The 113194-nt window shown below is 65.0% G+C and carries 107 protein-coding genes and 4 tRNA genes (1 of these 111 cut by a window edge); 42 read left to right on the forward strand and 69 right to left on the reverse strand.

The genetic code is table 11. The annotated features are described in order from the left end of the window. Window positions 1-28: 28 nt before the first annotated feature. From CGK74_RS12855 to CGK74_RS18795, 3 genes are all read right to left on the reverse strand, one after another. Window positions 29-307, reverse strand: coding sequence for a hypothetical protein (locus CGK74_RS12855; protein WP_094268860.1), 279 nt, complete (start codon window positions 305-307; stop codon window positions 29-31). Between the two features lie 83 nt (window positions 308-390). Beyond that, window positions 391-1629, reverse strand: a complete 1239-nt coding sequence (locus CGK74_RS12860) for a tyrosine-type recombinase/integrase (RefSeq protein WP_094268861.1) — start codon at window positions 1627-1629, stop codon at window positions 391-393. A gap of 306 nt (window positions 1630-1935) precedes the next feature. Further along, window positions 1936-2121, reverse strand: coding sequence for a hypothetical protein (locus CGK74_RS18795; protein ID WP_133091857.1), 186 nt, complete (start codon window positions 2119-2121; stop codon window positions 1936-1938). 361 nt (window positions 2122-2482) lie between these two features. On the opposite strand from CGK74_RS18795, the gene CGK74_RS12865 reads away from it, so the two are divergent. Beyond that, on the forward strand, window positions 2483-2716 hold the full coding sequence (locus CGK74_RS12865; protein ID WP_094268862.1) for a DUF3079 domain-containing protein: 234 nt from the start codon (window positions 2483-2485) through the stop codon (window positions 2714-2716). Window positions 2717-2727: 11 nt separating this feature from the next. On the opposite strand, the gene arsB is transcribed toward CGK74_RS12865, so the two are convergent. The 3 genes from arsB to CGK74_RS12880 all read right to left on the reverse strand — a co-directional run bounded on the left by arsB (window position 2728) and on the right by CGK74_RS12880 (window position 6128). Beyond that, entirely contained in the window at window positions 2728-3759 is a 1032-nt protein-coding gene (gene arsB, locus CGK74_RS12870) for an ACR3 family arsenite efflux transporter (RefSeq protein WP_094269122.1), read from the reverse strand. A 67-nt stretch (window positions 3760-3826) separates the two neighbouring features. After that, a complete protein-coding gene (arsJ, locus tag CGK74_RS12875; protein ID WP_094268863.1) occupies window positions 3827-5080 on the reverse strand; it encodes an organoarsenical effux MFS transporter ArsJ in 1254 nt (417 codons plus the stop codon). A gap of 4 nt (window positions 5081-5084) precedes the next feature. Beyond that, window positions 5085-6128 (reverse strand): ArsJ-associated glyceraldehyde-3-phosphate dehydrogenase, encoded by a 1044-nt coding sequence (locus CGK74_RS12880; RefSeq protein WP_094268864.1) that lies wholly within the window; start codon window positions 6126-6128, stop codon window positions 5085-5087. A gap of 505 nt (window positions 6129-6633) precedes the next feature. On the opposite strand from CGK74_RS12880, the gene CGK74_RS12885 reads away from it, so the two are divergent. Further along, the gene (locus CGK74_RS12885) at window positions 6634-7167 is read left to right on the forward strand and encodes a hypothetical protein (protein ID WP_094268865.1); all 534 of its coding nucleotides are present in this window, start codon (window positions 6634-6636) and stop codon (window positions 7165-7167) included. A gap of 29 nt (window positions 7168-7196) precedes the next feature. Here CGK74_RS12885 and CGK74_RS12890 read toward each other — a convergent pair whose 3' ends face one another. Further along, the gene (locus tag CGK74_RS12890; protein WP_094268866.1) at window positions 7197-7994 is read right to left on the reverse strand and encodes an ion transporter; all 798 of its coding nucleotides are present in this window, start codon (window positions 7992-7994) and stop codon (window positions 7197-7199) included. Window positions 7995-8178: 184 nt separating this feature from the next. Between CGK74_RS12890 and CGK74_RS12895 the strand changes: the two genes are divergently transcribed. Next, window positions 8179-9420: an MFS transporter gene (locus tag CGK74_RS12895; RefSeq protein WP_094268867.1), complete on the forward strand. Its 1242-nt coding sequence runs from the start codon at window positions 8179-8181 to the stop codon at window positions 9418-9420. Further along, window positions 9417-9650 (forward strand): hypothetical protein, encoded by a 234-nt coding sequence (locus CGK74_RS12900; protein WP_094268868.1) that lies wholly within the window; start codon window positions 9417-9419, stop codon window positions 9648-9650. Before CGK74_RS12895 ends, CGK74_RS12900 begins: the two co-directional genes overlap by 4 nt. Here the strand turns inward: CGK74_RS12900 and CGK74_RS12905 are convergent. The 3 genes from CGK74_RS12905 to CGK74_RS12915 all read right to left on the reverse strand — a co-directional run bounded on the left by CGK74_RS12905 (window position 9629) and on the right by CGK74_RS12915 (window position 13469). Next, complete coding sequence (locus tag CGK74_RS12905) at window positions 9629-10480, reverse strand: UDP-2,3-diacylglucosamine diphosphatase (RefSeq protein ID WP_094268869.1); 852 nt, start codon at window positions 10478-10480, stop codon at window positions 9629-9631. The two genes, CGK74_RS12900 and CGK74_RS12905, sit on opposite strands and share 22 nt — an antisense overlap. Then, window positions 10480-11712, reverse strand: a complete 1233-nt coding sequence (locus tag CGK74_RS12910) for a glycosyltransferase family 4 protein (protein WP_094269123.1) — start codon at window positions 11710-11712, stop codon at window positions 10480-10482. The genes CGK74_RS12905 and CGK74_RS12910 overlap by 1 nt, the downstream gene beginning before the upstream one ends. Before the next feature lie 86 nt (window positions 11713-11798). Next, window positions 11799-13469 (reverse strand): L,D-transpeptidase family protein, encoded by a 1671-nt coding sequence (locus CGK74_RS12915; RefSeq protein ID WP_240498719.1) that lies wholly within the window; start codon window positions 13467-13469, stop codon window positions 11799-11801. 37 nt (window positions 13470-13506) lie between these two features. Here CGK74_RS12915 and mepK point away from each other — a divergent pair, with 37 nt between their 5' ends. Then, window positions 13507-14067 (forward strand): peptidoglycan L,D-endopeptidase MepK, encoded by a 561-nt coding sequence (gene mepK / locus CGK74_RS12920; RefSeq protein WP_094268870.1) that lies wholly within the window; start codon window positions 13507-13509, stop codon window positions 14065-14067. Between the two features lie 85 nt (window positions 14068-14152). Here the strand turns inward: mepK and CGK74_RS12925 are convergent, their stop codons facing one another. Further along, on the reverse strand, window positions 14153-14521 hold the full coding sequence (locus CGK74_RS12925) for a diacylglycerol kinase (protein WP_094268871.1): 369 nt from the start codon (window positions 14519-14521) through the stop codon (window positions 14153-14155). A gap of 163 nt (window positions 14522-14684) precedes the next feature. On the opposite strand from CGK74_RS12925, the gene CGK74_RS12930 reads away from it, so the two are divergent. Beyond that, window positions 14685-17048 (forward strand): serine/threonine protein kinase, encoded by a 2364-nt coding sequence (locus CGK74_RS12930; RefSeq protein WP_094268872.1) that lies wholly within the window; start codon window positions 14685-14687, stop codon window positions 17046-17048. A gap of 29 nt (window positions 17049-17077) precedes the next feature. Here the strand turns inward: CGK74_RS12930 and CGK74_RS12935 are convergent, their stop codons facing one another. Continuing rightward, window positions 17078-18169, reverse strand: a complete 1092-nt coding sequence (locus tag CGK74_RS12935) for a PQQ-dependent sugar dehydrogenase (protein WP_094269125.1) — start codon at window positions 18167-18169, stop codon at window positions 17078-17080. Window positions 18170-18313: 144 nt separating this feature from the next. On the opposite strand from CGK74_RS12935, the gene CGK74_RS12940 reads away from it, so the two are divergent. The 3 genes from CGK74_RS12940 to CGK74_RS12950 all read left to right on the forward strand — a co-directional run bounded on the left by CGK74_RS12940 (window position 18314) and on the right by CGK74_RS12950 (window position 21126). Continuing rightward, the gene (locus tag CGK74_RS12940) at window positions 18314-18655 is read left to right on the forward strand and encodes a VanZ family protein (RefSeq protein ID WP_094268873.1); all 342 of its coding nucleotides are present in this window, start codon (window positions 18314-18316) and stop codon (window positions 18653-18655) included. 93 nt (window positions 18656-18748) lie between these two features. Next, window positions 18749-20728 (forward strand): peptidase U32 family protein, encoded by a 1980-nt coding sequence (locus CGK74_RS12945; RefSeq protein ID WP_094268874.1) that lies wholly within the window; start codon window positions 18749-18751, stop codon window positions 20726-20728. Between the two features lie 11 nt (window positions 20729-20739). After that, the gene (locus CGK74_RS12950; protein ID WP_094268875.1) at window positions 20740-21126 is read left to right on the forward strand and encodes a thioredoxin family protein; all 387 of its coding nucleotides are present in this window, start codon (window positions 20740-20742) and stop codon (window positions 21124-21126) included. Window positions 21127-21154: 28 nt separating this feature from the next. Here CGK74_RS12950 and CGK74_RS12955 read toward each other — a convergent pair whose 3' ends face one another. Both CGK74_RS12955 and CGK74_RS12960 read right to left on the reverse strand, forming a co-directional pair. Beyond that, window positions 21155-22264 carry a magnesium transporter gene (locus CGK74_RS12955; protein ID WP_240498720.1) on the reverse strand — a complete coding sequence of 370 codons (1110 nt, stop codon included), beginning with the start codon at window positions 22262-22264 and terminating at the stop codon, window positions 21155-21157. 92 nt (window positions 22265-22356) lie between these two features. After that, a complete protein-coding gene (locus CGK74_RS12960) occupies window positions 22357-22587 on the reverse strand; it encodes a hypothetical protein (protein WP_094268876.1) in 231 nt (76 codons plus the stop codon). A 211-nt stretch (window positions 22588-22798) separates the two neighbouring features. Between CGK74_RS12960 and CGK74_RS12965 the strand changes: the two genes are divergently transcribed. Further along, window positions 22799-23068 (forward strand): hypothetical protein, encoded by a 270-nt coding sequence (locus tag CGK74_RS12965; RefSeq protein WP_094268877.1) that lies wholly within the window; start codon window positions 22799-22801, stop codon window positions 23066-23068. A gap of 21 nt (window positions 23069-23089) precedes the next feature. Here the strand turns inward: CGK74_RS12965 and CGK74_RS12970 are convergent, their stop codons facing one another. Next, window positions 23090-23521, reverse strand: coding sequence for a CreA family protein (locus tag CGK74_RS12970; protein ID WP_094269127.1), 432 nt, complete (start codon window positions 23519-23521; stop codon window positions 23090-23092). Between the two features lie 234 nt (window positions 23522-23755). Here CGK74_RS12970 and CGK74_RS12975 point away from each other — a divergent pair, with 234 nt between their 5' ends. Together CGK74_RS12975 and CGK74_RS12980 are read left to right on the forward strand one after the other, a co-directional pair. Beyond that, window positions 23756-24283 (forward strand): cytochrome c oxidase subunit 3 family protein, encoded by a 528-nt coding sequence (locus CGK74_RS12975; protein ID WP_094269128.1) that lies wholly within the window; start codon window positions 23756-23758, stop codon window positions 24281-24283. A gap of 16 nt (window positions 24284-24299) precedes the next feature. Further along, window positions 24300-24590, forward strand: a complete 291-nt coding sequence (locus CGK74_RS12980) for a hypothetical protein (protein ID WP_094268878.1) — start codon at window positions 24300-24302, stop codon at window positions 24588-24590. A gap of 31 nt (window positions 24591-24621) precedes the next feature. On the opposite strand, the gene CGK74_RS12985 is transcribed toward CGK74_RS12980, so the two are convergent. From CGK74_RS12985 to queG, 4 genes are all read right to left on the reverse strand, one after another. Continuing rightward, window positions 24622-26121, reverse strand: coding sequence for a type IV pili methyl-accepting chemotaxis transducer N-terminal domain-containing protein (locus CGK74_RS12985; protein ID WP_094268879.1), 1500 nt, complete (start codon window positions 26119-26121; stop codon window positions 24622-24624). Between the two features lie 92 nt (window positions 26122-26213). After that, window positions 26214-27941 (reverse strand): nitrite reductase, encoded by a 1728-nt coding sequence (locus CGK74_RS12990; RefSeq protein WP_094268880.1) that lies wholly within the window; start codon window positions 27939-27941, stop codon window positions 26214-26216. Between the two features lie 227 nt (window positions 27942-28168). After that, a complete protein-coding gene (locus tag CGK74_RS12995) occupies window positions 28169-28369 on the reverse strand; it encodes a SlyX family protein (RefSeq protein WP_094268881.1) in 201 nt (66 codons plus the stop codon). Window positions 28370-28401: 32 nt separating this feature from the next. Next, entirely contained in the window at window positions 28402-29478 is a 1077-nt protein-coding gene (gene queG / locus CGK74_RS13000) for a tRNA epoxyqueuosine(34) reductase QueG (protein ID WP_165770089.1), read from the reverse strand. 42 nt (window positions 29479-29520) lie between these two features. Here queG and tsaE point away from each other — a divergent pair, with 42 nt between their 5' ends. From tsaE to ispH, 7 genes are all read left to right on the forward strand, one after another. Then, window positions 29521-30042: a tRNA (adenosine(37)-N6)-threonylcarbamoyltransferase complex ATPase subunit type 1 TsaE gene (gene tsaE / locus CGK74_RS13005; RefSeq protein ID WP_094268883.1), complete on the forward strand. Its 522-nt coding sequence runs from the start codon at window positions 29521-29523 to the stop codon at window positions 30040-30042. Further along, window positions 29991-31361, forward strand: a complete 1371-nt coding sequence (locus tag CGK74_RS13010; protein WP_094268884.1) for an N-acetylmuramoyl-L-alanine amidase — start codon at window positions 29991-29993, stop codon at window positions 31359-31361. Before tsaE ends, CGK74_RS13010 begins: the two co-directional genes overlap by 52 nt. 97 nt (window positions 31362-31458) lie before the next feature. Further along, entirely contained in the window at window positions 31459-32412 is a 954-nt protein-coding gene (locus CGK74_RS13015) for a bifunctional riboflavin kinase/FAD synthetase (RefSeq protein WP_094268885.1), read from the forward strand. 34 nt (window positions 32413-32446) lie between these two features. Then, window positions 32447-35257: an isoleucine--tRNA ligase gene (gene ileS / locus CGK74_RS13020; protein WP_094268886.1), complete on the forward strand. Its 2811-nt coding sequence runs from the start codon at window positions 32447-32449 to the stop codon at window positions 35255-35257. Continuing rightward, window positions 35250-35786 (forward strand): signal peptidase II, encoded by a 537-nt coding sequence (lspA, locus tag CGK74_RS13025; protein ID WP_094268887.1) that lies wholly within the window; start codon window positions 35250-35252, stop codon window positions 35784-35786. Before ileS ends, lspA begins: the two co-directional genes overlap by 8 nt. Next, window positions 35783-36211, forward strand: a complete 429-nt coding sequence (locus tag CGK74_RS13030) for an FKBP-type peptidyl-prolyl cis-trans isomerase (protein WP_094268888.1) — start codon at window positions 35783-35785, stop codon at window positions 36209-36211. Before lspA ends, CGK74_RS13030 begins: the two co-directional genes overlap by 4 nt. A 30-nt stretch (window positions 36212-36241) precedes the next feature. After that, on the forward strand, window positions 36242-37180 hold the full coding sequence (gene ispH, locus CGK74_RS13035; protein WP_094268889.1) for a 4-hydroxy-3-methylbut-2-enyl diphosphate reductase: 939 nt from the start codon (window positions 36242-36244) through the stop codon (window positions 37178-37180). Window positions 37181-37384: 204 nt separating this feature from the next. On the opposite strand, the gene CGK74_RS13040 is transcribed toward ispH, so the two are convergent. Further along, window positions 37385-38491: an aromatic ring-hydroxylating oxygenase subunit alpha gene (locus CGK74_RS13040; protein WP_094268890.1), complete on the reverse strand. Its 1107-nt coding sequence runs from the start codon at window positions 38489-38491 to the stop codon at window positions 37385-37387. 124 nt (window positions 38492-38615) lie between these two features. On the opposite strand from CGK74_RS13040, the gene CGK74_RS13045 reads away from it, so the two are divergent. The 12 genes from CGK74_RS13045 (at window position 38616) to mltF (ending at window position 50568) form a co-directional block, all read left to right on the forward strand. Beyond that, a complete protein-coding gene (locus CGK74_RS13045; protein WP_094268891.1) occupies window positions 38616-38873 on the forward strand; it encodes an exodeoxyribonuclease VII small subunit in 258 nt (85 codons plus the stop codon). After that, the gene (locus tag CGK74_RS13050; protein ID WP_094268892.1) at window positions 38870-39769 is read left to right on the forward strand and encodes a polyprenyl synthetase family protein; all 900 of its coding nucleotides are present in this window, start codon (window positions 38870-38872) and stop codon (window positions 39767-39769) included. The genes CGK74_RS13045 and CGK74_RS13050 overlap by 4 nt, the downstream gene beginning before the upstream one ends. 57 nt (window positions 39770-39826) lie before the next feature. After that, entirely contained in the window at window positions 39827-41686 is a 1860-nt protein-coding gene (dxs, locus tag CGK74_RS13055) for a 1-deoxy-D-xylulose-5-phosphate synthase (protein ID WP_094268893.1), read from the forward strand. A gap of 101 nt (window positions 41687-41787) precedes the next feature. After that, window positions 41788-42594: a GTP cyclohydrolase FolE2 gene (gene folE2 / locus CGK74_RS13060; RefSeq protein ID WP_094268894.1), complete on the forward strand. Its 807-nt coding sequence runs from the start codon at window positions 41788-41790 to the stop codon at window positions 42592-42594. Window positions 42595-42789: 195 nt separating this feature from the next. Further along, on the forward strand, window positions 42790-43149 hold the full coding sequence (locus CGK74_RS13065) for a carboxymuconolactone decarboxylase family protein (protein WP_094268895.1): 360 nt from the start codon (window positions 42790-42792) through the stop codon (window positions 43147-43149). A 60-nt stretch (window positions 43150-43209) separates the two neighbouring features. Continuing rightward, window positions 43210-43299 (forward strand) — tRNA-Ser (locus CGK74_RS13070). 65 nt (window positions 43300-43364) lie between these two features. Then, window positions 43365-43441 (forward strand) — tRNA-Arg (locus tag CGK74_RS13075). Between the two features lie 44 nt (window positions 43442-43485). Next, window positions 43486-43562 (forward strand) — tRNA-Arg (locus CGK74_RS13080). Window positions 43563-43667: 105 nt separating this feature from the next. Further along, window positions 43668-44711 carry a DnaJ C-terminal domain-containing protein gene (locus CGK74_RS13085; RefSeq protein ID WP_094268896.1) on the forward strand — a complete coding sequence of 348 codons (1044 nt, stop codon included), beginning with the start codon at window positions 43668-43670 and terminating at the stop codon, window positions 44709-44711. Window positions 44712-44834: 123 nt separating this feature from the next. Continuing rightward, window positions 44835-46055 (forward strand): efflux RND transporter periplasmic adaptor subunit, encoded by a 1221-nt coding sequence (locus CGK74_RS13090; RefSeq protein WP_094268897.1) that lies wholly within the window; start codon window positions 44835-44837, stop codon window positions 46053-46055. Further along, window positions 46052-49156 (forward strand): efflux RND transporter permease subunit, encoded by a 3105-nt coding sequence (locus CGK74_RS13095; RefSeq protein ID WP_094268898.1) that lies wholly within the window; start codon window positions 46052-46054, stop codon window positions 49154-49156. The genes CGK74_RS13090 and CGK74_RS13095 overlap by 4 nt, the downstream gene beginning before the upstream one ends. 26 nt (window positions 49157-49182) lie before the next feature. Beyond that, the gene (gene mltF, locus CGK74_RS13100) at window positions 49183-50568 is read left to right on the forward strand and encodes a membrane-bound lytic murein transglycosylase MltF (protein WP_094268899.1); all 1386 of its coding nucleotides are present in this window, start codon (window positions 49183-49185) and stop codon (window positions 50566-50568) included. 7 nt (window positions 50569-50575) lie between these two features. On the opposite strand, the gene serS is transcribed toward mltF, so the two are convergent. Next, window positions 50576-51868, reverse strand: a complete 1293-nt coding sequence (serS, locus tag CGK74_RS13105) for a serine--tRNA ligase (protein ID WP_094268900.1) — start codon at window positions 51866-51868, stop codon at window positions 50576-50578. Between the two features lie 263 nt (window positions 51869-52131). Here serS and CGK74_RS13110 point away from each other — a divergent pair, with 263 nt between their 5' ends. Then, window positions 52132-52395 (forward strand): hypothetical protein, encoded by a 264-nt coding sequence (locus tag CGK74_RS13110; RefSeq protein ID WP_094268901.1) that lies wholly within the window; start codon window positions 52132-52134, stop codon window positions 52393-52395. On the opposite strand, the gene CGK74_RS13115 is transcribed toward CGK74_RS13110, so the two are convergent. The 4 genes from CGK74_RS13115 to CGK74_RS13130 form a co-directional block, all read right to left on the reverse strand. Beyond that, the gene (locus CGK74_RS13115) at window positions 52367-53782 is read right to left on the reverse strand and encodes a replication-associated recombination protein A (protein WP_094268902.1); all 1416 of its coding nucleotides are present in this window, start codon (window positions 53780-53782) and stop codon (window positions 52367-52369) included. The two genes, CGK74_RS13110 and CGK74_RS13115, sit on opposite strands and share 29 nt — an antisense overlap. Before the next feature lie 16 nt (window positions 53783-53798). After that, a complete protein-coding gene (gene lolA / locus CGK74_RS13120; RefSeq protein WP_094268903.1) occupies window positions 53799-54470 on the reverse strand; it encodes an outer membrane lipoprotein periplasmic chaperone LolA in 672 nt (223 codons plus the stop codon). Beyond that, on the reverse strand, window positions 54470-56761 hold the full coding sequence (locus tag CGK74_RS13125) for a DNA translocase FtsK (RefSeq protein WP_094268904.1): 2292 nt from the start codon (window positions 56759-56761) through the stop codon (window positions 54470-54472). Before CGK74_RS13125 ends, lolA begins: the two co-directional genes overlap by 1 nt. 159 nt (window positions 56762-56920) lie before the next feature. Beyond that, window positions 56921-57592 carry a Crp/Fnr family transcriptional regulator gene (locus tag CGK74_RS13130; RefSeq protein WP_094268905.1) on the reverse strand — a complete coding sequence of 224 codons (672 nt, stop codon included), beginning with the start codon at window positions 57590-57592 and terminating at the stop codon, window positions 56921-56923. A 220-nt stretch (window positions 57593-57812) separates the two neighbouring features. Here CGK74_RS13130 and trxB point away from each other — a divergent pair, with 220 nt between their 5' ends. Together trxB and CGK74_RS13140 are read left to right on the forward strand one after the other, a co-directional pair. Continuing rightward, on the forward strand, window positions 57813-58766 hold the full coding sequence (trxB, locus tag CGK74_RS13135) for a thioredoxin-disulfide reductase (protein ID WP_094269129.1): 954 nt from the start codon (window positions 57813-57815) through the stop codon (window positions 58764-58766). Between the two features lie 5 nt (window positions 58767-58771). Beyond that, entirely contained in the window at window positions 58772-59869 is a 1098-nt protein-coding gene (locus CGK74_RS13140) for a Smr/MutS family protein (protein ID WP_206186250.1), read from the forward strand. A gap of 4 nt (window positions 59870-59873) precedes the next feature. On the opposite strand, the gene CGK74_RS13145 is transcribed toward CGK74_RS13140, so the two are convergent. Together CGK74_RS13145 and CGK74_RS13150 are read right to left on the reverse strand one after the other, a co-directional pair. Next, window positions 59874-60212, reverse strand: a complete 339-nt coding sequence (locus CGK74_RS13145; RefSeq protein WP_094268907.1) for a P-II family nitrogen regulator — start codon at window positions 60210-60212, stop codon at window positions 59874-59876. Window positions 60213-60263: 51 nt separating this feature from the next. Next, window positions 60264-61874, reverse strand: a complete 1611-nt coding sequence (locus CGK74_RS13150) for an NAD+ synthase (RefSeq protein ID WP_420823179.1) — start codon at window positions 61872-61874, stop codon at window positions 60264-60266. A 236-nt stretch (window positions 61875-62110) separates the two neighbouring features. Between CGK74_RS13150 and CGK74_RS13155 the strand changes: the two genes are divergently transcribed. Then, window positions 62111-63304, forward strand: coding sequence for a GNAT family N-acetyltransferase (locus CGK74_RS13155; protein WP_094268909.1), 1194 nt, complete (start codon window positions 62111-62113; stop codon window positions 63302-63304). Here CGK74_RS13155 and CGK74_RS13160 read toward each other — a convergent pair. The 28 genes from CGK74_RS13160 to CGK74_RS13295 all read right to left on the reverse strand — a co-directional run bounded on the left by CGK74_RS13160 (window position 63290) and on the right by CGK74_RS13295 (window position 89773). Continuing rightward, window positions 63290-63856: an NUDIX domain-containing protein gene (locus tag CGK74_RS13160; RefSeq protein ID WP_094268910.1), complete on the reverse strand. Its 567-nt coding sequence runs from the start codon at window positions 63854-63856 to the stop codon at window positions 63290-63292. The genes CGK74_RS13155 and CGK74_RS13160 overlap by 15 nt on opposite strands. Then, window positions 63853-64179: a DUF2818 family protein gene (locus tag CGK74_RS13165; RefSeq protein WP_094268911.1), complete on the reverse strand. Its 327-nt coding sequence runs from the start codon at window positions 64177-64179 to the stop codon at window positions 63853-63855. Before CGK74_RS13165 ends, CGK74_RS13160 begins: the two co-directional genes overlap by 4 nt. Before the next feature lie 30 nt (window positions 64180-64209). Further along, window positions 64210-65679: an NADH-quinone oxidoreductase subunit NuoN gene (nuoN, locus tag CGK74_RS13170; protein ID WP_094268912.1), complete on the reverse strand. Its 1470-nt coding sequence runs from the start codon at window positions 65677-65679 to the stop codon at window positions 64210-64212. A 50-nt stretch (window positions 65680-65729) separates the two neighbouring features. After that, on the reverse strand, window positions 65730-67211 hold the full coding sequence (locus tag CGK74_RS13175; RefSeq protein ID WP_094268913.1) for an NADH-quinone oxidoreductase subunit M: 1482 nt from the start codon (window positions 67209-67211) through the stop codon (window positions 65730-65732). A gap of 72 nt (window positions 67212-67283) precedes the next feature. Then, on the reverse strand, window positions 67284-69329 hold the full coding sequence (gene nuoL, locus CGK74_RS13180) for an NADH-quinone oxidoreductase subunit L (RefSeq protein ID WP_094268914.1): 2046 nt from the start codon (window positions 69327-69329) through the stop codon (window positions 67284-67286). Between the two features lie 12 nt (window positions 69330-69341). Beyond that, the gene (nuoK, locus tag CGK74_RS13185; protein ID WP_004253033.1) at window positions 69342-69647 is read right to left on the reverse strand and encodes an NADH-quinone oxidoreductase subunit NuoK; all 306 of its coding nucleotides are present in this window, start codon (window positions 69645-69647) and stop codon (window positions 69342-69344) included. 59 nt (window positions 69648-69706) lie between these two features. Continuing rightward, a complete protein-coding gene (locus CGK74_RS13190; RefSeq protein WP_094268915.1) occupies window positions 69707-70312 on the reverse strand; it encodes an NADH-quinone oxidoreductase subunit J in 606 nt (201 codons plus the stop codon). 33 nt (window positions 70313-70345) lie between these two features. Further along, complete coding sequence (nuoI, locus tag CGK74_RS13195; RefSeq protein WP_094268916.1) at window positions 70346-70831, reverse strand: NADH-quinone oxidoreductase subunit NuoI; 486 nt, start codon at window positions 70829-70831, stop codon at window positions 70346-70348. A 7-nt stretch (window positions 70832-70838) separates the two neighbouring features. Next, window positions 70839-71888 carry an NADH-quinone oxidoreductase subunit NuoH gene (nuoH, locus tag CGK74_RS13200; RefSeq protein ID WP_094268917.1) on the reverse strand — a complete coding sequence of 350 codons (1050 nt, stop codon included), beginning with the start codon at window positions 71886-71888 and terminating at the stop codon, window positions 70839-70841. Further along, window positions 71888-74227, reverse strand: coding sequence for an NADH-quinone oxidoreductase subunit NuoG (gene nuoG / locus CGK74_RS13205; protein WP_094268918.1), 2340 nt, complete (start codon window positions 74225-74227; stop codon window positions 71888-71890). The genes nuoH and nuoG overlap by 1 nt, the downstream gene beginning before the upstream one ends. Continuing rightward, window positions 74221-75525 (reverse strand): NADH-quinone oxidoreductase subunit NuoF, encoded by a 1305-nt coding sequence (nuoF, locus tag CGK74_RS13210; protein ID WP_094268919.1) that lies wholly within the window; start codon window positions 75523-75525, stop codon window positions 74221-74223. Before nuoF ends, nuoG begins: the two co-directional genes overlap by 7 nt. An 11-nt stretch (window positions 75526-75536) precedes the next feature. Further along, window positions 75537-76016 carry an NADH-quinone oxidoreductase subunit NuoE gene (gene nuoE, locus CGK74_RS13215; protein ID WP_048708953.1) on the reverse strand — a complete coding sequence of 160 codons (480 nt, stop codon included), beginning with the start codon at window positions 76014-76016 and terminating at the stop codon, window positions 75537-75539. Window positions 76017-76071: 55 nt separating this feature from the next. Next, window positions 76072-77325, reverse strand: coding sequence for an NADH-quinone oxidoreductase subunit D (locus tag CGK74_RS13220; RefSeq protein ID WP_094268920.1), 1254 nt, complete (start codon window positions 77323-77325; stop codon window positions 76072-76074). Beyond that, complete coding sequence (locus CGK74_RS13225; protein WP_094268921.1) at window positions 77318-77923, reverse strand: NADH-quinone oxidoreductase subunit C; 606 nt, start codon at window positions 77921-77923, stop codon at window positions 77318-77320. The genes CGK74_RS13220 and CGK74_RS13225 overlap by 8 nt, the downstream gene beginning before the upstream one ends. A 14-nt stretch (window positions 77924-77937) precedes the next feature. Continuing rightward, complete coding sequence (locus tag CGK74_RS13230; protein ID WP_002926530.1) at window positions 77938-78414, reverse strand: NuoB/complex I 20 kDa subunit family protein; 477 nt, start codon at window positions 78412-78414, stop codon at window positions 77938-77940. Window positions 78415-78417: 3 nt separating this feature from the next. Further along, complete coding sequence (gene ndhC, locus CGK74_RS13235) at window positions 78418-78792, reverse strand: NADH-quinone oxidoreductase subunit A (RefSeq protein ID WP_094268922.1); 375 nt, start codon at window positions 78790-78792, stop codon at window positions 78418-78420. Window positions 78793-78892: 100 nt separating this feature from the next. Further along, window positions 78893-78977: transfer RNA gene (locus CGK74_RS13240), tRNA-Leu, on the reverse strand. 65 nt (window positions 78978-79042) lie between these two features. Continuing rightward, window positions 79043-79402: a preprotein translocase subunit SecG gene (gene secG / locus CGK74_RS13245; RefSeq protein ID WP_094268923.1), complete on the reverse strand. Its 360-nt coding sequence runs from the start codon at window positions 79400-79402 to the stop codon at window positions 79043-79045. A gap of 32 nt (window positions 79403-79434) precedes the next feature. Then, on the reverse strand, window positions 79435-80169 hold the full coding sequence (gene tpiA / locus CGK74_RS13250; RefSeq protein ID WP_094268924.1) for a triose-phosphate isomerase: 735 nt from the start codon (window positions 80167-80169) through the stop codon (window positions 79435-79437). A 141-nt stretch (window positions 80170-80310) separates the two neighbouring features. Next, window positions 80311-80805 (reverse strand): arsenate reductase ArsC, encoded by a 495-nt coding sequence (locus CGK74_RS13255; RefSeq protein ID WP_094268925.1) that lies wholly within the window; start codon window positions 80803-80805, stop codon window positions 80311-80313. A 94-nt stretch (window positions 80806-80899) separates the two neighbouring features. Then, a complete protein-coding gene (gene pstB, locus CGK74_RS13260; protein ID WP_094268926.1) occupies window positions 80900-81664 on the reverse strand; it encodes a phosphate ABC transporter ATP-binding protein PstB in 765 nt (254 codons plus the stop codon). A 51-nt stretch (window positions 81665-81715) separates the two neighbouring features. Beyond that, window positions 81716-82558, reverse strand: a complete 843-nt coding sequence (gene pstA / locus CGK74_RS13265) for a phosphate ABC transporter permease PstA (RefSeq protein WP_094268927.1) — start codon at window positions 82556-82558, stop codon at window positions 81716-81718. A gap of 13 nt (window positions 82559-82571) precedes the next feature. Further along, a complete protein-coding gene (pstC, locus tag CGK74_RS13270; RefSeq protein ID WP_094268928.1) occupies window positions 82572-83534 on the reverse strand; it encodes a phosphate ABC transporter permease PstC in 963 nt (320 codons plus the stop codon). A gap of 114 nt (window positions 83535-83648) precedes the next feature. Continuing rightward, the gene (gene pstS / locus CGK74_RS13275) at window positions 83649-84692 is read right to left on the reverse strand and encodes a phosphate ABC transporter substrate-binding protein PstS (RefSeq protein ID WP_240498721.1); all 1044 of its coding nucleotides are present in this window, start codon (window positions 84690-84692) and stop codon (window positions 83649-83651) included. A gap of 141 nt (window positions 84693-84833) precedes the next feature. After that, the gene (glmM, locus tag CGK74_RS13280; RefSeq protein WP_094268929.1) at window positions 84834-86186 is read right to left on the reverse strand and encodes a phosphoglucosamine mutase; all 1353 of its coding nucleotides are present in this window, start codon (window positions 86184-86186) and stop codon (window positions 84834-84836) included. Window positions 86187-86242: 56 nt separating this feature from the next. Then, on the reverse strand, window positions 86243-87073 hold the full coding sequence (folP, locus tag CGK74_RS13285) for a dihydropteroate synthase (RefSeq protein WP_094268930.1): 831 nt from the start codon (window positions 87071-87073) through the stop codon (window positions 86243-86245). Between the two features lie 68 nt (window positions 87074-87141). Beyond that, window positions 87142-89034 (reverse strand): ATP-dependent zinc metalloprotease FtsH, encoded by a 1893-nt coding sequence (gene ftsH / locus CGK74_RS13290; RefSeq protein ID WP_094268931.1) that lies wholly within the window; start codon window positions 89032-89034, stop codon window positions 87142-87144. Between the two features lie 115 nt (window positions 89035-89149). Beyond that, on the reverse strand, window positions 89150-89773 hold the full coding sequence (locus CGK74_RS13295; protein ID WP_094268932.1) for an RlmE family RNA methyltransferase: 624 nt from the start codon (window positions 89771-89773) through the stop codon (window positions 89150-89152). Window positions 89774-89849: 76 nt separating this feature from the next. Here CGK74_RS13295 and yhbY point away from each other — a divergent pair, with 76 nt between their 5' ends. Next, window positions 89850-90314: a ribosome assembly RNA-binding protein YhbY gene (gene yhbY, locus CGK74_RS13300; protein ID WP_094268933.1), complete on the forward strand. Its 465-nt coding sequence runs from the start codon at window positions 89850-89852 to the stop codon at window positions 90312-90314. A gap of 82 nt (window positions 90315-90396) precedes the next feature. Here yhbY and greA read toward each other — a convergent pair whose 3' ends face one another. From greA to CGK74_RS13330, 6 genes are all read right to left on the reverse strand, one after another. After that, entirely contained in the window at window positions 90397-90873 is a 477-nt protein-coding gene (gene greA / locus CGK74_RS13305) for a transcription elongation factor GreA (protein WP_094268934.1), read from the reverse strand. Beyond that, window positions 90870-94100 carry a carbamoyl-phosphate synthase large subunit gene (gene carB / locus CGK74_RS13310; protein WP_094268935.1) on the reverse strand — a complete coding sequence of 1077 codons (3231 nt, stop codon included), beginning with the start codon at window positions 94098-94100 and terminating at the stop codon, window positions 90870-90872. Before carB ends, greA begins: the two co-directional genes overlap by 4 nt. Before the next feature lie 85 nt (window positions 94101-94185). Next, window positions 94186-95328, reverse strand: coding sequence for a glutamine-hydrolyzing carbamoyl-phosphate synthase small subunit (carA, locus tag CGK74_RS13315; protein ID WP_094268936.1), 1143 nt, complete (start codon window positions 95326-95328; stop codon window positions 94186-94188). 152 nt (window positions 95329-95480) lie between these two features. After that, complete coding sequence (locus CGK74_RS13320; RefSeq protein ID WP_094268937.1) at window positions 95481-97643, reverse strand: response regulator; 2163 nt, start codon at window positions 97641-97643, stop codon at window positions 95481-95483. Between the two features lie 8 nt (window positions 97644-97651). Beyond that, window positions 97652-98458 (reverse strand): 4-hydroxy-tetrahydrodipicolinate reductase, encoded by an 807-nt coding sequence (gene dapB, locus CGK74_RS13325; RefSeq protein ID WP_094268938.1) that lies wholly within the window; start codon window positions 98456-98458, stop codon window positions 97652-97654. Window positions 98459-98506: 48 nt separating this feature from the next. Continuing rightward, window positions 98507-98944 carry an outer membrane protein assembly factor BamE gene (locus CGK74_RS13330; protein ID WP_240498722.1) on the reverse strand — a complete coding sequence of 146 codons (438 nt, stop codon included), beginning with the start codon at window positions 98942-98944 and terminating at the stop codon, window positions 98507-98509. A gap of 121 nt (window positions 98945-99065) precedes the next feature. Between CGK74_RS13330 and fur the strand changes: the two genes are divergently transcribed. Continuing rightward, window positions 99066-99503: a ferric iron uptake transcriptional regulator gene (gene fur / locus CGK74_RS13335; protein ID WP_094268939.1), complete on the forward strand. Its 438-nt coding sequence runs from the start codon at window positions 99066-99068 to the stop codon at window positions 99501-99503. 33 nt (window positions 99504-99536) lie between these two features. On the opposite strand, the gene recN is transcribed toward fur, so the two are convergent. Continuing rightward, a complete protein-coding gene (gene recN, locus CGK74_RS13340) occupies window positions 99537-101195 on the reverse strand; it encodes a DNA repair protein RecN (protein ID WP_094268940.1) in 1659 nt (552 codons plus the stop codon). Between the two features lie 50 nt (window positions 101196-101245). Further along, window positions 101246-102130, reverse strand: a complete 885-nt coding sequence (locus CGK74_RS13345) for an NAD kinase (RefSeq protein WP_094268941.1) — start codon at window positions 102128-102130, stop codon at window positions 101246-101248. 125 nt (window positions 102131-102255) lie between these two features. Here CGK74_RS13345 and hrcA point away from each other — a divergent pair, with 125 nt between their 5' ends. Further along, complete coding sequence (gene hrcA / locus CGK74_RS13350) at window positions 102256-103284, forward strand: heat-inducible transcriptional repressor HrcA (protein ID WP_094268942.1); 1029 nt, start codon at window positions 102256-102258, stop codon at window positions 103282-103284. Window positions 103285-103339: 55 nt separating this feature from the next. After that, on the forward strand, window positions 103340-104437 hold the full coding sequence (hemH, locus tag CGK74_RS13355; RefSeq protein ID WP_094268943.1) for a ferrochelatase: 1098 nt from the start codon (window positions 103340-103342) through the stop codon (window positions 104435-104437). A gap of 1 nt (window position 104438) precedes the next feature. Here hemH and CGK74_RS13360 read toward each other — a convergent pair whose 3' ends face one another. After that, a complete protein-coding gene (locus CGK74_RS13360; protein ID WP_094268944.1) occupies window positions 104439-105803 on the reverse strand; it encodes a serine/threonine-protein kinase in 1365 nt (454 codons plus the stop codon). A gap of 187 nt (window positions 105804-105990) precedes the next feature. Here CGK74_RS13360 and CGK74_RS13365 point away from each other — a divergent pair, with 187 nt between their 5' ends. From CGK74_RS13365 to ubiG, 3 genes are all read left to right on the forward strand, one after another. Further along, complete coding sequence (locus tag CGK74_RS13365; RefSeq protein WP_094269132.1) at window positions 105991-107310, forward strand: TRZ/ATZ family hydrolase; 1320 nt, start codon at window positions 105991-105993, stop codon at window positions 107308-107310. Window positions 107311-107413: 103 nt separating this feature from the next. Beyond that, window positions 107414-108124, forward strand: coding sequence for an OmpA family protein (locus CGK74_RS13370; protein ID WP_094268945.1), 711 nt, complete (start codon window positions 107414-107416; stop codon window positions 108122-108124). Between the two features lie 122 nt (window positions 108125-108246). Further along, on the forward strand, window positions 108247-108948 hold the full coding sequence (ubiG, locus tag CGK74_RS13375; RefSeq protein WP_094268946.1) for a bifunctional 2-polyprenyl-6-hydroxyphenol methylase/3-demethylubiquinol 3-O-methyltransferase UbiG: 702 nt from the start codon (window positions 108247-108249) through the stop codon (window positions 108946-108948). A 24-nt stretch (window positions 108949-108972) separates the two neighbouring features. Here the strand turns inward: ubiG and CGK74_RS13380 are convergent, their stop codons facing one another. The 5 genes from CGK74_RS13380 to CGK74_RS13400 form a co-directional block, all read right to left on the reverse strand. Continuing rightward, window positions 108973-109983, reverse strand: a complete 1011-nt coding sequence (locus CGK74_RS13380) for a DUF475 domain-containing protein (RefSeq protein ID WP_094268947.1) — start codon at window positions 109981-109983, stop codon at window positions 108973-108975. Window positions 109984-110135: 152 nt separating this feature from the next. Next, window positions 110136-110807: a LutC/YkgG family protein gene (locus CGK74_RS13385; RefSeq protein WP_094268948.1), complete on the reverse strand. Its 672-nt coding sequence runs from the start codon at window positions 110805-110807 to the stop codon at window positions 110136-110138. Further along, window positions 110808-112247, reverse strand: coding sequence for a LutB/LldF family L-lactate oxidation iron-sulfur protein (locus CGK74_RS13390; RefSeq protein WP_094268949.1), 1440 nt, complete (start codon window positions 112245-112247; stop codon window positions 110808-110810). It lies immediately after the preceding gene. A gap of 1 nt (window position 112248) precedes the next feature. Further along, a complete protein-coding gene (locus CGK74_RS13395; protein ID WP_094268950.1) occupies window positions 112249-113064 on the reverse strand; it encodes a (Fe-S)-binding protein in 816 nt (271 codons plus the stop codon). 99 nt (window positions 113065-113163) lie between these two features. Then, window positions 113164-113194, reverse strand: partial view of an L-lactate permease gene (locus tag CGK74_RS13400; protein WP_094268951.1) — the 3' end only. It continues 1667 nt past the right edge of the window; only the last 31 of its 1698 coding nucleotides appear in the window; its start codon lies beyond the right edge, outside the window; the stop codon is at window positions 113164-113166.

Consider the following 113194-nt stretch of genomic DNA (forward strand, 5'->3'; position numbering starts at 1 on the left):
GTGGGCGCGGGCGGGCAAAGAACGCCGCTCAGTGACCGGTTACGGTGATACCTCGGACTTGCGCGAGGCGGCGCCTGAGCGCGTCCGCAACATCAAAGCGTGACTCCAGCGAGGCGCCATCAAGGCCGGCGTAGCGGGTCACGACCTCGGGCAGCGGTGCCGGTTGGCGGGCAGCTTCGAGCATCTTGTTTGCGATGCGCTTGGCGAGTTCTTCCCGGTGCAGTTGGTTGTCTGCCTCCATGACGGCGCGAATCTCTGTTGCCAGTTCGGCAGGGTTCAGGAAGATGTTATTTTCGGTGGTAGCCATGATGTGATTCTCCTTTGATTGCTTCATGGTTAGAGTCGGCGGCGGTGTTCCAGACCGTTGCCGACTCGCTTTGCCTGAGTCCGTCAGGCGGCGGTGTTGCTCCGTAGCGGGACAACTTCGCCCGTCATCTTGTTGTCGCAGAAGTCCGACCAGTCCTGCATCAGGCGGCGGCGCTTCTCGATCATGTCGCCGCGTCTATATGCGGCCTCTACCTTGTTGCTGATGGTGTGCGCCAGCGCCATCTCGAGCATTTCCGACGGGTAGGCGGTCGCCTCTGCGCCCCAGTCGCGGAACGTCGAGCGGAATCCGTGAACGGTGATGTCATGGCGCTCCATGCGCCGTAGAACGGCCGTCAGGCTCATGTCTGATAGGGGCTTGCCGGCCTTCATGCCGGGGAACACGTAGCCCATCGGGAAGGCTTCCTTTTGCGCCTTCAGGACCGCCAGCGCCTTTGAGGACAGCGGGACGCGGTGTTCCTTCTTCGCCTTCATGCGCTCGGCAGGAATAACCCACATGCCGGCGTCGAGGTCGAATTCCTCCCACGTAGCACCACGCACCTCGCCAGATCGAACAGCCGTCAGAATGACGAACTCCACCGCACGCGCTGCAATGCCTTGTTGATCGCGCAGAGACTCCATAAATGCGCCGATCTCGGCCCACGGCAGCGCGGCGTGGTGCTCGGCCTTCTTCACCTTCGTTCGAGCCGGCAGCAGCTTGTCCAGGTGGCCTTTCCAGCGAGCGGGGTTCTCCCCTGTCCGGTACTTGCGAGCGGTCGCCCAATCCAGCACGGATTCAATGCGGCCGCGCACGCGGGAAGCGGTCTCGGTCTTCGTTTTCCAGAAGTCATCCTTCTCCAGGATGGTCATGATGTGCGCGGTGTCGATCAGCGACACGTCCAGCTTGCCGATAGTCGGGCTGGCGTAGGTCTTGAGCGTGCTACGCCATTGCTCGATGTGCTTCTCGTTGCGCCATCCGTCCTTGTGCGCGTCGATGAACTTTTCGGCTGCGGCGTCGAACGTGATCGTTTTCGCAATGGCAGCGCGCAGGACGCTTGTCTCCTTGCGGCGCTCGGCCAGAGGGTCGATGCCTTGCCGGGTCAGCTTGCGCAGGTCTGCGGCCTTCTCGCGCGCCTCAGCCAGGCCCACGTCTGGATAGCTCCCGAGTCCCATCCAGTGCGCTTTTCCGACCAGCATGTAACGGTATATCCACGACTTGCTGCCGGCGGCCGTCACCTTCAGCGACAGACCGGCGCCGTCGCCGTAGAGACCCGGTGATCTCAGCTTATCCACCTTGAGCTGCGTCAGCTTGAATCCACGTCCCATGGTTTAAATCCCGCGTTATACAAAATACCAACCTACAAACAATCTACAAATTCTAGCGAGATTTTACAAGCGACTTTGAGGCGGACTGAGACAGGCTATACCGCTAAGGTACTGCTGCTAAACGATAAAATTATCTAGCTTGAATCGCCTTGAGACACCGATTATGCGGACGCCCTGTCCGCCAAATACAAAATGCCGTACTTTCATGCCCTGAAACGGACACTGGAAGTACGGCATTTTCCGTTTACACACTATGAAATGCGACGGTTATCGCGAACCTCGCACACCGAAAGCGTGCTAACGCCCTCATTCACGATCGAGCGGCCGACCTCCCCACCGACTTCCCGTCCAGTTGCAGAATCCACATCGAATCCACTGCACAGGAACGACCGCGTTGATCACCTTCAGCACCGTGGGGAGCGCATCCGGCATCAACATCCGCTGGGCACAGACGGGGCAATAACCACGGCGCAGATTCTTGTTGAAGGGCATTTTGTCCTTTCCACGGATACTGAAAGTGAGGTCGTCGGGGGACGTGCGACTGGGCAACCTGCAAGAGCGAACGCTCTTTCATTGAAAGATATTGTTGCATTCGCCTCGCGAGACAGTCAACGTATTGCGAATCATTATCATTCCTGCATTTATCCCAACATTCATGCCAAACGGATTTCCGATGTATTCGCACGCATGAGGACGCCTAGCCTCCTGAAACACCCCGGTTATCGGCGATGCCCAGCCCTTGCACGATGCATGCAGCACACGAGGCAAGCGCCCAACCCTCTTGACCTGAATCAGGGCGCTGCCAACACGAAAGCGTATCCTCGGTCGTAACTTATCAGCGCCCGATTTCTCCATGGCCAAGAAGTTTCCCCTGCACCCGAAGCACCCCGAGCGCATCTGCTGGGGCTGCGACAAGTACTGCGCGGCAGACGCGCTCGGGTGTGGCAACGGCTCGGGGCGCACCATGCACCCGGCGGAGATGCTGGGCGACGACTGGTACATGCATGGAGACTGGGGGCTGGACGTTCCGGAGGACACGCCCGATCCGAGCTGCGCGGCCGAACCGCGCGCGAACAGCCTCCGCTGAACCGCGCCCGCTCAGCGCCGCACGCTCGGCGCCGGAAACCAGTGCTGCGTGCGATTGACGATCGCCACCAGCGACAGCATCACCGGCACCTCGACCAGCACACCGACCACAGTCGCCAGCGCTGCACCCGAATTCAAGCCGAACAGTGAGATCGCCACCGCGACCGCCAGCTCGAAGAAGTTGGACGTGCCGATCAGGCAGGCCGGGCCAGCGACGTTGTGCGGCAACCGCATCGCCTTCGCCGCGACGTAAGCGAGCACGAAGATGCCGTAGGTCTGCACCATCAATGGCACCGCGATCATCGCGATCACCAGTGGCTTGTCGACGATGGTGTTGGCCTGAAAGCCGAACAGCAGCACGACGGTGGCGATCAGGCCAACGATGGACCACGGCTTGAGCCGTGCAACGAAGTCGGCCACCGCGTGCTCCGAACGTCGCTCCAGCGCGCGCCGCGTCGCCATGCCCGCCAGCAGCGGCAGCAGCACGTAGAGCACGGTCGACAGCACCAGTGTCTCCCACGGCACGGTGATCTTCGTCACCCCGAGCAGGAAGGCCGCAATCGGCGCGAAGGCCAAGATCATTATGAGGTCGTTCACCGACACCTGGACCAGCGTGTAGTTGGCATCCCCCTTCACCAGCTGGCTCCAGACGAAGACCATCGCCGTGCAGGGCGCCACGCCCAGCAGGATCATGCCCGCGACGTATTCGCTCGCGGACTGCGGATCGACCCAGGGGGCGAACAGATAATGGAAGAACAGCACGCCCAGCGCCGCCATCGTGAACGGCTTGACCAGCCAATTCACCACCAGCGTCAGAATCAGGCCGCGCGGCTTGCGACCCACGTCCTTCACCGCGTGCCAGTCGATCTGAATCATCATCGGGTAGATCATCACCCAGATGAACACGGCCACCACCAGGTTCACATGCGCGAACTCGATCGCTGCAATGACTTGGAACGCGCCGGGTACGACAAGACCAAGGCCAACACCGGCCAGGATGCCCAAGCCCACCCAGACAGTCAGGAAACGTTCAAACAGACCCATGTCGATGTTCTCGGCGCAATGCGCCATCTCATGTTGAAGTTGGATGCTATGCGCCGCGCGAACGGAATCATCCGCGCAGTCGATCCGCCAGCACCCGCCGCGCAGGCAGCCCCAGGGTAATCAGCCAGCAGGCCAGCAGCATCAGTGCGGAGCCGCTCAGCGCCCAGGCGAGCCCACCCCACTGGTACAGCAGGCCCGACAACAGCGTGCCGATGAAACGGCCGAGCGCGTTGGCCGCATAGTAGAAGCCGACATCCTCGGCGGCCTTCTCCGAACCGGCGTAGGCCAGTATCAGGTAGGAATGCACCGAGGAATTCACCGCGAAAGCGAAACCGAACAGACCCAGCCCGCCGACCACCACCCATTCCAGGTTCGGCGCCTCAAGCCACACTGCTGCCGCCAGCGCAGCCGGGATCACTGCCAGCACGGCCGACCACAGCCGCGCGGCCGGCACCTCGTGGCTCAGTCCGTCCTCGCTGCGTTTCACGAGATGCGGCGCCAAGGCCTGCACCAGCCCGTAGGCGATCGTCCACGCGGCCAGGAAGGTCCCCACCATGGTGAAGGACCACCCCGCCGAGTACAGGAACACCGGCACGCCGACCACGAACCACACGTCGCGCGCGCCGAACAGCACCACGCGCGCCGCCGCCAGCGCATTGATGCCCGGGCTCTTGGCGAACAGTTCGCGCACCGAGCGCGAGGCCTTCTTCTTCCCCAGCATCGGCGGCAGCGACAACAGCACGCCGGCGAGGACGAACGCCAGCAGGCCCGCCATCGCCCAAAGCGCGCCTCGAAAGCCCAGGCTCTCCAGCAACAGACCCCCAAGGAAGAAACCGATGCCCTTCATGGCGTTCTTGCTGCCGGTGAACCACGCCACCCATTTGAAGAGCTGACCTGCGCCCTGCTCTTTCGCTTCGGCCTGGACCTGGGACTGGGTGAGCTTGATCGCCGACTTGCTGGCGGTCTTGGTCAGGTCCTTGGCCACGCCGCAGATGCCCTGCGCGACCACCACCCAGGCCACCGCCATCGCTGCCGTCCAGTTCGGATCGAGTGCCGACAGCAGCACAAAGCCGGTGATCTGCGTGACCAGTCCCACCACGAGCATGCGCGCGATGCCGTAGTGCGTCGCCAGCCATCCGCCCACCAGGTTCGCCAGCACGCCCGCCGCCTCGTACAACAGGAAAAGGAAGGCGAGCGTGAACGGCGAGTAACCCAGCCGGTAGAAGTGCAGCAACACCAGCATGCGCAGCGCGCCATCGGTGAGCGTGAAGCCCCAGTAGGCGGCGGTGACGATGGCGTAGTTGCGCGCGGCGTGCTGCATGTTCTCAGATACCCATGCTTTCCATATAACACGCCAGATCGACCATGCGGCAGGCGTAGCCCATCTCGTTGTCGTACCAGGCGTACACCTTCAGCAGCGTGCCGTCGGTCACCATTGTCGACAGCGCATCGACGATCGAACTGCGCGTGTCGCGGGCGTAATCGACGCTCACCAGCGGGCGCTCCTCGTAGCCGAGGATGCCGGCGAGCGGGCCTTCGGCTGCCGCCTTGAACAGCGCATTCACCTCGTCCGCCGTGGTCTCGCGCTGCAACTCGAACACGCAGTCGGTCAGCGACGCGTTCAACACCGGCGCGCGCACTGCGTGACCATTGAGCTTGCCCTTGAGCTCCGGGTAAATCAGCGCGATTGCAGTGGCGCTGCCGGTGGTGGTGGGCGCCAGGCTCATCAGCGAACTGCGCGCGCGGCGCAGGTCCTTGTGCGGCGCATCGACCACCAGATTGGTGTTGGTGGGGTCGTGGATGGTGGTGATCTGCCCGTGACGGATGCCGAGGCTCTCATGCACCACCTTCACCACCGGTGCGAGGCAGTTGGTCGTACACGACGCGGCGGTGACGATGCGGTCGCGCGCCGGGTCGTAAAGCGCGTGGTTGATGCCGACCACGATGTTGAGCACGCCGCCGGTCTTGACCGGGGCGGCGGCGATCACGCGCTTGGCACCGCGGTCGAGGTGACCCTGCAAGGTTTCGGGGGTCAGGAACTTGCCGGTGCACTCGAGCACCACATCCACGCCCAACTCGCCCCAAGGGATCTCTGCAGCGCTGGCGTGCGACGAGAACGACAGCCTGCGGTCGTCGATGCGGATCGTGTCATCGCCCTCGGCACGGATGTCGGCGCGCCACTTGCCCTGCACACTGTCGAATGCCAGCAGGTGCGCGGTCGCTGCCGTGCCGCCCTTCAGTTCGTTGAGATGCACGACCTCCAGCCGGTTGCCCGCGCGCGGATCGTCCGCCTGCCGCTCTGCCGCCCCCATCGCCGCACGCAGTGCCAGACGCCCGATGCGCCCCATTCCATTGATGCCCACTTTCATATTCGGTCTCCGCTCGACAACGTTTTAATATTAATTGAATTGTCGCTGCGAATTATGACCGATTTTTGACAGACAGGCCGATGAGTCCCACAAGGAGCGCTGCAACACACCGCGCACCCTCCGCTGCCTAATTGTGAGGCAACGGCGTCTTCGCCTGGCCGGCCGGGCCCTGTCGGTACTTATCCACACCTTGCCCCACAAGCCTGTCCCCATCGGCTGGGGAAAACCCCATGACAGGCGCCTCAGGCCTCGGCCCTGAAATCTCTCAGACTTGCGTGAATGCAATAACTGTATAAACTTTCAGTCTTTCGGAAAGCATCCCGGACCGTCTGACGTGAGCCAACTCAGCCTCGCCCTCCCCGACACCGCCATTCCCACCCCTCGCGCCCGGCCCGCACGGGTTCGCCCGTCACCCAGGCAGCCAACGCAGGCCTCGAGCGCACCTCAACACACTCTGATCGCGCACGATCTGCTCGCCCCCAACACGCAGCGAGCTCCCACACTTATGCAGAGCACCGACAGCCCCACCCTCCCCGAACCGACCGATGCCACACAGGACAGCGCGGCGGCCGCCATTCGCGAAGACCGTCTTTGGTACGACAACGGCTGGACCGCGCGCGTCATCAAGAACGAGGATGACGATGGCTGGGCCGTCGAGATGTTCAAGGATGGAGAGACCGAGCCCGCCCTCGTTGGCCCCTGGACCATGGGACGGGACAAGAAGAACCCCAAGCCGCTGGATCAGACCGCCTTCAATACCCTGGTCAAGACCGCGACCGAAGTGCTGCAGCGCCACGCGCAACAGGCGCACGCTGCCCTGCACAAGCGCCTGACCGTGTTCGCGCTCGAACGCCAGTGGGAAATCCGGCTCGACATCACGCCCGACGAATACGAACCCTTTGCCACGCTCAGCGCCATCGACGACGAGGGCGAGGAAGTCGCACGGGTTCGTGTGCGTCCCGACTTCCGCCTCACCAATGCAGGTGCCGCTGGGTGGATCGCAGGCGGTTTTCCGCGCCTGGGCCGTGACGAGGACTGACTCGCTGCGGGCTGACTAGCTGCCGGGCGTCATGACGTGCGCCTCTGCGCGCCGCGCATCTCGGCGATCTCGGCCCGCAGGGCGCGCAGTTCGTGCAGCAGTTCATCGTGGTCGACGGCGACCAGCGCTCGCGTCTGCGACTGCTCCTCGTGCTCGACCACGCTCATTGCATCGACCACGATCGCGATGAAGAGGTTGAGTACGGCGAAGGTGGTCGACAGAATGAAGGAGACAAAGAACACCCACGCCATCGGATGGGCTTCCATCACCGGGCGGGCAATGCCCATCGACCACGACTCCAGCGTCATCACCTGGAACAGCGTGTAGAAGGACGCGCCAATGCTGCCGAACCAGTCGGGGAAGTCGGCGCCGAAGAGCTTGGTCGTCATCACCGAAGCCACGTAGAACACCAGCAGCAACAGCGTCAGCACCGAGCCCATGCCAGGGATCGCGCGCAGCAGCGCCGACACCACCTTGCGCATCGAAGGCACGACCGAGATCAGGCGCAGCGCACGCAGGATGCGCAGCGAGCGCAGCACCGAGAAGCCCTCACCCACCGGTGCGAGCGTGATCGCGACGATGGCGAAGTCGAACACGTTCCAGCCACTGCGGAAGAAACGCAGCCGATACACGATCAGCTTGAGCACGATCTCGACGACGAACACCGCGAGCGCCGCGCGGTCGAGCGCGAGGAGCAGCGGGCCGGCCTTGGCCATGGCAGTGGCCGACGTTTCCAGCCCGAGCGTGATCGCGTTGATGACGATCACGGCAATCACGAAGTTCTGGAAACGGGCGGATTCGACGAATCGTTGCAGCGTAAGGCTCATGGCGGTTCTCGGTGTGCAAGGTCGGGTGGAGCGTTGATCGGGCCACAGTCGCGGACTGTCCCGCCCCGCATTCGGTTCCCGATCGCGGCGCAGGACAGCGGCTAAATGCCTTTCCGCGCTGGCCACGCTTTGGCGCGGCGCCAGCAGCGTATCATTGGGCCGTCACCGTCCCGTTTCTTCCTCAATGGCCGCACCCTCCATCGCCTCCGACGTCTTCGCTCCGGCGCGGTCGCTTGCGCCGCTCGTGCTGCTGTTCGGCCTGATGCTGCCGGTGACGGGGATGGTGCCGGTGCTTTCCGAGTTCACTGCCCAGCGCTTCCCCGGCCTGAGCCAGTTCGCCAGCCACTTCTTCATGTCGATCAACATGATCGGCGCGCTGGTGGGCGCACCGATCGCAGGACTGCTGTCCGACCGCCTTGGCCGCCGCAAGGCACTTGCCTTGGCTGCGCTTACCCTGAACGGCCTGACGCTGCTCGGCATCGCCTTCGCCTACCGACACATCGACAGCTACGCATTCCTGCTCACCCTGCGCCTGGTCGAAGGCTTCGCCCATATGTCGGCACTGTCGCTGCTGATGGCGCTGGGCGCCGACCACGTCGGGCGCGGCGGCCTGGGCGGACGCATGGGCGCGATTGGCGCGGCGATCAGCCTTGGCGTGGCCACCGGTGCACCGCTTGGCGGGGTAGTCGGCGGCATCGACCCGGCGTGGGTGCCGCTGGGCGGCGGGCTGCTGTCGCTGGCGCTGGCGGGCCTCGGCGCCATGTTGCTGTGTGACGCCACCACCGCCCGCCCACGCCTCGCGATCGGCGACATCCTCGCTACACTGCGCACACGGCGCGCCCTGGCGATCCCGCTCGCCTTCTCGTTCGCCGACCGGCTCACGGTCGGCTTCATCGTGTCGACGCTGTCGCTCTATCTCGGGCTCACCCTCGGCTTCGATGCGCGCGCGATCGGCGGCGCGATGGCGGCCTTCCTGATTCCCTTCTCGCTGCTGACCTGGCCGGCTGGCCACCTGTCGCGCCATTGGGACCCGCTGCTGATGATGGTCGCGGGCAGCGTGCTGTACGGCGTCTTCCTCGGCGCCCTGGCCTTTGTGCCGCCCGAATGGGTGGTGGGCACGATGGCGGCCGGTGGCGTCATCGCGGCGTTGATGTACGCCCCCTCGCTGGTACTCGCGGCGCATTACGGTGGCGAAGACTGCCGTGCGAGTGCGCTGGCCGCGTTCAACATGGCGGGCTCGCTCGGCTTCGCCGCCGGGCCATTGATCAGCAGCCTGCTGCTGGCGCTTTACAGCCAGTTCTCGACCAGCCCCCATGCCCCCGTCTTCGTCACCATCGGCGCCATCGAGGTGATCCTGGCGCTGGCCGTCCTCTTCATCGCGCGCCGTGGCAAGCTGCGCGTCCGCCCTGCCCTGGAATCCCGATGAAACTCTCCCGCCTCTGGCAGCCCCGCAACCCCGCCTTCTGGCTGATGGTGGCGCTCAACGTGCTGTCGTCGGTGCTGGCCTGGATCCTGCGCACCTATCCGCTCGTGCCGCTGGCGATGATCGTGGTGGCGGGCTTCGCGCTGGTCAATGCGTGGCTCGGCATCCGCCTGGCCGTCGACCTGATGCGCGCAACGCCCTCAGAGAGCGATCAGACGTCCGGCGTCAGGTAGATGCGCTCGACCTCGAGCGGAGACTTCACCGCGGCCACCGGTTCGGCAGACGGTGCGGCAACACCGTGCTCGTCCGGACGCGCCAACGGCACGGTCTGCACGCCCCAGTGCAGCACCTCCATCCGCCCGTCGTAGTGTTCCACCACGGCACTGCAGGTATCGACCCAGTCGCCGCAATTCAGGTAGCGCACATTGCCGATGCGCCGATCGGCGGCCCAGTGGATGTGACCGCAGATCACGCCATCCACCCCGCGCTGCTGGGCGGCGTGCGCCACCGCATCCTCGAAGTCGAAGATGAAGCTGACCGCACGCTTGACCTTCTGTTTCGCGTAGCCCGCCAGCGACCAGTAGCCGGGAATGCGCAGCAGGCGGCGCACCCGCGACAGCATCAGGTTCAGCCGTACCAGCGCGTTGTAGGCAACGTCCCCCAGCACGGCCACCCAGCGGTGGTGACGCGTGACCTGGTCGTATTCGTCGCCGTGAATCAGCCAGTAGCGGCGACCGTCGATGGTTTCGTGGATCCACTCGTTCTCGACGCGGATATCGCCGAACGCGATGCCGGAATACTCGCGCAGGGTCTCGTCGTGGTTGCCCGGGATGAAGAACACCTTGTCGCCGTGCCGCGCACGGCGCAGCACCTTCTGCACCACCGTGTTGTGCGCGGGCGCCCACTGCACGCTGCGGCTCATCGCCCAGAAGTCGATGATGTCGCCCAGCAGGTAGAGGTACTCCGACTCGTATTCCTTCAGGAAGGCATGCAGGCGCTCGGCCTGGCTGGCACGGGTGCCGAGGTGGATGTCGGAGATGAAGATCGCTCGAACGGCCGGCATCAGCTTTCCGCCTCCTGCGTACGCAACACGGTCCTCGCATCGCGGGCGCCGACGCCACCGCGCCAGGTACGGACCAGCGCATCGGCGAAATGGTCGTTCACCCGCTCCCAGTCAATGCCTTCCGCGCTGCGCCGCGCCTCGCGGCCGATCTCGGTGCGCAGCGCATCGGCACACGCGAGCTGCACGGCGCGCTCGATGAAGCCGTCCTCGTCACCGCAGCGCAGCACGGCGCCGTTGTGCAGGTCTCGGATCACCTCGGCCGCCGCGGCATAGTCGTAGGCAACGGTGCATAAGCCACTCGCCATGCCTTCGAGCGTGACGTTGCCGAAGGTCTCGGTGAGGCTGGGGAACAGGAAGAGGTCGGCAGACGCATAGTGCGCGGCAAGGTCCTCGCCGTGGCGCATGCCGGCAATTACCGCCTGCGGACACCCGCGCGCGACCGCCTCGCGCATCGGGCCGTCGCCGACCACGACCATGCGCGCGTCCGGCCGCTGCTCGCGGATCGCCGCGAAGGCGCGCAGGGTGAGGCCCAGATTCTTCTCGGGCGCAAGGCGGCCGACGCTGACCACGGCGAGGCCGCCGGAGGCCACGCCCCACTGCGCACGCAACTCGTCGCTGCGACGGGCGGGCGAGTACATCTTCGTATCCACCCCGCGCGAAATCACCTCGACCCGCTCGTAGCCCTGCCCGGCGAGCGCGTGGGCCAGTTCGCTGGTCGGTACGAAGGTGGCGGCGGTGCGGTTGTGGAAGCGACGCAGGTAGGCCGCCACCGGCTGGCGCAGCCAGCCCACGCCGTAGTGCGCACTGTAGTGGTCGAAATTGGTGTGGAAATCGGAGGTGACCGGCAGACGCAGCTTCGCCGCCGCGGATACCGCCGTCCAGCCGAGCGGCCCCTCGGTGGCGACATGCACCAGGTCCGGCCGCTGCCGCGTCCAGGTGCGCACCAGCCGCGACTTGGCGGGGAGGCCGAGCTTGAGGCCGTCGTAGCGCGGCAGCTTCAGCCCGCGCGACAGCACTTCCTCCAACGCGCCATCGCGCAGTGCCACGTCACCGGGCGCCTGCTTCGGCCGCACCAGTTGCACGCTGTGGCCGCGCTTGATCAAGCCATCGACCATACGCTTGAGCGTCATCGCCACGCCGTTGACTTCCGGCGGCCAGGTCTCGGTCACCAGCGCGATGCGCAACCGCGGATCGTGACAGAGCTCTTCGGTCGTGAAATCGATCGCTTTCATGCGCCGCAGCATAGGCGGCGAAAAAGACCGCGGCGTTACGCCGGCGTGTCCGCTGCGTGACAACGCACGGACGCGCCCCGCCCGCGTCAGCGAACGGCGGCGTTCAGGGCGGCGAGCACCGCGGCGTCGCGATCGTAGATGTCGGGGCGGAACTGGAAGCGCCCCGCGTCGTCCAGCCCGGCGGTGGCGTAGTGCAGCAGCACCGGGATGTCGCGCCCCACCGGCACGCTGCGGGTCTTGCCGGTCGCCAGCGCGGCCTCCAGCGTTTCGGGGGTCCAGCGCGCCGCATCGTCGAGCAGGATCAGGGCCAGCTCCTGCGGCTTCTCCAGGCGCACACAGCCCGAACTCAAGGCCCGCGTGTCGCGCCGGAACAGCGAACGCGCATTGGTATCGTGCAGGTAGATCGAGTAGGGATTGGCCAGCGAGAACTTGATTCGGCCGAGCGAACCGTCAGCGCCCGACTCCTGCACGATCATGTAGGGAAAGCCGCTGCGGCGCGCGTTCTGCCAGTCGATCAGCGCGGGATCCACTGCCTGGCCGGAACGGTCGACGACACGCATGCGGTGATCGGCAAGATAGGCCGGGTTGCGTGCCACGCCCGGAATCACGTCTTCGCGCAGGATCGTCGGCGGCACCACCCATTTCGGGTTGAATACCAGGTGCTGAACGCTGTCGAGCAAGGCCGGCGTCTCCCGTGCCGACTTGCCGACCACCACGCGCGACGACCACACGTTCTGCCCGCCGAGCAGGAGACTGGCCTGATATGCGGTGATGTCGACCATCAGGTGGTCGCCGAGCATGTCCCGCGCCACCCAGCGCAGGCGTTCGAGGTTGACGCGGATCTGGTCGACACGTTGCGCGGGGCCGATGTTGAGCGCCTCGACCGTCTGGCGACCGACGGCCGCGTCCGCCGCCAGGCCGGCGCGTTGCTGGAAGCGCATCACCGCCTCGGCCAAGGCGTCGTCGTAGCGCGTCGGATCGCTGCCGCCAGGCAGCCCGTCCTCGCCTTCGGCCGCCAGCCGGGCCCGCAGGGCAGGCACGCGCGCGCTGCGCTCGCCAGGTCGCAAGGTAGCGCCGCCAGGCACCTTCGGCCACTCGCCCAGGGCCGCCAGCGCGCGATAGTGCTGCAGCGCCGCTTGCAATTCGCGGTAAAGCGGCAAATCGGGCGCCTGCGCTTCCACCGCGGCCTGCAGCGACGGCGCGTCCACGACGCGGGCAAGCCGCAGCCCGCGCTCGAAGGCCTGCTCGGGCAGCGAGAAGTTCCACATGCGATACAGGCCACGCGGGTCGACCTTGCCGTAGCGGATCTGCTGCACGAGGCGGGCCAACGTGCCGGTCAGGCGCAACTCGCGCTCGACCTGCCGTTCGGGTGGCAGTCCGGCCGCGGGCAGGGAAGCCTCCGCGCGCAGGGCGTCCACGTCGAACTCGGCGGGATCCAGCCCATGGTCACGCAAGGCATCCAGCGCTGCGATCAGTTCGTGGGACCGCTCCGGGGAGCTCCAGACAGGCTGAAAACCTCGTTGCCGGTAAAAGGCCTGCACGGACTCGTCCCCGCCGTAGTCACCGGCCAGCAGGCGCGCTTCGATTCCAACGGGCAGCCCGCCACGCACGGCAGTCAGGCGCTCGGGGCCACTGCCGTCCGCCGCCGCGACGCCCACGGCCAGTGCAGCCTGCGGCGTGCCAATCAACCCCACCGTCAAAAGGGTCACGGCCGTTACAACTGATTTGCGCAAATCGATCGCGAGTTCGGTTAGCATGCCGCCTTCAAGTGCTTGTACGGACTGAAGATTATTCATGTTCTCACGTTCCCGCCACCATCCGGCCCCGCAGCGCCGCCTGTTCCTGAAAGGTCTTGCATCGCTGCCGCTCGCCCTGCCCTTCGCCTCCGCTCAAGCGGGCGACATGCTTCATCTCTCGTTTCGCCACACACACACCGACGAACGTCTCAGCACCGCCTTCCGCAATCGCCGCGGCTACATCGAGCCGGCGATCAAGCGCATGAACTGGCTGTTCCGCGACTTCCGCACCGGCGAAGTCGCGCACATGGATCCCAGACTGTACGACATCCTCCACGCGCTCAGCGTGAGCTGCGGCGGGGAGACCTTCGAAATCATCTCGGGCTACCGTTCGCCCAAGACCAACGCCATGCTGCGCAAGACCGGCGGCGGCGTCGCCAAGCGCAGCCTGCACATGGACGGCAAGGCCATCGACATCCGTCTGGTCGGTTGCGACACCGCCCGCGTGCGCGATGCGGCGATCGCCCTCGGTGCCGGCGGCGTCGGCTATTACCCGGAATCCGACTTCGTCCACATCGACACCGGCCCGGTGCGCCATTGGGGACCGAAATCGGCCTGAGCGCCCACCGGCGCGGGCCTTGCACCCCGCAACATCTCGAAAGTTCGACCGGGCGCGCTGCGCCCGGTTTCATTTCCGAGCACGCTCAACCCAGCAGCACCAGCCCCCAGACCACGCCGACATTGATCAGCGCGATCAATACCGCAGCGCTGCCGATGTCCTTGGCGCGTTTGGCAAGGCGGTGGTTCTCGAGCGAGATACGATCCACGGTGGCTTCGATCGCCGAGTTGATCAGCTCGACGATCAGGACCAGCAGCACACTGCCGATCATCAGCGCACGCGCCAGGGCACCCTCGCCGAGCCAAAGTGCCAGCGGAATCAGCACCAGCGCCAGCCAGATCTCCTGGCGGAAGGCATCTTCATGGCGATAGGCCGCGCGCAGGCCGTCAAGCGAGTAGTGAAAGGCGTTCCAGACGCGGCGCAGTCCGGTCTTGCCCTTGAAGGGACTTTCCATCCAGTTTTCTTCCGAAACGTCGTAAAAGCGGGATGATTGCACACATCCCGCGTCAATCCGGTTGCAGTTGTGCAAGCGGATGCGCACGCTGGAGCCCCTGACCAAAACGCTTCGGCGCGATGTACCTGTCCGTCGCGCAAACCTGCCCTCCTTCCCCACATTCATGACAAGCAAGATCGGGCGATTCGAAATTCGACGCGAACTCGGACGCGGCGCGCAAAGCGTCGTCTACCTGGCATGGGACCCTCAGCTCGAGCGCGAGGTGGCGGTCAAGACGCTGCATTTCAGCGCTACCGAAAAGCGCGACAACGCCGCGCTGCTCGCCGAGGCGCGCGCAGTCAGCCGCCTGCGCCACCCGGGCATCGTGCCGGTCTTCGAGGCGGGCGAGGAAGACAGCGACGTCTATCTGGTGTTCGAGTACGTGCCCGGCGACAACCTCGGCACGCACATCCAGCAGCGTGGCGCCCTGCCGGCGGCCGACGCCGCGCGCCTGTGCATCGACATCCTCACCGCGCTGTCGACCGCCCATGCCGAGGGCATCGTCCATCGCGACCTCAAGCCCAGCAACGTACTGATCGATGTCGACGGCACGCCGCGCGTCATGGACTTCGGCATCGCCCAGCGCATCGACGCCGACACCGCAGGCACCAAGCTGTCGGGCACACCGGGCTACATGGCACCCGAGTACATCCGCAGCCGCCAGGTTGCGCCATCCAACGACGTGTTCGCCGCCGGCGTGCTGCTCGTCGAGATGATCACCGGGCGCCGCGTGATGCGCGAACGCGACCCGCAACGTGCACTCCAGTCCGCCGCGACGGTGCCGGTCACGCTGCCGAAGAACGCACCGGAGGTCGACGAGGCGCTGGCCGCCATTGCCCTGCGCGCAGCTGCGCTCGACCCCGCTGCCCGCTTCCAGAGCGCCGAGGACTTCCGCATCGCGCTGGAGAGCTGGCTCAATCCCAAGGACGCCACGACCACGCCGTCCGGATCTGGCGCGGTCGACTTCCTGCTGCGTCGCATGCGCCACCGCGGCGACTTCCCGGCATTGTCGGAATCGGTCGCGGCCATCAACCGCATCGCCTCGAGCGACGCCGAGAACATCGACACCCTCTCCAACCTGGTGCTGCGCGACTTCTCGCTGACGAACAAGCTGCTGCGGCTGGTGAATTCGGTGCATTACCGCCCGGCCAGCGGTCGCATCAGCACGGTGTCGCGCGCCCTGGTGGTGCTCGGCTTCGACACCGTGCGCAACATCGCCATCACCGTGCTGCTGTTCGAGCACCTGCAGAACAAGTCGCACGCCGCGCAACTACGCGAGGAGTTCCTGCGCGCCTGCCTGGCCGGGCTGTTCGCGCGCGACCTCGCCAAGCACATGAACACGCGCGACCTCGAACAGGCCTACATCTGCTCGGTGTTCCACAATCTCGGGCGTCTGTTGTGCCAGTACTACTTCCCGGAGGAGTCCGAGGACATCCGCCGCGTGATGACACAGCACGGCTATCGCGAGGACGTCGCGGCCCAGCGCGTGCTGGGCGTGAGCTTCGAGGAGCTGGGCATCGGCCTTGCGCGCAGCTGGGGGTTTCCGCCGGTAATCCTGGAAAGCATGCGCAAACTGCCCGCCGGCCCGGTGCGCCGACCGGCGACCCCGGAAGACAGACTGCGCACGCTGTCAGCCGTTGCCAACGAATACTGCGACGCCGTTGCCCACCTCAGCCCGGCCGAGCGCGACAAGGCCATGAAGGCGATCGCCAGCCGCTTTGCCGATGCCGTGCCGGTGGAGCTGAAGGCGGTGCGCGAGGTCATGCAGGGCGCGGTGCAGGAGATCGAGAACTTCGCCCAGATCATCAAGCTCAACCTGCGCCAGACTCGCATCGGCCGCAACCTCGCGACTTTCGACAGCGAGGAAACACTCATACACCCGCACACAACCACCGAAACGCAAATGCCTTCGGGCGCGGTGCTCGAGCAGAAATCGGTGGCGGAAGCCGCCCTCGCCGGCGAGAAGCCAGCCGACTCGCAGGCGGTGCTCAGCTCCGGCATCCAGGACATCAGCAACACCTTGGTCGAGGACTTCAAGCTCAACGACGTGCTGCGCATCATCCTCGAAACGATGTACCGGGCGATGGGCTTCAAGCGCGTGCTGCTGTGCGTGCGCGATGCCCGCAGCAACGACATGACCGGCCGCTTCGGCTTCGGGCCCGGCGCGAACGAACTCGCCCGCCACCTGCGCTTCAGCCTGTCGGCCCATCCGGACAACGTGTTCAATGTCGCCACGGCGAAGGGCGTGGACATCCTGATCGAGGACATCGACGAAGCGAAGATCGCCGCACGCATCCCGGACTGGTACCGTCGCAGCGTGCCCTCGCGCACCTTCGTGCTGTTCCCCCTGATGATCAAGGGCCGACCGGTGGCGATGATCTACGCCGACAAGGACGACGCCGGCGAGATCGAGATCAGCGAACAGGAACTCGCCCTCCTGCGCACTCTGCGCAACCAGGCGGTGCTGGCGATCAAGCAGGCTGGCTGACGGGAGGCGATCCGGTCTGTGGCGCAGGCTCAGGCCGGGTCGATGCGCAGCACGCGCCCGCCGCTTTCGTCCAGCAGCCACAGGCGGCCGTCCGGTCCCTCGCGCACATCACGCACGCGATGGCCGAGTTCGATGCGCTCCTCGTGAACGACTTTGTCACCATCCAGCACCAGGCGGGCCAGCAGCTGGAACTTGAGCGCGCCGACGAACAGATTGCCCTTCCATTGCGGAAACGCGTCGCCGGTGTAGAAGCTCATGCCCGACGGCGCGATCGAAGGCGTCCACTGCGTCACCGGCGGCTCCACGTCCGGTCGCGTCGTGCCCTCGCCGATCCTTGTGCCGATCACGTATTCCCGACCATAGGTGATATCCGGCCAGCCGTAGTTGCGCCCGGGCAGTACGCGGTTGAGCTCATCGCCGCCCTGAGGCCCGTGTTCGTGCGCCCACAATTCGCCGGTAACGGGATGCAGCGCCGCGCCCTGCACGTTGCGGTGACCATAGGACCACACCTCCGGCCGCACGCCATCCCGCTTCACGTAGGGATTGTCCGTCGGCACGCTGCCATCGAGCCGGATACGGACGACCTTGCCGATGTGGCTGTCCAGCGCCTGCACGCGGTCACGCGAATTGAAGCGGTCGCCCAATGTCACGAAGAGGTTGCCCGCGCGGTCGAATACAAGCCGCGAGCCCCAGTGGTGACTGCCCGAGGGGTCCTCGTTCTGCGCGAAGATCAGCTTCACGTCTTCCAGCCTCAGCCCCTCGAGGTCCAGCCGTGCCCGCGCCACCGCGGTGCGCGCACCGCCCGCGGTCGGCTCGGCGAACGAGAACACGATCGTCCGGTCTGTGCCGAAGTCCGGGCTGAGTGCGACGTCGAGCAGCCCGCCCTGCCCCCGTCCATGCACCTGCGGTACGCCGGCGATGGGCGCGGACAGGGACCCGTCGCGCGCGACGAGGCGCATGCGTCCTGGCCGCTCGGTCACCAGCAGACGGCCATCGGGCAGGAAAGCGAGCGCCCACGGCGTATCCAGGCCGCGCGCCACCTCAGTGACCCGCAGGGGGCCAGTTTCCGAATTCAGCACCCGGTCGGCCGCCCAGCCAGCCGACACTTCCAGGCCGAGCATCAACCCGGCGGACAGCACAACCCGACCAATGATCTTCACGATGTCTTCCTCCCCTGATACTTGCGGCTATCGCCGGTTACGGACCACGTCCGGGGCGCCGCAGCCCGAGCGGCCTGGCGTTCGAGAATGCATCTAGGACTCTCCATGACCTCATCCGTTCGCACCCTGTTTCGAATCGCCTTCGTGCTCGCGCTGGTTGCCGTGTTCTGGCTCGCGCTGATGCCTGCACCCGACATTGCCAAGCTTGTATCGTGGCAGGACAAGATCGAGCATGCCGTGCTGTTCGCCGCGCTGGCGCTGTTCGCGCTGGTGGCGTGGCCGACGAGACCGGTCGCCATTGCCCTTGGCCTGTTGCTGTACGGTGCGGCGATGGAGCTGGCCCAATCCCAGACCGGCCATCGTTTCGGCGACCCCTGGGACTGGTTGGCCGATGCGGTCGGGCTGCTCGTGCTGTTGCCCGCCTGGCTGCGCAGCCGGCGGCGCTGACATACTTGTCTGCTCGTCAACGACCGGGCCTGTTGCTATCATCGCGCCCTTTCCAATCAAGCGCTTGCGACCGACACGCGCCCGAGCCGCCCCATGAGCCATCCGTGCCACACCCTCGAACTCCTCGCCCCGGCCAAGACCGCCGACTTCGGCATCGAGGCCATCAACCATGGCGCGGACGCGGTGTACATCGGCGGCCCGGCCTTCGGCGCGCGTTCGGCGGCGGACAACACGGTGGAAGACATCGCCCGCCTGGTGCAGCACGCCCACCGCTACCACGCCGAGGTCTTCGTCGCCACCAACACCATCCTGTTCGATGCCGAACTGGAACCGGCGCGCAAGCTCATCTGGCAGCTCTACGATGCGGGCGTCGATGCGCTGATCGTGCAGGACATGGGACTGCTCGAGCTCGACCTGCCGCCGATCCAGCTCCATGCCAGCACGCAGACCGACATCCGCGACGCCAGCAAGGCGCGCTTCCTGCAGGACGTGGGCTTCTCGCAGATCGTGCTCGCGCGCGAGCTGTCGCTGAACGACGTGAAGAAGATCGCTGCCGCCACGACCTGCCAGCTCGAGTACTTCGTGCATGGCGCGCTGTGCGTGGCCTTCTCCGGCCAGTGCTACATCAGCCACGCCCACACCGGGCGCAGCGCCAACCGTGGCGAATGCTCGCAGGCCTGCCGCCTGCCCTATGACCTCAAGGACAAGGACGGCAACACCATCGCCAGCCAGCAGCACATGCTGTCGATGAAGGACAACAACCAGAGCGCCAACCTGCGCGCGCTGGCCTCGGCCGGCATCAGCTCGTTCAAGATCGAGGGGCGCTACAAGGACCTCTCCTACGTCAAGAACATCACCGCGCACTACCGCACGCTGCTCGACGAGATCATCGAGCACCCGGATGCGGACGGCCCGACGTATCGCCGCGCCTCGAGCGGGCGCACCACCTTTCTGTTCACCCCGCAGGCGGACAAGACCTTCAACCGCGGCTACACCGACTACTTCGCCAACGATCGCCGGCACGGCATCGAGGCTTTCGAGTCGCCCAAGTTCGTCGGCGAACCGATCGGCAGGGTGACGAAGATCGACACCAAGGGCCGCAAGTTCTTCGACGTCGAGCGCAGCTCGCCCATCCACAACGCCGACGGCCTGACCTGGTACACGCCCAAGGGCGAACTCACCGGCCTGCGGGTCAACCGTTCGGAGCCCAACGGCGGCGGCGAAGGGATCGACCGCATCTTCCCGTCCGAACCGCTGCCGTCCGACCTGGTGCCGGGCACCTCGGTGTTCCGCAACCACGACCACGAGTTCGAACGTGCGCTGGAAAAGAAGTCCGCCGAGCGCCGCATCCGCGTCGATGCGCAGCTCGCCGTCAACGGTGACGGCCTGACGCTGACGCTGCGCGACGAGGACGGCGTCACCGCCACCGCGACACTCGCCGCCGCCCTCGAGCCGGCGCAGAACGCAGAGCGCGCGCTCGCCACGCTGCACGAGCATCTGGGCAAGCTGGGCAACACCATCTTCACACTCGGCGCGGTTACGATCGACCTGCCCACCATGCCCTTCCTGCCCGCCGGCCAGCTCAACGCGCTGCGCCGCGACGCCATCGAGCAACTGGAATCCGCCCGCATCGGTGCCCACGCGCGCCCGCCGCGCGCCGCCGCGGTCGAGCCGCCGGTGCCCTACCCGCAGGACGCGCTGACCTACCTCGCCAACGTGCTCAACGACAAGGCGCGTGCCTTCTACGCCAGACACGGCGTCAAGCTCATCGACGCCGCCTTCGAGGAGAACCAGGAGACCGACGACGTCTCGCTGATGATCACCAAGCACTGCCTGCGCTACAGCTTCAACCTGTGCCCGAAGGAAGTGAAAGGCATCCGCCCCGACCCGATGCAGCTGGTCAACGGCAACGAGACGCTGACGCTGCGCTTCGACTGCAAGCGTTGCGAGATGCACGTCGTCGGCGCGATGAAGCCGCATATCGCGAAGATGCGCGACACCGTGGTCGCGCAGAAGGTCAGCTTCTTCCCGAACAAGCCGGGTAGCGACAAGACGGTCGCGGCACGGAACTGAGCCTCTCCCCCATGTCCGCCCTGCACCCGATCCAGAGCCTTTCCGCTCACCCGCACCTTGCCGAGGGGCCGGTGCTCGTCATCGCGCTCTGTGCCGACTGGTGCGGCACCTGCCGCGAGTTCCAGCCGGTGCTGGAGCGCATCGCGCTCGCTCATCCCGAGATGGTGTTCGCGTGGGCCGACATCGAGGACGATGCCGAACTGGTGGGTGACATCGAGCTCGACAGCTTCCCGACCCTGGCGATTTTCCACCGAGGCAGACCGCTGCACTTCGGCGCCTCCCCGCCGCTGGAGCCCGTGGTCACGCGCCTGATCCGCAGCACGGCCGCCACGCCCGCGGGCGCGCAACGGGACGTCCCGGACGAGGTATTCGAACTCGGCGCACGCCTGGCCGGCTGAACGCCGGAGCCTGCCGCGATCCTGTTGGTCAGCCTACGATCAGGCTGACCACGACGAAATAGGTCAGCAGCGTCAGGAGATCCTGGATGATGGTGGACATCGGCCCGCTGCCGTAGGCGGGGTCGCTGCCGAGGCGGCCGAGCAACCAGGGCAACAGCAGCCCGACGGTGGTTGCGATGCCGCCGGCCACCACCAGCGCCACCGCCACTGCGACCGCCAGATGCACGCTGCCGAAAACGAGCCACACGGCCGGGAAGGTCAGCCCGCCCATGACGAGCCCGATCAGCACGCCGGTACGGGCCTCGCCGCCGATGATGGTGCGCATGCGGGCATGGCTCAGCGACAAGCCGCGCACCGCCACGGCCTCGGTCTGGGTGCCGATGGCGTCGGCCAGGTAGACCAGGCCCGGGACGAAGAATGCAATCGCCGGATCGATCGCGAGCGCCCCTTCGAAACGCGACATGATGAGCGTCGCCAGCATGCTGCCCGCCAGCCCGAGCAGCAGCCACGGCAGGCGATGGCGCAGCCGGCGCAAGGGCGGCGCCTCGATCGCCTCGCGGGCGAGCGTGGCCTCGCGCGAGATGCCGGCGAAACGATGGAGATCCTCGACGTGTTCGCGGCGCAGGATATGCATCAGCGCGGCAGAAGGCACCACGCCCAGCAGCTTGCCCTTCGCATCGACCACCGGGATCGCGCTGATCGCATGATGCAGCGCCAGCGACGCCACCCGCTCCTGGTCGGTCGTCGGGTGCACCTTGGGAAACCCGGGCCGTATGGCGTCGGCAAGACGGCTGTCCCGTTCCATCGCGAAGAGGCCAGCCAACGGAAGCACGCCCACCAGACGCTCATCGTCATCGAGCACGCACACTACGTCCATGCAGTCATGGGCGTGAGCGGCCAACTCCGCCAGCACCTCGGCGACCGTCTGCCCGCGCCGCGCACGCGGCACGCTGGCGACGAGATAGCGTCCGGCCGTCTCGTCTGGTCGCATGCCGTCCCGACCCTCGTCATCCGGCCGGCGCTGGCGTGGCGCTGCCCGCGCGGGCTTGCGCCGGGCACCGGGCACCCCGCCACCGTACAAGGCCGGCGCCCCCTTCCGATGCTCGACAGCCTCGTCCACGACCTCGTCCCCCGCCATTCCGTACCGAAATGCTAGCAAAGGGCTCAGGTACGCGGACAGCCCCCTATCGGGAAAGCGGTCGCCACGCCCGTGCGGCGTATTCTGTTGCCCTACTGCTTGAGCCAGCGCGGCACGGCCGGAAATCCGAGCTGCGACGACAGGGTCCGGTCGATGACCTGGATGCGCGTATATGGCGTCAGCACACGCCGGATCACGTGGTCACCGGCGCCCGCCCGTTCCAGCGAATCGCCCGCGATCTGCCACGGCACCATTTCGGTCTCGACCAGCACGACGATGCCGTCGATCCGTGCGCGAAGCTCGCTGTTCTCCCGTCTCTCCATCCTTGCTGCCCCTCCTCGAACGGTTGGTGGCAACCTTCAGGATAGACCCGATGTCCGCGCATGCAATGCGACCAGTCCGCCCGTCCGTGGACCCCGCATTCAGCGGTCCGTGACGGGCCTCACACGCAGTCGAACGGTATTGGGGATTAAGATTGAGCCACGCAAGAGAGGCGCGGGATCCGCGCTTCAACACAAGGACCAAGAGGTCATCATGCGCACCCAAGACCTGATGGTCGTGGAGGGTTCGCGTCACCAACCCCACGACCCCATCTGCCCCGACGGCGTAGAGCTCGCGATCAACCGCGCAATTCATGCGGGTTACCGCGTCGGTCGAGAAGTTCTCGTCGGCCACGTGGCCGGTAGCGTGGTGGGCTACAACATCGGCCACTACGGCCGCTTCAGCGGCGCCCGCTACCCGCTGCTGGTGAAGACCGAATTCGGTGTCGCCAAGTGCAGCCTGCAGGAAGTCGCCGCCGCCTGAGACAGGCGAAGCGACCGCCCATCAGCGCAACTTGAGCGGCACGCTGGCCGGCAGCGGCACGGCGGTGACGTTGTTCTGCGGGCTGCCGTCGATCAGCTTGTCGCTATAGACGAGATACACCAGCGTATTGCGCCTGGCGTCGGCCATGCGCACGATGCGCACCTTCTTGAACAGGATCGACGCGCGCTCGGAGAACACCTCCTCCTGCTGTTCGAGCGGTTCCAGCAGCGCAATCTCGCCGACCTGGCGGCAGGCGACCGAGGCGTCGGCCGTGTCCTCGGCCAGTCCCAGCGTGCCCTTGATGCCCCCGGTGCGCGCACGCGAGACGTAGCACGACACGCCCTTCACCTTGGGGTCGTCGAACACCTCGACCACCACCTGATGATTGCGTCCGATGAGCTTGAACGCAGTGTCGACGGCGCCGACGGTTTCGGCCTGCGCGCAGAACGGCATTGCCAGTGCGGCGCCCAGCGCGCCAAGCAGAAAGGTCTTCACGTCCGTGCATCCTTGTTGCGGAGAAACGCCAGTATCGCATTGCGGCGCGCAATTTACCCTGCATCAAGGCAGCACCGGCACGGCAGCGCGAGAATGCGCTTTCGATCGAGCCTTCAAGTTCCTCCCGTGTCGTACGCCGCCACCCTGCCCGACGCTTCAACCGCCACCGGCCGCATCCCGGGCAACAAGGCGATGTGGGTCGGCATTTTCTGCGAGGTGACCGAATTCGCGCTGATGTTCGCGGTTTATTTCATCGCTCGCGCGCATCACCCCGAAGTCTTCCGCGCCGGCCCCGAGCGGCTGTCGCTGCTGGCCGGCACCGGCTATACGCTGATGTTGCTGACCAGCGGCTGGTGCGTGGCGCGCGCACTGCACGCCATGCGCGCCGGTCGCCAGAAGGCCTGCCTGCGCTGGCTGCTGGGCGCCTTCGTGTTCGGCCTGGGCTACCCGGTCATCAAGCTGTTCGAGGTGCGCTGGAACCTCGCCAACGGCCTGGACGGTGATGCCGGCGTGTTCATCGTCACCTACTACTACCTGACCTTCAACCACCTGATCCATGTGTTCTGGGGGTTGCTCGGCATGATCTGGGTGATGCTGCGCACCGGCACCGGCTCGTACTCGGCCGACGAGCATTCAGGACTGGAGGCCTTTGCCTGCTACTGGCACGCAACGGACATCATCTGGCTGATGATCTTCCCGCTGTTCTACGTGCTGCGCTGAGCCTGGAGACGATGCCATGACCGAAATCCGCAAGCTCGACCTCGCCTGGCTCGGACTGGTCGCGCTGAGCGTGATCGGCGCCACGCTCGGCGGTCGCCCGGACACAGGCTTCGGCGTCACCGTGCTGGTCGCGCTGGTGATGGGCCTCAAGGTCCGCATCGTGTGCGACCGCTTCCTTGAACTACCGACGGCCCGGCGCGGCATCCGGCTCGCGATGCACGGCTTCTGCTACGGCATGCCTGTCCTGGTGATCCTGACCAGCGCGTTCGGCGACACGCTCGCACGCCTGACCGGCGCACTGATCTGAGCTGCCCGGCAGAGCCGCACCCGACCACCCCTCAACCGGCCGGCGTCGGCGTCAGCCGCTCATAGAGCTTCACTGCGGTATCGACGTGACGCAGCAGCCGGTCGGCCTCGCCGACCACCGCCCTCACATGCTGCCCACGCTGCGCGCGCATCACATCGGGTGCCAGCGCGCGCAGGAAGCGCTGCCACTGGTCCGACACTTCTTGCAGTTGCGCAGACAGTTCGGGCAGGCGCCTCCCGCTGTGGCGCAATTCATCGAGGTTGCGTTCGAACTCGCGTGTCGCCGCGTCGATCTCGTCCTGAATCCGCACGGGCTCGGCCACCCACTCCCGAAGCACGAACAGCTTGCCGATGCGCTGCGATAGCATGCGGTTGCGACCGGCAACATTGACGTAGTGCGCGTCGGGCAGTCCGAACAGATGCTCGGCTGCGCCAGTCAGGCGATCGGCCGCATCAAGCACGGTTTCACTCGAAGCAAGCACCCACTCGGCCCGCGCAGGCGTCGCGCCCTCCTCGGCCAGCGCGGCGCGGTAGTCGGGCCAGGCCTCGACCACCGCCGAGCGCCCGGACTCGAGGAGATCGGGCAAACCCAGCGCCTCGAGACGCGCGAGCACGCGCTCGAACTCGTGCATCAGCCGACGCAGGCGGACCGCGGCCTTTTCGACCGACAGGCCCGCCGCGATCAATGCCCAGGCGATCGCCATGCGCTGCGACAGCATGCGGCAGCGACCGCACAGATTCACCAGCGCTCCCGGTGCAATGCGCGCGGACGACGGCTCGCCATGGGCCTTGGTCTTGCGCGCGAAGCGCAGGCGCTGGCCCGACCTGCCGGTCTCGATGTCGCTCAGCGCGGCGTGCTGGATGTGCACCTTGCGTCCCTCGACGACGACCACGCCCTGATCGCTGAGCTGGCGCAGGCTGCGCGAAAAGGACTCGGGCGTCATGCCGATACGGGCCGCGATGATCTTCTTGCTGGCCTTCAGGACAACCGTGGTCTCGCCGGCCAGCCCGATGCGATCGCCCGCCTGCGCCAGCAGGTAATCAAGGATGCGCTGTGCGCCGGTCGCGCCCGAATGGTGGCCGGTAACATCGAACTCGATCGCGCACTGGCGCTGTGCCAGCGCCTGCATGATCCGCCAGCTCAGCGCCGGATCGTGCTGGATGACCACGCGCAGACGGCGGATGTCGATGGCGACGACGATGCTATGGGCGAGCGCCCTACACGATGCACCGTAATGCGTGCGCGCCAGCAGTTCGCCAAGGGCGAGCACCTGCGGCGCCTGCGCCAGTTCCAGCACCTTTTCGTTGCCGGTGGGCAGCAGGTGTTCGCGCGCCACGCTGCCGCTTGCCAGGACGAACGCCTCGCGGATCGGATCCTCGGCACGGTAGAGCAGGCTCTGCGCGTTCAGCTCGAGCACGCGGCTGCCAGCCACGAGTTCATCGAGCAAGGCTGGCGGCAGGCCGGAGAAAAGCGGCTCGGCCGCCAGCAGCTTGCGTTGTGCCCAAAGGGCGTCCCTCGTTGGGGCGATCACTTCAACGACACCTCTAGATGTTTCGGCAAGGCGAGCGGCTGAGCAATCCGGGGAGGGGGCCGGCCCCCCCCCCCGAGGAACTCCCGGGCGCCTCAATACACGTCGTGCTGCGTGTTGTAGACGTTGAACTTGCCCGTCGGCGTGATCAGCTTCGGATCCCGGATCACGGCCTTGAGCTTGCGCGTCCTGTCATCGACGACGACGATCGCCGACTCCTGGTCCGCACCATTCCAGACCGAGAACCACACCTCGTCGCCTGCCTTATTGTATTCCGGCTGCACGACACGCTTCGGTCCGGCCTTGATGCCAGACCACTCGCCGATCGGAATCAGCTCGTAGCCCTTGTCGATGTTGTCGATGTCCCACACCGCGACCGACTGGCTGACCTTCTCGTCCGGATTCAGCGTGGTATCGACCCACAGGTTCTTCGACGTCGGATGCGTCTTAAGGAACAGCGAACCGCCGCCCAGGCCCTTCAGTGTACGGACCACCTTCCAGGCGTTGTCCGGGTGTTTGACCGGATCGGTACCGATCAGCGAGATGGTCTCGTCGCCAAGGTGGCCGGTGGCCCACACCGGACCGAACTTCGGATCGACGAAGTTGGCGCCACGGCCCGGGTGCGGCACCTTGCCCACGTCGACCAGCTTCTCGAGCTTGCCTTCCTTGGTGTCGATGACCGCGATCTTGTCCGACGCGTTGGCAGCGTCCATGAAGTAGCGATGCGTGGACTCGAAGCCGCCGTCGTGCAGGAAGGGTGCCGCCTCGATCATCTTGACCTTGAGGTTCTCGAGGTCGCGATAGTCCACCGAATACACCATCCCGGTCTCCTTCACGTTGACGAAGAACTCCGGATTGAAGTGCGAGGCCACAATGGCAGCCACGCGCGGCTCGGGGTGATATTCCTGCGTGCCGACCACCATGCCGCGGGTCGATACGATCTTGCGCGGCTGCAGCGTGTCGCCGTCCATGATGACGAATTGCGGCGGCCAGTAGGTGCCGGCGATGGCGTACTTGTCCTCCCAGCCCTTGGCCTTGGAGCTCTCGACCGAGCGCGCCTCGAGGCCGACCTTGATCTCGGCGACCGTCTCGGGCTTCTCCATCCACAGGTCGATGAGGTTGATCTTGGCATCGCGGCCGATCACGAACAGGTAGCGGCCCGAGGCCGACATGCGCGAGATATGCACCGCATAACCGGTCTCGATGATGCTGACGATCTTCTTGCTGTCGCCGTCGATCAGCGCGATCTTGCCGTCGTCGCGCAGCGTCACCGAGAACAGGTTCTCGAGCTTAAGGTCGTTCATCTTCTTCGTCGGTCGCTTGTCGACCGGGATGACGACCTTCCACGAGGCTTCCATTTCCTTCAGGCCATACTCGGGCGGGGCCGGCGGCGTCTGCTGGATGTAGCGCGCCATCAGGTCGACCTCGTCATCGCTCAGCACGCCCGAGGTGCCCCAGTTCGGCATGCCGCCGGGCGAACCGTACTTGATGAAGACCTTCAGGTACTCGAGCCCCTTCTCCAGCGTCAGGTCGGGGGTCAGCGCCTTGCCGGTCGCACCCTTGCGCAGTACGCCGTGGCAGCCGGCGCAGCGCTCGAAGAAGATGCGCTTGGCCTTCTCGAACTCGGGTTCGGACATGCGCGGCGCAAGCGGGTTTATGTCGTGGTGCATAGGCACGTCGGCCATCGGCGAGCCGCCGGCCTGGTACTCCTTCATCGCCGCGTCACCGTGGCCGGCCGGCGCCTCGGCGAAGGCCACCTGACATGCGAGCGCGAGCGTCGACACCGCAAGCACTCCGAACTGCTTGAAAGCTGCTGACTTCATGGTCCCTTCTCCTGGCTGAAAACGAAATCGGTGGCGCAATTTCGCAATCGGGAGAATCGCCGCTTTGATGAAAATCAAGAGACTCCAAGACCCCGGTCAGCGTGCGGGTTTCAGGTCAAACCGGACTTGATCGAGGGTAAGGGTGCCGCATTGCGCCGGCATCCCGGGTCCGGTCGAGGGTGTCACGAACATGGCCGTGTACCCCCGTTCGGACCGTGTCGCGCGTCTTACCAGTGCGGTGGAATCTCGTCTTCCGGACGGTTCGGCGCGCCCGGCTGGATGGTCTTGACCTGCTGCGCCAGCTGGCGCACCTGCTCGCGCAGCAGGTCGAGCTCCTGCTGCTGGCGCCACACGGTACGGTTCAGTTCGTCGAGCTGGTCCTCGGCCGACATCATCTTGGTTTCGAGCGCTTCGAGGCGGTCTTCCATGCGGGTATCCGGTGAAGTTGAGGGGCGCGATTCTAGCTGGCAAGGGGCGCGCCATGCCGCGCCAGCGCCCAGGCCACGTGCTCACGCACCACAGCTGACGGGTGCTCGGCGCGCGCCCGCAGGGCGGCGAGCACTTCCGGCGCGGTCGGCGCATTTCCCAGGGCCACCGCGATGTTGCGCAGCCAGCGCTCGTGACCGATGCGATGGATCGGGCTGCCGGCGGTGCGCTCGACGAACTCGGCCTCGCTCCAGGCGAAGAGTTCGACGAGGCCCGCACTGTCCAGACCGTGACGCGGCGCGAAGTCGCCCTCCGCCGTCAGGCGCGCAAAGCGGTTCCAAGGGCACGCGAGCTGGCAATCGTCACAGCCGTAGATGCGGTTGCCCAGCAGCGGGCGCAGGTCCTCCGGAATCGGGCCATGCAGTTCGATCGTCAAATAGGAGATGCAGCGTCGCGCATCGACCTGGTAGGGCGCGACGATGGCTCCGGTCGGACAGGTATCGATGCAGGCGGTGCAGCGGCCGCAGTGCGACTCGACGGGTGCATCGATTGGCAGCGGCAGGTCGGTGAAGATCTCGCCCAGGAAGAAGTAGGAGCCGGCGTCGCGATCCAGCAGCAAGCTGTGCTTGCCGCGCCAGCCCAGGCCGTTGCGACTGGCCAGCTCGACTTCCAGCACCGGCGCCGAATCCGTGAACACGCGGTAGGCATGCGGCATCTCGGCGGCGATCCGATCGGCCAGCTTCTGCAGGCGGTTACGCAAGACCTTGTGGTAGTCGCGCCCCAGTGCATAGCGCGAAACGTAGGCACGCTGGCCATCGGCCAGGTTCGCTCCGGCATCGGCGGCGTCGGGCCAGTAGTCGAGCCGCAGGCTGATCACGCGCAGGGTTCCGGGCACCAGTTCGGCCGGACGCGCACGCTTCATGCCGTGGCGCGCCATATAATCCATCCCACCGTGAAAACCGGCATCCAGCCATGCCGTGAGCCCGGGCTCGGCCTCGTGCAGGTCGGTGTCCGCGACGCCGACGGCGCCGAAACCAAGTTCCGCCGCCCACTGGCGGATGCGGGCCAGCAGGGCGGCCCCGTCGAGCGGGGTGCCATCGGCACCCGCCATGCCATCTGCCACCGCGTTTTCAGCCATCAACGAGAGGATTCCATGATCGAGTTGCTCAAGGCCGCCGATGATAGCGGCGCCCGCCTCCGCGCGCACTTGCCCGCCGAAGCCGACACCGAAGCCATCGGCGCCGCACTGGCCGCCACCCTGCGTCCGGGGCTCAGAATCTGGCTGCAGGGCAACCTCGGCATGGGCAAGACGACGCTCACGCGCGGGCTGCTGCGGGCACTTGGTCACGAAGGCAAGGTGAAAAGTCCGACATACACCTTGATTGAACCTTACGTTGTTTCTAGATTAGACTTATATCACTTTGATTTTTATCGCTTCAATTCGCCCGAAGAATATCTGGACGCTGGGCTGGACGAATACTTCGCGAGTCAGGGCGTATGTGTAGTGGAATGGCCGGACAAAGCCGCCCCCTATCTGCCGCCGCCTGACCTCGAAATCCGGCTCGAAACCCATGATTCCGGGCGGTTTGTGGAGATCGATGGCAAGACGGATGCGGGGCGGACATGCGTGATCGAACTGGGGAAAGCATTGCGGGGCGCGGACCCGGCGTCCTGACGGAGCCGGAAGCTGTGCCTGCGCGCGGCATCGATCGTCGCCGCCTGCTCAAGTTCGCCGGCGCGACGCTGGCGCTGATGGTCAGCCCGGTGGGCCATGCGGCACCGGCCAGCCTGCTCGCGGTGCGCGTCTGGCCTTCGGCCGAATACACCCGCATTACGCTCGAAGGCTCGTCCACCCTGCGCTACAGCCACATGTTGGTGCCCGACCCCGACCGCCTGGTGGTCGACCTCGAGGGCATTCACCTCGACAGCGTGCTGCAGTCCCTGCCCTCGAAGGTCATGGAGTCCGACCCCTACATCCGCCTGATCCGCGCCGGCCAGAACCGGCCGGGGGTCGTGCGCGTGGTGGTCGAACTGAAGGCGCCGGTGAACCCGCAGGTGTTCACGCTCGCCCCCGTCGGCAACTACGGACACCGCCTCGTGCTCGACCTGCATTCGACCGAGGAACACGACCCGCTGCTGGCGCTGATCATGAAGGATTCGCCGATGGACGCCGCAGCGGGCGACACCGGCCAGGACAGCAGCCAGGCCAGCGTTGCCGACAGTCGGAATTCGCCGGCAGAACGCAACACGGCACGCCGTGCCGACCCGAACGTCAATCGCCTGTTCACCGTCGTGCTCGATCCGGGCCACGGCGGCGAAGACCCGGGCGCAGTCGGCGCGGCAGGCAGCTACGAGAAGAACGTCACGCTCTCCATCGCCCGCCGGCTCAAGCGCAAGATCGACGCCGAACCGAGCATGCGGGCCGTGCTCACGCGCGACGGCGACTATTTCGTGCCGCTGCAGCAGCGCGTCGCCCGCGCCCGCCGCGTCCGCGCCGATCTGTTCGTATCGATCCACGCCGACGCCTTCGTCAAACCCGAGGCCAATGGCAGCTCGGTCTATGTGCTGTCCGAGCGCGGCGCCTCGAGCACCGCGGCGCGCTGGTTGGCGCAGAAGGAGAACGATGCCGACCTCGTCGGCGGCGTCAACCTTGCCCGCCAGGACGGCCACATCGCCCGCACCCTGCTCGATCTGTCGCAGACCGCGACCATCAACGACAGCCTCAAGCTCGGCCGCGCCATGCTCGGCGAGATCGGCGGCATCAACCGTCTGCACAAGCAGGATGTCGAACAGGCCGGTTTCGCGGTCCTCAAGGCGCCGGACATCCCCTCGGTGCTGGTCGAGACCGCGTTCATCAGCAACCCGCAGGAAGAGCGCCGCCTGAACGACGAGGCCTATCAGGAAAAGATGGCCAACGCCCTGCTGCGCGGGATCAAGCGCTACTTCGAGGCCAACCCGCCGGCAGGCCCGACCCGGGTCGCCCAGCTCGGCTGAACACCGCACAGCCAGCAGCCCCGACTGCTTCCACGGCCTGAGGCAAGCCCGCACGGCCGTGCTTTGCCGCTATAATTGCGGCTTTTTTCAGGCGCTTATGCGGGTTTTTCGCGGGATTCCCGAGCGAGCCGACACCGCCGCGGTGCTGACCATCGGCAACTTCGATGGCGTCCACCTCGGCCATCAGGCGCTGCTCAAGCTGCTTACCGACAAGGCCCGTTCGCTCGGTCTGCCGGCGGTCGTGCTCACCTTCGAGCCGCATCCGCGCGAGTACTTCAGCCCGTCCGACGCCCCCGCCCGTCTCGCCTCACTGCGCGAAAAGCTGCTGTTGCTGGACGCCGCAGGCGTCGACCGCAGCTACGTCTGCCGCTTCGACGCCCGCTTTGCATCGCAGACGGCGCAGGCCTTCATCGAGGACACGCTCGTGCGCGGCCTGGGTGTCCGCCATCTTTTCGTCGGCGACGATTTCCGCTTCGGCGCGCGCCGCCAGGGCAACTTCAGCATGCTGCAGGCGGCCGGCGCACAACTCGGCTTTGGCGTCGAATCCATGCCGACGCTCAGCGTCCAGGGCGAGCGCGTATCGAGTTCCGCCGTACGCGACGCGCTCGGCGAAGATGACCTCACGCATGCCGCGCGCCTGCTCGGCCGCCCCTACAGCATTGCGGGGCGTGTCAGCCATGGCGACAAGATCGGCCGCCAGCTCGGATTTCCGACCGCAAACATCCAGATGAAACACCGTCGCCCGGCGCTCACCGGCGTCTATGCCGTAGGCGTCGAAGGACTGGCCGGTCAGCGCATCGCCGGCGTGGCGAACATCGGCGTTCGTCCCACGGCCACCTCGGCCGGACGCGCGCGACTGGAAGTTCACCTCTTCGACTGGTCCGGGAGCTGCTACGGTGCTCACATCCGTGTGCATTTCCTGCGCAAGCTGCGCGCCGAGCGCAAGTTCGACTCGCTGGACGCCTTGCGCGCGCAGATCGCCGTCGATGCCGACCTCGCGCGCAAGTGGTTTGCCGACCATCCCGACCGCCTTCAGGCCTTGACCGCCTGAGCCCCCCAGAACCCACAAGACCGACGTTTACGCCATGGCCGACTACCGCAAGACGCTCAACCTGCCCGACACGCCCTTCCCGATGCGCGGCGACCTGCCCAAGCGCGAGCCGAACTGGATCGCCGACTGGCAGCAACGCAAGCTCTACCAGCGCATCCGCAAGGCCAGCGCCGGCCGGCCCAAGTTCGTGCTGCACGACGGCCCGCCCTATGCCAACGGCAGCCTGCACATCGGCCACGCGCTGAACAAGATCCTCAAGGACATCATCGTGCGCTCGAAGACCCTCGCGGGGTTCGATGCGCCCTACGTGCCGGGCTGGGACTGCCACGGCCTGCCGATCGAGCACAAGGTCGAGGTCACCCACGGCAAGAACCTGCCCGCCGACAAGGTGCGTGAGTTGTGTCGCGCCTACGCCGCCGAGCAGATCGAGATCCAGAAGGCCGACTTCATCCGCCTCGGCGTGCTCGGCGACTGGGACAACCCCTACCGCACGATGGACTTCGCCAACGAGGCCAACGAGATCCGCGCGCTGGCCGAGATGACGAAGAACGGCTACGTGTTCAAGGGCCTGAAGCCGGTGAACTGGTGCTTCGACTGCGGCTCGGCGCTGGCCGAAGCCGAGGTGGAGTACGCCGACAAGCAGTCGCCGACGATCGACGTCGCCTTCCCGGTGGCCGAGGCTGACAAGCTCGCCGCCGCCTTCGGCCTGGCCAAGCTCGACAAGCCCGCCGCCGCGGTGATCTGGACCACCACCCCGTGGACGATCCCCGCCAACCAGGCGCTCAACGCCCATCCCGAGTTCGACTACGCGCTGGTGGACGCGGGCGACCGCTTGCTCGTACTGGCCAAGGAACTGGTCGAATCCGCGCTGCAGCGCTACCAGCGCGAGGGCAGCATCATTGCGACCGCCAAGGGCGCGGCGCTCGACCGCATCGAATTCCGCCACCCCTTCTACGACCGCGTGTCGCCGGTGTACCTGGCCGACTACGTGGGCGTGGACGCCGGCACCGGTATCGTGCATTCGGCACCGGCTCACGGCGTGGACGACTTCAACTCGTGGCGCGCCTACGGCCGCAGCAACGAGGAGATCCTGTCGCTGGTGATGGGTGGTGGCGAGTACGTGCCCGACCTGCCCTTCTTCGGCGGCATAAACATCTGGAAGGCCAACGCTGCCATCGTCGACAAGCTCGCCGAGGTCGGTGCGTTGCTGTCCCACGGCAAGATCACCCACAGCTACATGCACTGCTGGCGCCACAAGACCCCGCTGGTCTATCGCGCCACCGCGCAGTGGTTCGTCGGCATGGACAAGGTCGCAGCCGACGGCTCCACGCTGCGCGACCGCGCGCTGCGCGCAGTGGAAGCCACCAAGTTCTACCCCGGCTGGGGCCAGGCGCGCCTGCACGCGATGATCGCCAACCGACCCGACTGGTGCATCTCGCGCCAGCGCAACTGGGGCGTGCCGATCCCCTTCTTCCTGCACAAGGAAACCGGCGAGCTGCATCCGCGCACGGTCGAGCTGATGGAGGAAGTTGCGCTGCGCGTGGAGAAGGAAGGCATCGAGGCTTGGTTCAAGCTCGACGCAGCCGAGCTCCTCGGCGCCGAGGCCGCCCAGTACGACAAGATCAGCGACACGCTGGATGTATGGTTCGATTCCGGCACCACGCACAAGCACGTGCTGCGCGGCTCGCACAACGATGGCCATCCGGAGGGCCCGCGCGCCGACATGTACCTGGAGGGCTCGGACCAGCACCGCGGCTGGTTCCATTCCTCGCTCTTGACCGGCTGCGCCATCGACGGCCACGCGCCTTACCGCAGCCTGCTGACTCACGGCTTCGCAGTCGACGGCGCCGGGCGGAAGATGAGCAAGTCGCTTGGCAACGTGGTGGTACCGCAGGAGGTCACCAGCAAGCTCGGCGCCGAAATCCTGCGCCTGTGGGTGGCCTCGACCGACTACTCGGGCGAGCTTTCGATCTCCAAGGAGATCCTTGACCGCGTGGTCGAGGTCTATCGCCGCATCCGCAACACCCTGCGCTTCCTGCTCGCCAACACCGCCGACTTCGACATCGCTCGGGACGCGGTGCCGCTCGAGCAGTGGATGGACCTCGACCGCTACGCGCTGGCCTTCACTCGCCAGCTCGCACAGCAGGCCGAGGCCGACTACGCGAAGATGGAGTTCCACCGCATCGTCCAGGCACTGCAGGTGTTCTGCGCGGAGGACCTCGGTGCCTTTTACCTCGACATCCTGAAGGACCGCCTGTACACCACCGCCGAAGGCAGCCTGCCGCGCCGCGCCGCGCAGACCGCGCTGTGGCACATCACCCAGACGCTGCTCAAGCTGATGGCACCGATCCTGTCCTTCACCGCCGAGGAAGCCTGGGCCATCCTGAACCCGGACAAGGCGGGCGAGGAACCCGACAGCGTGATGCTGCACACCTTCCACGCCCTGCCTGCGCAGGAAGGCGAGGCAGGCCTGATCGCGCGCTGGGAAATCATCCGTGCGGTGCGTTCCGAGGGCCTGAAGGTGATCGAGGCGCTGCGCACCGAAGGCAAGGTCGGAGCCTCGTTGCAGGCCGAACTCAGCCTGGCGCTGACCGCGGACAAGTTCGCCGCGATGACCAGCTTGGGCGGGGACCTGCGCTTCGTCACCATGACCTCGGCCGCGACGCTGTCCGAGGTCGCGAACGCGGAAGACGAACGGATCGTCGCGACGCCCAGCGCCGCGCAGAAATGCGAGCGCTGCTGGCACTACGTGGAATCGGTCGGCCAGCACACCGAGCATCCCACGCTGTGCGGTCGCTGCGTGAGCAACCTGTTCGGCGACGGCGAAACGCGCATCCATGCCTGACGTACTGCCCGCGATGCACAAGACCTCGACGCGTCCCGCACTGGCCGCCATGGTGCCCTGGATCGCACTCGCGATCGCGGTCGCCGCGCTCGACCAGGTGAGCAAGCAGTGGGTGCTGGACAACCTGCACTACGGCCAGATGATCCCGATCACCGGCTTCTTCGACCTGGTGCTGGTGTTCAACCCGGGTGCGGCCTTCAGCTTTCTTGCCGACCATGACGGCTGGCAGCGCTGGTTCTTCACCGGGCTCGCCACGGTGATCTGCGGCTGGCTGCTGGCGCTGACCTGGCGCCATCGTGACGAAAAGCTGCTGCCGACCGCCTTCGCCATGATCATCGGCGGCGCCGTCGGCAATGTCTATGACCGCCTCGTGCATGGCGCGGTGGTCGATTTCCTGCACTTCCACTACGCCGGCTGGAGCTGGCCGGCGTTCAACCTGGCCGACTCGGCCATCACCGTCGGCGTGGTACTGATGCTGTGGGGCCAGTTCCGCCACGACCGCCAGCCGACCCCGGAGAAGCCATCTTGAGCCAAGTCGTCGAAGCCAACAGCCTGGTCACCCTGCACTACCGCATCTCGCTGCCCAGCGGCCAGCCGCTGATCAGCACCTTCAATGCCACCCCTGCCACCCTGCAGCTGGGCGCGGGCGAGATGCTGCCCGCCATGGAAAAGCTGCTGATCGGACTGACGCCCGGCACCCACCACGTCTTCGAGCTCGAGGCCGAGGAGGCCTTCGGCCCGCATCGCCCCGAGCTGATCGAGCGCGTGAAGCGCGAACACATGCCGGATGAGGAGATCGAGCCGATGAGCATCATGGAGTTCACCGCGCCCGACGGTTCGCGCTACTCCGGTCTGGTGCGCGAGATCGACGACCAGTGGGCGCTGATTGACTTCAACCACCCGCTTGCCGGCAAGGCGATCCGCTTCGAGGCGCAGATCATCGGCGTGTCCTGAGCGCCGCCGCCCTGACAGAGACGAAGAGACATGAGCGACAAGGAAATCCTGCTGGCCAACCCGCGCGGCTTCTGTGCCGGCGTCGAACGCGCGATCGAGATCGTCGAGCGTGCCTTGCAGCGCTTTGGTGCGCCGATCTACGTGCGCCACGAGGTCGTGCATAACAAGTTCGTCGTCGACGATCTGCGCAACAAGGGCGCGATCTTCGTCGAGGAACTGGACGAAGTACCGGCCGGCAATACCGTGATCTTCTCGGCCCACGGCGTGTCGCTGGCGGTGCGCGAGGAAGCGGAGAAGCGCGGCCTGCGCGTGTTCGACGCCACCTGCCCGCTGGTGACCAAGGTGCACATCGAGGTCGGCCGCATGCGCGAGCAGGGTCGCGAGATCATCATGATCGGCCACAAGGGCCATCCCGAGGTCGAGGGCACGATGGGCCAGGTCAATACCGGCATCCATCTGGTCGAGACGCCCGAGGACGTTGCCACGCTGCAGGTCGCCGATCCCGACCTGCTCGCCTACGTCACGCAGACCACGCTGTCGGTGGATGACGCGGCAAACATCGTGAACGCCTTGCGCGAGCGTTTCCCGAACATCGTCGGACCGAAGAAGGACGACATCTGCTACGCCACGCAGAACCGCCAGGACGCGGTGAAGTTCATGACGCCGCATGCGGACGTGGTGTTCGTGGTCGGTTCGAAGAATAGCTCGAACTCCAACCGCCTGCGGGAAGTGGCCGAGTTGCGCGGCGTGCCGGCCTACCTGGTCGACAACGCGGCGGGCATCGATCCGGCCTGGGTGGAAGGCAAGCGCCGCGTCGGTGTCACCGCGGGGGCATCGGCGCCGGAGGTGCTGGTCGAGGAAGTGATTACGCGGCTCAAGGAACTGAGTGGCGGCTCGGTGCGCAACCTCGACGGCGTGCCGGAGAAAGTGACCTTTCCGTTGCCGAAGGAACTGCAGGACGTTCGCTGATTGCAGCCTTCGTGGCGGGTGTGCTGCGGGGTATTTGCTCCATCGGCTGCGGAACTCGCCCTACGGGCTCAGACAGTCCTCGCCGACTCCACAAACACCCCGCAGCACACTGGAACGCATCTTGGTTCCCGACACTAAAAAACGAAGAACCCTCGCGAGCAGGAGCCGCGAGGGTTCTTCATCATGTACCCAGCGATTCAGACCCTAGCCGCCGATGTGCTGCTCCATGATCCGCCGGTAGAACTCGTGGAAATGCTGCATGCCGTCCTCGAACGGCGACTGGTACGGACCGACCTCGTTGCGGCCTTCCTTGTATAGCGCCAGTCGCCCGCGATCCATGCGCTCGCCGATGTCGTCGTCCTCGATCGCCGTTTCCATGTAGGCGGCCTGCTCGGCTTCGACGAACTCGCGCTCGAACTCAACGATATCCTCCGGGTAGTAGAACTCCACCACGTTGGTCGTCCTGTCGATGTCGGTCGGGATCAGGGTGCTCACCACCAGCACGTGCGGATACCACTCCACCATGATGTTGGGGTAGTAGGTCAGCCAGATCGCGCCGTGCTCCGGCTTCTTCTCGCCGTAGTAATCGAGCACCGCCTTGTGCCACTTGGCGTAAGTGGCCGAGCCCGGCTTGGCCAGTGAGGTAATGCCCACCTGCTGCACCGAATACCAGTCGCCGAACTGCCAGGACAGGTCGTCGCAGGTCACGAAGCTGCCGAGGCCCGGATGGAAAGGCACGACGTGGTAATCCTCGAGATAGACCTCAATGAAGGTCTTCCAGTTGTAGTTGCACTCGTGGATCTCGACGCGGTCGAGCTTGTAGCCGGAGAAGTCCAGTTCGGGCGCGACCTTCATGCCGGCCAGGTCGGCATTGGCCGAGCGCGGCCCCTTGAACAGCAGGCCATGCCAGTTTTCCAGCGCGTCTCGCTTCAGGCCCAGGCAAGGCTTCTCGGCGAAATGCGGCGCACCGATCAGCTCGCCCTGCTGGTTGTAGGTCCAGCGGTGCACCGGGCACACGACGTGCTCGGTCGTGCCGCTGCCCTGCAGCATGATCGCCTGGCGATGGCGGCAGACGTTCGACATCTGGTGGATGCCGGCCTCGGTGCGAAACAGCAGCTTGGAGTGATCGAGCCACTCGAGCGAACGGTAGTTGCCGACCTCAGGCACCATCAGCTCATGGCCGACGTACCCCGGACCGGCATCGAAGAGGAGTTTCTTCTCCAGTTCGAAAACCTTCTCGTCGAAGTACCAGGAAACAGGCAGTTGCGAAACGGCCTGGGCCAGTTGAGCCTTGGAAGCGATGTCGGTCATCCCCGAACCCCCCTTGCGGACAAGAAATCCGGAAAAATAAACAGGTTAGTGTAAGCCACCCTCTGTTTGACCGCCAGACCTGCCATCGGTTATTTTCCCGCTTTTGCCGCGCAGATATTCATCCATGCCAAAGTCGGCGATCTCCCCCAAGTCTTTCGAAGCCGCGGTTTCCGAACTCGAAGCCATCGTTCAGGAAATGGAATCCGGCAACCTGCCGCTGGAGGAGGCACTGACGCGCTATCAGCGCGGTGTCGGCCTGTTGCGTTACTGCCAGGGTACCCTCGCGAACGCCGAACAGCGCATCAGGGTGCTCGAAGGCGACGAGCTGGTCGAGTTCGGCGATGAGGGCAGCAAGACCTCGAACACGGGAGACGCCGAATGAGCGCCGTGCAGTCCTTCAAGGAATGGATGCTTCAGGTCCAGCAGCGCACCGAGGTCGCGCTGGATGCTTTCTTGCCCTCCTCCGCGATCGCCCCCGAACGCCTGCATGAAGCCATGCGCTACGCGGTGCTCGGCGGCGGCAAGCGTGTGCGCCCCTTGCTGGCCCATGCGGCCGGCGAACTCGCCGGCGCGCCGGCCGAGCGGCTCGACCGCGTGTCCTGTGCGGTGGAACTGATCCACGCCTATTCGCTGGTCCATGACGACATGCCGTGCATGGACAACGACGTGCTGCGACGCGGCAAGCCGACGGTGCACGTCGAGTACGACGAGGCCACCGCGCTGCTGGTTGGCGACGCCCTGCAGACGCTCGCTTTCCAGTCCCTGACCGACGCGCCGACGGCCGACACGCCGCAGACGCAACTGAAGATGCTCGGGCTGCTCGCGACGGCGTCGGGCTCGCGCGGCATGGCCGGCGGCCAGGCCATCGATCTTGCTGCAGTGGGCAAGCAACTGAGCCGCGAAGAACTGGAGTTCATGCACATCCACAAGACCGGGGCGCTGATCCGTGCCGCGGTGCTGCTGGGTGCGCACGCCGGGCGCGGCCTGGACGACGCGGCGATGGAGCGGCTGGATCATTACGCGAAGGTCGTCGGCCTGCTGTTCCAGGTCGTCGACGACATCCTCGATGCGGAGGCCGACACGGCTACGCTCGGCAAGACCGCCGGCAAGGACGCCGACAACGACAAACCGACCTACGTGAGCCTGCTCGGCCTGTCCGACGCCAAACGCCTGGCGGAGGACATGCTGGCCGACGCCCGTGCGACACTGTCGCCCTTCGGCACCACCGCCGCGCGCCTCGAATCCCTGGCCGACTACATCGTGCACCGCGCCTTCTAGGCCCGCGCCCGCACGACCGACGCCCACGAACGAACCCGACTCAGCTCCGGACCGCCCATGTCCTACCCTACCCTGGAACGCATCAGCTCCCCCGCCGACCTGCGCGCACTCGACCGCCGCGAACTCGACACGGTTGCCGACGAACTGCGTGCCTTCCTGATCGAATCGGTCTCCAAGACCGGCGGCCACCTGTCGTCCAACCTCGGCACGGTCGAACTGAGCATCGCGCTGCACCGGGTGTTCGACACCCCCTACGACCGCATCGTGTGGGACGTCGGCCACCAGACCTATGGCCACAAGGTGCTCACCGGCCGCCGCGAGGCGATGTCCGGCCTGCGTCACTGGGGCGGCATCTCGGGCTTTCCGCGGCGCTGCGAGAGCGAGTACGACACCTTCGGCACCGCGCACTCATCCACTTCGATCTCGGCCGCGTTGGGCATGGCCGTCGCCGCCCGCGCCCGCAAGGAAGACCGTCATGCGATCGCCGTGATCGGCGACGGCGCGATGAGCGCCGGCATGGCCTTCGAAGCGCTCAACAACGCCGGCGACATCGAGGACATCAACCTGCTGGTGATCCTCAACGACAACGAGATGTCGATCTCGCCGCCGGTCGGCGCACTCACCAAGATCCTCGCCCGCATGCTGTCGGGCTCGACCTACAACACCGCGCGTCGCGTTGGCGAAAGGGTGCTGGGCATGGCCCCGCCGGTCGCCGAACTGGCGCGCAAGGTCGAGGAATACGCCAAGGGCATGATCAGCCCGGGCACACTGTTCGAGGAGTTCGGCTTTCACTACTACGGCCCGATCGACGGCCACGACCTCGACGCACTGATCCCGACGCTGCAGAACCTGAAGAAGCTCAAGGGCCCGCAATTCCTGCACGTGATCACCAGGAAGGGCCAGGGCTACAAGCTCGCCGAAGCCGATCCGATCCTGTATCACGGTGTAGCGAAATTCGACCACACCGCCGGCATCCAGACCGGCAAGGGCGGCGGCAAGCTGACCTACACCCAGGTTTTCGGCGACTGGCTGTGCGACATGGCGAAGGCCGATCCGCGCATCGTCGGCATCACTCCCGCGATGCGCGAAGGCTCCGGCCTGGTGCGCTTCGCCCACGAGTACCCGGACCGCTACTTCGACGTCGGCATCGCCGAACAGCACGCCGTGACCTTCGCCGCGGGCATGGCCTGCGAAGGTTTTATTCCTGTGGTGGCGATCTACTCCACCTTCCTCCAGCGCGCCTATGATCAGCTGATCCACGACGTCGCGCTGCAGAACCTGCCGGTCGTGTTCGCCATCGACCGCGGCGGCCTGGTCGGCGCGGACGGCGCCACTCATCACGGCGCCTACGACCTGTCCTACCTCGCCTGCATTCCCAACATGGTGGTGATGGCACCGGCGGACGAGAACGAATGCCGCCAGATGCTCTACACGGCCACGCAGCACCCGGGGCCGACCGCCGTACGCTACCCGCGCGGCAGCGGTACCGGCGCGGCACCGGCGGCGCAGATGCAGGCCCTGCCGATCGGCAAGGCCGAAGTGCGGCGCAGTGGCAAGCGCGTGGCCCTGCTGGCCTACGGCAGCATGGTCGGCGTCGCCGAGCGGGTCGGCGCAACGCTGGACGCCACCGTGGTCAACATGCGTTTCGTCAAGCCGCTCGACGAGGCGCTGCTCACCGATCTGGCAGCCAGCCACGAGCTTTTCGTGACCATCGAGGAAAACGCCGTCGTCGGCGGAGCCGGTGCCGAAGTCTCGCGCTTCGTCGACACGCTGCCACGGCGCCCGCGCGTGCTGCGCCTCGGTCTCCCCGACCGCTTCATCGACCACGGCGACCAGGCACAACTGCTCGCCTCGGTGGGACTCGACGAAGCCGGCGTCCTTGCCAGTATCGAAAAGCTCAATCAGGTCGATAGTTGAGCATTTTTGTCGGGAAAGCTAATATCGCAGGCTTTTTGCAACTGGGTTGCATGTCATGCGGGCGCGGCAGGCCGCCCCGCAGCCTTTCCTGAGAGCCGCTCATGAACTCCCCCACCGATGCGCCCATGCCCGATGTCCAGAGCAGCGCGGACACGCGGCAGATCGCGATCAACAAGGTCGGCATCAAGTCGATCCGCCACCCCGTCAAGGTGAGCGACAAGACCGGTGGCGTCCAGCACACGGTCGCCAGCTTCAACATGTACGTCGGGCTGCCCCACAACTTCAAGGGCACCCACATGTCGCGCTTCGTCGAGATCCTGAACGCGAACGAACGCGACATCTCGGTCGAATCCTTCGAGCCGATGCTCCGTGCCATGGTCGAGCGCCTCGAGGCCGAGACCGGCCATGTCGAGATGAGCTTCCCCTACTTCATCAACAAGGCCGCACCGGTCTCCGGCGTGAACAGCCTGCTCGATTACGACGTGACCTTCATCGGCGAGATACGCGATGGCGGCCGCTACGAGTTCACGATGAGGATCGTGGTGCCGGTCACGAGCCTGTGCCCCTGCTCGAAGAAGATCTCGGACTATGGTGCACACAACCAGCGCTCGCACATCACCGTCACCGCGACACTCAACGACCACCTGTGGATCGAGGACATGGTGCAACTGGTCGAGAGCCAGGCCTCGTGCGAGGTCTTCGGACTGCTCAAGCGTCCCGACGAGAAATGGGTCACCGAGCGCGCCTACGACAATCCCAAGTTCGTCGAGGACCTCGTTCGCGATGTTGCCGGCCTGCTCAATGCCGAACCTCGCATCGACGCCTACATCGTCGAATCCGAGAACTTCGAGTCCATCCACAACCACTCTGCTTACGCCCTGATCAAGTGCGACAAGCGCCGCCACTGAGCGTCGCCACTGAGCGTCGCCACTGAGCGTCGCCACCTCCGTCCTGCCTGCGGCGGCCGCTCCTTCCTAGGAGCGGCCGCCGCTTCGTTTCTGGGGGGCGATTCACTTGCCGCATGCATGAATCGACAAGGCCAATGCCCCTCGCAGGCACTTTCGGATTAAGATTAGCGTTTTCTTAAATACGGAGTCGCCGCGATGTCCTCCAAGTCCTTCGTCCAGATCACCACCGACGTGTCCAAGGCGCTCGCCACACTGCGCAAGGAAACCCCGGAAACGATGCAGGGCTTCAGCGCGATGGCCAAGGGCGCGCTGCAGGATGGCGTGCTCAGCGAACTGCAGAAGGAACTGATTGCCCTGGCGATCGCCGTCACCCAGCGCTGCGATGCCTGCGTCGGCTTTCACATCAAGGCCCTGATCCGCCTCGGCGCCAGCCGCGAGCAGATCATGGAGACGCTGGGCGTGTGTACCTACATGGGCGGCGGCCCGGCCCTGATGTATGCGGCCGAGGCGGTGCGCGCCTACGAGGAATTGGCACCGAAGACCACCACGGCGTAAAAATTTCGTTGAAGGGCGTTTACTTCCCCGGATTACGCCCTATAATGCCGACCTTCGAGCGGAGAGGTGGCAGAGTGGTCGAATGTACCTGACTCGAAATCAGGCGTAGGTGCAAGCCTACCGTGGGTTCGAATCCCACCCTCTCCGCCAAAAAAAAGCAGTTGAAGATGCGGAATTAGACGTTATAATCCCGCTCCTTCGCAGTGCAGCAAAAAGCGCCCGTAGCTCATCTGGATAGAGTACCTGGCTACGAACCAGGGGGTAGGAGGTTCGAATCCTTCCGGGCGCGCCAGCTTTTCAGGCCTTTCGACGACGGGCCCTAAACGTTTCGAGATTGCGCCCGTAGCTCATCTGGATAGAGTACCTGGCTACGAACCAGGGGGTAGGAGGTTCGAATCCTTCCGGGCGCGCCAGTTTCGCGCAAAAGGCTCAGTCTCCGGACTGGGCCTTTTTCGTTTTGGCTCGATCTCGACGTCCAAGTGCTGCGGAGCCCCTCCTCCACCAGGCAGACGTCCGACATGCACGACGCTTACGAACTGCTCGGCCTGAAGCCCGGCGTGACCAGGGCCGAAATCCGGCGCGCGTTTCGCCGGCTGGCGATGCACTGGCATCCCGATCGCAATACCGACCCCATTGCCCCCGAACACTTCAGGGCACTGCGTCAGGCGCACGACCGCCTGCTCGACGGCATCGACGAGAACCTGACCGACGCCGTGCACACGTCCGGGGCAGACAAGACCACGACGCCGGACGCAGCCGAGGCGAATGCAGCGCACACCGCGACCGACGCCGAGCCCCGTGGCGCGGATCGATTCATGGATCTCGAACTCACGTTCGAGGAGGCCATCAGGGGCGGCCAGAAGCCACTGTGCCTGGAGCAGTCCTCGACCTGCCCCCACTGCGATGGCGCGGGCGAAGTGGCACTGGCACTCACCCGCCTATGCGAGCCCTGTCGCGGATCGGGGCGCGTGGGAAGCAGCAAGAACCTGCAACGCTGCAAGGTATGTGACGGTCGCGGCTATCGCACTACGGCGCCCTGCCCGCATTGCGACGGGCAAGGGCAGACAACACGCGAACGCTGGCTCGCAATCGGCTTGCCCCCAGGGCTGATCGATGGCGACAGCCTGCGCCTGGCCGGAGAGGGCGAACCGCACCCGGAACACTCCGACCGCCCGGGCGATCTCCAGCTCCGCATACGCCTTCAGCCACATGCGCTGTTCAGGCGCCGAGGCCGCGATCTCGTTGTACAGCGCCCCGTCAGTGCCGTGCGCCTGCTGCTCGGCGGTGAACTGCGCGTCCCCCACCCCGCCGGCGCGCGCACGCTCGAACTCGCTCCCGGCAACGCTGACCCGCGCGAGGCCCGCATCCGCGGAGCAGGCTTCCCGGCGCGCGGAGAACGCCACGCCGGCGATCTGATCGTCGAGTTGCGGCCCATCATGGTGTCGCATGCCGATGACGAACTGCAGCCCCTGCTCGAGGCCCTGGAACAGGCGCTCCAGCGCGCGCTTGCACGGCACCTGCCGGAACTCGCCACCTGGGAGGATAAGTGGCTGCCCGATTGAACTCACTCGCCGCTTCGTCGCTCTTCATACTCGCTTCCCCGGACGCAGGCACGATAGGCGAAGCAGGATAGAATAAGCATCTACTAATAAATAGGCCGCGCGAAGGCCTTCAGGCAAACCATCATGCGTCGCTTCCTACCCCTGCTGATCCTGGCCATCGCGATTGCGGGATTCGTCCTTCTGCGCGCCACCCGCCCAGCGCCTCCCGCGGTCGAGGCGCGCGAACGCGTATGGCGCGTGGAGGCCATGACGGCAACACCCGAAACCATCCAGCCGACCCTGGTGCTCTACGGGCGGGTGGAAGCGCCGGACAGGGTGCGCGCCGCGGCACCGGTCAGCGGTCGCGTCCTCGAACTCAAGGTGCGCGACGGCGATCGCGTCGAAGCCGGCGCGGTACTCGCCCGCCTCGACCCCCGTGATCTGCAGCCACGCGTTGTCCAGGCCGAGGCCGACATCGAGCGCGAGCGCATCCGCCACCGCCACGATCTTGATGCGATCAAACAGGAGCGCACCCTGCTCGCACTCGCCGAGGCCAAGGTGGCGCGCTTCGAAAAGCTGAAGAACGCACGCCTCGGGGCCGAGAGCGCCTTCGATCAGGCGCGCGAGGAAGCCGCGCGGGTGCAACTCTCCCTCACTCAGCGCGAGCAGGCGATCGCCGAACACCCCGCCCGCCTCGCCCAGTTGCAGGCCAAGCTTGCCGAAGCGCGCCGTGACGCCCAGCGGGGCGAGATCACGGCGGCGTTCGCGGCACGGATCGGCAAGGTGGAGGTTGCCGCAGGTGATCAGGTGCAGCCCGGCCAGACGCTGCTGTCGCTCTACGCTTCGGAAACGCTTTACCTGCGCGCGCGCGTCCCGGCCATCTATGCCGAGGAACTGCGCGGTGCGCTGCAGCGCGGTGAAAGGCTCACGGCAGACGCCGAGTTCGGCGGCGGGCGGGTCACGGCCACGCTGGAACGCATCGCCGGCGAGGCCGACGCACGCGGCGTCGAGGTGCTGCTGCGCCTCGACGAACGCAGCCGCGTGCCGGCCGGAGCCTTCCTCAACGCAGTGCTGCAGAGACCGCCGGTCGAGGCCGTGTTGGCCCTGCCTCCCTCGGCCCTGCACGGTGGCGATCGCATCTACACCGTGCGCGACGGCCGTCTGGCTGGCGTCCGCGCACTGCGTGCGGGCGAACGCCGCGACGCCGAACGCCTGCAGTTGCTGGTGCGCGCGGACACGCTGCCGGCCGGCAGCACGGTGATGGTCACGCACCTGCCGCACGCGATCGACGGGCTGGCGGTGGAGCTCGTCAAGCCGGCAGCGCAGGTAGCACCCGCGTCCGCCCCCGGAGCCGGCGAACGATGAAATCCGGCGTCCTGCAGATGCTGGTCGGCCACAAGGTGGCGGCCAACGTGCTGATGCTGCTCGCCTTCGTCCTCGGCGTGATCGGCATCACCCGTATGAACGTGCAGTTCTTTCCCACCTTCGAACTCGACGTGATCTCGGTGCGCGTCGTCTGGTCCGGCGCCTCGGCCGAGGACGTCGAGGTCGGCATCACGTCGCCGCTCGAGGAGCGGCTCAAGACCATCGACGGGCTCAAGCGCATGAGCTCGACCTCGGCGCAGGGCGTCGCCAGCATCACCCTCGAACTGCACGAGGGCACGGATGCCCTGCTCGCGCTCGACCAGGCGCGGCAGCGCGTGGACGAGTTCCGCAACCTGCCACGCGACGCCGAGCCGCCCGAAGTCAGCCGCATCTCGCGTTATGAGCCAATCGCCCGCCTCTTGGTACGCGGCAGCAGCGTCGAAGAACTCCGACCCTGGGTGCGCCGTTTCGAGGCCGAACTGCTCGCCGCGGGCATCGACCGCGTCAGCATCACCGGTCTGCCCGAGGAGCGCATTGCGATCGAAGTGCCCTCCGCCGCGCTGGAAACCCTTGGCCTGTCACTGGTGCAGATTGGCGACCGTGTCGGGGAACTGGCGCGCGACGTGCCGGCCGGGATCGCCGGCGAGGCCGATGGCGCGCGGGAAATCCGCGGGCTGGAGCAGCGTCGCAGCGCCGAGGCCTTCGCCTCGCTGCCGGTGATCAGCGACCCGCGGGGCGTGGTCCGTCTCGGCGAGATCGCCACACTGAGTCGCGAGCCGCGCTCGGGCGAGCTTGCCCTGTTCGAGCGCGGCGACGCCGTCGTCGAACTGCAGTTGCAGCGCAGTGAAAGCGGGCACTCGCTGAAGGCAGCGAAAGTACTGGAGAGCTGGCTCGACAAGACCCGTCCGACCCTGCCGCCGACGATCAGGCTCGAGGTCTTCGACGCGCAGTGGCAGTTGATCCGCGAACGCATCGAACTGCTGGTGAGCAACGGCCTTTCCGGCCTGCTGCTGGTGGTCGCCACGCTCTACTTCTTCCTGCCGGCGCGCGTCGCGTTCTGGGTGATGATCGGTGTGCCGACCGCGTTTCTCGCCACCCTGGGGCTGATGCTGGTCTTCGGCGGCACCATCAACATGATGAGCCTGTTCGCGCTGATCATGGCGCTCGGCATCATCGTCGACGACGCCATCGTCGTCAGCGAGGATGCCGACACCCACCGCCGCATGGGCGAGGGGCCGGCGCAGGCGGCCGCGGGTGGCGCGCGGCGCATGTTCTGGCCGGTGGTGGCGGCCTCGCTGACCACGATCGCGGCCTTCATCCCACTGATGCTGGTGGGCGGCGTCATCGGCAACATCCTCGGCGACATCCCCTTCGTGATGATCATGGTCATCACCGCCTCGCTGCTCGAGAGCTTCTTCATCCTGCCCGCCCACCTCAAGCAGGCGCTGGCCGGCGAAGCCGGCCGCCACACTTCCCGGCTGCGCCAGCGCCTGGATGCAGGCTTCGAACACTTCCGCGACCGCCGCTTCCGTCCGCTGGTCGAACGCGCGCTTGCATGGCGCGGCACGACAGTCGCGCTGACCCTCGGCCTGATGATCCTCGCCGTCGGCCTGCTGGCAGGCGGACGGATCGGCTTCGTGTTCTTCCCCACGCCCGAAGGCCAGGTCGTGTTCGCCAACGCCACCTTCGTCGCCGGAACCCCGCGTGCGCAAACCGAAACCTTCCTGCAGGATCTCGAGCGCGCCCTGTTCGAGGCCGAGGCCGAACTCGGCGGCGGCCTCGTGCGCACGGCCGTCGCCCGCCTAGGCGGCACCATCCCCACGGGCGGCGGCAGCGGCGCACGCGGCGACCAGCTCGCCGCGATCATGGTCGAGCTGACCCCGCCCGACGAACGCGAGGTACGCAACGAGCGCTTCCTCGCCACCTGGCGCGAGAAACTCGGCCCGGTGGCCGGCATCGAGATCCTCACCTTCACCGCGCGCCAGTCGGGTCCGCCGGGGCGGGACCTGAACGTGCGCCTCAAGGGCGATGACGCCGATGCGCTGAAGGCCGCAGCACTGGAGCTGGCCGAGACGATGAAGAGCATCCCGGGTGTCAGCGAGACCGAGGACGACATGCCCTTCGGCCGCGAGCAGCTCGTCTACAGCCTGACACCCGCCGGCGAAGCGCTCGGCCTGACCACCGAAAGCCTCGGTCGCCAGCTGCGCGCGGCCTTCGACGGCAGCCTCGCCCAGCTCGTGCAGGTCGGCCGCGACGAGCTTGAAGTACGCGTGCTGCTACCGCGCGAGGAACGTAGCCGGCTGGACGTGTTCGACCGCATCACCGTCAGCCTGCCCGATGGCAGCTTCGCTCCGCTCGCCACCGTCGCGAGCTGGAGCTCACGCCGCGGTTTCGAGGCACTGCGTCACGCCGAAGGACGGCTGGCCGTCGAAGTGTCGGCCGCGGTCGATACCGCGGTGAACAATGCCAACGCGATTCAGGCCGAACTGGCGCGTGACGCCTTGCCGCGCCTCGCCGACAAGTACGGTCTCGAGTTCAGCTTCGAGGGCCGCTCGGCCGACCAGCGCGAAACCATGGCCGACATGCAGGCCGGGCTGGTGCTCGGCCTCGGCCTGATCTACCTGGTGCTGGTGTGGTCGTTCTCGTCGTGGAGCTGGCCGCTGGTCGTGATGTCTGCCATTCCGCTGGGACTGGCCGGTGCAATTTTCGGCCACTGGTTGCTGCGCATCGACCTCACCATCCTGTCGATGTTCGGCCTGTTCGGCCTGGCCGGCATCGTCGTGAATAACTCGATCATCCTTGTCAGCCTTTTCAAGGAGTTGCGCCACAAGGGCGCCGCGCTGAACGAGGCGCTGGTCGGCGCCGCCTGCGGCCGCCTGCGCGCCGTCTTGCTGACCTCGCTGACCACGATCGGCGGCCTCACCCCGCTGCTGTTCGAGGGCTCGCTGCAGGCGCAATTCCTCATTCCAATGGCAACTTCGATTGCATTCGGGCTGGGGTTTTCGGCGATACTCGTGCTTTTCTTCGTACCGGCCCTGCTCTCACTGCTCGAAAGCCTCCACGACTGGACTGCCGCGCGCGCCGCTCCGCGCCTGGCCTGAGCGCAGGCGCGAAATCGGGATGCACGATGGTCCGACTGCTTCTTCCTGCCCTGCTGAGCCTGACCCTCGCCGCCTGCGCCCCGTCCGAAGCCCCGCGCATCGGCGACTATCGCAGCGTCGGCGAGTTGCGCGTGGCGACCCGCCACGATGCCATCTCATACCGCATCGGCGACGACGGCCGTGCCAGCGGCTTCGAGCATGACCTGCTGCTCGCACTTGGCGACACGCTGGGCGTGCCAGTGCGCTTCGTGCCCTATCCGGACGCGGCGCGCGCGCTCGACGCCGTCATCACCGGCCAGGTCCATATGGCAGCCGCCGGCCTGGGACGCAACGAACGCCTGCCGCTGAGCTGGTCGCAATCCTTGCGCGAGGTGGAGTACGTCATCGTCGGGCGTAGTGGCGGGCGGGCAGTCAGCACCGAAAAGGACCTTGCTGGACGCACGATCTCCGTGCGTCGCGGCACGCTCCCTGCCGAGAAGGTGTCGGAGATCCGTAAGCGTGTGCCCGGCGTGAACGTGCATTTCCCGATCCGGGGGGCCGAGGAGCGGCTGCTTGCTGATCTTGCGCAAGGTGGGCTCGATCTGGTCGCCACCGACCGCCTGCATTTCGCCTTTGGCGCGCGCATTCATCCCGAACTCGAGATCGTGCACGAACTGCCGGGTCGCTCTGGCATTGCCTGGGCGCTGCCCCAGGGAGGTGGCGCACTCGCGACGGAGATCGAGGCCTTTCTAGGCGAAATGAACGCCAGTGGGCGTCTTGCGCGCATCGCCGACCGCTACTTCGGTCACGTACGGCGGCTCGACGACGCCGACGTGGCCACCTTCCTCAGCCGCATCCGCGAGCGCCTGCCGCGCTACCGCGACTTCTTCCACGAAGCCGAGGCCCTGACCGGCCTCGACTGGCGCTATATCGCCGCAGTCGCCTACCAGGAGTCGCATTGGGATCCGCAGGCCACCTCCTTCACAGGCGTGCGCGGCATGATGATGCTGACGGGAGACACTGCCGACCGGCTCGGCGTCGAGAACCGGCTGGATGCGCGCCAGAGCATCCTCGGCGGGGCGCGCTACCTCGACATGCTCAGGCAGCAGTTGCCGGAGGACCTGCCCGAGCCGGATCGAACGTGGATGGCGACCGCCGCCTACAACCTCGGCATGGGGCACATGAAAGGCGCACGCGCCATCGCACGGGGCCTGGGCAAGGACGACCGCTCGTGGTGGGACATGAAGTCGGTGCTGCCGCTGCTCTCGCGGCCACAGTACGCCCAGCGGCTGAAGGCCGGCCCGGCCCGCGGCGGCGAAGCCGTCGTGATGACGGAAAACGTGCGCAGCTTCCACGACATCCTGATGCGCCTCGAGAAGCCCTACGAGCCGGCGCTGGCCCTGCCCCGACTGAAGCTGGGCCACGCCGACTGAGCACGGCTTACAGCGCGGGCTCGAGCACCTCGACACCGCCCATGTAGGACACCAGCGCCTTGGGAATCATGATGGCGCCATCTGCGCGCTGATAGTTCTCCAGCACCGCAACCAGCGTGCGGCCCACCGCCAGGCCCGAGCCATTGAGCGTATGCACAAGCTCGTTCTTGCCCTGCGCATTCTTGAAGCGCGCCTGCATGCGGCGGGCCTGGAAGGCCTCGCAGTTCGAGCAGCTCGAGATTTCGCGATAGGTGTTCTGCGCCGGCAGCCACACCTCGAGGTCGTAGGTCTTGGCCGCGGAGAAACCCATGTCGCCAGTGCACAGCGTGATGACGCGGTACGGCAGCTCGAGCTTCTGCAGGATGGCCTCGGCGTGGCCGACCATCTGTTCCAGCGCCTCATAGCTGGTCGAAGGTTCGACGACCTGCACCATCTCCACCTTGTCGAACTGGTGCTGGCGGATCATGCCGCGCACGTCGCGGCCACCGCTGCCGGCTTCGGAGCGGAAGCAGGGGCTGTGCGCCGTCATGCGGATCGGCAGTGCATCCAGCGCCAGCACGTCCTCTCGCACGCTGTTGGTCAGCGTGATTTCCGCGGTCGGGATCAGGTACTGCTCGACACCCTCCTCGTCGCCGCCGCGCAGCACCCAGAACAGGTCTTCCTTGAACTTGGGCAACTGACCGGTGCCGAACAGCGCCTCGCGGTTGACGATGTAGGGCGTGTAGCACTCGGTGTAGCCATGCTCACGCGTGTGCATGTCCAGCATGAACTGCGCCAGCGCGCGGTGCAGACGCGCGACCGGGCCGCGCAGGAAGGCGAAGCGCGAACCCGACAGCTTGGCGCCGGTCTCGAAATCCAGCCCCAGCGGCGCACCGAGATCGACGTGGTCGCGCACCTCGAAGTCGAACTGCGCCGCCGTGCCCCAGCGGCGCACCTCGACGTTGCCGCTCTCATCCTCGCCCACCGGTACGCTCTCATGCGGCAGGTTGGGCAGCCGGGCGACAAAGTCGTTGATGCGTTCGAGGAGGCCGGGGAGCGCCTGCTCGCAGGCCTTCAGTTCGTCGCCGAGTTGTGCCACCTCGGCCATCACCGGCGCAACGTCTTCGCCCTTGCCCTTGAGCATGCCGATCTGCTTCGACAGGGCGTTGCGGCGCGCCTGCAGCTCCTGGGTACGGGTCTGCAGCTGCTTGCGTTCGTCCTCGAGCGCCTGGAAGGCAGCGCTGTCGAGTTGCAGGCCACGGCTGGCCAGGCGGGCGGCAACCACATCGATCTGGCTGCGCAGAAGTTGAATGTCGAGCATCGGTCTTTCCTGAAATCGTTATTGAGTCATCGACTTGGCGTCGAAATCTGCAAAGCAGCCTTGAACAGATCCGGCAAGCACCTGATCCGGCAGGGCTTCCGGATTCCGCACCACGATGATGCAACGCACAAATTGATTATCCAAATCAATCGCTTAGCGAGTTGACCTTACGTAAATCAAACTTGAAATTTCTCTTTCGTCGAATATGGTTAAAGGAGTCACCAAGCCGCAACAGACGGCAATCACCAAAGGAGGAGTACGGCATGCTATCCATTCGAGACTGCCTCGACTACTGCGACCTGACCGAGGACGAGGTCTCCCTCATCGCCGAACACGAGGGCATCCCCGACGCGGCTGCCGCACAGGTAGCCTGCGGGCTGGTTCAGACGCCCGAAGGCGTGGTGATGCTGACCCACTACATGCTCGACCTCATCGAGCGGGCCAGCGAGCGCGGCGATGAACGCAAGGCACAGTTGGCGCGCAGCGTGTGCGAACGTTTCATGTCCGATCATCCCCTGCCGCACTAAGGTTGTCCCGATCCTGCCCGGATGTCCCCTCCGGGTTTGCACCCGTCGCGGAAGCCGCTGAGTTTCCACGGCGGGTGCTTTCTTGTCGCGCGGCCGCGTCCAGTGCCCGAAGATGGGCCAGCTTGTCGCCGATCCGCGCTTCCATGCCCCTTGGCGTGGGCTGGTACCAACCCGGTCTCGCCATGCCCTCGGGCAGATAGTCTTCCCCTGCGGCATACGCATCGGGCTCGTCATGGGCATAACGGTAGGTCTTGCCATAGCCCAGTTCCTTCATCAGCCGCGTCGGCGCATTGCGCAGGTGGAGCGGCACCGGCCGAGAGCCGTCCCGCTTCACGAAATCACGCGCGGCGTTGTACGCCTTGTAGGCGGCGTTCGACTTGGCCGCGCAGGCGAGGAAAATCGTCGCTTGCGCCAGCGCCAGCTCGCCTTCCGGCGAACCGAGACGCTCGTAGGTTGCACACGCGTTCAGGCTGATCTCGAGCGCGCGCGGATCGGCCAGGCCAATGTCCTCCACCGCCATCCGGATCAGCCGCCGCCCGAGGTAGAGCGGATCGGCGCCACCATCGAGCATGCGGCACAGCCAGTACAGCGAGGCGTCGGGATCCGAGCCGCGCACCGACTTGTGCAACGCCGAGATCTGATCGTAGAAGGCCTCGCCGCCCTTGTCGAAGCGTCGCAGGTTCTGCGACAGCGCCTCATCGACGAAGTCCGCCGTCACCGGTGCCACGCCGGCCGTCTCGGCCGCCACCTGCACCTGCTCGATCAGGTTCATGAGACGGCGTGCATCGCCATCGGCAAAGCCGATCATGCGGTCACGCGCATCGTCGTCGATGGCCAGACCCGGGCATGCGATCTGCCAGGCGCGCCCGAACAGCGTCTGCATCGCATCGGCATCGAGCGGTTCGAGCACATACACGGCCGCGCGCGACAGCAGCGCCGAATTGACCTCGAAGGACGGGTTCTCGGTGGTCGCGCCGATGAAGGTCACCAGCCCCTGCTCGACATAGGGCAGGAAGGCGTCCTGCTGCGACTTGTTGAAGCGATGGACTTCATCCACGAACAGGATGGTATGCCGTCCGCGCGCCTTGGCGGCCTGCGCCTGCTGGATCGCCTCCCGGATCTCCTTGACCCCGGAGAACACGGCGGAGAGCGCGACGAAATCGGCATCGAAGCCTTGCGCCATCAGCCGGGCGAGCGTCGTCTTGCCCACCCCGGGCGGTCCCCACAGGATCATCGAATGCGGTTTGCGCGCGGAAAAGGCCAGGCGCAGGGGCTTGCCCGGACCCAGCAAATGCTGCTGTCCCGCCACCTCGTCCAGCGACTTCGGGCGCATGCGCTCGGCCAGCGGGACGCGCGGCGGCTCGATGGATTCGAACAGGTCGGCCATCGGGAAGTGCCGTCGCTTAGCGCGCTGCGGCCGGCACGTCGCCGATGACGTCGGCGCCCGCCGGCGGCGTGAAGCGGAAGCGATTGGTGTCGAGCTGCGGGTTGGGCTTCAGGCGCGTGAAGCGGATGAGCGTCGTCTGGCCGAAGTTGTCGCGCATCTCCATCTGCCGCAACTGGCCATCCTGCAGGCCGATGCGCAGCGACTCGAAGCCGCTCTCGGTCTTTTTCGGGCGCGCCTCGACCCAGCTCAGCCCGCTGTCGGAACCGCCGTCCGCCAGCTCGAAGCCTTCCTCGAGTTCGCCGCTGCCGAACAGGATCGCCGCCGGCGTCGCGCCAAGCGCTTCGCCGATCTCGCGCACCGTGACCTGGTTCAAATCGGGATCCCATGTCCACAGCCGGGTACCGTCACCCACCAGCACCTGACGATAGGGCTGGTTGTACTCCCAGTGAAAGCGTCCGGGCCGAGCGTAGGCGAAGTTCCCGGCAGCCTGCTGGGGCCTGCGCCCCGATTTCGCGACCACGGTCTGCTCGAAAGCACCCTCCGCGCTGCGCGTCGAATTCACGAACTGGCGCAGTTGCTCGACGCCATCCGCAGCGGCCGCGAGACCGCCGATCGCGAACAGGCCTGCGCCGCAAAGACCGCGAACCAGCGTCCGCATCGCGCGCCTCAAACCGAACTGACCCGACATCACTCGCTCTCCTTCGCCGGCACGATCACTTCGCGGTTGCCGTTGCTGCCCATTGCCGACACCAGCCCGGCGCGTTCCATCTGCTCGATCAGGCGCGCCGCCCGGTTGTAGCCGATGCGCAGGTGGCGCTGCACCAGCGAGATCGACGGCCGGCGCGTCTTGATCACCACCTCGACCGCCTGGTCGTAGAGCGGGTCGGCCTCGCCGTCTCCGCCATCGCCTCCGCCGCCCAGTGCGGCCTCGAGTTCGTCCTCCTGCGCCGCCAGGATGCCTTCGACGTAATCCGGCGGACCAATGCGCTTGAGGTGATCGACCACCTTGTGGACTTCATCGTCGGCAACGAAGGCGCCATGCACCCGCACCGGCAGGCCGGTGCCGGGCGCGAGGTAGAGCATGTCACCCATGCCGAGCAGCGTTTCGGCACCCATCTGGTCGAGGATGGTGCGTGAATCGATCTTGCTGGAAACCTGGAAGGCGATGCGGGTCGGCACGTTGGCCTTGATCAGTCCGGTGATGACGTCGACCGACGGCCGCTGGGTGGCAAGAATCAGGTGGATGCCCGCCGCGCGCGCCTTCTGCGCCAGACGCGCAATGAGTTCCTCCACCTTCTTGCCGACGACCATCATCATGTCTGCCAGTTCGTCGACGACAACCACGATGTAGGGCAAGGTGTCGAGCGGCTCCGGGCTCTCCGGCGTGATCGAGAACGGATTGGTCAGCGGCGTCTCCGCCTTGCGCGCCTCGGTGACGGCCTTGTTGAACCCGGCAAGGTTGCGCACACCGACCGCGGCCATCAGCTTGTAGCGCTTGTCCATCTCGGCTACGCACCAGTTCAGCGCATTGGCCGCGTGCTTCATGTCGGTCACGACGGGCGCCAGCAGGTGCGGGATGCCCTCGTAGATCGACAGTTCGAGCATCTTCGGGTCGACCATGATCAGACGCACACGGTCGGGCTCGCTCTTGTACAGCAGCGACAGGATCATCGCGTTGATGCCCACCGACTTCCCCGAGCCCGTCGTGCCTGCCACCAGCAGATGCGGCATCTTGGCCAGATCGGCCACCACCGGCTGGCCGCCGATGTCCTTGCCCAGCACCACGGTCAGTGGCGAGGCCATGTCCTGATAGACCTTGGAGCCGACGATCTCGGACAGACGCACGGTCTGGCGCTTGGGATTGGGCAACTCGAGCGCCATGCACGACTTGCCCGGCACTGTCTCCACCACCCGCACCGACACCAGCGACAGCGCGCGCGCCAGGTCCTTGGCGAGGTTCACCACCTGGCTGCCCTTCACGCCAGTGGCCGGCTCGATCTCGTATCGCGTGATGACCGGCCCCGGATAGGCGGCCAGCACCTTCACCTCGACGCCGAAATCAGCGAGCTTGGTTTCGATCAGGCGCGAGGTGAACTCCAGCGCTTCGGCAGACGGCGGCTCGACCTCGCCCGAGGCCGGATCGAGCAGCGCCACCGGCGGAATCGCCCCTTCGGACGCATCCGCAAACAGTGTCTGCTGGCGCTCCTTCTCGACACGCTCCGACTTCTGCACGGTGACCACCGCCGGCTCGATACGCAGCGGCGGCGGCGGCGCCTTCTCGGTCTTGCGCCGGCGGGTCTCGACCACGGCTTCGCGCTTCTGCGCGATCTCGCGCCCGACTCGCCGGTCCTGCCAGCGCTGCCACGCCTGCTGTGCGCCGACGACGGCCTGCTCGAGCCAAAGCCCGATCTTCTCGACCACGGCAACCCACGACACACCCGTGAACAGCGACAATCCGGACGCCATCAGGGCCAGCAGCAGCAAGGTGCCGCCCGTGAAGCCGAAGTATCGATTGGTCAGCCCGCCCAGCTCCATACCGATGAGCCCTCCCGGGCCCAGTGGCACGGCCGCACCATGACTGTGAAAGCGCAGGAACTCGAGCGCGCTGCTGGTCAGCAGCACCACCAGGAAGCCGATCATCACGAAGATGAAGGAGCGGCGATCCAGCGTCAGGCGGTTCTTCAATCGCCGGAAGCCCCACAGCAAGCTGTAGCCGAGGAAGACCACCCACCACCACGACGAAACGCCGAACAGATAGAGCAGCAGATCGGCCAGCCAGGCCCCGAAGCGGCCACCGGGGTTGGCCACGCGCGCGACATCCGAGGCATGCGACCAGCCTGGGTCGGCCTTGCTGTAACCCAGCAGGATGAGGCCAACGTAGAGCGACATGACGCCCAGGATCAGCCAGCGTGCCTCCTGCAGCAGCAGCGAGATCTTTTCCGGCAGGGGCTGGGAACGGGACGACGAACGAGACAGCATTGGGCGACGGCAGCGAGCCTGAATGAAACAACAGCGCGGATTATATGCGATGCATCATGGCACTCGGCCGTGGCGTTGCGCCTGCTCACAAACCTGCGCCGGGAATGCCTGTCTTTCGCCGCGCCGCCGCGACTCGAACACCGCCCGCCCAGAGGCCGATCAGACTTCGCTCAGACGCTCGCGCAGCACGATGCCCTGCGGCCGCTCCTCGATAAGCCCCTGCTGGCCGAGGTCCTTCATGACGCGGCTGACCATCTCGCGCGAGGCGCCGATCATCTTGGCGATATCCTGCTTCGAGATCTTGCGCACCACGACCGATTCGCCGCCGACATCCTCGGCCATCTCGATCAGCAGGCGTGCGACGCGCCCGTACACGTCCATCAGCGCAAGGCTCTCGATCTTGCGGTCCGCATTGCGCAGGCGGCTGGCGAGGTTGCACATGATGCGCCATGCCACCTCGAAGTTGTCGCGCATGATGACGCGGAAATCCTGCTTGGCGATCAGGATGAGATCGGCCGGCACGACGGCGACGACGGAAGCCGAGCGCGGCTGCTCGTCGAACATGCCCATCTCGCCGAAGAGCTCGCCCTGCCCGAGGATCGACAGGATCACCTCGCGGCCGTCCTCGTCACTGACGATGACCTTGAGACTGCCGGTCAGGACAAAATAGACATAGTCGGAACGATCGCCCGCATTCACGACCGACTGTCCGCGCGGAATGCGCCGCATCATCGACACGCGGGCCACGTTGGCGAGCACATCGTCGGACAATCCATGGAAGAGCGGAAACGTCTTCAGGGCGATGACGGACACGGCGGTGGATTTGGTCATGCTGACTCCGCGATTAACACAGCGAAAGAAGATCTGTCGAGGGCGTTTTGTCACAAGTGTAAACGAATATTACCCGCGCCATTGCAGCGGCGTGATGCAGATCACGCCCGCCTGGGCCGCACGCCGGCGATGGGACCAGGCTATCGGCCTCATCGCCGCAGGGTCCGGATGCGCTCGGCTATAATCCGCCCTTCACTCGCAACCCGCAGGAATGCTTCCGATGACCACGAAACACGCCCGCCTGCTGATCCTCGGCTCCGGCCCCGCCGGCTATACCGCTGCCGTCTACGCCGCCCGCGCCAACCTGAATCCGGTGCTGATCACCGGCCTCGCCCAGGGCGGCCAGCTGATGACCACGACCGAGGTCGACAACTGGCCCGCCGATGCCGACGGCGTGATGGGCCCCGACCTCATGGGGCGTTTCCAGAAGCACGCCGAGCGCTTCAACACCGAGATGATCTTCGACCACATCCACACCGTGAAGCTGGCCGAAAAGCCCTTCCGCCTGATCGGTGACAGCGGCGAATACAGCTGCGATGCGTTGATCATCGCCACCGGCGCGACGGCCAAGTACCTGGGCCTGCCCTCGGAGGAGAAGTTCGCCGGCCGCGGCGTATCCGCCTGCGCCACCTGCGACGGCTTCTTCTACCGCAACCAGGAGGTCGCAGTGATCGGCGGCGGCAATACCGCGGTCGAGGAAGCGCTGTACCTTGCCAACATCGCCCGGAAGGTCACCCTCGTCCATCGCCGCGAGAAGTTCCGCGCCGAGAAGATCATGATCGACAAGCTGATGGAGAAGGTCGCGGCCGGCAAGATCGAACTCGCACTCAATGCCACACTCGACGAGGTGCTGGGGGACAACAGCGGCGTCACCGGCATGCGCATCAAGGATGCCAACACCGGCGCCACGCGTGACGTCGCCCTGCAGGGCGTGTTCATTGCCATCGGGCACAAGCCCAACACCGACATCTTCGAAGGCCAGCTCGAGATGGAGGGCGGCTACATCGTCACCCAGGGCGGTCGCAACGGCAACGCCACGCAAACCAGCATCCCCGGCGTCTTTGCGGCGGGCGACGTGCAGGACCACATCTATCGCCAGGCCGTGACCTCGGCGGGCACCGGCTGCATGGCTGCACTGGACGCCGAACGCTACCTCGACGCACTCGGCAGCTGAACGAGATGGCCCGTCGCCCGCGCCCTGCCCCGCCATCGACCCTGTCGGATGGCATGCACACGGGCGACGCGTCTGCCCCCCCGGCACTGCCTCCCAACACGCCGCTGGCAGGGCTGCGCAAGCGCCTGATCGAGAGCCAGGCCGATGCGCGGCCAAGCTCTCCAACTCAGCCGACAGGCAAGAAGATCCGCCCCTCGCGGCCTGCCGAGAAGGAGAACTCGCTGGCCGAAGCGCAGTTGCCCGACGCCGAGGACATGGCGCTGTTCCGCCGCATGGCGGGCAACACCATCCCGGTGCGCGGCGGCGACCGCATCGAAGTCGAACGCCCTCGTCCCGCGCCGCTCCCGCGTTCGCGTGCAGTCGCTGATGATGAACCCGCGCCCGTGCGCCGCGCCCCCCGGGATCCGTTGACCCAGGCCTACGAAGGTGTGGTGCCCCTGCGAAACACGGGACGGGTGGAGCTCGACACGCCCTTGCGCCACGGCGCTCGACATGGCGCGAGCGGACACGCACCGCGGATCCAGCGGCCCGACGCCATCGTCCTGCCCCCGGATGCGGACGTCAGCGACCCGTCGTCGCTCTTTCGCAGCGTGGTCGGTGACACCCAACCCGTGAACACACGCAACCGCGTGGAACTCGCCCGCCCCACACCGCGCCCGGCACCGATCAAGCGCGAGGAAGATGAACGCGCCGCGCTGCATGAATCGCTACAGGCACCGCTAACCTTCGAGGATCGTCTCGACATGGGCGACGAGGCGGCCTTCCTGCGCCCCGGGCTGCCGCGCAGGGTACTGACGGACCTGCGACGCGGGCGCTGGGTGCTGCAGGGGCAGATCGACCTGCACGGCCTCGTGCGCGACGAGGCACGCGACGCGCTCGCCCATTTCCTCCACGACAGCCTCACGCAGGGCAAACGCTGCATCCGGGTGATCCACGGCAAGGGACACGGCTCGCCGGGTAAGGTCTCCATCCTCAAACAGCTCTCTCGCGGCTGGCTTGCCCAGCGCGAGGAAATTTTGGCTTTCTGCCAGGCAGGCCCCCACGATGGCGGCGGGGGTGCCCTGCTGGTGCTCCTGCGGGCGCAGAACGCCACGCAGCGCTGAAACCTCAGATCGCGGCTTCGTTGGTCTCGCCGGTACGGATGCGGATGACCTGCTCCACCGGCATCACGAAGATCTTGCCGTCGCCGATCTTGCCTGTGCGTGCGGCCTTCACGATGGCTTCGACCGCCTGATCTACCATCTCGTCGCCGATCACCACCTCGACCTTGATCTTCGGCAGGAAGTCGACGACGTACTCGGCGCCACGATAGAGCTCCGTGTGCCCCTTCTGCCGTCCGAAGCCCTTGACCTCGGTGACGGTCAGGCCGGTGATGCCCACTTCGGACAGCGACTCCCTGACCTCGTCCAGCTTGAAGGGTTTGACGATCGCCTCGATCTTTTTCATGCAAGTCTCCTGAAGGTGTCGCGGGGCAGGACTTAGAGCCTGCCTCAATGATTAGAACTCATCCTGATAACGGGATGTTATCGGATATCGCCAGTCCTTGCCGAAGCCCCGCTGGGTGACGCGGATGCCCACCGGCGACTGCCGACGCTTGTACTCGTTGCGCTTGAGCATGCCCACCGTGCGCCGGACCTCGGCCTCCGGAAAACCTGCCGCGATGATCTCGCGCGGCGACTCGTCACGCTCCATGTAGGCCTCGATGATCGCATCGAGCATCTCGTAGGGCGGCAAGCTGTCCTGGTCCTTCTGGTCGGGCTTGAGCTCGGCCGAAGGCGGACGGTCGATGATGTTCTGCGGAATCACCGCGCCGACGGTATTGCGCCAGTTCGACAGGCGGAACACGAAAGTCTTGTAGAGGTCCTTCAGCACCGCAAAACCGCCGGCCATGTCACCGTACAGCGTCGCGTAGCCGGTGGCCATCTCGCTCTTGTTGCCCGTGGTCAGCACGATCGCGCCGGTCTTGTTCGACAAGGCCATCAGGATCATGCCGCGGATGCGGCTCTGCAGGTTCTCCTCCGTCGTATCGGCCGGCAGCCCGGCGAACTGCGGCTCAAGCAGGTCGGCGAACACCTGCATCGCCGGCTCGATCGGGATTTCGTCGTAGCGCACGCCCAGCCTGCGCACCATCTCGCGCGAATCGTCCAGACTCATCTGGGCGGTGTAGGGCGAGGGCATCATCACCGCGCGCACCTTGTCCGCCCCCAGCGCGTCAACCGCCACGGCGAGCGTCAGGGCCGAATCGATGCCGCCCGACAGGCCGATGATGGCCCCGGGGAAACGGTTCTTGCCCAGATAGTCGCGCACCCCGGTCTTGAGCGCCTCGTACACCTCGGCCTCGAGTACACGGGGCGCCGCCCTGACCTCGCTCGTCCAGCGCCCGCCATCGAAGCTGAGAATGTCGACACGCTCCTCGAAGGACGTCGCCTGGTATCCGAGTCGTCCGTCCCGGTCGAGCGCGAACGAGGCGCCGTCAAACACCAGCTCGTCCTGACCGCCCACCATGTTGCAGTACAGCACCGGCAGGCCGGTCTCGCGAACACGGTCGCGCAGCACCTGGATGCGTTGCGCCTGCTTGTGCATGTGGTATGGGGAAGCATTCAGCGACAGCAGCAACTGGGCGCCAGCCGCCCGCGCAAGCTCTGCGGGCCCGGGCTCCCAGACGTCGGCACAGATATTCACGCCGACGCGCAAGCCCTTGAGTTCGAACACGCAAGGCGCTGCACCCGACTCGAAGTAGCGCTCCTCGTCGAACACTTCGTAGTTGGGCAGCAGGTTCTTGTAGTAGCTGGTCAGGATCCGGCCGCCGCCCAGGACCGACGCAGCATTGAAGCGCGCATGACCGGACTCGGCAGGATGGCCGAGGACGACCCGCATGTCGCCCGCAGCGTCCGCAATCCGCTGCGTCTCTCGGGCGCAGGCGCGGTAGAAATCCGGCCGCAGCAAGAGGTCTTCCGGCGGATAGCCGGACAGGGCGAGTTCCGGCGTAAGGAGCAAGTCGGCCCCTGCCGCGCGGGCCTGCTCGATGGCACCGATGATCCGATCGGCGTTGCCGACGAGATCTCCGACGGTCAGATTGAGCTGGGCGACGGCAAGCGTAAGGGGCATGTGAGTGTTCGCATTCATGGGGCGAAACTATACCGCTTCGGCGCAAGCGCCGTGCACCCGCGGATCGGCGTAACCCACAGCCGCCGTGTGGAAACCTGTGGATAAGCCGTGGACAGCGCTTGCAAGTTGCAGCGCACAAAGCGTATCTTCGACCTGCCTAAAAATGAGGCGCCTCCCCGGCCCGCGCCTGCCCACCTCACTTCGTCGCCCCAACGATCCACCCCACCGACACCCGCATGCAAGCCCGGCACGGAATTCAACTCCTCGACGCCATCGCCGACGTCGCGCCCGAAGCGTGGGACGCCCTGCTTCCGGCCAAGACCCCACCCTGCCTCCAGCATGCCTACCTGCAGGCCCTCGAAGCCAGCGGCTGCGTACGCCCTGAGACGGGGTGGACGCCGCGGCATGCCACCCTATGGGCGGAGGGGGAATTGCTGGCGGCGATGCCGCTGTATCTGAAGACCCATTCGTGGGGCGAATACGTTTTCGACTGGGCCTGGGCCGAGGCCTACCACCGTCATGGCCTGGACTACTATCCAAAGTGGCTCTCCGCCATCCCCTTCACCCCGATCCCCGGCCCACGCCTCCTCGGGCGCAGCGCCGCAGCCCGTCAGGCGCTGCTGGCCGGCGTCGTCGAGCTCGCTCGCCACAGCGGCCTGTCCTCGCTGCACCTCTTGTTTCCAACGGGCGACGACCTGCGCGTAATCGAGGACGAGAACCTGCCCCTTCGCGACGGCGTGCAGTTCCACTGGCGCAATGCCGATCCGCATGAGCCCGCTCACCGGTCCTATCCGGATTTCGATGCCTTCCTCGCCAGCCTCAATCACGACAAACGCAAGAAGATCCGTCAGGAACGTCGCCGCGCGGCCGCCCACGGCCTGAACCTGCGTTGGGAAGACGGCCATTCGGCCACGCAGGACGACTGGGCCTTCCTGTATCGATGCTACGCCACGACCTACGCATTGCACCGCTCGACGCCCTACCTCAACCACGCCTTCTTCGCCCAACTGGCAACCGCCATGCCCAGCCGCGTGCGCGTGTTGATCGCCGAGCGCGGGGACTTGCCCGTGGCAGCGGCCTTCTTCCTGTGCGACGACCACGTGCTCTTCGGGCGCTACTGGGGCGCGACCGAGCACCTGCCTTTCCTGCACTTCGAGCTTTGCTACTACCAGGCCATCGACTACTGCATCCGACAGGGCCTGCAACGCTTCGAAGGCGGCGCGCAGGGCGAGCACAAGCTCGCACGCGGCCTGCAACCGGTGCGCACGCACTCGGCACACTGGATAGGCGACACCCGTTTCCGGACGGCAGTCGACGATTACCTCGCCCGCGAACGCGGACAGATGGACTTCTACCTGGACGAACTGGCCGAACACGCCCCCTTCAGGACGCAGGCGACAGCGGAATTGAAGCCCTCAGCACCCCGCTGAGCGCAACAAGGGCAGGCAGCGATACAAGGCACTGATCGACTTGCCGTCGGTGATCTCGCCACGGTGAATGGCCGCCTCGGCCTCATCCAGCGAGAGCGTCAGGATCTCGAGGAACTCGCCTTCGTCCCACGCATGACCGACATGACGCAGATCCCGAGCGAAGAAGATCTCGATCCGCTCGTCCGAATAGCCGATGCAGGGATGCATCACACCGATATGCTGCCAGTGCGCGGCTTCATAGCCCGTCTCCTCGCGCAGCTCACGTCGCGCACAGGTCAGGATGTCCTCGCCCGGGTCGATCTTGCCCGCTGGCAGTTCTACGAAGGCGCGTCGCAGCGGATAGCGGTACTGGCGCTCGAACAGCAACCTCCCGTCCGGCAGCGTCGCCACCACCACCACCGCACCGGGATGGCGGATGTACTCGCGGGTGCCTTCCCCACCGTTGGGCAGGCTCACGCGATCACGCCACACTTTCAGCAGACGCCCGTCGAACACCTGCTCACCGGAAAGCGATCGCTCCTCAAGCGGATCAATCCCCGCGGTCCCGTTCATTCAGCGGCTGCCTTGCGCGGTGCGTGCCAAAGGTAACGGAAGACGAAGCCCGGAAACGCAAACACGACGAACAGACAGAAGGTCGTGGCGTAGAACTCCCAGTTCTGCGCATAGACCCTACCGTGCGCCTGTGCTTCGAGCCCCATGGCCAAGCCACCGGCGACGAAGTAAAGGATCACAAGCTCGAGCAGGCGCCACGCAAGGCTCTTCTCACGCCCCGCAACCGGGCGGATCACGAAGAGGATGCGATCGAACACAAAAGGCAGATTGGCCATCGTGAACACGATGGCCAGGAGCAGGTAAACGCTCGTCGTCTCGTTCATCGGCCGGCGATGTCGAGCGTCATACCCGGATTACAGCGAACCGAGCAGCGCATAGGCGCACAGCGACATCAGCATCTGCGGCGCAAGCCCCAGCGCCGCGATCGCGATGCCATTCGCCGACAGCATCACCCGCACCTCGGCCGGCGCGTGGATCGGCGACGCATCGACCGGTTCGTCAAAGTACATGACCTTGACCACGCGCAGGTAGTAAAACGCGCCAGCTACCGACATCAGCACTGCCACCACGGCCAGCCAGAAGTAACCCGCGGCCACGACAGCCTGCAGGACCGACAGCTTGGCGAAGAAGCCGATGAAGAAGGGAATACCGGCCATCGAGAACATGACGAAGAGCATCATCAGCGCAAACCACGGACTGCGCCTGCTCAGACCCTTGAAGTCATCGATGTTCTCCGCTTCGAACCCGGCACGCGACAGCAGAATCAGCATGCCAAAGGATGCCAGGCTCATGATCACATAGGACACCGCATAGAACATGGCCGAGCTATAGGCGTTGAGCGCGAAGTGACGGTCGCCGTCAACCACCCCCGCCAGCAGGCCAAGCAGCATGAAGCCCATGTGCGAGATACCCGAGTAAGCGAGCATGCGCTTGATGTTCTGTTGTGCGATCGCAGCCAAGTTGCCGAGCACGATCGAGGCGACCGCGACCAGCATCAGCATCGTCTGCCACTCCTCGGCGATGTCGAACAGCGCCCAGATCAACAGGCGCACCGCCATGGCGAAGGCCGCCAGCTTGGGTGCGGTCGCGATCATCAGCGTCACCGCGGTCGGCGCGCCCTGATAGACGTCGGGCACCCACATGTGGAAGGGCACGACACCGAGCTTGAACGAGATGCCCGCAACCAGGAAGACCAGACCGAACATCAGCACGGTGCGGTTGGCGGCTTCGTTGTAGATCGCCTGTGCAATGGCCGAGAATTCGAGGGAACCGGTCGCGCCGTACACCATCGACATACCGTACAGCAGCAAACCCGAAGCGAGCGCGCCCAGCACGAAGTACTTCATTGCCGCTTCGGTCGAGCGCGCCGAATCGCGGTCGAAAGCGACCATCGTGTAAAGCGCCAGCGACATCATCTCGAGGCCGATGTACATCGGCAGCATGTGGTTGGCCGTGACCATCACCATCATGCCCAGCGTCATCAGCAGCGCAAGCAGGTAGTACTCGGGCTTGTCGATCTTGCGGTCGGCAAGGTAAGCGCGGCCGTAGAGCAAGGCAATCGCGGTCGAGAAGTAGATCATCAGCTTCAGGAAATCGCCCATCAGGTCGCGGATGAACAGATTGCTGAAGGTGTACACCGGCTCGCCTTCCATCGTGAAGATGGTGACGAAAGCCGCCGCGATCAGCGTGAACTGGGTCGCGTAGTACGAGAGCGATCGGGCAATGCTGCGCGCGAAGGTGCTCGCGAGCATGATCACAAGGGCCATCACGGCAACGAAGATCTCGGCCGCTGCGGGGTAGAAGTCGGGGACGACAAAGTTCATCTTCTGACCAGTCCGTTATGAGTCTCTATGGCGCTCGGGATGCCCGGCACTCAGAGCTTGCTCACGGCAACATGCCGCAGGAGTTCGTTGACCGACGCATGCATCACTTCGGTGAAGGGATACGGATACAGGCCCATCGCCAGTACGCAGAGTGCAAGGATGCCGAGGAAAGCGAATTCCCGCGCATTGATGTCCTCGAGCTCGGCGACGTGCTTGTTCGCCACCTTGCCGAACACCACGCGCTTGTACATCCACAGCGAATAGGCGGCACCGAGGATCAGCGTCGTTGCGGCAATGAAGCCGATCCAGAAGTTGTACTGCACCGCACCCAGCACGACCATGAATTCGCCCACGAAACCCGACGTGGCAGGCAGGCCCGAGTTGGCCATCGCGAACAGCATGAAGAACGCCGCGAACTTGGGCATGGTGTGCACGACACCGCCGTAGTCGGCAATCTGGCGCGAATGCACGCGGTCATACAGCACGCCGATGCAGAGGAACATGGCGGCAGAAACGAAGCCGTGCGAAATCATCTGCACGATCGCACCCTCAACCCCCAACGGATTGAAGATGAAGAAGCCCAGCGTGACGAAGCCCATGTGCGAGATCGACGAATAGGCCACGAGCTTCTTCATGTCGGCCTGAACGAGTGCGACGAAGCCGATGTACACCACCGCGATCAGCGACAGCATGATCACGAGCCAGGCCAGTTCGTGCGCGGCATCCGGCACGATCGGCAGCGAGAAGCGCAGGAAACCATACGCACCCAGCTTCAGCGCGATCGCAGCCAGAACCACCGAGCCGCCCGTGGGCGCCTCGACGTGAGCATCGGGCAGCCAGGTATGCACCGGCCACATCGGCACCTTGACGCCGAAGGCGACCAGGAAGGCGAGGAAGATGAGGATCTGCGGCTCGATCGGCAGCGGAAGCTGGTGCCAGTCGAGGATGCTGAAGCTGCCGCCCGACTGCATGAACAGGTAGAGCAGCACGACCAGCATCAGCAGCGAACCGAGCAGCGTATAGAGGAAGAACTTGATTGCCGCATAGACACGGTTCGGGCCGCCCCACACGCCGATGATCAGGTACATCGGGATCAGCGAGGCCTCGAAGAACACGTAGAACAGCACGCCGTCCAGTGCCGAGAAGATGCCATTCATCAGCCCCGACATGATCAGAAAGGCCGCCATGTACTGCGCCACCCTGTCTTCGATGACCTTCCAGCCCGCCAGGACGACCGTGATCGTGATGAAGGCATTGAGGATCACGAACAGCACCGAGATGCCATCGACCCCGAGGTGGTAGTTGATGTTGAAGCGCGGCACCCAGGATGTCATCTCGACGAACTGCATTGCGCTCGTCGTCGTGTCGAAGCCGGTGTAGAGCGGAAGGGTCACGACGAAACCAGCCACCGCAACCGCGAGGGCGAGCATGCGCGCCAGCGGGGCATTGCGATCGGCGCCGGTCGCGAGCACCAGCAGGCCGCCGAGAATCGGCACCCAGATCGCCAGACTGAGGAGAGGAATGTCCGTCATCGTTGCTTTCCGTTCAGTGCGCCGCGTACGGCGCGTTCCATCTTGTTATGTATTCCTGCCGCCGTGTCCTGCTTACCCGCGGTTGAACCAGAAGGTGAGCAGGATGAACACGCCGATGATCATCATGAAGGCGTACTGGTACAGGTGGCCGGTCTGGAACAGGCGCGACATCTGCGCTACCCAGCCCACCAGCCGCGCGGTGCCATTCACCGCCACGCCGTCGATCAGCGTCTGATCGCCCGCCTTCCACAGGCCCCTGCCCAGCGCTCGCGCACCACCGGCAAAAACGATCTCGTTGAAGCGGTCGAAGTAGTACTTGTTCTCGAGCAGGCTGTGGATCGGCTTGAAGGTGCGCTGGATCGCAGCCGGGATACCGGGCTTGACCATGTAGAAGAGCCAGGCCAGGGCGACGCCGCCCATTGCGAGCCAGAACGGCGCGGTCTGCAGCCCGTGCAGCGCCATCGCCACCGGACCGTGGAAGGCAGCTTCCAGCTCCTTCAGGCCGACGTGGTTGTCGCCGACGAAGATCACGCCCTTGAACCACTCGCCGAACAGCATCGGCTCGATCGTGAAGAAGCCGATCAGCACCGAGGGGATCGCCAGCAACACCAGCGGCAGGGTCACCACCCACGGCGACTCGTGCGGTTTCTGGCCCGGCGCGAGACCGTGATGGTGCTCGTCGTGGCCATGATCGTCATCGCCATGGTGCTCGTCAGCATGGGCGTCGGCGTGGTGCTCGTCGTGACCGTGATGGGCCTGACCGAAGCGCTCATTGCCGTGGAACACGAGGAAGTACATGCGGAAGGAGTAGAAGGCCGTGACGAACACCCCCAGCAGCACGCAGAACAGCGCGTAGCCGGCACCCGGGATGGTCGAGGCATGCACCGCCTCGATGATTGAGTCCTTCGAGTAGAAACCCGAGAAGAACGGGAAGCCGATCAGCGCCAGCGAACCGAGCAACGAGGTCACCCAGGTGATGGGCATGTATTTCCACAGACCGCCCATGTTGCGCATGTCCTGGTCGTGGTGCATGCCGATGATCACGGAGCCCGCGCCGAGGAACAACAGGGCCTTGAAGAAAGCGTGCGTCATCAGGTGGAACACGGCGGCCGAGTACGCCGACACGCCCAGCGCCACCGTCATGTAGCCCAGCTGCGACAGCGTCGAATACGCCACGACGCGCTTGATGTCGTTCTGCACGATGCCGAGGAAACCCATGAACAGCGCGGTGGTCGCACCGATCACCAGCACGAAGGACAGCGCGGCATCCGACAGCTCGAACAGCGGTGACATGCGCGCCACCATGAAAATGCCGGCGGTCACCATGGTCGCGGCGTGGATCAGCGCCGAGATCGGAGTCGGGCCTTCCATCGAGTCGGGCAGCCAGACGTGCAGCGGCACCTGGGCCGACTTGCCCATCGCGCCGATGAACAGACAGATGCAGATCGCGGTAATGAGCGGCCAGCCTGTGACGGCCATGTCCTGCGAGGCGAGTTCGCCCGCCTTCGCGAAGACCTCAGCGTAATTGAGCGTCCCTGCATAGGCGGCAATCAGGCCGATGCCGAGCAGGAAACCGAAGTCGCCAACGCGGTTGACCAGAAAGGCCTTCAGGTTGGCGTAGATCGCCGTCGGACGGTCATACCAGAACCCGATCAGCAGATACGAGACGAGACCCACCGCTTCCCAGCCGAAGAACAACTGCAGGAAGTTGTTGGACATCACCAGCATCAGCATCGAGAAGGTGAACAACGAGATGTAGCTGAAGAAACGCTGGTAGCCCGGGTCCTCGGACATGTAGCCGATGGTGTAGATGTGAACCATCAACGACACGAAGGTCACCACCAGCATCATCATGACCGTCAGCGAGTCGATCAGGAAACCGACCTCGAAGGTGATGCCACCGGCCACCATCCAGGTGTAGATGGTGCCGTTGAAGGTGTTCCCTGCCTGGACGTCCTGATAGATCACGACCGAGGCCGCAAGCGCGACCGCGACGCCAAGGATCGTGACGATGTGTGCACCGGCGCGACCGATGGTCTTGCCGAACAGGCCGGCAAGGATCGCCCCTGCCAGCGGCGCCAGCGGCACGAGGAGATAGAGAGTCTGCATGTCCGTCATCGTGACGCTTCCTTAACCCTTGAGGCTGTCCAGATCATCCACATGGATCGTGCGCATGTTGCGGAACATGACGATCAGGATCGCCAGACCGATTGCCGACTCGGCAGCCGCGACCGTGAGGATGAAGAAAACGAAAACCTGGCCGGCAATGTCGCCGAGATAGTGCGAGAAGGCGATGAAGTTCATGTTCACCGCGAGCAGCATCAGTTCGATGGCCATCAGCAGCACGATCAGGTTCTTCCGGTTGAGGAAGATCCCGACCACGCTGATCGCGAACAGGATCGCGCCCAGGATGAGGAAATGGGAAAGCGAAAGCATCTGTGACTCCCTGATCGCACCGGTGCCTTACCGATGCGTTTCTTTGTTCGCGTGCGGGTTCAGTCTTCTTTCTCGGCCTGCATCTTGACCAGTTCGACGCGCCCTTCGCGCTTGACGGCGACCTGATCCGACGGATGCATGTACTTGATGCCCTTGCGCTTGCGCAGCGTCAGTGCCACCGCGGCCACCATCGCGACCAGCAACACGAGCGATGCCAGTTCGAACGGATAGACGTAATCGGTGTAGAGCACGCGGCCAAGTTCGCGGGTATTGCTGAACCCTTCGCCGGCAGTTGGCGGTGCGGGCATCGCCTCGAGTCCGAAGTAGGAACCACCCAGCACCATGACCATCTCGACAAGCATCAGGATGCCGACGAGCGCACCAACCGGGAGGTAACTCCAGAAACCTTCCCGGATCCGGTCAAGGTTGATGTCGAGCATCATGACCACGAACAGGAACAGCACCATCACCGCGCCGACGTACACCATCACCAGTGTGATGGCGAGGAACTCCGCCTGCAGCAGCAGCCAGATACCGCCCGCATTGAAGAAGGTCAGCACCAGGAACAAGGCGGCATGCACCGGGTTCCGGGCGGTGATCACCCTCAGCGCCGCGAACACCATGATCACGGCGAGAAAGTAGAAGACGAAGGTCTTGAATTCCATGTTCTTGACTCGTGGCGCGCGTGGCGCCGTCCGTTAGCGGTACTTCGCGTCCTGTTCGCGGTCGGCCGCGATCTGCGACTCATAACGATCCCCCACCGCCAGCAGCATCTGCTTGGTGTAGTACAGATCGCCCCGCTGTTCACCGTGGTACTCGAACACCCGGGTCTCGACGATGGCGTCGACCGGACAGGCTTCCTCGCAGAAACCGCAGAAGATGCACTTCGTGAGGTCGATGTCGTAGCGGCTCGTGCGGCGCGAACCGTCGTCGCGCTGCTCCGATTCGATGGTGATCGCCATTGCCGGGCAGATCGCCTCGCACAGCTTGCACGCGATGCAGCGCTCTTCGCCATTCGGATAGCGGCGCAGCGCATGCAGTCCGCGGAAGCGGTTGCTCTGCGGCGTCTTTTCCTCGGGAAACTGGACAGTGATCTTGCGCTGGAAGAAATGCCGCCCGGTCAGGGCCATACCCTTGAGCAGTTCCTTCAGGAACAGACTGCCGATGTAATCCTTGGCACCCATGGTCTTCTCAACTCCAGATCGACAGCGGCGACATCATCCACACCGCCACCACAAACACCCACACCAGGGTCACCGGGATGAACACCTTCCAACCCAGGCGCATGATGTGGTCGTAGCGGAAGCGCGGGAAGGTGGCTCGCGCCCAAAGGAACAGCAGCAGGATGAATGCGGTCTTCAGCGCCAGCCAGTGAAAGCCATCGGGCAGGAAACCCACCGGCGACAACCAACCACCCAGGAACAGGACCGAGGTCAGGATCGAGACCAGGATCATGTTGGCGTATTCGGCCAGGAAGAACAGCGCGAAGGTCATGCCTGAGTACTCGACCATGTGGCCGGCAACGACTTCCGCCTCGCCTTCCACCACGTCGAAAGGCGCGCGGTTGGTTTCGGCGATGCCCGAGATCACATACACGACGAACATCGGCAGCAGCGGCAACCAGTTCCACGACAGGAAACCCAGCCCCATGTCCGCAAACCGGCCCTGCCCCTGCGAAGTCACGATGTCGGTCAGGTTCAGGCTCGCGGAGATCAGCAGTACGCAGATCAGTGCGAAGCCCATCGACACTTCGTAGGACACCATCTGCGCAGCGGCACGCATGGAACCCAGGAAGGGATACTTCGAGTTCGATGCCCAACCGGCGATGATCACCCCGTACACCTCCATCGAGGTGATGGCCAGCAGGAACAGCAGACCGGCGTTGACGTTGGCCAGCACCAGGCCATCATCGAACGGGATCACGGCCCAGGCAGCCAGCGACGGCGCAATCGCGAGGATGGGGCCCAGAATGAAGAGACCCTTGTTCGCGCCGCTGGGGACGATGATCTCCTTGAACAGCAGCTTCACGCCGTCGGCGATCGGCTGCAGCAGGCCCCAGGGGCCGACGCGGTTCGGGCCGATCCGTACCTGCATGAAGCCGATGACCTTGCGCTCGGCCAGCGTCAGGTAAGCGACCGCGATCATGAGCGGGGCGATGATCGCGACGATCTTGACCAGCGTCCACACCGCCGGCCAGGTAGGGCCGAAGAAATCGGCAACGGGTTGCAGCATCGCTTCCATCAGACACGCTCCACGCTGACATCACCGCTCATCGCACCCAGCGCTGCGGTCGAAAGATGTGCCGCAGCAATCCGCACGCAACCGGGCGCGAGACCGGCGTCGGCCTGTGCCACGAGCTCCGCCTGGCCACCTGCCTGGCGCACACGCACACGCTCGCCTGCATTGACTCCAAGCGCCGCCAGGGTCTCAGGGGCCATGCGAGCCGTCGGTGCAGCGGCGTCGCGGGTCTTCTGCAACGACGGCGCACGGCGCACGATCGGGTCGGCGAAGTGGATCGGCACATCGGCCACACGCTCAAGCGCACCGGCCGCGGCCACGACCGACGACACGAGCACTCCTTCCAGACCATTGTCGAGCCGCTCGGCGACGCCGCCCGCCAGTGCCTCGTCGCGCACGGCTTCGGAATCGCCCTGCGCGAAACCGTCGAGCGACAGCATGTTGCCAAGCACGCGCAGCACCTTCCAGCCCGGACGCGTCTCTCCCTGCGGGCGGGCGACGGCCGTGAAGCTTTGCGCGCGACCCTCGCAATTGACGTAGGTGCCGGAAGTCTCGGTAAAGGGTGCGATCGGCAGCAGCACGTCGGCGACGCCACGCAGCGAAGCAGAGTCGAAGGCACTCAGGCCAACGACCAGTTGCGCACCACCGAGGGCCGCCTTCGTGGCCGCCGGATCGGCAAAATCGAAATCCGGTTCCGCGCCGAGCACGACGTAGGCCTGGCGGGGCTGCGCGATCATGGCGCCAGCATTGAGGCCGTCCGCGCCCGGCGTCGCGCCAGCGAGGTAAGCACCGACACTGTTTGCCGCCTCACCGATGAATCCGAAAGTACCACCCGAAAGGCGCGCAACTTCCTGAGCGAGCATCTGCAACTCGCTCGCGCGTCCATGCTGGGCGGCCAGGCTACCCAGCCACACCGCAACCTTGCGCCCGGCGGCGAGACTCTCCGCGATGCTGCGCGCCTCATCGGAAACGACAGCGGGCAGTTTGCCGTGCAAGGCGACCGATACTTCGACGCCTTTTGCCGCGGACAGGGCAGCAACCACCTCGGCGAGCACCGCGACCATCGCAGACGGCGCAACCAGCGCGCGGTGCTTGACCGGCAGCAGCCACTCCTCGGCATTCGGCCCGATCGCGCTGACATGAAGTCCCTTCTTGGCGGCCTGGCGAACGCGCTGGGCGAGCAGTGGCGCGTCCTTGCGCAGGAAGCTGCCCACCACGAGCAAGCGGTTCAGATCCTTCACGCCCGCAATCGGCATACCGAGCCAGGGGGCGCCGCTGCGCTTGCCGTCCGCACGGAAGTCGGCCTGGCGCAGACGGAAGTCGACGTTGTCCGAACCCATGCCGCGAACCAGCTTCTGCAGCAGGTAGAGCTCCTCGAGCGTCGAATGCGGCGAACCCAGCGCGCCGATGGACGCCGGACCGTGGTCCTTGGCGATACCGCGCAGTCCGGTGGCGACGAACTCGAGCGCAGCCTGCCAGTCGACGCGCTTCCACTCGCCGCCCTGCTTGATCATCGGGGCCGTCAGGCGGTCGTCACCGTTGAGCGCCTCATAGGAGAAGCGGTCCTTGTCCGACAGCCAGCACTCATTGACATCCTCGTTCTCGAGCGGCAGGACACGCTTGACGACGTCGTGCTTGGTCTGAACGATCAGGTTGGCGCCCAGCGAATCATGCGGGCTGACCGATTTACGCCGCGACAGCTCCCAAGTGCGAGCCGCGAAGCGGAACGGCTTCGACGTCAGCGCACCAACCGGGCAGAGGTCGATGATGTTGCCCGACAGCTCGGAGTCGATGGTCTTCTCGATGAAAGGCATGATCTCCGCGTGTTCGCCGCGGAAAGCCTGACCCAGTTCCATCTCACCGGCGATCTCGGCGGTGAAGCGGACGCAGCGCGTGCAGTTGATGCAGCGCGTCATGTCGGTCGACACCAGGGAGCCGAGGTTCTTGTTGAAGACGACGCGCTTCTCTTCCTGGTAGCGCGAGGCCGATGAACCGTAGCCCACCGCCAGGTCCTGCAACTGGCACTCGCCGCCCTGATCGCAGATCGGGCAGTCGAGGGGGTGGTTGATGAGCAGGAACTCCATGACGCCCTTCTGGGCCTTCACGGCGAGCTCCGAATGCGTCCACACCTTCATGCCGTTGGTGACGGGTGTCGCACAGGCCGGCAGCGGCTTGGGCGCCTTCTCAACCTGCACCAGGCACATACGGCAGTTGGCCGCGATCGACAGTTTCTTGTGATAGCAGAAGTGCGGGATGTAGGCGCCGGCAACTGCGGCGGCATCCATCACGGTACTGCCGTCGTCGACCTGGACCTGCTTGCCGTCGATTTCGATCTCTAGCATGACGGGCTCACGTAGATTTGACTGCCAGCGCGCTGCACTTCGGGCGGCACGAGGCACTTCTTGTTTTCGATGTGGTATTCGAACTCGGCGCCGAAATGCTTGACGAAGCTCTGCACCGGCATCGATGCGGCATCGCCCAGTGCGCAGATCGTGCGGCCCATGATATTCGCCGTCACCGAGTTCAGCAGATCGAGGTCATCCGGACGGCCGAGGCCGTTCTCGATGCGGTGGACCACGCGATACAGCCAGCCGGTACCTTCACGGCAGGGCGTGCATTGGCCACAGGACTCTTCGAAGTAGAAGTACGACAGACGCTCGAGCGCCTTGACCATGCAGGTCGTCTCGTCCATCACGATGACCGCACCGGAACCCAGCATCGACCCCGCCTTCGAGATCGAGTCGTAGTCCATCGTGCAATCCATCATGACGCTGCCGGGCACGACCGGTGCGGACGACCCACCCGGGATCACGGCCTTGAGCTTGCGTCCTCCGCGCATGCCACCCGCCATCTCGAGCAGTTCGGAGAACGGCGTGCCGAGCGGGATCTCGTAGTTGCCCGGGCGATTGACATGGCCCGACACCGAGAACAGCTTCATGCCGCCATTGTTGGGCTTGCCGAGGTTCAGGAAGGCCTCGCCGCCCATGTTCATGATGAACGGCACGGAGGCGAAGGTTTCGGTGTTGTTGATCGTGGTCGGCTTGCCGTAAAGGCCATAGCTCGCCGGGAACGGCGGCTTGAAGCGGGGCTGTCCCTTCTTGCCTTCGATCGATTCCAGCAGGGCCGTTTCCTCGCCGCAGATGTACGCCCCGTAGCCGTGATGGGCGAAGAGCTCGAACGAGAAGTCCGAGCCGAGAATGTTCTGGCCGATCAAACCGGCGGCACGAGCTTCGGCCAAGGCCTCTTCGAAGCGCTGGTAGACCTCGAAGATCTCGCCGTGGATGTAGTTGTAACCGCGCGCAGCGCCCATCGCGTAGGCGGCGATGGCCATGCCCTCGATGACGCTGTGCGGGTTGTAGCGCAGGATGTCGCGGTCCTTGAAGGTACCCGGCTCGCCTTCATCCGAGTTGCAGGCGAGGTACTTGTCGCCCGGAAAGGAGCGCGGCATGAAGCTCCACTTCAGGCCGGTCGGAAAACCCGCACCGCCACGACCGCGCAGCACCGAAGTCTTCAGCTCGCCGATGATCGTGTCCTGGGGAATCTTCTCGGCGACGATCCGGCGCAGTGCGGCGTAACCGCCCCGCGCGACATAGTCCTGGAGCCGCCAGGTGCGGTCGCCGTCACAGCCGGCGAGGATCATTCCTTGCGTGCTCATTTCTTGTCCAGGTCGGCCAGCATCTGGTCGATCTTCTCGGTGGTCATCCAGCTGCACATGTGATGGTTGTTCACCAGCAGCACCGGGGCGTCGCCACAGGCGCCCATGCACTCGCCTTCCTTCAGCGTGAACTTGCCGTCGGGAGTGGTCTCATTGAAGCCGATACCCAGCTTCTGCCTGAGGTATTCACCGGCATGCACACCACCCGACAGCGCACAGGGCAGATTCGTGCAGACGGTGATCTTGTGGCGACCGACCGGATGGAGGTCGTACATGTTGTAGAAGCTTGCCACCTCGAAGGCGGCGATCGGCGGCATGTCGAGGTAGCGCGCGACGAACTCGATGAGCTCCTTCGGCAGCCAGCCCTTCTCGACCTGCGCGATCCGCAGCGCCGCCATCACGGCGGACTGCTTCTGATCCGATGGGTACTTGGCGATCTCTCGATCGATCTGTTGCAGCGATTCCTGGCTCAGCATGTCGTCTTGATCTTCCGGATAGCCTGCCGATTCTTGTTTGCGACTCTCGCGTCGGTCAGCGGTCAATCTCGCCGAACACGACGTCCATCGTGCCGATGATGGCGACCACGTCGGCGATCATGTGCCCACGCGCGATGTCGTCCATGGCAGCGAGGTGGGCGAAGCCCGGTGCGCGCAGCTTCAGACGGTACGGCTTGTTGGCGCCGTCGGACACCGCATAGACCCCGAACTCACCCTTCGGATGCTCTACCGCCGCATAGACCTCACCTTTGGGCACGTGGATGCCTTCGGTGAAGAGCTTGAAGTGGTGGATCAGCTCTTCCATGTTGGACTTCATGTCCTCTCGCGCCGGCGGTGCCACCTTGTGGTTGTCGGTGATGACCGGGCCGGGGTTCTTGCGCAGCCAGTCGATGCACTGCTTGATGATCCGGTTCGACTGGCGCATCTCTTCCATGCGGCAAAGATAGCGGTCGTAGCAGTCGCCGTTCTTGCCGATGGGAATATCGAAATCGACGCGGTCGTAGACTTCGTAGGGCTGCTTCTTGCGCAGATCCCATGCAATCCCGGAGCCGCGCAGCATCGGGCCGGTGAAACCCCAGGCCAGCGCCTGCTCCGGCGACACCACACCGATGCCGACGGTACGCTGCTTCCAGATCCGGTTGTCGGTCAGCAGGGTCTCGTATTCGTCGCAGTAGGTCGGGAAGCGATTGGTAAAGTCTTCCAGGAAGTCGAGCAGCGAACCTTCACGGTTTGCATTCAGCTCGCGGACGGTCTTCTCGTTCTTGAACCGGTTGACCTCGTACTTCGGCATGCGATCGGGCAGATCGCGATAGACGCCGCCCGGACGGTAGTACGCCGCATGCATGCGCGCGCCCGACACCGCCTCATAGACGTCCATCAGGTCTTCACGCTCACGGAAGGTGTACAGCACCATCGTCATCGCGCCGATGTCGAGCGCGTGCGTCCCGATGTTGAGCAAGTGATTCAGGATGCGCGTGACCTCGTCGAACATCACGCGGATGTACTGCGCGCGCTCCGGCACCTGCACACCGAGCAGTTTCTCGATCGCCATGCAGTAGGCGTGCTCGTTGCACATCATCGACACATAGTCGAGACGATCCATGTAGGGCACGGACTGCACCCACGTGCGTGTCTCCGCCAGCTTTTCGGTGCCGCGGTGCAGCAGGCCGATGTGCGGGTCGGCGCGCTCGACGACTTCGCCGTCGAGTTCGAGCACCAGACGCAGCACGCCGTGCGCCGACGGATGCTGCGGACCGAAGTTGATCGTGTAGTTGCGGATCTCAGCCATTGCCGACGTCCCCGTAGTTCTCTTCGCGCACGATGCGCGGCGTGTTCTCGCGCGGCTCGATGGTGACAGGCTGATAGACGACCCTGCCCTGCTCCGGGTCGTAGCGCATCTCGACGTAGCCCGACACCGGAAAATCCTTGCGGAAAGGATGACCGACGAAACCGTAGTCGGTCAGGATCCGGCGCAGGTCCGGGTGACCGGAATACATGATGCCGTAGAGATCGAAAGACTCGCGCTCATACCAGTTGGCACTCGGCCACACATCGACAACGGAGTCGAGAACGGGAAACTCGTCGTCATCAGCGAATGCGCGTAGCCGCAGCCGCCAGTTGTGGCGAACCGACGTCAGGTGCGCGGCAGAAGCGAAGCGCCTGCCCGACCAGGGCGCGTTGCCGAAGGCAGAATAATCGAGCCCCGAAATATCGACTAGCTGCTCGAAATGAAGATCGGCGTGATCACGCAGCGTGCGTGCAACCTGCAGATAATCGGCAGCAGCAACCTCGATGGTGACCTCGCCGCAATCGACGACGAGCGACTGCAGGGTGTCGCCGAATACGTCGCGCAAGGTCTGGCTCAGGCGTTCAAGCTTGGCACTCATGTCTATGACACCCGTCAGCGCGCAATCGTGTTCGTGCGCTTGATCTTGTTCTGAAGCTGGAGAATGCCGTAGATCAAGGCCTCGGCCGTCGGCGGACAGCCCGGCACGTAGACATCGACAGGCACGATGCGGTCGCAACCACGCACGACCGAATAGGAGTAGTGGTAGTAGCCACCACCGTTCGCACAGGAACCCATGGAGATGACCCACCGCGGCTCGGACATCTGGTCATAGACCTTGCGCAAGGCCGGTGCCATCTTGTTGCACAGCGTACCGGCAACAATCATCAGATCGGACTGACGAGGACTCGGACGAAACACGACACCGAAGCGATCAAGATCATAGCGGGAACAACCCGCATGAATCATCTCGACCGCACAACAGGCCAGACCGAAAGTCATCGGCCACAGAGAACCGGTTCGCGTCCAGTTGATTACTGCATCGAGCGAGGTGGTGACGAACCCCTCGCGAAAGACGCCCTCAATGCTCATGCATTACTCCCAGTCGAGTGCGCCGTTCTTCCACTCGACGATATAACCGATGACCAGAATCGAAAGAAAGACCATCACCGAGCCAAACACGAACCAGGCCAGTTCGCCGGCGGCAATGAACTCCTGGAAGACCATCGCCCACGGGAAAAGGAAGGCGATTTCGAGGTCAAACAGGATAAAGAGAATGGCAATCAGGTAATAACGAACATCGAACTTCATGCGGGCGTCTTCAAACGCCTCAAAGCCGCATTCGTAAGGGGAGAGCTTTTCGCTATCGGGACGATACGGGGCGAGAACTCGCCCGAGAATCACAGGAGCAACACCGAAACCCAAACCCACGAGCATGAACATCAATACAGGAAAGTAATTTTCCAGCATGTTCAGAAACCCCCAGTAAGATTGACAGCTTTATTGCTGCCATTATTGTTTTGGTTGCCCTGCGTGGAAACGCCCGCATCAGCGGGCGTTCTCCGTAATCTGGTGCCGACGATGAGACTCGAACTCATACGGCTTTCGCCACTACCCCCTCAAGATAGCGTGTCTACCAATTTCACCACGTCGGCGCTTTGTTTCAAAGCCAGATAATTATACGACGTTTTGCGCGGTGCGCAAAGCGTTCGTTGCGCAATTATTTGGGGATCGACTGCGCCTTGGAGTCGTCGCCCGCGGCTGCCGGAACGGCAGGCACCACATCGCCCGCAGGCGCCGACTGGACACCTTCCATGACGCTGGAGGGCGCAGCAGGCTTGTCGCTTGCGAGATAGCTGAGACCCAGGCTGGTGATGAAGAACACTGTCGCAAGTACAGCCGTAGTGCGACTCAGGAAGTTCGCCGACCCGGACGAACCGAACAGGCTGCCCGACGCCCCGCTACCGAACGCCGCCCCCATGTCCGCACCTTTTCCGTGCTGCACAAGAACCAGACCGATGACACCCAGGCCCACCAGCACGTGAACAGTCAGCACCAGAGAAAAAAGATAGTCGCCCATCACAAACCCTAAAAAGACACTTCGTTGAAAGATCAGACCCCAGCCGCTGCGCGGCAGATCGCCATGAAATCGTCAGCCACCAGCGATGCGCCGCCGATCAAGCCACCATCCACGTTCGGCATCGCAAAAAGCTCGGCTGCGTTATCGGGCTTCACGCTCCCACCATACACAATGCGTACAGCCTCCGCCCTCACACCCTGCTCTGCGAGCCAGCCACGAATGACTGCGTGCACCTCTTCGGCCTGAGCAGCGGTCGCCGAACGACCCGTGCCGATCGCCCAGACGGGCTCGTAGGCCACAACCACGCGGCCAAACTGTTCGTGCCCCAGCACATCACCCACCGCAGCGAGTTGGCGCGCGATGACCGCATGCACCTGCCCCGCGTCGCGCTCGGCCAGCGTCTCGCCTACGCACACGATCGGCACCACGCCGCAGGACAACGCAGCCAGCGCCTTGCGAGCCACCAGCCGATCATCGTCGCCGAACAGCGCACGCCGCTCGGAATGCCCCACGATCACGTAGCGGCAGCCGAAATCGGCGAGCATGGCCGCACTCACTTCGCCGGTGTAGGCACCCGCATCAAACTCGCTGACGTCCTGCGCCCCCAGCTCGAGCCCGACAGGGCGACGCTGGAGCTGCCCCAGGTAAGGATACGGCACGCAAAGCGCAACCTCGACCCCGGGCACCGCCTGAAGACCGGCAAGAAGCGCTTCGTTGGCGGCAAGACTGCCGTTCATCTTCCAATTGCCGGCGACGAATTTTCTCATGGTACGGACGGCTGACGTCGAGAGCTAAACCGCGGGATTATAGGCCGCAGCCGTCCAACCGGCAAATTGCGCCGTGGAAGTCAAACCGGACGGGGTCAGACCCTCAGGTGCCCAGGCAAAGAATCGTGCCCCCAGACGACCTCAGTTCGTGCCAATCTCGTTCAGTTGCTGCCTCAGTGACAGGCGATCGATCTTCTGCAGCGGGAGATTTACGAACAGCTCGATCCTGCGCCGAAGCACACGGAAGGTCTCGGCAAACGCGAAGTGGCGCTCTGCCGGAGAACCCTCGACGAGGACAGGGTCAGGGACCCCCCAATGTGCGGTCATCGGCTGTCCGGGCCAACTCGGGCAGGCCTCTCCCGCGGCGCTGTCGCAAACCGTGAAAATGAAGTCCATCTCGGGCGCGCCGGGGGCGGCGAACTCATCCCAGCTCTTCGATCGCGCGGATTCGGTATCCATCCCGAGCCGCTCCAGAACGTCGAGCGTCAGCGGATGAACGGCACCGGCCGGCTGGCTGCCCGCCGAGTAGGCTCGAAATCGCCCGCCGCCCAGTTCATTCAGAATGGCCTCGGCGAAGATCGATCGCGCCGAATTGCCTGAACACAGGAAGAGCACGTTATAGACACGGTCCGACATGTCACACTCCCAAGCAGTCAATTAATTCAATAATTATTGAAATATAAGCCGAAAATAAGGCGGCGCTCGCATACTGCGGCCCCGCCTTGTCCTGTCAGCCGAAGCGGCCGGTGATGTAGTCCTCGGTTTCCTTCTTCTTCGGCTTCACGAACAGTTCATCCGTGACACCGAACTCCACCATCTCGCCCAGGTACATGTATGCGGTGTAGTCCGAGATCCGTGCGGCCTGCTGCATGTTGTGCGTGACGATGACGATGGTGAACTCGGTCTTGAGCTCGTCGATCAGTTCCTCGATACGCGCAGTGGAGATCGGGTCGAGCGCCGAGGTCGGCTCGTCGAGCAGGATGACCTCAGGTTTCACCGCAATGCCGCGTGCGATGCAAAGGCGCTGTTGCTGACCGCCCGACAGGCTCATGCCGCTCTGGTTGAGCTTGTCCTTCACCTCGTCCCACAGTGCCGCCTTACGCAGCGCCCATTCGACCCGGTCATCCATGTCCTTCGACGACAGCTTCTCGTGCAGCTTCACGCCAAAGGCGATGTTGTCGTAGATCGACATCGGGAACGGCGTCGGCTTCTGGAAAACCATGCCGATTTTCGCGCGGAGCACGCTCACGTCGATGTCCGAACCGAGCAGATTGCGGCCATCGAACAGCAACTGGCCCTCGGCGCGTTGCTCCGGGTACAGGTCGTACATGCGGTTGATCGTGCGCAGGAGGGTCGACTTGCCGCAACCCGAGGGGCCGATGAACGCGGTGCACTTGTGTCGCGCCATCTGGAAGTTGATGTTCTTCAGCGCGTGGAACTTGCCGTAGTAGAAATTGAAGTCCTTGAACTCGATTTGCGCGTCGGTGATTTGCATAGTCATCTCCAACCTCGCGCCGTGACGGCGCGGATTGTTTGGATTGTTTCCTTAGTTGATCTTCTCGGCCCGCAGGAAGACCCGGGCGATGATGTTGAGCACCAGCACACCCATGGTGATCAGGAAGACCCCGGCCCAAGCGAGCTCCTGCCAGTTGGTGAAAGGGCTCATCGCGAACTTGAAGATCGTGACCGGCAGGTTTGCCATCGGCTCATTCAGATTCAGGCTCCAGAACTGGTTCGAGAGCGCGGTGAACAGCAGCGGCGCCGTCTCGCCAGCGATCCGGGCAACCGCCAGCAGCACACCGGTCAGCACCCCTGCCCGCGCCGCACGCAGCGTGACCTTGGAGATCACCACGCTCTTCGGCGCACCCAGCGCGAAAGCAGCCTCGCGCAGGGTATTGGGAATCAGCTGCAGCATGTTCTCGGTGGTACGCACGACCACCGGCAGCACAATCAGCGCCAGCGCGATCACACCCGACCAGGCGGAGAACTTGCCCGTCTGGGCAACCACCACGGCGTAGACAAACAGGCCGATCACGATCGAAGGCGCCGACAGCAGCAGGTCGTTGATGAAGCGGGTGGTCTTGCCCAGCCAGTGATAGCGGCCATACTCGGCAAGATAGACGCCGGTGAGAATACCGACCGGCGTACCGAGCAAGGTTGCCAGCACGACCAGGATCAGGCTGCCCACAATCGCATTGAGCAGGCCGCCCGTTTCCGCGCCCGGCGGCGGCGTCATTTCGGTGAACAGCGCGAGCGACAGGCCGGACAGACCCAGCTCGAACACGGTCCACAGGATCCAGGCCAGCCAGAACAAGCCGAAGACCATCGCCGACAGCGACAGGGTCAGGGCGATCTTGTTGACGAGTTTGCGTCTTGCAAGCAGATTCATGTCGGTCACTCGCTCAGCTCTTGGCACCCTCGCCCTTGGCGAGTCGCGTCAGCAACAGTTTGGAAACGACCAGCACCACGAGCGTGATCGCGAACAGGATGAGCCCCAGTTCCATCAGCGCAGCCGTGTGCAGCCCCGGATCCGCCTCGGCGAATTCGTTCGCCAGTGCCGAAGTGATGCTGTTGCCGGGCTCGAACAGGGAAGCGGAGCTCAGGAAGTTGGTATTGCCGATGACGAAGGTCACGGCCATCGTCTCGCCGAGCGCACGCCCCAGGCCCAGCATCACGCCACCGATCACGCCGGTCTTGGTGTAAGGCAGCACCACCCCCCGCATCACCTCCCAGGTCGTGCAGCCCACACCGTAGGCGGACTCCTTCAGCATGGGCGGCGTCACCTCGAAGACGTCGCGCATCACCGAAGCGATGTACGGAATAATCATGATCGCCAGAATGATGCCGGCACAGAGCAGGCCGATGCCGAGTGGCGCGCCGGCAAAGAGCTTCCCGATCACGGGCACGTGGCCGATAGACGACTGCAGGCCGGGCTGGATGTACTGGGCAAAGATGGGCGCAAAGACCAGCAGGCCCCACATGCCGTAGACGATGCTGGGGATTGCGGCCAGCAGCTCGATCGCGGTGCCGAGCGGGCGGCGCAGCCACGTCGGCGAAAGCTCGGTGAGGAACAGCGCAATGCCGAAACTGACCGGCACCGCGATCAGCAGTGCGATCGCCGAGGTGACGAGCGTGCCGTAGATCGGAATCAGGGCGCCGAAATCCTCCATCGGCGGATTCCAGGCATCGGAGAACAGGAAGCCGATGCCGAAGGCCTGGATACTGGGCCAGGACGCATAGACGAGGGCGATGACGATCCCCGCCAGCAGGATAAGGGTCAGCCAGGCGAAGGATTTCGCCATGCCGCTGAACACCTTGTCGCCGACTCTTTTCGACGCCGAAGACTTGAATTCGGTCGTTCGCATGGAAACACCCGAAAGGGCCGCGGCTGGAGCGCCACCACCCGGGGAAATGGAAACGCCAAAGGCCCCGCGGGCCTCTGGCTGTTGGCTACGTTGAACCACGGGGCGCGGTCCGGCTTACTTGGCCGAGTAGACCGCCTTGCCGGCAGCGTCCTTCATCTCGCCCCAGGAGGCGCGAATCAGGTCGACCGTCGCCTTCGGCATCGGGATGTACTCAAGCTCGAGTGCCATCTCGCCACCGTTGGCGTAGGCCCAGTCGAAGAACTTCAAAGCTTCGGCGGCCTGGGCGGGTTTGTCCTGCACCTTGTGCATCAGGATGAAGGTGGCGCTGGTGATCGGCCACGACTTCGCACCCGGCTGGTTGGTCAGGATCTCGTAGAAGGCCGACTTCGACCAGTCCGCGCCTTCGGCAGCGGCGGCAAAGGTCTCGTTGCTCGGCTCGACGAACTGACCATCCTTGTTCTGCATGATGGCGTGCGACAGCTTGTTCTGCTTCGCGTAGGCATACTCGACGTAGCCGATCGAACCCGGCAGACGCTGGACGAAGGCCGACACGCCTTCGTTACCCTTGCCACCCAGACCCACCGGCCACTGCACCGCAGTGCCTTCGCCGATCTTTTCCTTCCACTCGGCAGAGACCTTCGACAGGTAGTTGGTGAACACGAAGGTCGTGCCCGAACCGTCGGCACGACGGACCACACCGATATCCTGGTCCGGCAGCGCAAGCCCCGGGTTCAGCGCGACGATCGCGGGGTCGTTCCACTTGGTGATCTTGCCCTGGTAGATCTGGGCCAGTACTTCGCCAGTGAACTTCATGTCGCCCGGCTTGATGCCCTGCAGGTTCACCACCGGCACGACAGCGCCGATGACCGTCGGGAACTGCTGCAGACCACCTTCCGCGAGCTTCTCGGGGGTCAGCGGCATGTCCGAAGCACCGAAATCGACCGTCTTGGCGGTGATCTGGCGAATGCCACCACCGGAACCGATGGACTGGTAGTTCACTCGATTGCCCGTGGCCTTCTGGTAGGCGTCAGCCCACTTGGCATAGATCGGCGCGGGGAAGGATGCGCCTGCCCCGGTGATGTCAGCCGCCTGGGCACTGAAGGCGAACAGGACAGCGGAAGAAGCGGTAAGAGCGAACTTGGTGGAAAAACGCATCATGACTACCTCGGGTTGAAAGACTAGACCCGTAAGGTATCAATGCATTGTTACAGCCACGTTTCATGTCATCAAACGGGAAGAATGTCCCGCCAAACGACGGCTACCGGAGCGACCCACCGTCCCGCTCCGGTAGCCGATCAGTCAGGCGACGGCATTCTGGACAGCGGCGGCAATGTCCTGGGCAAGGCGTTCGACAAGCGCGCCATCCCTCCCTTCCACCATCACGCGCAGCAGGGGTTCGGTACCCGACGGACGCAGCAGCACGCGGCCACTGTCGCCCAGTTCCGACTCCGCCCTCGCCTGAGCCGAAGCGATGCCACCATCCGCACGCCAGTCGAAGCCCGCCGGCAGGCGCACGTTGATGAGCTTCTGTGGATAGAAGACGAGGTCGGCGCAGGCTTCCGCAAGCGTCACGCCCCGCTGCTTGAGGGCGGCCAGCACCTGCAGCGCGGAGACGATGCCGTCGCCGGTACTGTGACGATCCAGACAGATGATGTGACCCGAGTTTTCGCCGCCGAGCTTCCACCCGCGCTCGTGCAGCAACTCCAGCACATAGCGGTCGCCGACCTTGGCGCGCGCGAACGGCGCACCGAGGCGGCCGATTGCATGCTCGAAACCCAGGTTACTCATCAGCGTACCGACCACGCCGTCCAGCCGCCCTTCTGCCTTCTGGGCAACTGCAATCACGTACAACAACTTGTCACCATCGTAGATCTCACCTCGATGGTCGACCATCATCAGGCGGTCGGCGTCGCCGTCCAGCGCGATGCCGAGGTCTGCGCCTTGGGCGAGCACCGCCTGGCGCAGATGTTCGGGACGGGTCGCACCGACACCGTCGTTGATGTTGAGACCATTGGGCTCCACCCCGACGGGAAGGACCTCGGCACCAAGCTCATGAAACACGGCAGGGGCGATCTGATATGCGGCGCCGTGGGCACAATCGAGTGCGATTCGCAGGCCGCGCAGGTCGAGCTCGTTGGGAAACGTGCTCTTGCAGAACTCGATGTAGCGTCCGGCCGCATCGTTGATGCGGCGCGCCCTACCCAGACGGGCAGAATCAACGCAGCCCATCGGCTGATCGAGCCGCTCCTCGATCTCTGCCTCGAGCGCATCGGGCAGCTTGGTACCACCAGCCGAGAAGAACTTGATCCCGTTATCGTAAAAGGGGTTGTGGGAGGCCGAGATGACCACGCCCGCCTGCAGGCGCAGGGCCCGGGTCAGGTAGGCAACCGCTGGGGTCGGAATCGGTCCGGCGAGCATGACATCCACGCCTGCGGCAGCGAACCCCGCCTCGAGCGCGGCCTCGAGCATGTAACCCGAGATTCGCGTGTCCTTGCCGATGAGGACAGCCGGATGTTCGCCCGCAGGGCGCTTCTCGCGGGCGACCAGCGTCACGCCTGCGGCATAACCCAGCTTCATCACGAACTCCGGGGTGATCGGCGCGTCACCCACCTTGCCGCGCACCCCGTCGGTACCGAAATACTTGCGCCCCATCTTCACTCCGCGTCGAACATAAAGCGCGGATTATCGCATCCGGCGCCGACGACTGCTCAGCCCTCGTCGCACACCGCCTGCCAGACCTTGAGTGCATCGCAGGTCGGTCCCACGTCATGCACCCGCACGATTCCGGCGCCGCGCTGCACGGCGATGAGTGCCGCAGCAACACTGGCCGCCATCCGCTCATCGACTGGACGCCCGGTCACCGCCCCCAGCATCGACTTGCGCGACAGCCCGGCCAGCACGGCCAGCCCGTCAGCGCCAAACCGCGCCAGTTCTCGCAGGAGGGCGTAGTTGTGCGCGGTGCGCTTACCGAAGCCGAAGCCCGGGTCCAGCACGATACGCTCGCGTGCGATTCCCGCCGCTTCGAGCGCCTGGACCCGCTCGTCGAGGAAGGCCTTCACCTCGCCCACCACATCCTCGTAGCGCGGATCGTCCTGCATCGTGCGCGGCTCGCCCTGCATGTGCATCACGCACAGGCCCACCGTACTCGCGGCCACGGCCTCGATGGCACCCACGGCGCGAAAGGCGTTGATGTCATTGATCATGTCCGCCCCGGCGCGTACGGCTGCGGCCATCACCGCCGGTTTAAGCGTATCGATCGAGAGCGGGATCTTCCAGTCGAGGGTGCGCTCGATGAAACCAACCACGCGCTCCATCTCCTGGGCCTCGGGGACCGGATCAGCACCGGGACGCGAGGACTCGGCACCGATGTCGAACATCTGCGCGCCCTGCTCCACGGCCAGTTCGGCACGCCGAAGGGCTGCGGACAGGTCCCCATGGAGGCCGTCGCCGGTAAAGGAGTCGTCGGTGAGGTTGATGATCGCCATCACCTGCGGCCGGGAAAGGTCGAGGCGGAAACGCCCACATTGAACAGTCGCCATGCTGATGCACCAAGAGAAACGGGCCGGAAAACCGGCCCGTCGGATTACAGGATCAAGAGAAGCGAAACTCAGGCTGCCGGTGCTGCGGCGGTGGGCGCCGCTCCCGGCGCATCGTCTTTCGGACGAGCGGTCGGCGCCGAAACCGGCTTCGGTGCACGCGGCGGCCGGCCTTCCATGATGTCGTTGATCTGCTCGGCGTCGATCGTCTCCCACTCGAGCAAAGCCTTGGTCATGGCTTCGACCTTGTCACGGTTCTCCTCAAGCAGGCGACGCGCCAGTGCGTACTGCTGATCGATGATCCGCCGGATCTCGGCGTCCACCTTCTGCATCGTCGCTTCGGAAACGTTGCGGTGCGTCGTCACCTGGCGGCCGAGGAAGATCTCTCCCTCCTCCTCGCCATACACCATCGGCCCAAGCGTGTCGGACATTCCCCACTGAGTCACCATGCGGCGCGCGAGGTCGGTCGCACGCGCAAAGTCGTTCGAGGCGCCGGTGGTCATCTGCTTCATGAACACTTCTTCGGCAATGCGGCCACCGAATAGCACGGCGATGGTCTGCAACAGACGGTCCCGATCCTGGCTGTAGCGGTCTTCGGTCGGCAACTGCATCGTCACGCCCAGCGCACGGCCACGCGGAATGATGGTGACCTTGTGCACAGGGTCGGTCTTGTCCAGCAGGCGCGCCACGACCGCATGACCGGACTCGTGGTAAGCCGTGTTGCGACGCTCCTCCTCGGGCATGACCACGGAGCGGCGCTCGGCGCCCATCATGATCTTGTCCTTGGCGCGCTCGAAGTCATCCATGTCGACCAGACGCTTGTTGGCGCGCGCAGCGAACAATGCTGCTTCGTTGACCAGGTTTGCGAGATCGGCACCGGCAAAACCCGGCGTGCCGCGCGCCAGCACCTGCGGATCGACGTCGGGCGCGATCGGCACCTTGCGCATGTGAACTTTCAGGATCTGCTCGCGGCCACGGATATCGGGCAGCGCCACCACGACCTGGCGGTCGAAACGGCCGGGACGCAGCAGCGCAGGGTCGAGGACGTCGGGCCGGTTGGTCGCCGCAATCACGATCACCCCGGTCTGACCCTCGAAACCGTCCATCTCCACGAGCAACTGGTTCAGCGTCTGCTCGCGCTCATCATTGCCACCGCCAAGACCGGCCCCGCGCTGGCGACCCACCGCGTCGATCTCGTCGATGAAGATGATGCAAGGTGCCTGCTTCTTGGCCTGCTCGAACATGTCACGAACACGCGCTGCGCCAACGCCGACGAACATCTCGACGAAGTCCGAGCCGGAGATCGAGAAGAACGGCACCTTCGCCTCGCCCGCGATGGCCTTGGCGAGCAGCGTCTTGCCGGTACCCGGCGAGCCGACCATCAGCACGCCCTTCGGAATACGACCGCCAAGCTTCTGGAATTTGGACGGGTCGCGCAGGAACTCGACGAGTTCGAACACTTCCTCCTTGGCTTCGTCGCAGCCCGCGACATCGGCGAAGGTGACGGTGTTGGCCGACTCGTCGAGCATGCGCGCCTTGCTCTTGCCGAACGAGAACGCACCACCCTTGCCGCCGCCCTGCATCTGGCGCATGAAGAAGATCCATACGCCGATCAGCAACAGCATCGGGAACCAGGACACGAACACGCTGGCGAGGAAGGACTGCTCCTCCTCCGGTTTCGACGCATTGATCTGCACACCGTAGCGCATCAGGTCGGACACCATCCAGATATCCTGCACGCCCGGCGTATAGACGGTGATCGAGCGCCCTTCCTGGGTGGTGGCCCTGAGCATGCGACCATCAATGGTCGCCTTGGCGATGCGTCCAGCCTTGGCCTCCTCCAGGAACTGGGAGTACTCCATGGTATTGGGCGCAACCTGACGCGTATTGAACTGGTTGAACACGGTCATCAGCACAACGCCGATTACCATCCAGATCGCGAGGTTTTTGAATAGATTGTTCAACGTTCCCTTCCTCAGAAGCCATTTTCGGGCATGTACGCGACTGACCGATTCTAGTGCCGAACGTTCCCGCCGGCAAACCAATGGCCGCAATTGCCACGGCCAATCGAACGCCACCTCAAACCGGGCGCGGCCCCTTGCCGATCAGATAGACCTCGGCACTGCGGTCGCGTGAAGCCTTCGGCTTGCGCACCTGTACCGAAGCGAACGCCGCCTCCATCTGCTTGCGGTACTCCATGAAACCTTCGCCCTGGAATATCTTGACCAGGAACTGGCCGCCCGGTTTCAGGTGGCGGACGGCGAAGTCCAGTGCCAGTTCGCACAGATGGATCGAGCGCGCCTGATCGACCGACGCCACGCCAGACAGATTCGGCGCCATGTCCGACAGGACGACATCGACCTTGGCACCCTCGAGCCGCGACTCCAGATCCTCCAGCACCGTATCCTCGGTGAAGTCGCCGTGCAGGAAATCGACGCCGGCCACCGGCTCCATCGGCAGGATGTCGAGCGCGAGGACCTTGCCCTTCGCCCCGCAGCGCTTGACCGCGACCTGGCACCACGAACCCGGTGTCGAGCCAAGGTCGACAACAATCGCGCCAGGCTTCAGCAAATGGTCACGCTCATCGACCTCGATCAGCTTGTAGGCTGCACGCGCGCGATATCCGTCCTGCTGCGCGCGTTGCACATAGGGGTCATTCAGATGATCGTGCACCCAGGCACGACTTGTCTTGTTCTTTTTCATCGACTTAGAAGAAGTTCGCCTCTAGTAATCAGAGTAGAATTGCGGGTTTGACGCTTCAAGCATCCAGAGAGATTCAATGATCGAACTCACCCCGGTCCAGCGCCGCGACCTGCGCGCGCGGGCCCATCACCTGAACCCCGTCGTGACCATCGCCGGCAACGGTCTGACCCCAACCGTCGTAGCGGAGATCGAGCGCTCGCTGCAGGCCCATGAACTTATCAAGGTGAAGGTTCAGGGCACCGAACGCGAACAGCGCGATGCGCTGATGAGCGAATTGTGCGCAACGCTCGACGCCGCGCCGGTGCAACACATCGGCAACATCCTTGTCGTCTGGCGCCAGCGGCGCGAGGAAGCGAAGGATGCGAACCCCACCACCCAGAAGTCCGGCGCACGGCCCTCGACCGCCAAGTCCGCCGCGGCATTTGCCGCCGCGGCTCGCCGCGCCGCACTGGCCAAGGCAAGCGCTGAAGCGCGCCGATCGCCTGCGCGAGCTCCGGCTTCGCGCGGCCGGGGACCGGGTAGCGGCACCCGCGGTCGCTGAACGAGGCGACGCACGATAGCACAAGGGGCGGCTCGATGGCCGCCCCTTTTTCATTCGCCGCCCGCAGGCGGATACACGACACTCACTCGTAGCGCACGTCGAGGATTTCGTACTCGCGTACACCGCCCGGCGCCTGCACTTCGGCGATGTCGCCGGCGTACTTGCCGATCAGTGCACGGGCAATCGGCGAACTCACCGAGATCTTGCCTTCCTTGATGTCGGCTTCGTCCTCGCCGACGATCTGGTAGGTCACGACCTGCCCCGACTCCAGATCCTCGAGCTCCACGGTCGCAGCGAATACGCAGCGTCCATCGGCATCGAGCAACTTGGGGTCGATGATCTGGGCATTGGCCAGCTTGCCCTCGACCTCCATGATGCGCCCTTCGATGAAACCCTGGCGCTCCTTGGCCGCATCGTACTCTGCATTCTCGGACAGGTCACCGTGCGAGCGCGCCTCGGCGATCGCAGCAATGACGTTCGGACGCTCCACCGTTTTCAGGCGGTGGAGTTCCTCGCGCAGTTTCTCTGCACCGGCAACGGTCAGCGGCGTCTTGTTCATGCCACGCCCTTCAGCTCGGCATGCAACGCCTGCACCGAATACACGTCCAGGCCATTGGCCATGTGACGCATGCCCATGCAGGCCGCACGTGCGCCCTCGATGGTGGTGAAGATGGTGAGCTTCGCCGCGAGCGCGCTGGTACGGATAGAACGCGAGTCGGTGATGGCCTGACGCTTCTCTTCGACCGTATTGATCACGAGCGAGATCTCCTCGTTCTTGATCATGTCGACGATGTGCGGACGCCCCTCGTTGACCTTGTTCACCACCGTCACCGGGATGCCTGCCGCTTCGATGACCGAGGCGGTGCCGCGCGTGGCGACCAGCGCGAAGCCGAGCTCGTGGAGTTCCTTCGCCACCTCGACAGCCACCGGGCGATCGCTGGGCTTGACGCTGATGAAGGCATTACCGCCGGTCGGCAGCTTCACCCCCGCTCCAATCTGGCTCTTGACGAAAGCTTCGGCAAACGTGCGGCCCACGCCCATGACCTCGCCGGTCGACTTCATCTCGGGCCCGAGGATGGTGTCGACGCCGGGGAACTTCACGAACGGGAACACCGCTTCCTTGACCGAGTAGTACGGCGGCACGATCTCGCCGGTCACTCCCTGGCTTTCGAGGCTCTGACCGGCCATGCAGCGCGCAGCGACCTTGGCCAGTTGCAGGGAGCAGGCCTTGGAAACGAAGGGCACGGTACGCGAAGCGCGCGGGTTCACTTCCAGCACGTACACGACGGCGTTGTCGCCCTCGCCCTGGATGGCGAACTGCACGTTCATCAGGCCGCAGACGTTGAGCGCACGCGCCATGGCTTCGGTCTGGCGGCGCAGTTCGTCCTGCAGCTTGGCCGACAGCGTGTAGGGCGGCAGCGAGCAGGCCGAATCGCCCGAATGCACGCCAGCCTGTTCGATGTGCTCCATGATGCCGCCGATCATGACCTGCTTGCCGTCGGACAGCGCATCGACGTCGACTTCGGTAGCGTCGTTGAGGAAGCGATCGAGCAGCACCGGCGACTCGTTGGAAACCTTCACCGCCTCGCGCATGTAGCGCTCGAGGTCCTTCTGCTCATGCACGATTTCCATCGCACGACCGCCGAGCACGTAGGACGGGCGCACCACCAGCGGGTAGCCGATCTCGGCTGCCAGGCGCACGGCCTCTTCGGGCGTGCGCGCGGTGCGGTTGGGCGGCTGCTTGAGGCCTAGGTCGGTCAGCAGCTTCTGGAAGCGCTCGCGGTCCTCGGCGGCGTCGATCATGTCCGGCGTGGTGCCGATAATGGGCACGCCGTTCTCTTCCAGCGCCTTCGCGCGCTTCAGCGGCGTCTGGCCGCCGAACTGCACGATCACGCCGACCGGCTTCTCGATGTGCACGATCTCGAGAATGTCCTCGAGCGTGATCGGTTCGAAATACAGGCGGTCCGACGTGTCGTAGTCGGTCGATACGGTCTCGGGGTTGCAGTTGACCATGATGGTCTCGTAGCCGTCTTCACGCAGGGCGAGCGCGGCATGGACGCAGCAGTAGTCGAACTCGATGCCCTGGCCGATGCGGTTCGGACCGCCGCCCAGCACCATGATCTTCTTCTTGTCGGTCGGACGTGCCTCGCACTCTTCCTCGTAAGAGGAATACATGTATGCGGTCGAGGTGGCGAATTCGGCCGCGCAGGTATCGACACGCTTGAACACCGGACGCACGCCCAGTGCGTGGCGATGCAGGCGAACCGCCGTCTCGTCGGTGTTGAGCAGCTTCGCCAGGCGACGGTCGGAGAAGCCCTTGCGCTTCAGGTCACGCAGTTCTGCCGCCTGCAGGGCCTTCAGCGAGCGGCCGGCGAGCGCCTTTTCGGACAGCACGATGTCCTCGATCTGGGCGAGGAACCAGGGATCGATCTTGGTCAGGTTGTGCACCTGCTCCTGGCTCATGCCTTCGCGGAAGGCCTGGCCGACGTACCAGATGCGTTGCGGGCCCGCGCTCGACAGCTCGTGCTCGAGGTCGGCGCTGTCTGCTTCGATCTCGTCCAGGCCGTAGGCGCCCACCTCGAGGCCGCGCAGGGCCTTCTGGAAGGACTCCTGAAAACTGCGGCCCATGGCCATCACTTCACCCACCGACTTCATCTGGGTAGTCAGGCGGTCGTTGGCCTGCGGGAACTTCTCGAAGGCGAAACGCGGAATCTTGGTGACGACGTAGTCGATCGAAGGCTCGAAGGACGCCGGCGTGGCGCCACCGGTGATGTCGTTCTTGAGTTCGTCAAGCGTGTAGCCCACTGCCAGCTTGGCTGCGACCTTCGCGATCGGGAAGCCGGTGGCCTTCGAGGCCAGCGCCGACGAACGCGACACGCGCGGGTTCATCTCGATGACGATCATGCGACCGTCCTTCGGGTTGATGGCGAACTGCACGTTCGAGCCGCCGGTGTCGACGCCGATCTCGCGCAGCACGGCGATCGAGGCATTGCGCAGGATCTGGTATTCTTTGTCAGTCAGCGTCTGCGACGGCGCAACGGTGATCGAGTCACCGGTATGCACGCCCATCGGGTCGAGGTTCTCGATCGAGCACACGATGATGCAGTTGTCGGCACGGTCGCGCACGACTTCCATCTCGTATTCCTTCCAGCCGAGCAGCGACTCTTCGATCAGCAACTCGTTGGTCGGGCTGGCCTCGAGACCGCGCTTGCAGATCTCGTGGAACTCTTCCATGTTGTAGGCGATGCCGCCGCCGGTACCGCCGAGCGTGAAGCTCGGGCGAATGATGACCGGGAAACCGATGCCGCCCTGCACCTGCAGCGCCTCTTCCATGCTGTGGGCAATGCCCGAGCGCGCCGAACCGAGACCGATCTTGGTCATCGCGTCCTTGAACTTGAGGCGGTCTTCGGCCTTGTCGATCGCCTCCTCCGAGGCACCGATCAGTTCGACGCCGTACTTGGCCAGCACGCCGTTGCGGCCGAGGTCGAGTGCGCAGTTCAGCGCGGTCTGCCCGCCCATGGTCGGCAGGATCGCGTCGGGACGTTCCTTCTCGATGATTCGCTCGACCACCTGCCAGGTGATGGGCTCGATGTAGGTGACGTCGGCCGTTTCCGGATCGGTCATGATCGTGGCCGGATTCGAGTTCACCAGAATGACCTTGTAGCCTTCCTCGCGCAGGGCCTTGCAGGCCTGGGCGCCGGAGTAGTCGAACTCGCAGGCCTGGCCGATGACGATCGGGCCGGCGCCGATGATCAGGATGCTCTTTATGTCTGTACGTTTCGGCATTGTCTTGCCTCGATGATTCCTTGACCCGGCCTTGTGCGCCGGCGTCGAACAGAGAGGACGGGCGCGAAGCCCGTCCGGTGCCGTGTTACTTGGCCGCTTCCATCAGCTTGATGAAGCGGTCGAACAGGTAGGCCACGTCATGCGGACCGGGGCTCGCTTCCGGGTGCCCCTGGAAGGAGAAGGCCGGCACATCGGTACGGGCGATACCCTGATTGGTGCCGTCGAACAGCGACACGTGCGTCACGCGCAGGTTCGCCGGCATCGTCGACGGATCGACGGCAAAGCCATGGTTCTGGCTGGTAATCAGCACGTTGCCGGTATCGAGGTCCTTCACCGGGTGGTTCGCACCGTGATGGCCGGTGGTCATCTTCATGGTCTTCGCCCCGGACGCGAGCGCCAGCAGCTGATGGCCGAGGCAGATGCCGAAAGTGGGCGTGCGCGTGGCGACGATCTCGCGGATGGCCTCGATGGCGTAGTCGCAGGGCTCGGGGTCACCAGGGCCGTTGGACAGGAACACGCCGTCGGGCTTCAGCGCCAGCACATCCTTCGCCGGCGTCTGCGCCGGCACCACGGTCAGGCGGCAGCCACGCTCGGCAAGCATGCGCAGGATGTTGAACTTGACGCCGAAATCGTAGGCAACGACGTGGAAACGCGGCTCGGACTGATCGACGTAGCCTTCGCCAAGCTTCCACTCGGCCTGCTTCCAGTCGTACGACTCGGTTGCACTCACGACCTTGGCCAGGTCCATGCCAGCCAGACCGGGGAAGGCGCGCGCCTGGGCGATCGCGGCCTCAGCGTTCAACGGCTCGCCTTCGGCGGCGGTGACGATGCACCCCGCCTGCGCACCCTTTTCACGCAGCACGCGCGTCAGCTTGCGTGTATCGAGACCGGCGATCGCCACCACGTTCTCGGCGCGCAGGTAGGCATCGAGACGCTGGGTCATGCGGAAGTTGGACGGCAGGATCGGCAGGTCGCGAATGACCAGGCCGGCCGCATGCACGCGCGTTGACTCGACATCTTCGGTGTTGACACCGGTGTTGCCGATATGGGGATAGGTCAGCGTGACGATCTGGCGCGAATAGCTCGGGTCGGTCAGGATTTCCTGATAACCGGACATCGAGGTATTGAACACCACCTCGCCAACCGTGCTGCCTACCGCACCGATACCCTTGCCGTGGAAGACCGTCCCGTCGGCAAGCGCAAGAAGGGCGGACGGGTATGCACTCACGAGAAACTCCTGGATTCAGCTTTAAAATCAGGGACTAACGAACACTCGCGCCCCGATATGTGCAAAAAAGCGGGACGAGCCTCTGGGCCGATCCCGCTGGATAAACCGCTGAATTGTATATTTTCAGGCCACCGAAGGCAAACCACAGCGGCTCATGATGACGGACGATAATCCGCGCGCAGCACCTTCGCGAGCCGCCTGAGTTCGTCGATGAGGCGATTCGCCTCGGTTGTCGCAGCGGCCGGATCGCCGTTACGCGCCATCTGTTCGAGCGTACTGGCGACGTCCGACGCGCGCTGGGCACCGAACAGGCCCACGGAGCCCTTGATCGAGTGCGCCAGGTCCGCCAGTCGTCCGAAGTCGAGCCCGGCCGCCGCGCGCTGCAGGTCGCCGACGGTCCGGTCGAAGTCACGGAAGAACACGGCGAGCAGCTGCTGCACGACCTCTTCGTCGCCCTCGAACATGTCCCGCGCCTCCTGCAGATTGGCGACGAGTGCGTCGCCGGACGGGTCCACCTCGAGCAGGCTATGGTCGCCATAGCCGTCATCGTCCTCGTGCCGCGGCCGCATCACCCGGGCGATCGCCGCGTGAAGTTCCTCGGCACGAATCGGCTTAGAGACGTAATCGTCCATGCCTGCCTCGAGGCAGCGTTCGCGATCGCCCGCCATCGCATGCGCAGTCATCGCGATGATCGGGACGGCATGCCAGTGCCCCTGCACGACCCAGCTGCGCCGCGCTTCGCGGGCGCGGATCGCCTGCGTCGCCTCGAGACCGCCCAGCACCGGCATCTGCACGTCCATCAGGATCAGATCGAAGCGCCCCGCATCGTAGGCCTCGATGGCTTCGGCCCCGTTGCCGACAATGCTCACGCGGTGCCCCGCCTTTTCCAGCAGGCGGCTGACGACCGTCTGGTTGACCAGGTTGTCCTCGGCGACCAGGATCGCGTAGGCCTCGGAAGGCTGCTCGGCAAGCGCCTGGTCGAGCAGTACGGCAGGCTCCAGCACGAAGGCGGGCGCCACCGCCGGCGCCGTAGCCTGCACTTCGTGCTGTCCCTTTGCCAGTTGCAGTGCCTCGAACAGGTCGTCTGGCGAAAACGGCTTCGACAGCCGCACCGGCAGGCCGAACTCCTTGCAGCGGGCCGAATCCTCTCGCTGGGTCTGACTCGACAGCATCATCACGATGCGGTCGACATGCGGCGTTGCATTGGCGAAACGCCTGACCAGCTCGAAGCCCGCCGGCTCGGGCATGTCCGCATCCATCAGCAGGAAATCGAAAGGATCGCGGCCGTCGCGCGCCGAAACGAGCGCGGCCACGACCGCGTCGGCCGTAGTGGCCACGTCGGCACGGATTCCGCACTGCAGACACAGCCCGGCGAGCATGGACGCAAAGGCCGGATTGCGCGCGCCGATCAGCACGCGCGCCGCACGCAGATCGCTCGGGCAATGCAGCGGTTCCTCGGCCACCACGCCCAGCGGCACGACGACCGAGAAGGTGCTGCCCCGGCCCGGTTCGCTCTGCACCTCGATCAGGCCATTCATCAGCTCGATCAGGTGACGGGAGATCGTCAGCCCCAAACCGGTGCCGCCATACTTGCGATTGGTCGATACCTCGGCCTGCGAGAACGCTTCGAAGATGCTCTCGAGCTTGGCCGCATCGATGCCGCATCCCGTGTCACGCACGCTGATGCGCAGCACTACGCCGCCAGTGGTCCGTCCTTCGACGCGAACGCCGATCTCGATCTCACCCTGTTCGGTGAACTTGATCGCATTGCCGACCAGATTGGTAAGCACCTGCCGCAGTCGGGTCGGGTCGCCACGCAGGACGGACGGCACATCGGGCGCAAGATCGAAGAAGAGCTCGACGCCCTTCTGATGCGCGCGCAGGGCAAGCGCCCGACAGGTATCCGACACCACCGACGCCAGCGGAAAATCGATCTCCTCGAGTTCCAGGCGGCCCGCCTCGACACGCGAGAAGTCGAGGATGTCGTTGATGATCGTGAGCAGGGTCTCAGCCGAGGACTTTACCGTCTGCACGTAGTCGCGCTGCTCGCCGGAAAGCTCGGTATCGAGCAGCAGATCCGTCATGCCGAGGATGCCATTCATCGGCGTCCGGATCTCGTGGCTCATGCTGGCGAGAAAATCGCTTTTGGCCCGGCTCGACGCCTCCGCGGCGGCCTTGGCCTCAAGCAGTTCCATTTCACGCCGCCCACGCCCACCGACCGCGATGCCCGTGGCCGGGAACGGTCGCCAGATCCAACGGGGCTCATGCGCAGCGACCGCCGCACGGAGCTGGTCGCTACGCCGCTTCTTGTCCATGGCTTCGCTCAGCGCAATCCCAGAACGTCCTGCATGTCGAACAGCCCCTGGCTGCGTCCTTGGAGGAAACGCGCGGCACGCAGGGAACCCAGCGCATACGGCATGCGGCTGCCGGATTTGTGGGTGATTTCGATCCGCTCGCCGATGCCGGCGAACAGCACGGTGTGATCTCCAACGACATCACCACCGCGAATCGTCGAGAAGCCGATCGTCTCGGCCCGGCGCTCGCCGGTATGGCCTTCCCGCCCGTAGATCGCACACGCTTCGAGATCGCGCCCAAGCTCGCGCGCCACCACTTCACCCATGCGCAGCGCGGTCCCGGACGGCGCATCGACCTTGAAGCGGTGATGCGCCTCGATGACCTCGACGTCGTAGCCTTCGGACAGGATGCGTGCAGCCACTTCGAGCAGCTTGAATACCGCATTGACGCCCACGGCCATGTTGGGGGCGAACACCACCGGAATGTCCTTGGCCGCATCGGCAATCGCTGCCTTGCCGGCTGCATCGAACCCGGTCGTACCGATCACCATCGCCTTGCCCAGCTCGCGCGCAATCGCGAGGTGCTCGAGCGTGCCTTCCGGACGGGTGAAGTCGATGACGCAGTCGGCCGCAGCGATCGCGGCACGCATGTCATCGACGATCGCGATGCCACTCACCACCCCGGCCATCTCACCGGCGTCACGGCCGACGAAGGGCGTGCCGGCGCGGTCGAAGGCGGCGCCGAGGGCGACGCCTTCGGCATTCAACACCGCCTCAATCAGCATCCTGCCCATACGGCCGGAAGCGCCGGCAATCGCAACACGAATATCAGACATCGGAACCACCTGGAAAAGCGCCGCCCCGCAAAACGGGGGAACGATGAATCACTTGCCGGCCGCTGCCGGGACCTCGACCACGCGGCTGCGCTCGACCGGAGCCGACGGCGCCGCGTCACTGGCCGCCTGGACATCTCCTTCGACGCGATCGAGCCGATCGTCGACGAAATAGACGGAAATCACGCGCTGTTCGGCCTGCCGCGAGCCGGGTACGTAACGATAGACGTAGTCCCAGCGATCCTTGCGGAACAGGTCGACGACCAGCGGCGAACCGAGCACGAAACGCACCTGCTCGCGCGTCATGCCGCGCTTGAGCTGGGCCACCATGTCCTGGTCCACATAATTGCCCTGGCGCACATCGATACGGTAGGGATTGACGACACCGACCACGGAGTCGAAGGAGCAGCCGGAAATCAGGCTTGCGGCGAGAAAAGCTGCGGGCAGGTAGGAGCGCATGTAGAAGGCGTCGACGGAGCGTGCGCACAAGGTGCGCGGTTCTCAGGAAAGGGCAAAAAATATAACATAGGGCGACATTACAGGGCGTGCCGACTCGCACGCGCGCCCACACAACGCATTCGCGCCAACCCCCACCGATCGAGTCTTCTCCATGCCCGACAATTCGAAGAACCTGAAAAGCATCGGCCTCAAGGCGACCTATCCGCGCCTGAAGATCCTCGACCTGTTCCAGAGTTCGGATCAGCGCCACCTCACGGCCGAAGACGTCTATCGCTCGCTGATGAACGAAGGCATGGACATCGGCCTGGCGACCGTTTACCGGGTACTGACGCAGTTCGAACAGGCAGGCCTGCTCGAGCGCCACTACTTCGAATCGGGCAAGGCGGTGTTCGAGCTCAACGAGGGCGGCCACCACGACCACCTGGTGTGCATGCAATGCGGCAAGGTCGAGGAGTTCTACGATCCGGAGATCGAACGCCGGCAGAACGCCATCGCCAAGGAACGCGGCTTCACGTTGCGCGAGCATGCGCTCTACCTCTACGCCGACTGCACCCGCGAGAGCTGCCCGAACCGTCCGACCGAAGGCTGAACGCAGGAACGGGGGCCGGCCAGGCCCCTCACCTTATCCGCGCTGCCCGAGCATTTCGGCAGCGTGTTCGCGGGTTGTGCTGGTGATGTTGACGCCGCCGAGCATGCGCGCAATCTCTTCCACCCGCCCCTCGCGATCGAGCGGCGTCACTTCGCTGACCGTTTCGCCCCCCTGCTCGCGCTTGGCAATCCGCCACTGCCAGTCGGCGCAGGCAGCGACCTGAGGCAGATGCGTCACGCACATGACCTGCCGGCTCTCCCCCAGGCGCGCCAGCAGCTTGCCGACGATCTCGGCCACCCGCCCGCCGATGCCGACATCGACCTCGTCGAAGATCAGCGTCGGTGTCTCCGAGGCCCGGCTGGTCATGACCTGGATCGCCAGCCCGATTCGCGACAGTTCACCGCCCGACGCCACCTTGGCAAGGCTGCGCAGGGTCTGGCCCGGGTTGGCCGCCACACGGAACTCGACGTTCTCCACACCGGATGCGCCAGGATCGCAGGGCTCGAGTGCAACCTCGAAGCGCCCGCCGGCCATCGCCAGCGTCTGCATCGCCTCGGTGATCTCGCGCGACAGCACCTCGGCAGCAGGCCGCCGCGCGGCTGACAGGCGCTCGGCGGCGGCGTCGTAATCCTTGCGCGCGCGGGCCTCGTCCGCTGCCAGCCGCTCAGGATCCGCACTCGCCTCGAGGGTCTCGAACCGCGCCTTCCATTGCTCGCGCAGTTCGGGCAAGGCATCCGCGGAAACGCGGTACTTGCGCGCCATATCGGTCACGGCGGCGATACGACGCTCGATCTCGTTGAGGCGCTGCGGATCGAGATCAAGCCGGTCGCGATAGCGGCGCAGCGCATGCAGCGCCTCGTCCGCCTGTATGGCGGCCGAGGCAAGCAGCTCGCGCACGTCGCCAAGCCCCGGGTCGATATCCGCGAGCGACGCGATGCGGGCGTCGAGGTGGCGCAGTACCGAGCACACGGCCACCTCGCCCTCCCCCAGCGCGTCGAGCGTCTCGTCGGCGCCTTCCATCAGGCCGGCGGCATGAGCCAGGCGCCCGTGCTCCGCGTTGATCTCGCCCCACTCGTCGGCATCGAATGCGAGCTCGTCCAGTTCCTGCAACTGCCACGCAAGCAGTTCGCGCTCGCGCGCGGAGCTGGCGGAATCGTTTTCGGCTTCCAGCCGCAGCCGCGCAAGACGCTGCCATTCGCGATAGCGAGCCCCGACCTCGGCGACGAGCGCCTGGGCGCCGGCCTGGGCATCGAGCAGGACGCGCTGCGCATCGGCGCGCAGCAGCGCGTGATGGGCATGCTGGCCGTGGATGTCCGCCAGCCATTCGCCCGCCGCGCGCAACTGCGCCAGCGTCACCACGACACCGTTGATCCAGGCCCGGCTGCGACCATTGACGTCGATGGTCCGCCGCAGCAGCACGCAGCCCTCTTCCAGCGGTAGCGCCTGTTCGCCCAGCCAGTCTCGCAGGCCATCTCCTTCGGGCAGGTCGAATTCGGCGATCACGTCGGCGCGCTCGCGCCCCACACGCACCATGCCGGCCTCGCCCCGCCCGCCCAGCGCCAACCCCAGCGCATCGAGCAGTATGGACTTGCCTGCACCGGTCTCGCCGGTCAGAGCGCCGAAGCCGGAACCGAAGTCGAGCTCGAGTTGATCGACGATGACGAAATCGCGAATGGAAAGGCTTCTCAGCATGGCGGACGAACGGAATTGGAAAGGCGGGTCGCAGCCGACGCGCTGCGGACTCAGTTGTGGCGTGGCGTGGCGCTCCAGTGGAGCTTCTCACGCAGCATCGCGAAGTAGCTGTAGCTCTCCGGATGCAGCAGCCGCAGCGACTGCGCCGAGCGCGTCATGCGCACGACATCTCCGGCACGCAGATCGAAGCGTGCCTGCCCATCGAAGTGCACCCGCGCATCCTGCGGCGGCAGCAGTTCGATATCGATGCGGCAATGATCGGGCAGCGTAATCGGCCGCGCCGTCAGAGCATGGGGGCACAAGGGCACAAGTGCGATGCCCCCCACGCTGGGATGAAGGATCGGCCCGTTGGCGGACATCGCATACGCGGTGGAGCCGGTCGGTGTCGAGACGATCATGCCGTCCGAGCGCTGCGTGTAAACGTACTCGCCGTCAATCGACAGATCGAACTCGATCATCCGCCCAAGATCGCCCTTGTTCACGACGACGTCGTTGAGCGCCAATGTGTGGAACACCCGCGTACCGCCACGCAGCACCTCGGCATCAAGCATGAAGCGCGACTCTTCCGTATAGCGCCCCTCGATGATTTCCCCAAGGCCCCGCTGTGCGTCGTTGAGCGCGATATCGGTCAGGAAGCCCAGCCGCCCGAGGTTGACGCCAGCCAAGGGCACGCCATATTCGACAAGCCGGCGTGCGGTATGCAGCATCGTGCCGTCGCCGCCGATGACCACGGCCAGGTCGGCCTCGCCGCCGATGTGCTCGTAGCTCGACACGGGAAAATCCCCAGCGCCGCCGATGGAACTCGCCGTTCCCTGCTCGATCCACACCATCAGTCCTCGCTCGCGCAGGAAGCGGGCGATCGTCATCACCGATTCGGCGACGTCCGGGCTCTGGTATTTGCCGACAAGGGCAAGGTTCCTGAATTTGGCACTCATGGACGTGGATTAAACCATAACCGGACAGGCGCTTGGCAGCGCCGGGACCCGCGCTGGCGTGCGGCTCGCCGACTGGCCAGCCGGGCCCCACTTTCATAGAATCCGGGCTATATTCCCTGCCAGCCATGAATTCGCTCGACGCCCGCTCCCAGATCCTGCTGAAAACCCTGATCGAACGCTACATTGTGGACGGTCAGCCGGTTGGTTCACGCGCCCTCTCGCGTTTCTCCGGGCTCGAACTGTCACCGGCAACGGTGCGCAACGTGATGAGCGACCTCGAGGAGATGGGCCTGATTGCCAGCCCTCACACCTCGGCCGGGCGAGTTCCGACGCCGCTGGGCTACCGCTTCTTCGTTGACGCCCTGCTGACCGTGCAACCGCTCGAGACCGCCCGCGTTCATGAACTCAAGGGCCAGCTCCAGCCCGACCAGCCGCAGCGCCTGATCAACTCGGCCTCTCATCTGCTGTCGAACCTCACGCAGTTCGCCGGCGTAGTCGTGGCGCCGCGCAAGGACGCGGTGCGCATCCGCCAGTTCGAGTTCATCAGCCTGTCCGAAAACCGCATCCTGCTGATCATCGTCACCACGGCGGGCGACGTGCAGAACCGGATCCTGCTGACGCGCCGCGCCTACACGGCAAGCGAACTGAGCGGCGCGGCGAGCTATCTCAACGAGCACTTTGCCGGCCTGTCGTTCGACGACATCCGCCGCCGGCTGACGGACGAACTGCGCCAGCTGCGCAGCGACATGACCGAGCTGATGACCGCCACGGTGGATGCCGGCAGCGAGGCTGCCGAAGAGACCGCCACCAGCTACGTCATCTCGGGTGAGACCAACCTGCTCGACGTCGAGGATCTGTCGTCGAACATGTCGCGCCTGCGCGAACTGTTCAAGCTCTTCGAACAGCGCACCGGACTGATGCAATTGCTTGAACTGTCGAACCGGGCCGAAGGCGTGCAGATCTTCATTGGCGGCGAGTCGGGCCTGGCCCCGCTCGACGGCTGCAGCGTCGTCACCGCGCCGTACGAGGTCGACGGCCAGATCGTGGGCTCGGTCGGCGTCATCGGACCGACCCGCATGGCCTACGACCGCGTCATCCCCATCGTCGACATCACGGCACGGCTCCTGTCGAACGCCCTGTCCGCAAACGCCTGACCCGCCGACGCGCGCACGACGCGACCGGCACTGCAACCACCGCTCAAGGACCCCCATGGCTCGCTACTGGCCCGAACCCGCCTACCAACACGGCACCGCGGCACGCACCGGCGTGCTCCTGGTGAATCTCGGCACGCCCGACGCGCCGACAGCCGCCGCGCTGCGCCCCTATCTGAAGCAGTTCCTGTCGGACCCGCGGGTGGTCGAGATTCCGCGCATGGTGTGGTGGCCGATCCTGAACGGCATCATCCTCAACACCCGCCCGGCCGCATCGGCCAAGAAGTACGCCAGCGTGTGGATGAACGAGGGCTCGCCGCTGAAGGTTCACACCGAGCGCCAGGCCAAGCTGCTTGCCGGCTACCTGACCAAGGCCGGCCACCCGGACCTCGACATCGATTTCGCGATGCGCTACGGCTCGCCGTCCATCGCCGACCGCCTGAAGGCGATGCGCTCGCGCGGCTGCAACCGCATTCTGGTCGTGCCGCTCTATCCGCAATACTCGGCGAGCACCACGGCGACCGTGGTCGACGAGGTGGCGCGCTGCCTGGGTCGCATGCGGAATCAGCCGGAACTGCGCTTCGTACGCAATTTCCACGACGATCCCGCCTACATCGAAGCCCTGGCCCGCAGCGTGCGCGACCACTGGATGAAGAACGGCGAACCGGATCGGCTGGTCATGAGCTTTCACGGCATCCCGCGCCGCTCGCTCGACCTGGGCGACCCCTATCACTGCGAATGCCACAAGACCGGCAGACTGCTCGCCGAAGCGCTCGGCCTGCCGCGCGAACGAGCGCTGGTCACTTTCCAGTCGCGCTTTGGCAAGGCGGAATGGCTCAAGCCCTACACCCAGCCGACGCTCGAAGCGCTGGCCGCACAAGGCGTCGGGCGCGTCGACGTGATCTGCCCCGGCTTCGTCGCGGACTGTCTGGAGACGCTGGAGGAAATCGCCATGGAGTGCCGCGAGGCCTTCCTCGAGCATGGCGGCAAGGAATTCCACTACATCCCTTGCCTCAACGAGAACCACGAGTGGATCGACGCGCTGACTCGCCTGAGCATCGCGCACCTCGGAAACTGGCTCGAAATCAAGCGCCCGGACGAGACTTCCCTTGCGGCGACCCGCAGCCGCGCCATGGAAAAGGGCGCGACGCGCTGAATCAGTTGTCGATCAGTTGCAGGTCAAGGCCGCCGGTCGAGGTGAATTCCCCGCGCACGGCTGGCTGCCCCTTCTCCGACATCTGCTTCGCCAGGTCGGCCAGCCGGCGAACGATCACCGTGGCGAGCTGGCGCCGGAAGCGCTCGAGCACCTCTTCGCTCGCCAGGGCAAGCGCCGACGGGTTGATCTCGAGGTAGGTCAGTGGTGTCAGCGACACCACCGACATCGAGTGCTTGTGCTCGAGGTGATCGAGCCAGGCCTGGGCGCCGAAGACTTCACCGTGCCCCAGCTCGGTGACCCTGCGCCCATCGACGGACAGCTCCACGCTGCCGTCCAGCACGATGCCGAAGCGTTGATCGGTGTCACCTTCCCGGATCAGCGTCACGTGCTTGTCCACCTTGCGCCAGCTGCAGATGCGCAGCACTTCCCACAGTTCGACGTCCTCGAACTCGGTGAAGAACGCCACCTTGCGCAAGCGCGCAAAGCGGCTGGTATCGGGCGGTACGTAGCTGTCGTCGAGGATCTTGTAGCGCACAGCTGCAAGATCCTTGGCAAACTCCGCACCATTGCGATAGCGCGAATAGAGGTCCTTCTCCAGCGCCTTGCGGATCACCGCATCCATCTGCTCGGGGACGTCCGGATTGAGCTGCGACACCGAAGGCGGATCGGCGTTGATGATCTTGTACACCAGCTGCGCGGGATTGCTGGCGCGGAACGGCAGGCGACCGGTCAAGAGGTGGAACAGCAGGACGCCGAGCGAGTACAGATCGGTCTTCTGGTTGAGGGGATAGCCCTTGATCTGCTCCGGGCTCATGTAGGCCGGCGAGCCGACCCCCATGATGAAGGTCGAATCGGTGTCGATCTTCTTGTTGATGTTCATCGCCAGGCCGAAGTCGGTGATCTTCACGTTGTCCTGGTCATCGACCAGGATGTTCGCCGGCTTGATGTCCCGGTGCACGATGCCCTGGCGATAAGCGTGATCGAGTGCCATGCAGCACTTGAACACGATGCCGATGGTGCGGTGGATCGGCAGCAGGTTCTCGAAGCTGCAGTAACGTTCGAGCGAGCCGCCAGCGAAATACTCCATCACCACGTAAGCCTGGGTGGGCTCGATGGAGGCATCGAAGATGCGGATGATGTTCGGATGATTCAGCCGGCTCGACACTGCCTCTTCCGCCTTCAGCAGCTTCAGCAGGCGACGGTTCCACTTCGCCTCGTCCTTGATCTTGTCGTCGAAGCGGACGTGCTTCAGCGCCACGGGCTCCGGGTATTCGGGACTCTCGGCCAGATAGACGACCGCCGTCGCACCGCGTCCGATCTCGCGCACGATCTTGTACTTACCGATCTTGTCCGGAGTTTCGCTCATTGCGATCGATACGGCGGTCAGGCGTCGCCGTTTTTCATGAAAGTCGTGGAATTGTGGCACGAAGTCGGGCCGACCGGCACTGCGCCCGGCCAGGCAAAGGTGCGGGTCGACTGTTCCGCTCGCAGCGGCATGCCTACAATCTCGCGCAACCGCAGCCTGCCGGGCTGCCCCGCCATTGGAGCTGCGCTTGAGCGAACCTATCGACCTGCTGATTCACCCGCGCTGGACCGTCACGGTCGAGCCGGCCGGCGCCGCACTGGAAGACCACGCGGTTGCCGTGCGTGACGGACGGATCGTCGCTGTCGTGCCGATGGACGAGGCGCGCATCCGCTTCCAGCCCGGCAAGATCGTCGAACTCCCGCAACACGTCCTGATACCCGGGCTGGTCAATCTTCATGCGCACGCAGCCATGAACCTCATGCGCGGGATCGCAGACGACCTGCCGCTCATGCGCTGGCTTCAGGAGGCGATCTGGCCGACCGAGAGCCGGCACGTATCCGCCAGTTTCGTACGTGACGGCACGCTGCTCGCGGCAGCCGAAATGCTGCGGGGCGGCATCACGACCTGCAACGACATGTATTTCTATCCCGGCGCAGCGGCCGAAGCCTTTGCCGAAGCGGGGATGCGGGCCGTCGTCGGCATCGTGGTACTCGACTTTCCCACGCCATGGGCGAGCGATGCGGACGACTATCTGCGCAAGGGGCTCCATGCCCGCGACCGCTTCGCCAACCATCCCCTGCTGTCCTTCTCTGTGGCGCCTCACGCGCCGTACACTGTGTCCGATACGGCTTTCGAGCACGTGCGCGCACTGGCGGATGAGCTCGAGACCGGCATTCACGTCCATGTCCATGAGACGGAAACCGAGATCCGCGAATCGCTGACGACCCACGGCGTGCGCCCGCTCACCCGTCTTGCCCGTCTTGGCGTGCTGGGCGAGAGCACGATCGGCGTGCACGCGGTACATCTCTCCGACATGGATGTCGAACTGCTCGCCCGCCACGGCTGCAGCGTGGCGCACTGCCCCACATCGAACATGAAGCTCGGCAGCGGCATCGCACCCGTGACGCGCCTGCTAGCAGCGGGGGTAAACACCGGCCTCGGAACCGACGGTGCCGCGAGCAACAACCGAGTCGACCTGTTCCAGGAGATGCGGCATGCCGCGCTCCTCGCCAAGGCCACAACACTCGACGCTGCAGCGCTTCCCGCGCACCGCGCGTTGGCGATGGCGACGATCGATGGCGCACGGGCGCTCGGCATGGAGGCGCTGATCGGCTCCATCACGCCGGGCAAGCAGGCCGACCTGTGTGCCGTGGATCTTGGTGGCCTGTTTACGCAGCCCTGCTTCGACCCTGTCTCGCATCTCGTCTATTCGGCGGGTCGCGAACACGTCACACATGTGTGGGTAAATGGCGAACCCCGCGTGAACAAAGGCGTTCCGCTGTTGCATATTCACGACAAAGAATTGCTCAGGATCGCATCGCTATGGCAAACTAGGCTCGCTAATTGAACTGGATACAGTCGTTCAATATCGACGCGATTACGGCCCTCCAGCTGTATTCACTTTCCGTTGCAGTGGTAAATCCGGCGACTCGCCCTTCAAAGAGGAAACCATGATCAAACAAACCAAGAAGCAGATGCTCATGCTGGCCGCCATCGCCTCGATCGGCCTGTCCGCTCCCAGCGCCTACGCACAAGTCAAGGATGTCGTGGTCGACGGCAAGGGCGAAGTCCCCTACGTGATCGACGCGCGTAACGTCGTTGCCCGTAGCGGTACCGGCCTGTGCTGGCGCACTGGCTACTGGTCGCCGGCTGCTGCCTCGACCGCCATGGCCGGCCAGTTCCCGGTTGGCTGCGAGTGCGACAGCGACATCGTCGCCAAGGACAAGTGCGTGGCCCCGGTCGCTGCTGCCAAGCCGGCTCCCGCTCCGGCTCCGAAGCCCACCGCTGACAAGATCAAGCTGGCTGCCGACGCCCTGTTCGATTTCGACAAGGCCACGCTGAAGCCCGAAGGCCGCGCCAAGCTGGACGACCTGGCCGCCAAGTCGAAGCAGCTGAAGCTGGAAGTCATCCTGGCCGTCGGCCACACCGACCGTCTGGGTTCGGATGCCTACAACCAGAAGCTGTCCGAGCGCCGCGCTGCCGCCGTCAAGACCTACCTGGTCTCGAAGGGCGTCGAAGCCAACCGCGTCTACACCGAAGGCAAGGGCGAGAAGCAGCCCGTGACCGGCAACAAGTGCGACAACATCAAGAACCGCAAGGCTCTGATCGAGTGCCTGCAGCCGGATCGCCGCGTGGAAGTCGAAGTGATCGGCTCCAAGTAATCGGTTTTCCGATGCGCAAAAAGCCCTGCTTCGGCGGGGCTTTTTGTTTTCTGAAGCCGGTCGATGAACCGCCAGGCCGCTGCTGCGGTCCCAACCAACTCTGCCAACTGTGACGACAGACGATGAGTGCAATCAACGCCGACCCCGCCGAACTGCAGAAATTCAGTGACCTTGCCCACCGCTGGTGGGATCCCGCATCCGAGTTCAAGCCGCTGCACGAGATCAACCCGCTCCGCCTGGGCTGGATCAATGGCAAGGCCGACCTCGCCGGCAAGACGGTGCTCGACGTCGGCTGCGGCGGCGGCATCCTGGCCGAAGGGATGGCTTCGGTCGGCGCCCGCGTGACCGGCATCGACCTGTCTGAAAAGGCGCTGAGCGTGGCGCGCCTGCATCTGTTCGAGAGCGGCCACAGCGTCGATTACCGGCTGGTGAGCGCCGAAGCCTTCGCCGAAGAAATGCCGGGCCATTTCGACGTCGTGACCTGCATGGAAATGCTCGAGCACGTCCCTGACCCCGCCAGCACGATCGCCGCCTGCGCGCGCCTGGTCAAGCCGGGCGGCCACGTCTTCTTCTCGACGATCAACCGCAACATCAAGGCTTACGTACTGGCCATCATCGGTGCCGAATACGTGCTGAACATGCTGCCCCGCGGCACACACGAGTACGCCAAGTTCCTCAAGCCCTCGGAGCTTGGCCGCCATTGCCGCAATGCCGGCCTCGACACGCACGAACTGATCGGCATGAGCTACAACCCGCTCACCAAGGTCTATTCGCTGGGCCGCGATACCGACGTGAACTACCTGCTGCACACCCGCCGCGGCTGATCCCGCCCGGGCGGCGGGCCGCGCTCAGGCGATGGCCCGCCGATGGCGCAGCGAGCTCCAGAACGCTGCGCCGATAAGCACCGCACCGACCAGGCCGGTGATGACTTCCGGGATATGCACGTGCACGCCGATGAACATCACCGCCGCCAGCGCCCCGATCGCCCAGAACGCCCCGTGCTCGAGGAAGCGGTAGGCGTTGAGCGTCTCGCGATAGACCAGCATCAGCGTGAATGAGCGCACGAACATCGCGCCCACGCCCAGGCCGATCGCGATGATCGGCAGGCTGTTCGTCAGCGCGAAAGCGCCGATGACGCCGTCGAAGCTGAACGACGCATCCAGCAGCTCGAGATACATGAAGCCGGCGAAGCCGGTCTTGGCCACGACCTTGCCGCCCTCGCCCTCTTCGCCGCCCAGGATCGCGCCCAGGCCGTCGGCGATGATGTAGGTGATCAATCCCCACACGCCGGCGACGACGAATTCGACGCGCCTGGTGTCGCTCTCCAGGTAGGCAGCACTGCTCAGGATCGCCAGCAGGGTCAGCAGGATCTGTGCAGCCTCGAGTCGTCCGAGCTTGGTCAGCGGCGCCTCCAGCACGTGCAACCAGTGCAGGTCCTTGTTGCTGTCGACGAAGAACTTCAGGAACACCATCGCGAGGAAGGCGCCGCCGAAGGCCGCAATCTCATGATGAGCGGACAGCAGGATGCGGGCGTATTCGGCTTCGTCGAACAACGCGAGATCGATGACCGCCATCGGCCCCATGTTGGCGACGACACCGACGATGGCGAGCGGGAACACGATGCGCATGCCGAACACCGCGATCAGGATGCCCCACAGCAGGAAACGCTGGCGCCACTTCTCGTCCATGTGCTTGAGCACCGTGGCATTAACCACCGCGTTGTCGAAGGACAGCGAGGTTTCGAGAATCGCAAGCACGACAACGATGAAGGCGCCGGACCACCCCGCCAGCAGGTAGCCGCCAATGACGCCGAAAATGGTCACGAGGATGGACCACTTGAAGTAGCCGAGATCTTGCATGTGCAGCCTGGAGAGGATGAAGGCGGGCAACGCGCCCGGCCCGAAGCGCGCGATTCTAGCGAAAGTCCTCGATCGGCGTCGTGTCGCGTACAGCGCCGGCTTGGCGGACCGGCCAGCCCGCCCCTTGACGGCTAGCGGCCGCCCCCGGTCGATCAGGCGTCCTGCAGGATCAGGACCAGCAGTTCCTTCGGCCCGTGCGCGCCATAGGCCAGCGTCTGCTGGATGTCCGCGGTCTTCGACGGCCCCGAGACCAGCAGCGCGTTGGTCGGCAACCCGCCCGCCCAGCCTTGCGCATGCATGGCTTCGAACAGGTTGTCGAACACCTCGCTCGCCTTCAGCAGCGCAATGTGCAGCGGCGGCACCAGGCTCATCAGGCGCGGCTCCTGAGGCGTCGGCCAGACGATGAGACTGCCGGTTGCGGCAATGCCGCCCAGCGTCCCGGTCAGGCTCGCCGGCGTATGGAAGAAGAGTTCGTCCTTCCACTCCTCGACCGGGCGGTCATAGGCCTTCAGCCGCAGCGAGCCGCCGTTCAGCGCGAGGTAGCCCGCGAACTGCTGCCCATGCGCGGTCGCCGGCGACACCAGCAATTCGCCGATGCCGCGCTCGGCCAGTGCCGCAAGCACCAGCGCAGGCCAGTCGGCGGAGGTCGTCAACCGGGTTTCGCCATGCACGGCCTCGAGCACTTCGCGCAGACGGTCGAGACGCTTGTCCGGCGCGTAACGCCAGGGCACGGTGACGAGCGCCTCATCGTAGTCGTCAGCAACTGCCGTCGTGCCCTCGAGGCTGCCGCGCAGCTTGGCGAGGATGCGTTCCTTGGCGCTCATTCATTCATCTCCCAGGTGGTCGCGCGCGAGTTCGTGCAGGCTGCGCGCGGCCGGCTTCGGCGGCGCATGGTGTTCGGTCCAGGGGCCGATGTTGGATGGCATCAGTCCTCGCAGGCGGGTGCCGGCGAAACGTGCGACACGATACAAGCCCGGCGAGGTATTCACTGCCTTCCACGCCTTCCAGATCATCCTTTCCTTCGCCGAGTACTTGGCGCCCTGCCCGCGCATGTGATGCGGCCCTTCATCGGGGGCGCGCACGGCCTCCTCGCGCAGGCGGCGCAGCAGCGCAGGAATCGGGATCTTGACCGGACACACTTCGCCGCAGGCGCCGCACATCGACGAGGCCGTCGGCAGGTCGCGCGTCTTCTCCAGGCCCAGCATGTGGGGCGTGACGATCTTGCCAATCGGGCCGGGATAGACGGTGCCATAGGCATGACCGCCAATGCGCGTATACACCGGGCAGTGGTTCATGCACGCGCCGCAGCGGATGCAGTTCAGCGTCTGGCGCAATGCGCCGTCGGCGAAAGCCTGGCTGCGACCGTTGTCGAGCAGCACCAGATGCACCTCGCGCGGGCCATCGAGCTCGTCCGCCTTGCGCGGGCTGGAAATCATGTTGACGTAGGTGGTGATCGGCTGTCCGGTCGCCGAGCGCGTCAACAGCGACAGCAGCGGAACCACATCACGCAGGTTCTCCACCACCTTCTCGATGCCGGTCACCGCGATGTGTACCGGCGGCACGGTGGTCGACATGCGGCCGTTGCCCTCATTCTCGACCAGCAGCAGCGTGCCGGTCTCGGCGATCGCAAAGTTCACGCCCGACACGCCGATGTCGGCCTCGAAGAACTTGCGCCGCAGCGTCTCGCGCCCGATCTGGATCAGCCGATCGACATCCTCGGTGTAATCGACCTCCAGCTTGTCGTGGAACAGCGAGGCCACCTGCCCGGCGTTGAGGTGAATCGCCGGCATGATGATGTGAGACGGCTTTTCCTCGCGCAGCTGCACGATGAACTCGCCCATGTCCGACTCGAGGCAATCGACGCCGCGTTCGCCGAGGAAATGGTTCATCTCCATTTCCTCGCTGACCATCGACTTGCCCTTGATGAGGTTCTTCGCCTCGTGCGCCTGGACGATCGAATGCACGATCGCGTTGGCCTCCTCGACGGTCTCGGCCCAGTGCACCTTCACGCCGTTGCGCGTCAGGTTGGCCTCGAGGCGCTCGAGCAGGTCGGGCAACTTGGACAGCGCCCGCGCACGCACGCGATTACCGAAGGCACGCAGGCGCTCCAGCTCGTCGGCGTCCGGAAACTGGGCCGTGCGCTTGGCCATCAGGAAGTCCATCGCGCCACGGAAGTTGCGGCGCAACTGGCCGTCGTCCAGCGCCTCGCGCGCGTTGCGCTTGAACTCGATCGGCACGCCGGGCAGATCGGCAAGGTTGCTCATGTCACTTCCCTCCGGTGCGGCGCAGCAGGAAGCTGGCGAGATGCTCGCCGCGCAGCGATTCGCCCTGCTTCTCGAACGCGCCGTTGATGTTCAGCAGACAGCCGCAGTCGGCACTCACCACCTCGGCTGCGCCGGAGCCCTTCAGCGCCGCGGTCTTGTCCTTGACCATCGCGCCCGAAATGTCCGGCATGCGCACGCTGAATGCGCCGCCAAAGCCGCAGCATTCGCTCTCGTGGTCGTGGTCGAGGCGCTCCACCCCCTGCAACTGCGCGAGCAGCGCGCGACCGTGGACATGGGTGTTCATCTCGCGCCGTGCCGAACAGGACGTGTGCAGCGCCACCTTCACCGGCGCCCCGGTGTCGGCGAGCTTCACCCGGCACACCTCCAGCAGGAACTCGGCCAGCTCAAAGGTACGCTCCGCCAGCGACTCGACCTGCCTCAGCGTCTCGGGCTCGTCCTTGAACAACTCGAAATAGTGGTGGCGGAACATCCCGGCACAGGAACCCGACGGCACGACCACCGGCCACTCGCCCGCGAACAGCGCCAGCTGCGCCCGCGCCACCTCGCGCGCCTCGTCGGTATAGCCCGAGGTATAGGCCGGCTGGCCGCAACAGCTCTGCGCCTGCGGGAAATGTACCTTGATGCCTTCACGCTCGAGGAGGCGGATCGCGTCCATGCCTGCATCGGGAAAGAACAGATCGAGCACGCAGGTCCCGAACAGGAAGACATCGCTCGGCTTGGCGGGATAGCTGCGCGGTGCCTGCAGCGGTGGCGCCACGCGAGTGGCGTTCGGTGCGGCAGCGGGTTGATGACTCATGCGGAGTGCCTCCGTGGATGACTTTTCGATTGTGCAGCAGCCGCAGCGTGCGCGCGACTGCCGGAAACGCTAATACCCATGATGATGCCGGCCCGGCGCTCAGCCCGCGACCAGCGGGTCCGACACGCCC

This window comes from Thauera propionica, assembly GCF_002245655.1.
In the GTDB taxonomy this organism is placed as follows: domain Bacteria; phylum Pseudomonadota; class Gammaproteobacteria; order Burkholderiales; family Rhodocyclaceae; genus Thauera; species Thauera propionica.

What these genes read in the sequence shown, in the direction of transcription:
- trxB (WP_094269129.1), top strand. Translation starts at nt 57,813, where the DNA reads ATGACCACGAAACACGCCCGCCTGCTGATCCTCGGCTCCGGCCCCGCC.
- CGK74_RS12865 (WP_094268862.1), top strand. Translation starts at nt 2,483, where the DNA reads ATGGCCAAGAAGTTTCCCCTGCACCCGAAGCACCCCGAGCGCATCTGC.
- CGK74_RS13390 (WP_094268949.1), bottom strand. Translation starts at nt 112,247, where the DNA reads ATGAGCAACCTTGCCGATCTGCCCGGCGTGCCGATCGAGTTCAAGCGC.
- CGK74_RS13115 (WP_094268902.1), bottom strand. Translation starts at nt 53,782, where the DNA reads ATGGCCGACCTGTTCGAATCCATCGAGCCGCCGCGCGTCCCGCTGGCC.
- CGK74_RS12935 (WP_094269125.1), bottom strand. Translation starts at nt 18,169, where the DNA reads ATGCTCGGCCTGGAAGTGTCGGCTGGCTGGGCGGCCGACCGGGTGCTG.
- nuoN (WP_094268912.1), bottom strand. Translation starts at nt 65,679, where the DNA reads ATGAACTTTGTCGTCCCCGACTTCTACCCCGCAGCGGCCGAGATCTTC.
- CGK74_RS13085 (WP_094268896.1), top strand. Translation starts at nt 43,668, where the DNA reads ATGCACGACGCTTACGAACTGCTCGGCCTGAAGCCCGGCGTGACCAGG.
- nuoG (WP_094268918.1), bottom strand. Translation starts at nt 74,227, where the DNA reads ATGCTAGAGATCGAAATCGACGGCAAGCAGGTCCAGGTCGACGACGGC.
- CGK74_RS13095 (WP_094268898.1), top strand. Translation starts at nt 46,052, where the DNA reads ATGAAATCCGGCGTCCTGCAGATGCTGGTCGGCCACAAGGTGGCGGCC.
- CGK74_RS13295 (WP_094268932.1), bottom strand. Translation starts at nt 89,773, where the DNA reads ATGAAAAAGAACAAGACAAGTCGTGCCTGGGTGCACGATCATCTGAAT.
- pstB (WP_094268926.1), bottom strand. Translation starts at nt 81,664, where the DNA reads ATGCAAATCACCGACGCGCAAATCGAGTTCAAGGACTTCAATTTCTAC.
- CGK74_RS13225 (WP_094268921.1), bottom strand. Translation starts at nt 77,923, where the DNA reads ATGAGTGCCAAGCTTGAACGCCTGAGCCAGACCTTGCGCGACGTATTC.
- CGK74_RS12990 (WP_094268880.1), bottom strand. Translation starts at nt 27,941, where the DNA reads ATGAAGTCAGCAGCTTTCAAGCAGTTCGGAGTGCTTGCGGTGTCGACG.
- fur (WP_094268939.1), top strand. Translation starts at nt 99,066, where the DNA reads ATGCCCGACAATTCGAAGAACCTGAAAAGCATCGGCCTCAAGGCGACC.
- CGK74_RS13040 (WP_094268890.1), bottom strand. Translation starts at nt 38,491, where the DNA reads ATGACCGACATCGCTTCCAAGGCTCAACTGGCCCAGGCCGTTTCGCAA.
- CGK74_RS13175 (WP_094268913.1), bottom strand. Translation starts at nt 67,211, where the DNA reads ATGACGGACATTCCTCTCCTCAGTCTGGCGATCTGGGTGCCGATTCTC.
- CGK74_RS12855 (WP_094268860.1), bottom strand. Translation starts at nt 307, where the DNA reads ATGGCTACCACCGAAAATAACATCTTCCTGAACCCTGCCGAACTGGCA.
- CGK74_RS13155 (WP_094268909.1), top strand. Translation starts at nt 62,111, where the DNA reads ATGCAAGCCCGGCACGGAATTCAACTCCTCGACGCCATCGCCGACGTC.
- CGK74_RS12890 (WP_094268866.1), bottom strand. Translation starts at nt 7,994, where the DNA reads ATGAGCCTTACGCTGCAACGATTCGTCGAATCCGCCCGTTTCCAGAAC.
- CGK74_RS13380 (WP_094268947.1), bottom strand. Translation starts at nt 109,983, where the DNA reads ATGCAAGATCTCGGCTACTTCAAGTGGTCCATCCTCGTGACCATTTTC.
- yhbY (WP_094268933.1), top strand. Translation starts at nt 89,850, where the DNA reads ATGATCGAACTCACCCCGGTCCAGCGCCGCGACCTGCGCGCGCGGGCC.
- nuoL (WP_094268914.1), bottom strand. Translation starts at nt 69,329, where the DNA reads ATGACGGACATGCAGACTCTCTATCTCCTCGTGCCGCTGGCGCCGCTG.
- CGK74_RS13065 (WP_094268895.1), top strand. Translation starts at nt 42,790, where the DNA reads ATGTCCTCCAAGTCCTTCGTCCAGATCACCACCGACGTGTCCAAGGCG.
- CGK74_RS12950 (WP_094268875.1), top strand. Translation starts at nt 20,740, where the DNA reads ATGTCCGCCCTGCACCCGATCCAGAGCCTTTCCGCTCACCCGCACCTT.
- dapB (WP_094268938.1), bottom strand. Translation starts at nt 98,458, where the DNA reads ATGTCTGATATTCGTGTTGCGATTGCCGGCGCTTCCGGCCGTATGGGC.
- CGK74_RS13220 (WP_094268920.1), bottom strand. Translation starts at nt 77,325, where the DNA reads ATGGCTGAGATCCGCAACTACACGATCAACTTCGGTCCGCAGCATCCG.
- serS (WP_094268900.1), bottom strand. Translation starts at nt 51,868, where the DNA reads ATGCTCGACATTCAACTTCTGCGCAGCCAGATCGATGTGGTTGCCGCC.
- CGK74_RS13230 (WP_002926530.1), bottom strand. Translation starts at nt 78,414, where the DNA reads ATGAGCATTGAGGGCGTCTTTCGCGAGGGGTTCGTCACCACCTCGCTC.
- mltF (WP_094268899.1), top strand. Translation starts at nt 49,183, where the DNA reads ATGGTCCGACTGCTTCTTCCTGCCCTGCTGAGCCTGACCCTCGCCGCC.
- CGK74_RS12955 (WP_240498720.1), bottom strand. Translation starts at nt 22,264, where the DNA reads ATGGCGGGGGACGAGGTCGTGGACGAGGCTGTCGAGCATCGGAAGGGG.
- hrcA (WP_094268942.1), top strand. Translation starts at nt 102,256, where the DNA reads ATGAATTCGCTCGACGCCCGCTCCCAGATCCTGCTGAAAACCCTGATC.
- CGK74_RS13045 (WP_094268891.1), top strand. Translation starts at nt 38,616, where the DNA reads ATGCCAAAGTCGGCGATCTCCCCCAAGTCTTTCGAAGCCGCGGTTTCC.
- CGK74_RS12945 (WP_094268874.1), top strand. Translation starts at nt 18,749, where the DNA reads ATGAGCCATCCGTGCCACACCCTCGAACTCCTCGCCCCGGCCAAGACC.
- recN (WP_094268940.1), bottom strand. Translation starts at nt 101,195, where the DNA reads ATGCTGAGAAGCCTTTCCATTCGCGATTTCGTCATCGTCGATCAACTC.
- tpiA (WP_094268924.1), bottom strand. Translation starts at nt 80,169, where the DNA reads ATGAGAAAATTCGTCGCCGGCAATTGGAAGATGAACGGCAGTCTTGCC.
- CGK74_RS13370 (WP_094268945.1), top strand. Translation starts at nt 107,414, where the DNA reads ATGATCAAACAAACCAAGAAGCAGATGCTCATGCTGGCCGCCATCGCC.
- nuoH (WP_094268917.1), bottom strand. Translation starts at nt 71,888, where the DNA reads ATGGAAGCGATGCTGCAACCCGTTGCCGATTTCTTCGGCCCTACCTGG.
- CGK74_RS13255 (WP_094268925.1), bottom strand. Translation starts at nt 80,805, where the DNA reads ATGTCGGACCGTGTCTATAACGTGCTCTTCCTGTGTTCAGGCAATTCG.
- CGK74_RS12915 (WP_240498719.1), bottom strand. Translation starts at nt 13,469, where the DNA reads ATGCTAACCGAACTCGCGATCGATTTGCGCAAATCAGTTGTAACGGCC.
- CGK74_RS12885 (WP_094268865.1), top strand. Translation starts at nt 6,634, where the DNA reads ATGCAGAGCACCGACAGCCCCACCCTCCCCGAACCGACCGATGCCACA.
- CGK74_RS13360 (WP_094268944.1), bottom strand. Translation starts at nt 105,803, where the DNA reads ATGAGCGAAACTCCGGACAAGATCGGTAAGTACAAGATCGTGCGCGAG.
- CGK74_RS12980 (WP_094268878.1), top strand. Translation starts at nt 24,300, where the DNA reads ATGACCGAAATCCGCAAGCTCGACCTCGCCTGGCTCGGACTGGTCGCG.
- CGK74_RS13015 (WP_094268885.1), top strand. Translation starts at nt 31,459, where the DNA reads ATGCGGGTTTTTCGCGGGATTCCCGAGCGAGCCGACACCGCCGCGGTG.
- CGK74_RS13110 (WP_094268901.1), top strand. Translation starts at nt 52,132, where the DNA reads ATGCTATCCATTCGAGACTGCCTCGACTACTGCGACCTGACCGAGGAC.
- greA (WP_094268934.1), bottom strand. Translation starts at nt 90,873, where the DNA reads ATGAACAAGACGCCGCTGACCGTTGCCGGTGCAGAGAAACTGCGCGAG.
- CGK74_RS13010 (WP_094268884.1), top strand. Translation starts at nt 29,991, where the DNA reads ATGCGTGATCGAACTGGGGAAAGCATTGCGGGGCGCGGACCCGGCGTC.
- nuoI (WP_094268916.1), bottom strand. Translation starts at nt 70,831, where the DNA reads ATGGGTGCCAAGGATTACATCGGCAGTCTGTTCCTGAAGGAACTGCTC.
- CGK74_RS12960 (WP_094268876.1), bottom strand. Translation starts at nt 22,587, where the DNA reads ATGGAGAGACGGGAGAACAGCGAGCTTCGCGCACGGATCGACGGCATC.
- CGK74_RS12995 (WP_094268881.1), bottom strand. Translation starts at nt 28,369, where the DNA reads ATGGAAGACCGCCTCGAAGCGCTCGAAACCAAGATGATGTCGGCCGAG.
- hemH (WP_094268943.1), top strand. Translation starts at nt 103,340, where the DNA reads ATGGCTCGCTACTGGCCCGAACCCGCCTACCAACACGGCACCGCGGCA.
- nuoE (WP_048708953.1), bottom strand. Translation starts at nt 76,016, where the DNA reads ATGCTGAGCCAGGAATCGCTGCAACAGATCGATCGAGAGATCGCCAAG.
- pstS (WP_240498721.1), bottom strand. Translation starts at nt 84,692, where the DNA reads ATGATGCGTTTTTCCACCAAGTTCGCTCTTACCGCTTCTTCCGCTGTC.
- CGK74_RS13150 (WP_420823179.1), bottom strand. Translation starts at nt 61,874, where the DNA reads ATGCCCCTTACGCTTGCCGTCGCCCAGCTCAATCTGACCGTCGGAGAT.
- tsaE (WP_094268883.1), top strand. Translation starts at nt 29,521, where the DNA reads ATGATCGAGTTGCTCAAGGCCGCCGATGATAGCGGCGCCCGCCTCCGC.
- arsJ (WP_094268863.1), bottom strand. Translation starts at nt 5,080, where the DNA reads ATGCAGCACGCCGCGCGCAACTACGCCATCGTCACCGCCGCCTACTGG.
- CGK74_RS13190 (WP_094268915.1), bottom strand. Translation starts at nt 70,312, where the DNA reads ATGGAATTCAAGACCTTCGTCTTCTACTTTCTCGCCGTGATCATGGTG.
- CGK74_RS13395 (WP_094268950.1), bottom strand. Translation starts at nt 113,064, where the DNA reads ATGAGTCATCAACCCGCTGCCGCACCGAACGCCACTCGCGTGGCGCCA.
- pstA (WP_094268927.1), bottom strand. Translation starts at nt 82,558, where the DNA reads ATGAATCTGCTTGCAAGACGCAAACTCGTCAACAAGATCGCCCTGACC.
- arsB (WP_094269122.1), bottom strand. Translation starts at nt 3,759, where the DNA reads ATGGGTCTGTTTGAACGTTTCCTGACTGTCTGGGTGGGCTTGGGCATC.
- glmM (WP_094268929.1), bottom strand. Translation starts at nt 86,186, where the DNA reads ATGGGGCGCAAGTATTTCGGTACCGACGGGGTGCGCGGCAAGGTGGGT.
- ndhC (WP_094268922.1), bottom strand. Translation starts at nt 78,792, where the DNA reads ATGCTGGAAAATTACTTTCCTGTATTGATGTTCATGCTCGTGGGTTTG.
- lspA (WP_094268887.1), top strand. Translation starts at nt 35,250, where the DNA reads ATGCCTGACGTACTGCCCGCGATGCACAAGACCTCGACGCGTCCCGCA.
- folP (WP_094268930.1), bottom strand. Translation starts at nt 87,073, where the DNA reads ATGGCGACTGTTCAATGTGGGCGTTTCCGCCTCGACCTTTCCCGGCCG.
- CGK74_RS12970 (WP_094269127.1), bottom strand. Translation starts at nt 23,521, where the DNA reads ATGCCGTTCTGCGCGCAGGCCGAAACCGTCGGCGCCGTCGACACTGCG.
- CGK74_RS12940 (WP_094268873.1), top strand. Translation starts at nt 18,314, where the DNA reads ATGACCTCATCCGTTCGCACCCTGTTTCGAATCGCCTTCGTGCTCGCG.
- CGK74_RS13050 (WP_094268892.1), top strand. Translation starts at nt 38,870, where the DNA reads ATGAGCGCCGTGCAGTCCTTCAAGGAATGGATGCTTCAGGTCCAGCAG.
- mepK (WP_094268870.1), top strand. Translation starts at nt 13,507, where the DNA reads ATGTTCTCACGTTCCCGCCACCATCCGGCCCCGCAGCGCCGCCTGTTC.
- CGK74_RS12910 (WP_094269123.1), bottom strand. Translation starts at nt 11,712, where the DNA reads ATGAAAGCGATCGATTTCACGACCGAAGAGCTCTGTCACGATCCGCGG.
- CGK74_RS13320 (WP_094268937.1), bottom strand. Translation starts at nt 97,643, where the DNA reads ATGGACAAGAAGCGGCGTAGCGACCAGCTCCGTGCGGCGGTCGCTGCG.
- CGK74_RS12860 (WP_094268861.1), bottom strand. Translation starts at nt 1,629, where the DNA reads ATGGGACGTGGATTCAAGCTGACGCAGCTCAAGGTGGATAAGCTGAGA.
- secG (WP_094268923.1), bottom strand. Translation starts at nt 79,402, where the DNA reads ATGGGCGACTATCTTTTTTCTCTGGTGCTGACTGTTCACGTGCTGGTG.
- nuoK (WP_004253033.1), bottom strand. Translation starts at nt 69,647, where the DNA reads ATGCTTTCGCTTTCCCATTTCCTCATCCTGGGCGCGATCCTGTTCGCG.
- CGK74_RS12895 (WP_094268867.1), top strand. Translation starts at nt 8,179, where the DNA reads ATGGCCGCACCCTCCATCGCCTCCGACGTCTTCGCTCCGGCGCGGTCG.
- CGK74_RS13145 (WP_094268907.1), bottom strand. Translation starts at nt 60,212, where the DNA reads ATGAAAAAGATCGAGGCGATCGTCAAACCCTTCAAGCTGGACGAGGTC.
- CGK74_RS12925 (WP_094268871.1), bottom strand. Translation starts at nt 14,521, where the DNA reads ATGGAAAGTCCCTTCAAGGGCAAGACCGGACTGCGCCGCGTCTGGAAC.
- CGK74_RS12965 (WP_094268877.1), top strand. Translation starts at nt 22,799, where the DNA reads ATGCGCACCCAAGACCTGATGGTCGTGGAGGGTTCGCGTCACCAACCC.
- CGK74_RS12975 (WP_094269128.1), top strand. Translation starts at nt 23,756, where the DNA reads ATGTGGGTCGGCATTTTCTGCGAGGTGACCGAATTCGCGCTGATGTTC.
- ileS (WP_094268886.1), top strand. Translation starts at nt 32,447, where the DNA reads ATGGCCGACTACCGCAAGACGCTCAACCTGCCCGACACGCCCTTCCCG.
- ubiG (WP_094268946.1), top strand. Translation starts at nt 108,247, where the DNA reads ATGAGTGCAATCAACGCCGACCCCGCCGAACTGCAGAAATTCAGTGAC.
- CGK74_RS13165 (WP_094268911.1), bottom strand. Translation starts at nt 64,179, where the DNA reads ATGAACGAGACGACGAGCGTTTACCTGCTCCTGGCCATCGTGTTCACG.
- folE2 (WP_094268894.1), top strand. Translation starts at nt 41,788, where the DNA reads ATGAACTCCCCCACCGATGCGCCCATGCCCGATGTCCAGAGCAGCGCG.
- pstC (WP_094268928.1), bottom strand. Translation starts at nt 83,534, where the DNA reads ATGCGAACGACCGAATTCAAGTCTTCGGCGTCGAAAAGAGTCGGCGAC.
- lolA (WP_094268903.1), bottom strand. Translation starts at nt 54,470, where the DNA reads ATGTCGGGTCAGTTCGGTTTGAGGCGCGCGATGCGGACGCTGGTTCGC.
- CGK74_RS18795 (WP_133091857.1), bottom strand. Translation starts at nt 2,121, where the DNA reads ATGCCCTTCAACAAGAATCTGCGCCGTGGTTATTGCCCCGTCTGTGCC.
- CGK74_RS13140 (WP_206186250.1), top strand. Translation starts at nt 58,772, where the DNA reads ATGGCCCGTCGCCCGCGCCCTGCCCCGCCATCGACCCTGTCGGATGGC.
- CGK74_RS12930 (WP_094268872.1), top strand. Translation starts at nt 14,685, where the DNA reads ATGACAAGCAAGATCGGGCGATTCGAAATTCGACGCGAACTCGGACGC.
- CGK74_RS12900 (WP_094268868.1), top strand. Translation starts at nt 9,417, where the DNA reads ATGAAACTCTCCCGCCTCTGGCAGCCCCGCAACCCCGCCTTCTGGCTG.
- carB (WP_094268935.1), bottom strand. Translation starts at nt 94,100, where the DNA reads ATGCCGAAACGTACAGACATAAAGAGCATCCTGATCATCGGCGCCGGC.
- CGK74_RS13385 (WP_094268948.1), bottom strand. Translation starts at nt 110,807, where the DNA reads ATGAGCGCCAAGGAACGCATCCTCGCCAAGCTGCGCGGCAGCCTCGAG.
- CGK74_RS13125 (WP_094268904.1), bottom strand. Translation starts at nt 56,761, where the DNA reads ATGCTGTCTCGTTCGTCGTCCCGTTCCCAGCCCCTGCCGGAAAAGATC.
- nuoF (WP_094268919.1), bottom strand. Translation starts at nt 75,525, where the DNA reads ATGATCCTCGCCGGCTGTGACGGCGACCGCACCTGGCGGCTCCAGGAC.
- CGK74_RS13160 (WP_094268910.1), bottom strand. Translation starts at nt 63,856, where the DNA reads ATGAACGGGACCGCGGGGATTGATCCGCTTGAGGAGCGATCGCTTTCC.
- CGK74_RS12905 (WP_094268869.1), bottom strand. Translation starts at nt 10,480, where the DNA reads ATGCCGGCCGTTCGAGCGATCTTCATCTCCGACATCCACCTCGGCACC.
- CGK74_RS13130 (WP_094268905.1), bottom strand. Translation starts at nt 57,592, where the DNA reads ATGACCAAATCCACCGCCGTGTCCGTCATCGCCCTGAAGACGTTTCCG.
- CGK74_RS13090 (WP_094268897.1), top strand. Translation starts at nt 44,835, where the DNA reads ATGCGTCGCTTCCTACCCCTGCTGATCCTGGCCATCGCGATTGCGGGA.
- CGK74_RS13345 (WP_094268941.1), bottom strand. Translation starts at nt 102,130, where the DNA reads ATGAGTGCCAAATTCAGGAACCTTGCCCTTGTCGGCAAATACCAGAGC.
- CGK74_RS12880 (WP_094268864.1), bottom strand. Translation starts at nt 6,128, where the DNA reads ATGAAAGTGGGCATCAATGGAATGGGGCGCATCGGGCGTCTGGCACTG.
- ispH (WP_094268889.1), top strand. Translation starts at nt 36,242, where the DNA reads ATGAGCGACAAGGAAATCCTGCTGGCCAACCCGCGCGGCTTCTGTGCC.
- dxs (WP_094268893.1), top strand. Translation starts at nt 39,827, where the DNA reads ATGTCCTACCCTACCCTGGAACGCATCAGCTCCCCCGCCGACCTGCGC.
- queG (WP_165770089.1), bottom strand. Translation starts at nt 29,478, where the DNA reads ATGGCGGGTGCCGATGGCACCCCGCTCGACGGGGCCGCCCTGCTGGCC.